The sequence below is a fragment of the Tomitella cavernea genome (assembly GCF_016599145.1).
GTDB classification, from domain to species: domain Bacteria; phylum Actinomycetota; class Actinomycetes; order Mycobacteriales; family Mycobacteriaceae; genus Tomitella; species Tomitella cavernae.
This window is the reverse complement of sequence record NZ_JAENKO010000001.1, coordinates 57,672-166,683: the sequence shown is the minus strand read 5'-3', so window position 1 is coordinate 166,683 and position 109,012 is coordinate 57,672. Positions and strand designations below refer to the sequence as shown.

Here is a 109,012-nt window from a genome sequence, read left to right as displayed (position 1 = left end):
CTTGTACGGCAGGGCGGAGCCGCCGCCACGCCGCGTCACCTTGGGGACCGGGCAGCCGAAGTTCATGTCGATGTGGTCGGCCAAGTCCTCGTCGACGATCATCTTCGCCGCGTCGTAGGTGGTGGCCGGGTCGACGGTGTACAGCTGCAGCGAGCGCGGCGACTCGTCCGGCCCGAAGGTGGTCATGTGCATTGTCACCGGATGCCGCTCGACGAGGGCGCGGGCGGTGACCATCTCGCACACGTAGAGCCCAGCGGCACTGCCGGACCGCTCCTGCTCCACCTCGCGGCACAGCGTGCGGAACGCGACGTTCGTGACTCCTGCCATGGGGGCGAGCACCACCGGGCTGCGCAGCGCGAACGGGCCGATGGTCAAGGGGGCGGGACGGGTCTGAAGGGAAAGCACCCGTCCATTGTGCCGGAACTCAGCCGGCGAGCGAATCCCGGCGCTTGCGGTCGCGTTCGAGCGCGCGATTGCGGGTCTGCTCGAAACGCTCGACCTTGCCCTCGAGTTCGTCGATGAACGCGCCGATGCGATCCCGCTGCCGCTCGCCCTCGCCGGAGTAGTCGGTGCGTTCCATGATGTTCCACTTGCGCAGGACGGGCTTGACGACCTCGTTGAGGTGTTGTCCCAGGTCGTAGATGCCGTTCTTCGCGATGAGCACCGCGTTGCGGCGGAAGTCGGGCATTCCGTGCCCGGGCATTTCGAAGGCCTCGAGGATGTCGGCGATGGCGCCCACGGCCTGGTCGGGCGCGAGCTCCAGGGCGGACTCGCACAGATTGCGGTAGAAGACCATGTGCAGGTTCTCGTCCGCGGCGACACGCTGCAGCATGCGGTCGGCGATCGGGTCGCCGCAGGCCTTGCCGGTGTTGCGGTGGCTCACGCGCGTGGCGAGCTCCTGGAACGTCACATAGGCCAGCGAGTGCAGGATGTCCTTGTCCGTCTGCGGGTTGTAGCCGGTGATCATGTGCTGCATGCGCGCGCGCTCGAGCGCCACCGGGTCGACGCCGCGGGTGACCACGAGGTAGTCGCGCATGACGATCGCGTGCCGGTTCTCCTCCGCGGTCCACGTCCCCACCCACGTGCCCCACGGTCCGTCCAGAGAGAAGTTCGTGGCGATCTCACGGTGGTAGGAGGGGAGGTTGTCCTCCGTGAGCAGGTTCGTGATCATCGCGGCCTTGGCGGTGGGGTCGAGGCGGGACTGCTCCTCGTCCCAATCCGCGCCGCCCATCGCCGCGAAGTTGGTGCCCTCGTCCCACGGGACGTAGTCGTGCGGGTGCCACTCCTTGGCCATCGACTGGTGCCGGTTGAGGTTGGCCTCGACCACCGGCTCGAGTTCGGTGAGCAATTCGAGCTCGGTCAGCGTGCTGGTCATCGGTTCCCTCCCGATCGCGATTCCGGACACGGTCACCTTACGGCACCGTAGGTACCCGAGGAAGGGTCCCGGATGTTGAATTCGGCGAACGCCGGTGCGCGGTCGCACGGAAGGGCATCCTGGGGCCAGGGCCGTCCCGTGGCGGCCTGGACCCAGCGACGGGAGGACGCAGATGTCAATCGCCACCATTGATCCGACCACCGGTGAACTCGTCCGCGAGTTCGACGAGATGTCCGTGGACGAGGTCGAGCGGCGCGTCGCACTGGCGCACGAGGCGTATCTGCGCCATCGCCTCACCGGTTTCGACGAGCGTGCCCGCCTCATGCGGGCGGCGGCGGACCTGATGGATTCGGAGGCCGACGCGCTCTCCGAGACGATGACCGTGGAGATGGGCAAGACCCGCGAGTCGGCCCGCGGCGAGATCGCCAAGTGCACGAAGACGATGCGGTACTACGCCGACAATGCCGAGAAGTTCCTCGCCGACGCCCCCGGGGACGCGGCCGCCGTCAAGGCGCGGGACGCCTACGTGAAGTATCTGCCCATCGGCCCGGTGCTCGCGGTGATGCCGTGGAACTTCCCGCTGTGGCAGGTCGTACGCTTCGCCGCCCCCGCGCTGATGGCCGGCAACGTGGGTCTGCTCAAGCATGCTTCCAACGTGCCGCAGTGCGCGCAGTACCTCGGCGATGTGTTCGCGCGCGCCGGGTTCGACGAGGGCTGCTTCCAGACCCTCCTCATCGGCTCCCGCCGCGTCGAGGCCGTGCTGCGCGACCCCCGCGTGCAGGCGGCGACGCTGACCGGCTCGGAGCCGGCCGGGCGTTCCGTCGCGTCGATCGCGGGTGACGAGATCAAGCACACGGTGCTCGAGCTCGGCGGCAGCGATCCCTTCGTCGTCATGCCGTCCGCCGACATCGACCGCGCGGTGAAGACGGCGGTGTTCGCTCGTACACAGAACAACGGCCAGTCGTGCATCGGAGCCAAGCGGTTCATCGTCCACGCGGACGTCTACGACGAGTTCAGCGAGAAGTTCGTCGCGGGCATGAATGCACTACGCGTCGGCAACCCGATGGAGGACGGCGTCGACGTCGGCCCACTGGCCACCGAGCAGGGACGCAAGGATGTCGAGGCGCTCGTCGATCCGGCGCTCGCAGCGGGGGCGAGGGCGCTGTGCGGCGGCAAGCGGCTGGACGGCGCGGGGTGGTTCTACCCGCCCACCGTCGTTACCGGCATCACCCCGGAGATGGACATCTACTACAAGGAGGTGTTCGGGCCGGTCGCGTCGTTGTATCGGGTGGCGGACGTCGACGAGGCCGTCGCGCTGGCGAACGTTGTCGATTTCGGGCTCGGCGCCGTGGCGTGGACCGAGGACGCGGACGAACGCGCCCGGTTCATCCGCGATCTGGAGGCCGGCGCGGTGACGATCAACGGGATGACGACGTCGTACCCGGAGTTGCCGTTCGGCGGCGTCAAGCGTTCCGGATACGGTCGGGAGCTCCATGCCGAGGGCATCCGCGAGTTCTGCAACGCCAAGACGGTGTGGGTGGGCGAGTAGCCGCATCCCCGGCGGATGCGTCCGACGGGGACCGCCTTCGCCCGATATGTCCGATGTGTGGGACAGCGGCTGAAAATGTGGACCCCGGCACGGTGGGATGCGCGATATGACGATCGGAACCGGGAACACGGGCGGGACCACGGCGAGCGGCCCCGCGGAGGAAACGGCGACGGGCGCGGCGCGCGGCGGCGACGGTGAATACGTGGCGCCGACGAGCGAGTCGGCGGACGTCGAGCGGCTGCTGCCGGAAGAGGCCGCGGCCCAGGGGCTCACCTTCGCCGACGTCCTCATGCGGCGGCGCGGCGACGACCATCCGGGCATGCTGTTCGAAGACTCGGCGTGGTCCTGGGCGCAGGTGGTCCAGGAGGCCATCGACCGCGCCGTGGTGCTGCGCGGGCTGCAGCGCGACGGCAAGCCGTTCCACGTGGGCGTGCTCCTCGAGAACGTGCCGGAGTACATCTTCCTCATCGCGGCAGCGGGACTGTCGGGGGCAACGCTGGTGGGCATCAACCCCACCCGCCGGGGCGCGGAACTCGCGGCCGACATCCGCGGGGTGGACTGCGACCTGATCCTTACCGATGCGGTGCAGGGCGCGGTGCTGGAAGGTCTGGACGCGGGCGTCGACGCCGACAGGATCATCGACGTGGAGGGCATGCGGTGGCGCGGACTTCTCGCCGACGCGGCAGGTTCCGACGTGCCGGACGTGCCGGAGGCGCACGACCCGTCCCGGAGCCTGCTGCTCACGTTCACGTCCGGCTCGACCGGCGCCCCCAAGGCGGTCATCTGCAGCAACGGCCGGTTGGCGGCGCTCGCGGCGATCAACCACCTGTCGTTCGTGCGCGACGACGTGACCTACAACTCGATGCCGCTGTTCCACGGCAACGCGATCTTCTCCTGCTGGGCCCCGTCGGTGTTCACCGGCGCGACGTTCAGCATGCGCCGCAAGTTCTCGGCGTCCGGGTTCCTTCCGGACGTCCGCAAGTTCGGGGCGACGTTCTTCAACTACGTCGGCCGGTCGCTGGCGTACATCCTCGCAGTGACGGAGACGCCGGAGGAGGCGGACACACGGCTGCGCACGGTGTTCGGCACCGAGGCCGCGCCGCACGACCGCGACGAGTTCGAGCGGCGGTTCGGAGTGCGGCCCATCGAAAGCTATGGGTCGTCCGAGGGCGGTTGCATCGTCAGCCAGACGCCCGATGCGCCCGCGCAGTCGCTGGGGCGGCCGCCGATCTTCATGGACGTGCGCGTGCTCGACGACGACGGGGACGAATGCCCGCCGGCCGAGTTCGACACGGACGGGAAGATCACGAATGCCGCCGCCGCGATCGGCGAGCTGACCACGCTCAACGGCGCGGCGATGTTCGAGGGGTACTACAAGAACCCCGAAGCCACCGCAGACCGGATCGACGGCGAGGCCTACCGCACCGGCGACTTGGCCTACTGCGACGCCGACGGCTTCTTCTACTTCGCGGGACGCAAGGGTGACTGGATGCGGGTAGACAGCGAGAACTTCTCGGCTGCGCCGGTGGAGCGGATCCTGGCCCGGTTCCCCGGGGTGTCGCTGGTGGCGGTGTACCCGGTGCCGGATCCGCGCACGGGCGACCAGGTGATGGCGACCATCCAGATGCTCGGCGACACCGGGTTCGACCCGGCGGAGTTCGGCCGGTTCCTGGCCGCCCAGCCGGACTTGGGCACCAAGTGGGCGCCGCGATTCGTGCGCATCACCTCGACGATCCCGGTGACGGCCACCCGCAAGATCGACAAGCCCAAGCTGCGTCGCGAGTCGTGGGTGGACGCGCACACCGTGTACGTCGGCGACACGAAGACCCTCGAGTACGCGGAGCTCGATGGGCCCGTGCGCGAGGAGCTGCTCGTGGAGTATGCGAAGTACGACAGGTTGCCGGCGTAGACGCCTATGACGGCGGACGGCGGCCCCCTGAGAAGCATCCTCAGGGGGCCGCCGTCATCCGCGAGCCGATACGCATGCCGCCTGCCGGTCAGTCGGCCGCCAGCGCCAGTTCGTCGCCGTCCACCGTCACCTCGATGGTGTCTCCGCTGTGCACGCGGTCGTCCAGCAGCAGGTCGGCGACCTTGTCGTCGACCTCGCGCTGAATGGTGCGGCGCAGCGGCCGTGCACCGTACTCGGGCTGGTGGCCGCGCTCGGCCAGCCAGCCGACGACCTCGTCGGAGAAGCGGATCCCGATCTCCCGCGCGGCGAGCCGCTCGCGGCTGTCCTCGAGGAGCTTGTCGGTGATCCGGTGCAGCTGCTCTGCGGCGAGCTTCTGGAACACCACCACCTCGTCGATGCGGTTGAGGAACTCCGGCCGGAACGACTCCCGCAGGCGACCCATCACGCGGTCACGTGCCTGCTTCTCGGTGCCGTCCCCGTCCAGCGTGCCGAACCCGAGCCCGCCGGAGCGCGACGAGACGAATTCGGAGCCCAGGTTGCTCGTCATGATGAGCACGGTGTTGGTGAAGTCGACCGTGCGTCCCTGGCCGTCTGTGAGGCGGCCGTCGTCGAGCACCTGCAGCAACACGTTGAACACGTCCGGGTGCGCCTTCTCGATCTCGTCGAGCAGGATCACCGAATACGGGTTCCGCCGCACCTTCTCGGTGAGCTGGCCGGCTTCGCCGTACCCGACGTACCCCGGGGGAGAGCCCACGAGACGGCTTGCCGTGTGCCGCTCGCCGAACTCGCTCATGTCCAGGCGGATCATCCGGTCGGCATCGCCGAACAGGCTCTGCGCGAGCGTCTTCGCCAGTTCGGTCTTGCCCACTCCCGTAGGCCCCAGGAACAGGAAGCTCCCGACGGGCCGGTGCGGGTCGGACATGCCCGCCCGGCTGCGGCGCACGGCCCGGGCGATCGCGTGCACGGCGTCGTCCTGGCCGATGACCCGCGCGTGCAACTCGTCCTCGAGGCGTATCAGCCGGTCGCGTTCGGGCTCGGTCATGCGGTCGGCGGGGATTCCAGTCTTACGCGCGATGATGACCGCGATGTCCTCCGCTGTCACCGTGTCGTCGGTGCCCGCCGCATCGGCGCCCCCGGCCACCGGCGTTTCGGCCTGTGCCGCGGCGACGCGCTGCTCGAGCGAGGCGACCTTGTCACGCAGGGCCCCCGCCGACTCGTAGTCCTCCGAGGCGACGGCGTCGTCCTTCTGCGCGGTCAGGCGCGCCATCTCACGGTGCAGTGCGTCGGTGTCGGCGGTCGCGAGCCGTTTGCGCGCGCCGGCCTCGTCGATCAGGTCGATCGCCTTGTCCGGTAGCAGCCTGTCGGTCACGTACCGCTTCGACAGTTCGACGGCGGCGCGGATCGCCTCCTCGGTATAGGTCACTCCGTGGTGCTTCTCGTAGGCGGGGCGCAGACCGGCGAGGATGAGGATGGCGTCCTCCATGCTCGGCTCGGCCACCGTCACCGGTTGGAACCGCCGCTCCAGTGCGGGGTCCTTCTCGATGTTCTTGCGATACTCGTCGAGCGTTGTCGCGCCGATCATGTGCAGATCGCCGCGTGCCAGCGTGGGCTTGAGGATGTTGCCGGCGTCCATGGCGCCCTCGGACCCGCCGGCGCCCACGATGGTGTGGAGCTCGTCGACGAAAACGATGGTCTCGCCCTCGGCCGCGGAGACCTCGTCGAGCAGCTTCGTCAGCCGCTCCTCGAAGTCGCCCCGGTAGCGGGTGCCGGAGAGCATCCCGGCCAGGTCGAGCGCCACGACCCGACGTCCCAGGAGCAGCTCGGGGACGTTGCCGTCGGCGATGCGCTGGGCCAGCCCCTCGACGATCGCCGTCTTGCCGACGCCCGCCTCGCCGATGAGCACCGGGTTGTTCTTGGTGCGGCGCAGCAGGATCTCCACCACCTGCTCGATCTCGTCGCCGCGGCCGATGACCGGGTCGAAGCCCCCGTCACGGGCACGCGCAGTGAGGTCGTCACCGAACTTCGCCAGCATCGAGTCGGCTCCGCTGTCGGTACTCGCACCGGCCTGCGCCGGGTCCTGCCCCTGCGCCGCGGCGATGAGTCGATCGGGCGTGGCACCCGTGTCTCTCAGCCGCCGGCCTGCCGGAAGGTCGGGAGTCATGGCGAGGGCGAGCAGAACGTGCTCGGGTGCGATGCGCTGTGCACCGGTTGCCCTGGCGACCTCGAGTGACTCGCTGAGGATGCGGCTGCCCTCGAAACCCAGCGACGGGGCGTCGGTCGACACGGTGGCGGAATCGGACGGCTTCGCCCCGGTTTCGCGCGCGTCGGGGCCGAGCGCGGCGGGGTCGAGGCCTGCGGCCTGCAGCAGTGCTGCGACACGCTCGTGCTGCGCGGTCGCGTGCAGGATGCGCAGCGAGTCGACGACCGGTTCGCCGTGCCTCTGTGCCTCCGCGAACGCCTGCGCGACGATCTTCTGCGTCTCCTCGTCGGCGACGGCGCCCAGCTCGATGCGGCGACGGCCGCCGGGGTTGCCGGAGAACGGGTTGCCTTGGCCGAATCCGCCCGGAATGCCGGAGCCGCCACGGCCGAACGAACCCGGCCCGTTGAACACTGCCATGAACAGCCTCCTGTATATGAGTGCTTCTGACTCAACCAACAAGGGGGTCCGGTCGGGTATTCCGGGCTTGTCGTCAAGAGTTGAGTGTGGCCTTGTGAGGTCTGTCGTAGGCGGGTCGTGTGGTGGGCGTGGACTGTGGCCAAGTATCGTGTCCGACCGAGCCCCTTTAGCTCAGTTGGTAGAGCTACGGACTTTTAATCCGCAGGTCGTCGGTTCGAGCCCGACAGGGGGCACCCTGACCCCCATCCGGCCCGGCCGGGTGGGGGTCTACGCCTGTCTCTAGCCACGTCGCGGGGACTCCGGTCGCGAACGCCCATGCGTTGATGGTGATCTGGCGAGGCTGATACTTGCCCTTCTCTGCGTTGCTCACCGATGTGCGACTGATGCCGATTCGCCCGGCGAGTTCCGCCTGCTCGAGGCCGGCGTGCTCGCGCGCGATCCGCATCCTGTGCTGGATCTTGATCTCCGGAATTGTGCCGGCTTCATACGCGCTTGTCATGCGCTCAAACTAGCGCACCCTTCACAACTTGGCAACAGGTTCGACACGACACAAGCGTGCAAGACTTGACATGGATGAAGTTACAACGATAGAACTTCAACCATGCCAAGTATTGAGCATGTGATCACGGCGAAGGAAGCCGCGTCCCGCCTCGGGGTCACCCGACGCGCGGTTATCGCCGCGGTCGAGCGAGGCACGCTCCGCGCGAAGAAGCTGCCTGGTCGGACGGGGGCGTACCTCTTCGACCCAGCGGACGTCGACGCGCGCGCTGAGGCCAAAGCCAAGAAGCCGACGCCGCGCAAAGCCGCTTCCTGAATGAAAAAGCCCGCCCGGGCTTCCCTCCCGGACGGGCAACGACACACCAGCGAAAGGACCACTGTGTCCCCTCAGATACTACCCAGCACGTCCGGCGCCTCGCCGTTCGATGCGATCAAACGCACCCGCCCCGACGGCACCGAGTACTGGTCCGCCCGCGGACTGATGGAGGCGGAGAAGTACTCCCGGTGGGAGAAGTTCAAGACCGGCCTGTCACGCGCCATGACGACGGCCAGGAACCAGGGCCACCACGTCGAGGACCATTTTCCCCGATCGGTGCAAAAGGTCGCGATCGGCTCCGGAGCGACGCGAGACCGCGAGGATTACCACCTCTCCCGGTTCGCCGCATACCTAGTCGCGATGAACGGCGATCCGAACATGCCGGAGGTCGCCGCGGCGCAGGCGTACTTCGCTGTCCGTACCCGGGAGGCTGAGACCACCCGGCCCGCGTTGACGGATGACGAGATCGTCGCCCAGGCCCTCGCGATCACCACCCACCGGGTGCGCGAGCTCGAGTCCGTCGTCGAGGACCTCAAGCCCGACGCCCGTGCCTGGCGGCAGCTCGCCGACGCGGACGGCAACTACGGGGTCGGTGACGCTGCGAAGATCCTGTCGCAGGACGCCGGGATCAGTGTCGGCCGCAACCGGCTGTTCACGTTGATGGAGGACGCGAAGTGGATCTACCGGCGCAAGGGGCCGCGCGGCGGGTGGTGCGCCTACCAGACGCAGGTCGAATGCGGCCGGCTCCATGAGCGCCCGGCCACGCCGTTCCTGAACCGCAAGACCGGCGAGTACGAGCTGCCGGCGCCGACGATCCGCATCACGGTCAAGGGCGTCGCGGATCTGCACGCGAAGCTCTCCGGCGGCCAGCTCGCGATCGGGGGAGTGGCATGAGTTACTACGACAATCTGCCGCACGCCTCGGTGAGGATCCCGCTGCCGGTGCCGGACCCGCTGCGCGTGCTCGATCAGCTCGAGGCGCGCCGCCGGCACCCCGCGGCCGCCGCACAGCGCACGCCGATGGACACCGCGCAGGATTCCCACGACGAGGTCGACGCGCAGACCGGCCGTGTCCTGCCCCGCCGGATCCCCGGCGCGCCGGTGCCGCAGGCGTGCAGATTCGGCGTCGAGCCGGTCACCGGCTGGGACCGGTGGTCCGAACTCTCGCGGCTCCACAAGGCCGCGCTGATCGGCGTCTCGGTGCTCGGCTGCCTGCTGGTGGCGGCCGCGCTCGTCGGATCGTGGGGGTGGTGACCATGGCCCTGCGTACTGATCAGGGGGCGTTGCGCCCCCTGGACGTCGCCTGCCAGGCCTGGCTGTGCGAGGACTTGCAGGTCGCGGACCGCGCCGAAGTCCTCGTCCTCGACGACGCGGTGCACATCGAGCTGAACGCCAACCTGGGAAAGCTCGGCCCGCTGTACCTGTCGGTGCCGCGCGCGGCGATCGTCGAGGTCGCGCGGATCGTCGCCGCCGAGGAGGTGCGCGATGAGCGTCTCTAAGCACTCGGTGTGGAGCCTGCCGTCGTGGGTGCAGGACATGCTCGACGACGCGTCCGACCGACGCGTGTCGCCGCGCACCCCGGTGACGGCGTTCCTGTCGGCCCGCGAGTGCCGGCCGGGCGTGGTCCGCGCCGACGGCACCCTGACCCGGCATGGCCGCCGCTGCCGCGACGAGCTCCACGACCACCAGCACCGGCAGTCGGGCTACGTGCCCCGCTGGGGTGAGGGCATCCCCGCCCGCACGCCGCAGGCGGGTGGTCGGTGATGGTCGCGACCGTGGGAACCTGCCGCCCGGTCATCCCGGCCGATGGGCTGACTGTGCATGAGGAGCAGGCGGAGGCCGCGCGCCGCACCGTCTGCGCGAACGCGCGCACCGCCGCTGAGGCCGCCGAGTTCATGGCCATGCTCGGTATCAGCCCCGACGCGTCGGAGGCATGCTCCCGGCCGTCGGTCCCGCTGTCGAAGAACGAGCACGCGGCGCTGCACGCCAAGCCGCGGACACGGACAGTGCGCACGGGCGATCCCTGCGCGGGTGGCTGCGGCCGGGCCATGCGCGCCCAGCACGCGACGACGGCGCTGGCGCCGGGGACGGTGGCCGTCGCCGCGCGCGGCATGTGCTCGGGCTGCTACCGCAAGGCACGGGCCGACGAGGCGGCGGCGCCGTGACCCTCTACTGGCACGTCAGTCAGATCCCCGACGGCGCCGTCGTCGTCGACCAGCTCTCGCGGCGCTTCCACTTCCGCGGCGGACGGTTCGACGACGGCATGCACCAGCTCCACGCCGCCGACCTCGACTTCCCTCTCTTCCACGACACCGGAGACCACCCATGAGACCGCTGCTCCCGCACCGCATCCGCCCCTGGTACCCGCCGCGCACCGAAGCGCATCCCATGCGCCGGCCGGTGTCGGCGACGCCGATCTACGACCAGCTCGCCGCCGAGTACGGCTTCGACCCACTCGAGGAGACCCGATGACCCGCCAGGACGTCTGCGCGCGGTGCGGTCACGCCCGCGTGCTGCACGAGACCGTGCCGACCGATCACCGGTTCAAGGCCCCGCGGAAGAAGGACGCCGTGCCGGAGCCGCCGATTGGCCGCGCCGAGCTGCGCGCGATCATCCGCGCCGAAGTGCGCGCCGAGATCGACCGCGCCCAGCCGGTCCTGTCCCGTGATCTGGCGGTGCGCCTCGCCCAGGCTCCGCAGCCGGGCGAGTCGGCGGCTGACGCGGAGGTCCGCCGCCGACTCGAGGGCTCGGCGCAGGTCGCCGAGATCATCGCCCGGGCACAGCGGGGTGATCGGTGATGCGCACGTTGCTCGAGTCCCTCGCGTCGACGCCCAGCCCCGCGTCCCCGCATGGCCGTCTCGGCGACCTGGACCGGGTCGGTGACGCCGCCCTCGAAGCCGCGGCGTGGATCCGCGAGCAGGACCCGCACGCCCTTCACGCCCTGCTGACCCGGATCGGAGGGGAACGGCCGGCCGCCCTCGCCGACATCACCATGGCCCTGGCCGCCCTCGTCGACCCCGACGAGACGGACGCCGCGCGGGCGGCACGGGTGGAGGCGATCAGCGCGCCCCGCGTGCGTCTCGTCGGGAAGAGGTACGGGGGTGCGGCATGAGCGGGCCGCAGCGGTCGAGCTGGGCGAACGTCGTGTTCGAGGTGCCGCGCACGAAAGAAGGACGGACGTGGTCGACGATCACCGGCCGCGTCCTCGTCGGCCCCCACGACCAGAACGCGTTCGCCGGCCTGGTCACCGTCGAGCGGGCCGCCCCGCTGCCCACCGGTGTGCAGACCACCGACGTGCCGTGGCCGCGGGTCATCAAGATCGACTACCTGCCCGCCCCGCCCGACCAGACACCGCAGGAGGGCTGATGGCAGCTGCCCGCCGAACCCACCGCCGCACCACCACGTGTAGCCGGTGTGAGGCGCCGATCGTGTGGGTGACCACGGCTGGTCGTGGCACCCGCCTTGCCCTCGACGCCAGCCCGGATGACCACGGCGTGTTCCAGGTGGTCACCGGCGGCGCCGACGGGCTGATCGGCCGGCCCCTGGCGGGCAGCGACCTTGCCGCCGCGATCGCGGACGGCACGCCCCTGTTCATCCCGCATCGCCGCACCTGCACGGCGAACAAGTCCCACAACCCCATGCCCGACGACGTGCGCGCCGAGATCGCCCGGGCGTTGGGCCGCAGCATCCCAGGAGAGACCTCATGACCACGAAGAAGAAGGATCCGGCGCCAGCCCCGGCCGCGGCTGCCCCGGCCGCCGGGACCGGGGACATTCGCGCCGTGGTGAACGTGCCCATCGAGGACCTGGCCCGCAATACGCGGAATCCGCGGAGCGAGGTCACGGTCGACGCGGACCTGGTCCGGTCAATCGCCGCGGTCGGCGTGATGCAGCCACTGATCGTGGTCTCCGACGGCGTCCGTGACGGCGGCCCGAAGTACCGGATCATCGCCGGGCATCGCCGCCTGCAGGCCGCGATCAAGGCAGGCCTCACCGCGGTGCCGTGCATCGTGCGCGGCGACCTCGACGACGCGCCGGAGCAGATCGTGGCGATGCTCGCTGAGAATAAGGACCGCACCGACCTCACCGTCAGCGAGGAGGCGGGCGCGTATCAGGCATTGCTCGACCTGGGTCTGACGCCGGCGAAGGTGGCGAAGAAGACCGGCCGTTCCGTCGCGCATGTCGGGGATCACCTGGTGTTGGCCCGTCAGTCGGAGAGAGTCCGCGGCTACGTGGACAAGGGTCAGGCGAAGCTCTCCGACGTCGCCGCGCTCGACGAGTTCTCGGATGACCACGAGGAGTACGAGAAGCTGGCCGGTCTGATCGGCTCGCCGTCGATGTTCCAGCTGCACCTCGAGTACGCCCGCCGGCGCCGCGACCGCGCCGCCGCCGCCAAGGCAGCCCGCGACGAGCTCGCCGGGCGCGGCATCAACTCGGTGACCCTCGACGAGCTCGGCGAAGAGATAGCCCAGGAGCAGATCGACGCGGGCGTGGACCCGGACGAGGTCGATGGGGCCGCCGACATCGACGACGTGTGGGAGGAACTCGACGCCGAACCCGACGACCCCAAGTCGGCGGAGGTGCGCGCCCTCGTCGACGTGCACGAGTCGGAGCTGGTGGTGTGGCTGCGCCGCCGGCCCACCCCCGAAACCGGCAGCGAGCAGGAAGCCGCGCAGCGGGAGGAGTCGGCGGCGCAGGCCCGTCGCCGCGAAGAAGACCAGGCCATAAGGCAGCAGACGGAGGAAGTCGCGGCCGCGGCCCGCGTCCGCTGGCGGCACCTCGCCGAGCAGGCGCGCGGCGTGTCGACCGCGGCCCGCGCGGAGGAGCTGCTGCGGCCGGTGGTGGTGCATCTTGCCGCCGACCGGATGCGCCAGGCCCCGTTGAAGCACGAGTACGTGCGGGTGATCCTCGGCCTGCCGGAAGTCGAGATCACCTGGACGAACACCACCGACGCGACGCCGGTCGGGGACATCGAGAAGGCGATCGGCCGGCTGAACCGGCACCAGCTGGCCGCGGCCGCCTACCTGCTCGACGAGGGGCCGCAGTGGGAGATGGGCCTGCTCAACCCGCACAACTGGCGCGACGCGCAGTCGACGCGGAACGGCACCGCGCTCGAGGACTGGAAAGAACGACTCTCCCTCGAGTGGGGTTACGAGCTCGCCGACATCGAGCGCCGCCTGATCGTCGAGGGCGAGACGGCCCGCGCCGCAGCCGCGACCGAGGAGCAGGACGAAAGTGACGTGGCCACTGGCGAGGCGGCGGGCGATGGAGCCGCGTAGTGGATACCGCCGCCGCGGCCGACGACTGGTGGCACTCGCTGCCGCCGGACCGGCGGGTGCAGATCTGGCGGTGGGTCGACCGCCCAGCCGCCTCGGCGGAGACGCCCGGCCAAATGTCCATCCCCATCCGCTCATCGAGGAGGCGTCGTGACCGCACCAGCTGATACCGCCCCGCCCGTCGCGCGCGGCGTCGACGTGCTCGTCGGCACGAAGGAACTGCGCGCCGCCCTGTCGGCCGTGCTGCCGCACGCGTCGGGGGACCCGGAGTTGCCGATGCTGCACTGCGTGGTCTGTGATGTCGGCCCGGACGAGCTGATCTGGTGGGCCACCGACAACCTGTCGGCGGGCCTTACCTGGCACGAGGTGCACTCGCACCAGGCCGAGGGGCTGGGCCGGTTCGCGATCCTGCCGGCGGATGCGAAGAAGCTGCTGTCGATCTTCAAAGCGGGCAAGGAGTCCGAGGATGCGCCCGAGTTCATCGTGCAGATCCAGGTCGCCCAGCACGGAGACGGCCAGTACGTGATCATCACCGACCAGTCCGGGCTGCTACCCGGCCGGTCGTACCGGGTGCCGCAGATCTACGCGGCAGACGCCCCGGCTCCCGCGATCGACCGGATGCTCGCCCGCATGCATCACAGCTCGGCGTCGTGGTCCGAGGAGTGCGTCTTCAACGGAGAGATCCTCGCCCGGTTCAAGGCGGCCACCGGCGCGTACCGGGAGCCCGTGCAGGTGGGCGCGGTCGGCGAGTCGCGCAGCCTCATCGTCCGGTGCGGCGCGCATTTCCTGGGTGCAATCGCCGGGATCTCCGCCACCGAAGAGTCCGAGCGTGAGCGCGCGGCCTGGCGGGCGGAGTGGTCGGACCGGCTCCCGAGCCCGACGGGAGGCATGCCGTGACCGCCCCCGCCGCTGCTGCCGCTGGCCTGGTGGTGGCCGGGGTTGTCGCCGCGGCCACCACCGGCGCGGTGGCCGCGTTCCTGGCCGCTGACTTCGTGTACGGCGCCGCCGCGACCGTGTTCGGCCTGCGCCGTCTGCCCACCCGTCCCGCGCGGCCCACGCCGCGCCCCTACCCGCCGAGGAGCTTCCGATGACCCCACTGCTGCATCCGACGCCGGCCCCCGACTACGGGGACGGCCGCGACTGGGCGTCGTGGCACACCGCGACTCGCCTGCTCGCCTACGTCCGCTGGGCCCGCCTCGGCGCGTGGGGGTGGGGCTCGTGACCACTCGTATCGCACCGCAGGCACCGGTGTGGGTGTCCGACCGCGCGGAGCCATGCCGGTCCTGCGGCACGCCCATCGTGTGGTGCCGCACGGAGAAGGGCGCGCTGATGCCTGTCGACGCGGTCCCGTCGAAGGCGGGGAACGTCGCCGTCTCCCGCGCCGGATCCGAGCTGCACGCCGGAGTCGTACAGCCCCGGCAGGCCGACGGCATGCGCGCCGCCGGCCGCCCCGTGTTCCTCGCCCACTTCGCGTCGTGTCCGCACGCGGATCAGTGGAGGACGAAGTGACCCGCCTGCCCGCCCGCGTGGGTGACCGGGTCACCGTGCGCCCCGGCGTCTTCGCGGAGATCACCGCGGTCCGCCGCAGCCCGTTCCCGTACGCCGAGCTCACCACCGAGCACGGCGACCGCATCACCATCCCCCTGTCGAAACTGGAGGCCTGAGATGACCATCGACGTGCTCACCCTGCGCGGTATTGGTGAGGCGATCGGCCAGGACGCGCCGCTGCAGACCGACCATGTGATCACCGAGCTCGACCCCACCAGGTTCCGGCACGTGCCGGTCCGCTGGGACGTCACCTACGGGCCGATCGGCGTCGGCGCGGACCGCGCCTTCGACCGGTCCCTCGCACTCGGCGTGCACCAGGTGCTCGGCGCCATCGACGCCACCGAGAACCCAGCCGTACTCGTGGCGTACAGCGGCGGCGCCGCGCTGGCCGGGCACGCCGCCGCGGAGATCGGCCGGGGCCTGCACCCGCACTTGGACGTGCGCGCGGTGGTGTTGATAGCGGATCCGTTCCAGCCGGCCCACGTGTGCGGGGACGTGTGGGGCGTGGCCGGGTCCCGCGACGTCCACGGCATCCCCGCGACGTGGGTATGGGACCGGCGCGATCCGATCCCGTGCACCCCGAAGTTGTCGCCGCTGCGCACGATCGCCGACCAGTCGGCCGCGATGTCGCTGGCGGATCCTGCCGCGTGGGGCCGCGACCTTGTCGACCGGGTCAAGGCCGGCCGCTGGCAGCCGTCCGCGTTCAACCCGTTCGACTTGTTCGCCACGTTCCGGCGGTATCAGCATGCCGCCGCGCTGGCCACCAACTATCTGACCGGACTTCATTACCGCGCGTACCAGAACCGGGGCGCGGAGGCCGCGCAGTTCATCCGGGGAGTCGTCGGATGAGGCGCATCGCAGCCACCGCTACGACGGTCGCCCTGGCCGGTGTCGGCCTGGCCGCCGGCGTCGTGCTCGTCGCCGCGTCGGTCGTCGAGGCCGTCGCCGCGCGCATAGAGGAGGCGGCGTTGTGACCACCTACGAGTGCGGGACCTGTTTCCTGTCGGACGACGACTTCCCCGCGGGCCGCGATCCGGCCCCGTTCTTCACGCGGCGCGGCGGCGAGCAGTACTGCCTCGTCTGCGCCGAGCTCGTCGACGTAGGAGCAGGAAAGTGATCGCGCTGACGCCCGCGGACGTCATCGACCGGCACGCCCGCGTGGTCCTGCCGTTCCGCACGGCGGAGGTGGCGTGCGCGTGCGGGTGGCGGGCCGAGCTGGGGGCGAACGTGCACGTGGACGGGAACCGGCTGTTCGCCGTGCACGTGGCCGGCGTGCTCGAGCGTGCGGGCCTGCGGTTGACGGTGGCGCGCGAGTTCGCCGCGGTGACGGCACGGATGGTGCGCCTCGAATTGGTCGCAGGGGAGCTGATGAAGCTGGCGAAGGCCTGGCAGGCGTCGGTCGTCGACTACGAGCTGCGCGCCGAGGACTACGACGCCTGGGCGGCCGCCAACGACCGGGTCGAGGCGGGCTACGAGCTGGAACGCGAGATCAAGAGGTGGACCGATGAATGACGAACGCTACGACGCACTTGATCGGGCACGAGGGTTCGGCAGGTGCACCGATGGTCACCAGCTCAAGCCGATGGACGACGCCCCTGGCAGCGGGTTCCTGGTGTGCGAGCGGTGCGGCTCCGAGTTCTGGGCAGAGGAGGACGAGGATGCCTGACGATGTGATTGCACGCGCGGAGCTGGCGATGGACGGCGTGACCGAGGGGCCGTGGATCGCTGAGTACAGCCGCGAGCAGGGGAACTGCGTGATCCCGGGCGACGCAGAGTCGACACGAAAGGCCGTGTGCGTCACCCGCCTATACCACCAGGCCGCCGATGCCGCCTTCATCGCCGCCGCCCGCACGCTGGTGCCCGACCTGGCCGTCGCGCTGTGGGAGGCGCGGGCTGATGCGCGTGAGGTGGAGGCACGGGCCGAGAACGTGCGGCGTGGTGCGTCCGCGCAGATCGCGGACCTACGAAGCCAGCGAGATGATGCGTTGGCCGAGGTGGAGCGGCTGCGGCCCCTCGTCGCCAACGGCATGGGTGCGATCGGTGCGGTTCGGGACGGGGAGTGCGGAAACTGCCGCCGCCCCCTCGCTGGAGGGCATTCGTCGCTGCAGTGCCCGTGCCGTCCAGCATTCGACAGGCTCGATGACGAGTGTGACGAGGCGCGGGCCGAGCGGGACCGTGACTGCGCCGAAATGGTCCGCCTCCGGGGTGAGGTCGCAGGGCTGCGGGACAGGCTGGGCGACCTCGCGGACGAGCCATACCTGTCAGACCGACTCCGGGAGGCCCGCGCCTCCATGGTGCGAGCGTGGCGTTACGTCGGAGCGCTGGAGAAGCAGCAACGGCACGAGCACGGCGAGGCGTGGGCCAAGGAGTACACCGCCGCACGGCAGGCCGAAGATGAGCATGACGAGGCGCGGGCCGCCATCGCGCGGGTGCGGGAGGCCGTTGCCGGGCATCCCGTCTGCGATGTCCACCCGGACGGCGACCCGGTCACCTGCGGGTGGAAGCGCGCCGTGGCCGACGTCCGCCGCGCCCTGGACGGTGATGCGTGATGTGGGTGCGTAGGCGTTACTGGGATCAATGGTGGCGACAAGCCGAGCGTGTAGCCCGGGGGTACGCCAAGCAACACGACACCCTCGCACGGGTGCGGGCGCTTGCTAGCGAGCTGGCGTGCAGTCAGGCCGCTGACCATCAATACATCGCACGCCGCATGATCCTCGCCCTGGACGGTGATGACCGTGGCTGACCTCGACGCGATCCGCCGGCGCATCCCGTCCGTGCCACGCGAGGACATGTCGCTGCACGAGCGGGACCGGGCCGATCTTCTGGCCATCGTCACCCGGGTGGAGGAGTTGGAGGCCACGTTGAGGGCTGACGTCGAGGGGCTGGCCCCGCTCGTCATCGTGCCCGCCCATGGAGTGATCGAGATGCTCCGCCGCAACCTGGACGGTGATGGCGATGCGTGAGCGTAGTGAAGCCGTTCGCGCCTGGTGCGGGATCGGAATCATGGCCGTCGTCGCGTTCGGCGGACTCGGCCTTGGCTGCTGGTATGGCTACTCGCTGATCTTCGACGGTCGTGCCGCGCTCGGGTTGCTCGTCGTGGTCGGGACAGCAGTCGCGGTCCTCACGTCTGGCGGGTGGCTCGCGCCGGCAGTCGCCTGGCTCACCATGCCGCGACGGAAGGACGGTGACGCATGAGTCGGCGCAGGCATCGGGAGCCGAACTACGCGAACTGGGGCACCTGGCGGGCCCGTTTCCACCGCCACCACTGGGGCTACAAGGGCTTTCACGACGCGATGTACGGGTGGAGCCACTACCTCGGCAACGTGCACACGCGCCGGTCTCATTACCGGGTGTGCGAGATCTGCGGACTCGTCCGCCACGACCGAATCGAGGGGTACCGCTGATCCGGCAGTGCGGGGCCACCCAGACGTGGCCGCGCGTCGACCGCGGCCGGGACGTCACCCTCCGCTGTGTGCTCGACGCCGGCCACGACGGCGAGCACTGGGGGGACATCGAATGGAACGAGGAGCCGAAGTGATCACGATCTGGAAGTTCACGTTCGACGTCGACGACACCGTCGACATCACCATTCCGGCAGGCGCGGAGGTCCTGCCGCACGTGCACGCGGAGTCGCCGACCAGCCTGTCCGTCTGGGCGCGGGTCGACACCGAGCAGGCGAACGCGACGCGGACTCTGTGCGTCGCCGGCACCGGACTCCCGCTGCACACCGCGGGCGACTACGTCGGCACCGCGGTCGTAGCCCCGTTCGTGTGGCACGTCTACGACGAAGGAGAGCAGCGCGACGCTGGCGTGCAGGACGAGCAGTGTGCGCACTGTGGCCGTTGTGGACGCGTTCGCACGCCGCAGGATCACGCTTACACCCCGGTGCAGGTCATCACGGGCGGGGCTATCGGCTGGTACTCGGGAAGCGATGGCGAGTTCTGCGGCTCGTGCATGACCGATCTGATCCGGCGCCAGCCATGAGTCCCGATCATTGGCCGGGTGATGCCGGCGATCTCCTCGCCGCAGACCCGTTAGGCGTCGTCGCTGACCGGCTGTGGGCCGCGATCGTCCGCACGCTCGGTCTCCTCGAGGATGCGCTGGGCCTGCCGATGGGGACCGTGCTCGGCGAGGTGGACGCGTCCGAGTGGGTGCGGGAGGTGCTCGATGGGCTCTGAACCACGCACCTGGGTGCTCGTCGCCGAGCTGCGCAAGCCGCCGATGACCGCGAACGACCAGCGGCGGGCGACCTGGCGGACGATGCGCGCCGCGAAGCACGAGGCCGGCCAGCTCGTCTGGGCGCTCGCGAAGCAGGCCAGGGTGCCGCTGCTGCGCCGCGCGCGGGTGGACGTCGTCTGGCACGCCCCCACCCGCACCCGCCGCGATGCCGACGCGCTCGGCCCGTTCCTCAAGGCCACGCTCGACGGCCTCGTGCAGGCCGGCGTGCTCGGCGATGACGACTACCGGCACGTGCCCCGCGTCGGGCTGGGTGTCGAGATCGACCGTGCCCGGCCGCGCATCGAGATCACCATCACCGAACTAGGAGAACCATCATGACCGACTACGAGCACCTGAGTGAGAAGCAGCTCGCGCGCGTCGACGCCGCCCGCGCGGCCCGCGCCGTCCTGGCCGCAGCGACCGTCCTCAGCCGTGCCGCCGTCGACCCCGTCGAGCTCATCACCGTCGCCGAGTACATCGAGCACGGCAAGCGTGACACCGCAGAGGGAGGACCGGCGTGACGGAGGAGGAGATCGACGCCCTCGTCGACGCCCAGCTCGCCCAAGAGCCGTCCGGCTACGACCACAATCTGGGCCAGCCGGAGTGCCCGCATTGCGGCGACGATTTTCACGGGCTCGCGGTGACGGAGCGGATGCGGCAGATGCGGAGATTCGGCGAGGTCGACCCGGACTATCGGTACGACGAGGACACGTCGCCGGTGGTGTGCCCGGGGTCGTTGTTCGTTGGTCCACCCCCGCCGCCGCCACCAACGCTCGACCCTCTCGAGGCGCTATTCGACCGCCTCATGAATGTCGTCGACAACGACGTGGCCGAACGCGCCGCCGCAGTCCGCCTTCCGTCACGCGACATCGAATACGACTACGAGGCGCTGCGCGTCTACACCCGATGGCCGCAGCGCGTGATCCTCGGGGTGGGCCAGGGCGCCGATTCGCTCACATGGACTGTGCCGGACGCCCTGTGGCTCGTTGGCAACCGTGAGGTCATCGAACACGATGACGTGCCCGACGCCCCACTCATCCCCGAGCGCGCCCCGCAGCGCGCCCTCCCCTCCGCCCTCGCCCACGATGGCACCCCGGATCCGCCTGGCCGGCCGCCGGTGCCGCGCCCGTCCACCAGCCCACCGATGTGGGCCCACGACCCCACACGCAGCCGAAGGAGCCGCAATGTCTGACCGCCGAGTGATCGTAGTCGATGTCGAGACGACGGGGCTCGACCCCGCCAAGCACACCGTGGTGGAGCTCGCCGCCGTCGACCTGGGCACCGGTGACCACAGGGTGATCGTGCCCGCACTGCGCCGGGAGGACCTGGCTGCCGCGTCGCCGCGCGCGTGGACGGTGAACCGATATTTCGAGCGGCGGGTGTACGAGCAGGCGATGGGCGAGTCGGCGCTCAACGACGCGCTGTGCGAGCTGTTCGGCTGGCTCGACGGGGCGACGCTGGCCGGGGCGAGCCCCGCGTTCGATGCGGCGTTCCTGGCCACGCTGTTCGAGGACCGGTGCGACGCGGGCGTACCGACGTGGCATCACCGCCTCGCGGACCTGTCCGCGCTCACCGCGGCCGCGCTGCAGAAGGACCCGCTGAAGCTGCCAGGGCTCGACGTCTGCTGCGCGTGGTGGGGCGTGGAGAACGAGGCGCCGCACACTGCGCTCGGCGACGCCCAGGCGACCGCCGAGTGCCTGCGGAGGCTGCGTGCGCACTGCGATGACCGCGGGTCGGTCAGGCCCGACTACGAGGGCCACCAGCCGGCGTCGGAGCGGTACTCGGCGTCGGCGGCCGCGGAGGCGCGGCTGTGATGCCCACCCCGGCCGGGCCGCGCGCCCCACCAGCTCGCCTGTGACCTGTGAATGTTCCGGTTTTGCGCACTGAAATGAGGAGTGATCAATGTCGTCTGGTGGTGGCCCGTGGCGTGGCTGAGGATCGGCGACAACTCGATCACGAACCCCCGTCTGCTGCGGCTCTACGAGCTGCAGATCGACGGGATCACCCGCAACGCCGTGTTCGGGTTCCTCGTCGGCAGCGCGTCGCTCGCCGCCGCGCACCTGACCGACTACGTCGTCTCCTACGGCAACGCCCGCGTGGTCGGCGGCGACGACGACGCCACCGCGGTGCTGCTCGACCTGTGCGAGCGGGCCGAGCTAATGGAGCGCATCACCGTCGACGGCACGGCCATGTGGAAGATCCCCGACGACCCGGAGTTCATCCACATGCGCACCCGCGAAGAGATCGAGTGGGAACGCCAACGCAAGTCCGACAACGCGAACCCGGAACTGGTGATCCCGGTCCGGCTGCGCGACGGCGACGGCTGCCGCTACTGCGGCCAGGTCGTCAACTGGAAGGCCCGCAAGGGCCGGCTGCGCGGCACCTACGACCATCGGCGGCCCGGCCAGGCCGCCACGGTCGACACGATGGTCGTATCCTGCCAGGGCTGCAACGCGTCCCGCTCCGACGATCCGCTGGCCGACGAGCGCCACAAGCTGCTGTCGGCCCCGACCCGGCCGTACTACTCGGCCCACACCCGTGACTGGATCGCCAATCACGAGTGGGCCCGGTCGAACGGCTACAGCATCGACACCCGGCGCGGGCGAACCCTGCCGCCGGGAACGGTGCCCGACGACCGCCAAGCGGAAGTCGACCGCAACCAGGCAGCCCACGCGGCCGCCACCCCGGACGCCGGCAGCCAGCCCGCGCCCACCACCACGACGACGGCGCCGCAGCCAGCGGCGCCGCACCCTGCTGCGGACCCACAGCCAGTGGGAGAGCGCGCACCCGTCCCGCCGCCACGGCCTGCGGACCCACACCCGGTGGGTGGACGCGACCAGGCGGGACCCACACCACGGCCTGCGGCCCCGCCTGACGCGGGAGAACGCGACCACGCTGCGGACCGGCACCCAGCCGGAGAACGCGCACCCACACCGCCAGCGGCCCCCACAGCCAGTCGGGAGAACGCGACGGTCACCCTGCCCCTACAACCCGGCAGCGGACCGGCAACCAGCCGGGGACACGCGCCCACACCCCCGCCCCCACCAGCACCAACACCTGACCTGCTGTATCCAGCAGATCCAGCAGAAGCCAGGTCTACAGGTTCTGGAAAGTCCGGGTCGGGACGGGACGGGTCGGGCCGGGTCGGTTCCCAGACGCGCACACGCGCGTCTGGGCCCGGCACGGTCTCGCCTCGTCGTCGTAGTCGCCGCCGATCATCCAGGAGCCGTACGTGACTTCCCACCAGACTGATACCGATGGGTTCTTCCTCGACCGTTCCGGGCAGAAGGAACTCCGAGATCTCCTCGAGCAGGTGCCCGGCGTCGTCGAGGACCTGGCCGTGACCATCGCCCGGCAGGACTGCTTCGGCCGGAGCCCGGGACGGCGGGGCCGCCTGTCCGCCTCGCCGATGCCGTTCAACCCAGAAGCCTCGGAAGCGGGCGACGAGCTGCGCGCCGTGCTCGCCGGGTGGGTGCGCCGCACCTGCGAGGCCCGGCAGCTCGACTACGGCGGTGCGAACGACGTGCTGTCGATGGCCCGGTGGCTGCGCCGGTGGATCATCGCCGTCGCCCTGACCGACGGAGCCGAGGAGATCGTCGACGACGTCGGCCGCGTGCTGCGGTACTGCCGGCGCCTGTCGGACCGGCCGCGCGACCCGCGCACGTTCGTCGACCCTGCCACGGCGCGGGAGGCAGAGGCGCGGGCGCGGGCGAAGGAGCTCACCCCGGCGGGCGTGCTCGAGTTGGGCCGGTCGCTCGGCGCCCCGTGGGACGAGCTCACGAAAGCGCGGATCCGCACACTGCGCATCGCGGGCAAGCTGCCGGTGCTGCGAGAGATCAGGATCGGGGCGGGCGATCCCATCCGCGTCTACCGGATGGGCGACGTCATGGACGCACACCTGGACCACCCGACACGCCAGGCCGCGCCGGGTGCTTGACCTTAAACACCCCCACCCGGCTATGCTGAGCGCATTGCGCGGGACGTGGGCCAGAAGGCCACCCCGCGCTTTCGCGTTCTTCCCGCGTCACGCCGGTGCTCAGTCGGAGCGGATGACGGTCAAGCTCGGCCCATGACCCCGTTGATGAATCGGGTGAGGTCGTGCTGCGCGGGAGCAAGCTCCCTCGACTGCACTCCTTCCTGGTGGCTATTCGAGCTGCACCCCGCATGGCAAACAAGCTGGGGCGCAGCCGAGGGAACCTACGCCTCGCCCCGGCGACCACCGTGCCCCCGCTCTGAACCCATGGCGGGGGCACGCGCACGTCGGCCTTCCCCGTTCGCGGCCGGGTGCGCGCTGGTGCGGCGAGGTTCGGCCCGTGGCCCGAGGAGGCGGTCGTCGTGATCGAGATCGTGTCGTTCGGGTTCGGCCGCGGGCCGCGGCCACGCGCCGACGTGGTGTGCGACTGCCGGCGGTTGCCGAACCCGCACGACGTGCCGGGCCTGCGCCCGCGCGATGGGCGCAGCGCCCAGGTGAAGGACTGGCTCCTCGGCCACGACGCGGTGACTCGGTACATCGACGAGCAGGCCCGGCGCGTCGCGCAGCGCGCTGCGTGCGGCGACGTCGCGGTGGCTGTCGGGTGCAGCGCCGGGCGGCACCGGTCGGTGGTGGTCGCCGAGGCGCTGGCCGAGCAGCTCGCCGGTGAGCACACCGTGCTGCTGCGGCATGCCGCTCTCGGCGCGGCCGCGGCCAAGCGCACGGCGGGCCGCGGCAAGACGTCGGAGCGCGGCCTTGGGTGGAGGCACCAGCAGCAACGCGACCGGCTCCTCAAGGGGCACGTCGACGGTGCGCCGTGCTGGTGGTGCGGGGCGCCGATGTTCCGTGACGGCAGCGCGAACCCGGACGGCAAGCCGCTGGCCGCGGACCATGAGCAGTCGCGGCGCGACGGCGGGGCGCTGGCGACCCGGCTGCTGCACTCGTCGTGCAACGCGGCACGGGGCGCGGGGGACCGTGATGACGCGCGCCCGGCGGCGCGCGCGGCGGGCCGCGTGGTGGCGCCGCGGCGGCTGGCGATGGCGTGGCCGACCTGACCGGCGGCATTGCCGCTGGTCACAGGCCCGCGCTGTGTATCGGTGCAGGTCAGAGGCCCGCGAGTAATCGTCGTACGTAGGGGCTCCCCGGAAATATCTGGGGCCCCGTCCCCTGACCCACCCACCGACGTCACGAGTCAGATTTCCCTCGACGGCGAAAAAATCGGGAGGCGGTGAGCGGTGAACGACGGGGCGGGCACGGACCTGCGGGCGGGCTTCCAGCCGGAGCAGATGTCCGAGCGTGGACGGCACTTGTGGGATGCGCTGGCCTCCGGGTTCAAGGCGGACGCCGGGCGGCTGGTGCTGCTCGCAGAGGCGTGCCGGCTGGTCGCGTCGCTCGACCAGCTGGACCGGCTGATCTCCGGCGAAGACAGCGCATGGGCGCAGATCGACGCGCCGGACGGCGACGGCGAGTACGTGCTGCGCATCGACGGTGCGCTGTCGGAGCGCCGGTCGGTGATGGGCGTGCTGCGGCTGACGATCCGCCAGCTCGAGACGGAGGAGACGACCAGCGAGGGAGGTGGGTTGCTCGATGCGCTCGCCGCAGCCCGAGCTGAGCGGCTGGCAACAGCCCCGGTTCCGTAACGTCCCCGACTACGTCGACTCGCTGGCCGACGAGGTGCTCGACCTGGCGGCCGTGGTGGGGCGCGTGCAGATCCCTTGGCAGATCGACGCGACCACCGACTTCATGGGCGTCGGCCGCGACGGCCGGTGGTCGGCGTCGAAGTGCGCGATCCTGTGCGCCCGGCAGAACGGCAAGAACGGGATCGCCGAGAACATGGAGCTCGGCTGGCTGGTGCTCGAGCCGGGCGTGCGGATCCTGCACACCGCCCACGAGATGCCGGCGGCGATCAACTCGATGAACAAGCTCGTGCAGCTGCTCGAGGCGCACCCGGACTTGCGGGCGATGATCCCCCGCGGCGGCGTGCGCCGACGCGGCGGCGAGGAGGGCATCAAGCTGCGGAACGGGTCGTCGATCATGTTCCGCACCCGCACCGACAGCGTCGCCCGGTCGTTCAGCTTCGACCGGGTCGTGATCGACGAGGCGATGATCTACTCGCCTGAGTCGCGCAACGCGATCGCGGCGACGATGACGACCGGCAAGAACCCGCAGACGATCTACCTTGGCAGCGCGCCGAACTTCCTCGAGCATCCGAACTGTGAGATCTGGTCCTCGATCATCCGGGCCGGCCGTAGCGGCGCGGACCCGACGCTGGCGTACGTCGAGTACTCGGCGCCGGAGGACGCCGACCCTGGCGCGCAGGAGTCGATCCTGCGGGCGAACCCGTCGACCGGCTACCTGACGTCCTTCGGCTATCTGCACGGCGAGTTCGAGTCGGCGCGGGCGCTCGGCGAGTCCGGGATCGCCGGGTACAAGGTCGAACGGCTGTCGATCCCGGTGTTCCCGCCGGACCCGGAAGAGGCCGCGGCGCACGAGCCGATCGCGGACATGACGTGCTGGGATGCGGGGGAGATCGGGGAGTCTTTCTCTCCCCCCGTCACCGGCGCGTCGGCGTTGGGCGTGGCCCGGGACTGGGGCGGCGAGATGACCGCGGTCGTGTCCGCGGCGTTCTGCGAAGACGAGAGCGTGCACCTGGAGGTGGGCGCCGCGGGGGCGCCGAATACGCACGCGGACGTCGAGTTCCTGGCGGGCGCGGTGGACCTGCAGGATCCGGTGGCCGTGGCGATGGACGCGAAGTCGCCGACCACGGTGCTCGAGCCGGGGCTGTTGCTTAAGGGCATCGAGGCGGTGAAGTCGTCGGCCGGCGAGATGGGGCAGGCGTGCTTGATGCTCGTCACCTGGATCGCCGAGGGACGGATCACCCATTCGGGGGACCCGCTGCTCACCGAGCCGCTCGCGCTGGTGAAGAAACGACCGATCGGGACGACGGGCGCGTGGGGCCTGGACTGGCGGTGCGAGGCGAACATCGCGCCGCTCGTCGCAGCGGCGCTCGCCCTGTGGGCGCTGGTCACCCGGTCGGCGCAGGCGCCGGATCCGCAGCCGCCCGCGCCCGCAGGAATCGACGACCACACGACCACTACCGCCTGGGACAGCGACGACGAAGCGGCGGGTACGAGCTTCCTCGCCACGGCGGGGTTCTGACGAGAGGAGATGGGCTGTGGCAGAAGCGACCGCACCGGCGCCTCTCTCTGAGATCGGCTACGCGGCCGGCGGCAACGGAAGCGCGTCGTCGATTGACGACGAGACGACCCCGGAGCTGCGGTGGCCGGCGAACCTGCCGGTCTACAACCGGATGCGCCGTGAGGACGCGCAGGTGATCTCCGTGCTGCGGGCGATCACCTTGCCTCTCAAGCGCACCGTGTGGCGGGTCGATCCGAACGGCGCGCGCGACGAAGTCGTGCAGCATGTCGCCGACGACCTGAACCTGCCGATCGTCGGCCAGCCGGAGCGGAACACCGGACGGACGCGTGGCCGGTTCTCGTGGAACGAGCACCTCGATCAGGCGCTACTGATGATGCCGTACGGGCACATGTTCTTCGAGCAGGTGTATCGGATCGACGATGCGAACCGGGTGCGTCTGCGCAAGCTGGCGCCGCGCATGCCCCTGTCGATCCAGGAGATCGAAGTCGCGCGCGACGGTGGGCTCGAGTGGATCGAGCAGACCCGCGATATGCGGGCCGTCACGGGGCGTCGCGTGCGGATCCCGGTGTCCCGTCTCGTCGCGTACGTCTGCGACAAGGAAGGCGCGGACTGGACTGGCAACAGCGTTCTGCGTCAGTGCTACGCGCCGTGGATGATCAAGAACGCGATGCTCCGCCTGGCGCCGCAGGTCGTGCAGCGGAACGGCATGGGCGTGCCGATCTACGAGGCTCCGGCCGGTGCCTCGGATGCGGACATTGCGAAGGGCCGCAAGATGGCCTCCGACTTTCAGGCTGGCCGCCGCGCGGGCGGCGCCGTGCCGTCGGGGGCCAAGCTGAACCTGTTGGGGATCAGTGGGAACCTGCCGGATCCGATGCCGCTCATCGTCTACTCGGACGCGCAGATCGGGAAGTCGGTGCTTGCGCACTTCCTCAACCTCGACGGTAAGGGCGGTTCCTACGCGCTGGCGGGCACGCAGGCTGACGCGTTCGTGCAGTCGCTGCAGACCCGCGCCGCCTACATCCAGTCGGTCGCGAACGCGCACATCGTCGAGGACCTTGTCGACGTGAACTTCGGGCTCGACGAGCGGGCGCCGCGCCTGGTGTTCGACGAGATCGGTGCCCGGCACGCGGCTACGGCCGAGGCGCTCAAGGCTCTGCGGGACGGGGGCCTGATCTTCCCGGACCGTCCGCTCGAGGAGTTCCTGCGCCAGATGTATGGGCTGCCCCCGATGGCGTTGCCGCCAGAACCCGGGACGTCCGGGCGGGAATCGACGACCCCTTCGGAGGGAGACGAATCGTGACGAAAACGTGGTGCCGTATCAACGCGGCCACCAAGGACGCCCCGCCGGAGATCTTCATCTACGACGTCATCGGGTCCTGGTTCAGAGACACCGACGCGGCGACGATCGCCCAGCAGATCAAGGACCTCGACGCCGACGAGCTGCGGGTGCGCATCAACAGCCCCGGCGGCGACGCCTTCGACGGAATCGCGATCTTCAACGCCCTGCGGGCGAATGACGCGCGGGTGACCGTGGTGGTCGACGGGCTGGCTGCCTCGGCGGCGTCGGTGATCGCGATGGCCGGTGACGTGATCGTGATGGGCCCCGGATCGCAGTTGATGATTCACGAGCCCTGGCTGTTCACCGAAGGCAGCGCAGGCGATCTGCGCAAGGACGCCGACCGGCTCGACAAGCTGGCCACCTCGATCACTTCGATCTATGCGGCCCGCGCGGGCGGCGACGTCGATCAGTGGCGCGAGCTCGTCGCCGACGAGACGTGGTTCACCGCAGACGAGGCAATCGACGCGGGACTCGCTGACCGGGTCGACAGCTCTGCTGCCCCCGATGCGCGCGCCCGGGCGGGCGCGTGGTCGATGAAGAACTTCCGCTTCGCTGGGCGTGAGCACGCGCCGGCGCCGCGGATCCCCTCGGCCGAGGCGGTCGAGGTTCCCGAGAGGAAAGGGGGCGTCATGCCCACCCTGATGGAGGACCTGCGTCAGCGCCTCGGTACTGCCGAGGATGCCGACGAGAAGACGGTGCTGGCCGCGTTGGACGAGGCGCTCGCTGAGCAGGCCGGAGACGGTGCCGGCGGCATCAGCCTGGACGTCGTCGCGACCGGCGGCGGCGGAGGCGGTGGCGGCGCCGTCGTCGGAAAGCTGGACCTGGCCGCAGAGATGGAGAAGCGCGGAATGGTCGCGGTCGACTCGGAGACGCTCGAGCAGCTGCGCGCCGGGGCGGAGGCGGGCGCTGCGGCGCGCGCACGGCAGGAGCAGGCCGAGCGCGAAGCGCTGGTCGACGCGAAGATCCAGTCCGGCGCCGTGCCGCCTGCCCGTCGCGACCACTGGATCGCGGCGTTCGCCGGGGATCCGGAGGGCGTACGCGAGGCGCTCGCGGCGATGCCTGACGGTCTGATCCCGCTCGCGGAGATCGGGCACGCAGGCGAGCCGGAGGAGCCGGCGGCCGACATCCGCGAGTCCGCCGAGTACAAGAGCTGGGAGTGCTGACATGTCCGGAATCAACGTCAAGTTCAAGACGGGGCCGATCACCTTTGAGGCAGAGGCGAAGGTGACCGGCGGGCAGGTTGTCGTGCCGGGCACGGCGGCCCGCACGATCAAGCCGGCGGCGGCGGGGGCGGCGAACGTGCTGGGCGTGGCCCTCACCGACGCCGCACCCGAAGGCGCGTCGACGAACTTCGTGGCGGTACCGACGCACGCCGCGGTGGCCACGTGCCCCGCGGTCGTGCCGATCGCATCGGACGGTACCGCGGCCGCCGGTGACCTGGTTGTCGCCGACGCGGACGGCGCGGTGAAGAAGTCCGCGGGAACCGAGACGGTCGGCGAGATCGTCGGCCGAGTCATCGAGAAGAAGTCGGACACCGCCAACACGGTGCTGGTCCGGCTGGGCATCTGAGGAGAACAACTGCCATGACGAAGAGCATCGTGTCCATCTTCGATGGGCCCCAGGTCACCGTCTCCCAGCTGCTCGGCAGCCCGACGGTCATCCCCACCCGCGTGGTCGAGCTGGTCCGGAACAACCTGCTGGTCGAAGCGATCTTCCGTAACGGAGGCAAGCCCGCGAGCCCGGTCGTCCAGTTCACGCAGTCGGCGCCTGTGTTCCTCGACGGAGGCCCGGAGGTCGTCGGCGAGTTCGGCGAGATCCCCGTGTTCGGATCCGATGAGGCCGAGCCGGACTTCGCTGTCGGCCACAAGATCGCGCTCGGCGTGCGCGTGTCGCGTGAGATGCGGGACTTCAATCAGCTCGACCGCGTCAACAAGCAGGTGCGGGCGGCGTCGAACACCGTCATCCGCTCGAACGAGAAGTCGCTGCAGGCCGCGCTCACCGGCGCGTCGCTGCAGTCGGTCGCGGCCACCGACGAGTGGTCGGCGTCGGCGGGCACTCCCCGCCACGACATCGCGGCCGCGATGGAGAAGGTCAACGGCGCCGTGTTCGACGGAGACTCCGAGCAGCCGCTCGGCTACCTGGCCGACAGCATCGTCGTCAACCCTGCGGTGCTGCCGGCGCTGATGGACTCCTCCGAGTTCAAGGGGCTGTTCACCGGCAACATCGCTGACCAGAACATCGCATACACCGGCGTGCTGCCGTCCAGCCTGATGGGCATGACGGTGTTCACCTCGCGGTTCTGGCCGAAGACCAAGGCGCTCGTTCTGCAGCGCGGGATCACCGGGTTCTACGCGGACCCGCGGCCGATGGAGGCCACCGGAATGTATGGCGAGGGCGGCGGGCCGAACGGCGGGCCGACCGAGTCGTGGCGTTCCGACGTCTCCCAGATCCGCGCGGTCGGCGTGGACGAGCCGCTCTCGGCCTGCTGGATCAGCGGCATCGCAGCGTGAGGGTGGTGGCCTGACAATGCCGAAGTACAAGGTGCTGGCAGAGCAGTGGGATCGTCGGCTGTCGTCGGCCGCGGAGGCGCCGGTGTTCCAGCGTCACCGGGCCGGCGACGTCGTCGAGATCTCCAAGGCCGAGGGCGAGCGGCATGCGCGCCGGGGAGTCGTCAAGGCTGTGCGCCGGGCTTCCGCGACGTCGGAAGCCGCCGCAGATCCGGTCCCGGTGGCCGAGCCCGCCGGGACGCAGGACGGTGCCGCCGAGGAAGTGGCCGAACCCGAGGGCGCAGAGGCGGGGCCCGAGCGTCCGCGGATGACGGCGACCCGGGACACGTGGGCCGAGTACGCGCTCGCCCGCGGCCTGCCCATCGAGCAGGTGGCGGAGATGGACCGGGACGCGTTGATCGCGGCCCTGTCGTGATCGGAGACTGACAGTGGCAGCGTTCGCGACCGTCGAGCAGCTTGTGGCGCAGTGGCGTCCACTCAAGGCGACGGAGAAGGTGCGGGCCGAGAAGCTGCTGGACATGGCGGCGGTGCTGATCCGCCGGCACGTGACGGTCGTGCCGGGCTCGGAAGACGAGTCGACGGCGCGGCAGGTGTCGCTCGAAATGGTGCGCGCGGCGCTGCTGCCCGGCGTGCACGAGGGTAAGTCGTCGTACTCGGATACTGCGGGTGACGTGGTCGAGTCGGCGACGCTGCTGAATCCGGCGGCGACTTTGCGGTTCACTCGCGATCAGAAGGATCTGTTCGGTGTGGGGACCGCGTCCGCCCCGCAGTGGTTCTTCGGGGATTGCTGATGTACGACTACTTCGGCGTCGCGGTCGTGTGGCCGGTGCAGCGTGAGGAGCGGTACGGCGCCGCGGTGTGGGTGTACGACGAGGTCGTGCCGGGTGTGCAGGTCAGCCCCGTCGACTTCGGCGTCGAGGTGCAGATGCTCGGCGCATCCGAGGAAGTCACCGGCGGCGGCGGTCAGCAGGCGCAGGACGCATACCGGCAGGCGGTGCGGACTGCGTACCGGATCGTCTCCCCGCCGGGCACGCACATCGACGTCGCACCCCAGTGCCGGGTGCGGGTGCCGGGCATCGGGGATCTCGACGTGGTCGGCGATCCGGACCAACGTCTCCATCCCCGCGTCGGGCACACCACGATCCGCTGTGAGAGGAAGGTGGGCTGATGGGCGTCGACGTGCACGACGTGTTCGAGCAGGCCAACCAGTCCGACCAGTTGCGTGCCGCGGTGCGCCAGCGTGCCACGAACATGGTGCAGCGGGCGCGCCGCATCGACGCGAAGGAGACGGATTCGCGCAACGAGTTCCACCTCGCCGAGGAGTTCCGAAGGAATGGACGGTACGTCGTCAACGTCCATTCGTCGGATGTGGAGGGCGAGTACGGGACGTCGCGGGCCAAGCGGATGCGGATCCTGCGCCGGGCGATGGGAGGCCGGTGATGGGCGACAGGGACCTGCTGGCGTTCGTCATCGACCTGCTGACGGACTGCCTGCCCGATGCGGTGGTAGCGGATCGGCTGCCGCCGCTGCAGCAGCTCGAGGACGCGCTTCCGGTGGTGCTCGTCGATGAGCCGCCGGGGGAGGACCCGATCGTTCCGTGGGGCGGTGTTGCTCCGATCATCGACAACTCGGCGTTCGACGTCGAAGTGTTCGCCCCGTCGCTGGCGGCGACGAAGCCTCTCACCCGCATCATCCGGGACGTGATGTTCTCGCTGCCGCAGGTGGCCGCATCCCCGGTGACGCGGGTGTCGATGCCGTCCGGCTGGGCGACAAGGCCGGACTTCAATCCGCGTGTGCGCCGCGTGGGAGCCGAGTTTTCTCTCGACGCGCACGCCTGACTGTCCCTGCTCGGCGCTCGTCGAGCCAATCCGACAAGCAAGCCCCGGCCCATCTGGCCGGGGCTGTGTCATCCCCACGTGAGGAGTGATCAGACATGGCCGAGCAGGCTGTCCTGGAAGGCTTCAACAAGAAGAACGCGACCGTCGCGAAGACCGGCGCGGTACGGCTGGCCGGTGTCGGCGTCGCGCCGTCGACGACGATCGGGCCGTACGACAAGTCGGTGCACCGCAACGTCGGCTACATCAGCCCGGACGGCATCGAGCTGTCGTTCGACGAGGAGTCGAACGAGTTCATCCCGTGGCAGGAGGTCGTCGCGATCCGCAAGGATCTGACCAAGTCGGTCAAGTCGATCAAGCTGGTGCTGTGGGAGATCTCCCGCGAGAACATCGCCTACTTCCTCGGCGTCGACCCCGCCGCCATCGTCGCGGGCCAGGACGGTGAGTTCTACTTCGACGAGGCCGGGCTGCCTGAGTTCGCCCACTACCAGCTGAACCTCGACATCATCGACGGAATCCGCAAGGTGCGGCTGATCGGCTTCGACACGCAGGTGTCCGCGCGCGGCGCGATCAAGTTCGTCAACTCGGATCTGTTCAGCCTCGAGGTGACGATCAGCTTCTTCCCGGCGTCGGCCACCGACTACCCGGATCTGGCGGGCAAGACGTGCCGGTGGATCTTTGGCGGCTTCGACACGGACGCGTCGACCCAGCCGGGAGCACTCGAGGTGCTGACCACGAACCTGGCTGACGCCACCACCGGCACCGCCTACTCGCGGTCTCTCACCGCGTCGGGTGGCACGGCGCCGTACTCGTGGGCGGTGACGACCGGGACGCTGCCGGACGGGCTGACCTTGTCGTCGGCGGGCGAGATCGCCGGCACCCCGACCACGGCGGGCGCCGAGACGTTCACCGTGACGGTCACCGATTCGGCGACCACCCCGGCGACGGCAACCAAGGAGCTCACCCTCACCGTCTCCTGACCGAGACACCCTCGACCGGGCGGCGGCGGGTCGTCAGGCCCCCGCCGCCGCCCGACCTATCTATTCGGCCTGACGTTCGGAAGGGAAGGCCTGACATGCCCGGAATCAACGTGGAGGAACTTTACGCCCAGCGCGCCGAGGCGACCGGTGTCGACGGTGATCGGATCCCGTTCGACTTCGCCGGCCGTACGTGGACGTTCCGCGATCCGCAGACGCTGACTGACGAGGAGAAGGAGGAGATCTCCGAGATCGACTTCGACCCCGACATGGCCGCCTGGTACATGGGCGACGACCAGTACGCCGAGTTCGTGGCCGCGACGGCGACGATCGACGGCGCCGACGGCAAGCAGCGCGAGATCCAGGGCGGCTCGGGCATCTTCCTGCTCGCTTTCCAGGAGCACATGTCGCGAGTGCGTGACGCGGTGGAGACGCGCCCTACACGAGCCTCGACGTCCTCGCGCCGTCGCCGGAGGCGGTAGAGGCCGCCTGCGAGCAGACGTACGGCTGGGACGTGGTCGCCGCGTTTCACCGCGGCGACATCACGCTGCGCAAGCTGCGGGTCCTGGTCAAGTATCTGCCGCAAGAATCGCCCGTCTACTGGCGGCGCACTGATGACCGCCCGTACGACCTGAAGACCGACCTGGCCTGGCAGACGTTGTGGGTTCTGCTCGGCCTGCTCGTGACCACACGGAAGGCGTACGGCGACAAGTCGGCGGAGATGCCTTCCGACGACATGCCCCGCTTCCCGTGGTCGGAGCTCGTCCGCGCGAACCAGTCGAAGCTCGGACACGTTCCGCCGGAGCTGGCGGAGCAGGCGCAAGCCTGGCTCGATTCCCTGTGACCGTTCTCGTCGTGAGGTGGTGATCTCGTGGCCGACACCGTGTGGGTGCCGGTGGCCCCGTCGCTCAAAGGGTTCGCGTCGAAGGTCATCAAGGAGGCTTCCGGTGCGGCGCGCTCGTCCGGCCGCGAGTTCACTGCAGGGTTCGGCAAGGCGGGCGCGGCTGCGGGCGACGCGGCGGCCGACGGGCTGGCGGCGTCGGCCGCGCAGATCGACAAGGCCTCGAAGACTCTCGGCGATGCCCGCGCGCGAGAGGCGGACCTCGCGGGGAAGGTGGGCATCGCCGAGGCCAAGCTGAAGGATCTGCGCGAGTCCGGTTCGGCGACGAGCCTGCAGCTGACCCGCGCGGAGGAGGGGCTGGCGTCGGCGCAGCGTCGCGCCGAGACGGCGTCCACGCAGACGGCCCGAGCGGCGAAGGATCTCAAGGCGGCGCGCGACGGCGGGGAAGGCACTGTGCGCACGGTCGCCCGGGCTGAGGACAACCTGTCGGCGGCGAAGGACCGTGCCGCTGATGCAGCCGGGAAGCTGACGGTCGAGGAGATGCGCCTCGACGGGCTGCGTGATGATGCGTCGGCGTCCGGCGAGAAGCTCGCCCGGGCCGAGGCTGCGGTGCGTAAGGCGCGGGCCGAGGTCGAGTCGACGACTGAGCAGGTGACGGCGAAGGAGAAGCTGCACGAGGCGGCGGTGCGGGACGCTGCGGACGCGGCCGCCGATTCGGGACGCGAGTCACGGCAGGGAGCCGAAGGGCTCGAGACGTACGGGGACAAGGCTTCCGGCGCGGTATCGCAGATCAAGGACTTCGTAGGGGCCGCGGCCGGTATCGGCGCGGCGGTGGCCGTGGGGATGGAGGCGATCAACCAGGCGCAGCTCACGGACACCCTGGCAGCGTCGCTGGGTGCGACGCCGGGCCAGGCTGCGGAGTACGGCCGGCTCGCCGGGGACCTGTACTCCCAGGGGCTCGGAGATTCGATGGAGTCGGTGTCGAAGGCGGTGGGCGTGGTCGCCTCGAGCTTCGACAACCTCGACGGTGGTGCGCTGCAGTCGGCGACGCAGAATGCGCTGAACTTCTCGAAGGTCTTCGAGATCGACGTGCCGAACGCTGTGCAGACCGCGTCGCAGCTGGTGACGAACGGGCTTGCCGCGGACACGACGCAGGCGTTCGATCTGATGACGACCGCGTTCCAGCGGGTGCCGGCGGCGATGCGGGAAGAGCTGCCGGAGATCCTGAACGAGTACGGCACGAACTTTCGTGCGCTCGGCTTCTCGGGGGAGCAGGCGTTCGGTCTGCTCGTGTCGGCCGCGGACAAGGGCAAGTGGGCGCTCGATAAGACCGGTGACGCGCTCAAGGAGTTCACGATCCGCGGCTCTGATATGTCGAAGGCGTCGACGACGGCGTTCGAGTCGGTGGGTCTGAATGCGGAGGAGATGGCGGCGAAGATCGCCGGCGGCGGTGAGGGTGCGCGCGAGGCGCTGCAGCAGACTGCGCAGGCGCTGCTGCAGATGGAGAATCCGGCGGACCGGGCGAACGCGGCGATCGCGTTGTTCGGCACTCCGCTCGAGGATCTGTCTGTGGACCAGATTCCTCAGTTCCTGCAGGCCATCTCTGACGGGTCGGGCGGGATGGAGGGGTTCGCCGGATCGGCCCAGCAGATGGGCGACACGCTTAATGGCAATGCGGGGAACGCGCTCGAGTCGCTGAAGCGGACGGTGCAGCAGGGGCTCGTGCAGGCGCTGACCGATATGGCCTCGTGGATGCAGCGCAACGCCGACCTGCTCAAGACCGTCGCGCTGGTGGCGGCCCCGCTGGTAGCGGCTTTCGCGGCATACCGGCTCGCGGTTACGGGGATCACGATCGCGACGACGGCGTGGAACACGATCCAGATGCTGCTCAACCGGACGATGACTATGAACCCGGTGGGGCTGATCGTCGCTGCCCTCGCAGGTCTGGTGACTGCCCTGGTGCTGGCCTACCAGCATTCGGAGACGTTCCGGAATATCGTGCAGGCCGCGTGGAACGGGATCAAGACGGCCGTGTCGTGGGCGTGGAACTCGGTGATCAAGCCCGTGTTCACTGCCCTGTGGGGGTGGATCACCGGGACGCTGATGCCGGTGGTGACCGCGTTGTGGCGGAACGTGATCCAGCCGGCGTTCGCGGGGATCGGCAACGTCATCTCGTGGGCGTGGAACAACATCATCATGCCGGTGTTCAACGCGTACAAGTTCTACATCACCGAGATCATCGTGCCCGCGGTGATGTTCCTGTGGAACAACGTGATCAAGCCTGCGTTCGCGGGGATCGGCAACATCATCTCGTTCGCGTGGAACAGCGTGATCATGCCGGTGTTCAACTTCCTCAAGTCCGGGGTGCAAGCGGTCGGCGACATCGCGATGTGGCTGTGGAACAACGCGATCAAGCCCGCGTGGGATGGGATCTCTGGCGCGATCGACTTCGCCTGGAACAACGTGATCAAGCCGGCCTTCGACTTCATCAAGGACGGATTCTCCGGAGTCGGCGACACCTTCTCCGCGGTCGGCGACACGATCTCCGGAATCTGGCAGGGCATCGTGCACGCCGTCGCCGTGGCGGTGAAGGCCATCGGGTCGATCCTGCAGAAGATCAACATCCCCGACTGGGTGCCCGGCCTCGGCGGCAAGGGACTCGGCGGGCTCGGCGACAGCCTCGTCTCGTGGGCCGACGCGCACATGGCCGACGGCGGACTGTTCCGCGGCCGCGGCGGGCCCCGAGATGACGCGAACCTGGTGGCCCTGTCGGACCGCGAGTTCGTTGTCAACGCGCGGGCGACCGCAGCGAACCTGCCGCTGCTGCAGGCCGTGAACGCCGGGTGGGTTCCGCCCGCGTCGCTGTTGCACGAGATGGTGCCGGGCTTCGCTGACGGCGGTCTCGTCTCCAAGCAGGAGCTGGCCCTGTTCGCCCAGGGAGTCGAGGGCCAGCCGTACGTGTGGGGCGGCGTCCACTGGGGCGACTGCTCCGGCGCGGTGTCGGCACTCGCCCGGTACGCGGTGGGCATGGACCCGTGGGGTGGCCGGTTCGCCACCGGCAACGAGGAGTCCGCGCTGGCGTCGATGGGCTTCCAGCCGGGCCTCGGCCCGGCCGGGTCGCTGAACATCGGCTGGTACAACGGCGGCCCCTACGGCGGGCACACGGCGGCGACCCTGCCGAACGGCGTGAACTTCGAGATGGGCGGCGCCCGCGGGGACGGCCAGTACGGCGGGAACGCGGTGGGCGCGGCGTGGGGACAGTTCACCGATCACGCGCATCTGCCGCCGGAGTTCTTCCTCGGCGGTGACCCGAAGTCGGTGCCGATGACAGATGCCTCGCAGATGGGCGGGCTGCTTGCCCCGTCGGGTGGCCTGGGCACGATGGCTTCCGGCGGCGGGGGTACCTCGTCGGGCGTCTCGTCAGCCGGCGGCGGGAGCGGCGCATCGGCCGGCGGCGGATCCGGCGGCGGATCCGGCGTGGGTGCCGCGTCGGCGGCCGGTGATGCGGTGCGCGTGTTCGTGACGAACTGGCCTTCCGGCGGGTTCGAGGACACGACGCCGACCGGGCCGGGCGTGCCGCCGCCCGACGGTACGGCAGCGCCTGCTGGGGGCGCTGTCGGTGGGGCGTCGGCGACGGCGGCCGGGGACCGGTTGGCGACGCCGTTGGAGATCGGCGCCCAGATCGGGGCGGATGCGCTCGCCGAGATGGGAAATGACGTCACCGGGCGCATCGGCCTGTCGAACATGTTCTCGTCGCCGCAGCTGGTGAACGAGCAGGCCCGGGTGTCGCCCGGCCAGCAGACGCAGGCCGGGAATGCGCCGGTGACGGTGAACGCGGAGATCGTCGTCAATGGTGTGCGTGACGCGGAGGATGCGGCGAACAAGACGGTCGAGGCGCTCGGTGAGCGGCTGTCCGTAGTGATGGGGAGGGCCGGCCGGTGAGCCGTGTTGTGCAATTGATCCGCCGCAACGCGGACGGGATCGACGAGCTGGTGCTCGATGTGGCCGGCCCGGAGATGGGTGCCCAGGGCGTGCTGCTCGGCAAGGGATCACTGAAGGCGATGTATCACGCGCCGCGCACGACGCCGCAGCAGGTGCTCGCGTCGCTGCCCGGGGCGATCCCGTCGCGCGATCGCGTCGAGACGCGGGTGTTCACGCTGATCGTCCGCACCGAGGCGCATGGTGGTGATTCGTGGGAGGACGTCGATTCGCTGCTGTGGTCGGTGGCCCGGCCGGGCGTGTACTGGATCATCCGTGTCGAGTCCGACGATGGGGGCGAGGTGCGGGAGATCACGGTGCGTCGCACGGGCACGCCGAAGCTGACAGCGCCGGACGGGACGGATCCCGCGCGCGCGGGGTATGCGGTGTGGGAGATCGAGGTGACGGCGTTCGACCCGTGGTGGTACGGGCCGCCGGTCGTTGACGAGTTCGTGAACCCGTCGTCGGGCACGCATTCGGAGACACTGGTCCTGCCGAACACGGGGGACCATGATGCGTGGCTGCGGTGGATCATCCGCGAGTCGGAAGCGGCGCAGACATGGACGATCCCGGACGGTCTCGGCGTCTACCCGGAAGGGCACGCGAAGGCAGGCCAGCGGATCATGCACACGCTGCCCGAGCTTGCGGCTGGCAAGCACGGCATGGTGGACACGTCGCCGCAGCGGATCCCGCTGTCGGTGCTCGACGAGCCGATGGCGTTCGGCAAGCTGCGGCAAACCAGGTGGACCCATGCGATACCGCCGGGCCTTGCCCGCGTCGAGCTGCCGGTGACGGTGACCGGGTCGGCGACCGCGGGCATCCGGGTCAAGCTGACACCCCGCTATGAGCGGCCGTACGGGAGGACGCTGTGACCGCGCCCGCGGCGCTGGCCGGGTTCGACGAGGTCGAGGCCTACCACGACGCATGGTGGGACGAGATCGTCGCGCAGGCGCAGGCCCCGGCCGAAGTCGACATCTACGACAAGGACTGGCGGTTCCTCTCGACCGTCGACGACGCGATCTCCGGCGACTTCACCGACCTGTACAACGACGCCGGCGAGGGCAAGCTCGCCCAACTTGCGGCGAATCCGGTGGCACAGTGGATCTCGGAGAACGTCACCGAAGCCGAGGACCTGCACGTCCGGGTGACGCAGTCGCACACCGAGTGGGCGGGCAAGGCGCAGACCATCGAGGAGTCGATGGACTCGGACGGCTTCGAGTCGATGAACATCAGCTTCCTGCATGATCTGCAGCACGCGAAGAAGATCTACTGCTACCCGAACCCGTTCTTCCTGCTGCAGGTGCAGTGGCCGAAGATCTACCCCTACTTCGGGCCGTCCGTCACCGGTGTGAAGACGCTGCTGCACCTGAACCTGCTGCGCCGGTACCAGCCGTTCTGGAGGCTGCCCGCGGACATCTTCTCCAAGACGGCGTGGGCGCAGGACTTCGAGGCGGCGAACTGGCCGCACATCGTCAACCCTCGTGGCACCGGACTGTTCAACGACACGTCGATGCACTGCATCATCGCCACCCGGATGGGCAACTTCTACGACGTCGTCAAGGCCATCCTCGAGGACGCGGGCCTGCAGCTGACCGCGACCCGCTGGCTGCCCGGGGACGAGCAGCCGTTCCCCGAGTACGCGACGATCACGATGCCGACTCTCATCTGGGACGTCGTCGACAAGGGAGGGGTGCGCGGTAAGACGGGCACGCTGCTCGACGGGTTCATGCCGTTCGTCCGGTCGATCCTCGGCGACAACATTCAGGAGACGAAGACCCCGGTCCCGTACGAAGAGCCGCAGGAGTACTCCGAGGACAAGTGGGGGACGGTCAAGGAGGTGCCGGCCGTCGTCTGGTACGCCGCCCAGCGGTACACCACGGCCACGGGGACCGGCCAGTCCGGGATCGTGAAGTGGCGCAAGACCCAGCACAAGGCGATCGCGTCGGCGATCCTCACCGGCGGCAAGTCGCCGGGCTGGGTGAACACCGGGGTGAAGCTGATCGCGAACGCGATCCTCGGCTACATCGGCATGATCTTCCTCAACCCCGGCTTGGCGCTGGGCATCTTCGACGAGCAGATCGAGGACGTGATCCTCGCATTCGCGCGCGCGGACCTGACGAACCTGCGCGACGAGATGGGCCGCGACGCCTACGGCGAGTACTGGGAGTCGTCGGGGCAGAACGGGTTCTCCCCGTCGACGCTGGCCGCGTTCCGCACCGGGCAGATGGCCGTGCAGCCGTACACGTCGTTCCAGGTGGAGGTCGTCAACGGCCAGCCCTACTGGTACGGCATGCACGCCGTCATGGGTGACCGGGTGTCGATGGAGCTCGGAATGTCGGGGGTCCTCTACACCGACCAGATCCGCACGGCGCGGCTCACCTTCGGCCCGAACGATCCGGTCGGCTGGACGCTGGCGGTCGGCAAGGACGACGACGACACCTCGCCGACGGCCCGCCTGGCCCGTGTACTGCAGGCGGTGTCGACGATCGCCCAGCAGATTGCAGTCCAATCGTGAGGAGGCCTGACCATGGATGAGCAGCAGCGGATCGAGGAGGCGAAGACGAGGGCCCGCGCCCGTGCGCGGGCGGCCGCCCGCAGATCGGCGGCCACGCCGCCGCCGAAGTTCCGGCCCCCGGACCCCGAACCGGTAGGGCCGGATCCGGTGCCCGCGCGGTACCGGTGGGTCTTCCACGCGCCGCAGGGCACCCCGCCCGGGGCGGGGGAGGAGATGGGCTTCCAGATGCCGGTCGAGCTCGCCGACTTGTACGCGCGGCACGCCGAGCGTGCCGGCCTGATCCACGTCGACGACGTCGCCGCGCTGGCAGACAAGGACGGGACGGTGGCGGTGGCGGACTTGCCCCGCCAGGTGATCCGGCACGACCCGCCCGAGGCTGGCCCGGCGTGCTGGGTGAACCCCGGCAAGTGGGTGCCGATGAATGCACCGCCGCCCAAGCGCGTCGAGCCCGAGCCGGTCGACGTCGAGGCACTGTCGGACGACCAGGTGAAGGCGCTGAAGGTGGAGCGCGAAGCGATCGACGAGGCACTGCGGCGCCGCAGCGTGTGGGAGCAGAAGATACGCGTCGCCGACGATCCGGCCGCGCACCGCGGCCACGGCAAGGAGGTGTGACAGTGAGTTTCCGGACCGCCTACGGGCACACCCATTCGGAGAACGGGTGGAGGATGTGCAACAGGGACGAGTGCGACATCGTCCGGATCCCCGAGTTGTATCTTACCGACACGGCGCCGATCCGGATGGGCGCGCCGCTGACGATCCTCGGCGCCTGGCTGTTCTGGTACGACCGGAACGTCGAGGAGATCGTCACGCCGATCTGGGGGTGGTCGCGCGAGAACGCGGTTGCCACGTCGAACCACCTGTCCGGCACGGCGGTGGACGTGAACGCTCCCCGCTATCCGTGGGGGCTGCGGAGGATGCCGGCCGACAAGATTGCCAAGGTCCGCCAAGGTCTTGCTCTATTCGAGGGCACAGTGTTCTGGGGCGCCGACTGGCAGCGTGCAGACGAGATGCATTATCAGATGGCCCACCCCGAAGGGGATCCGCGCAACGAGGCGTTCGCGGCGAAGCTGCGCGCTGGATACCTGGGGATCTGGGCGGACGAGCCTGGCGCCGCGACGGGCATGACTACGGCCGTGCTCGCGGCAGCGATGGGGGGCAGCCTGTCCACGGCCCGGTACGTCCGGCTACTGCCGGCCTTCACAGCGGCGATGCGTACGGCGTCCATCACCACGGTGGAGCGGGCAGCGATGTGGTGCGCGCAGCTGGGCCACGAGTCGGGTGGGTTGCGGTGGATGGAGGAGATCTGGGGGCCCACGGTCGCGCAGCGCGGCTACGAGGGCCGCGCCGACCTCGGCAACGTCCGGCCCGGCGACGGCTACCGGTTCCATGGGCGCGGGCCGATCCAGGTGACCGGCCGGGCGAACTACGCCGAGTGCTCCCGCTGGGCCTACGAGCAGGGCCTGGTGCCGACGTCGTCGTTCTTCGTGGATAACCCCGCCGCCCTGGCCGACGACGAGACCGGGTTCGTCGGTGCGGTCTGGTACTGGGTCACCCGCGGGCTCAACGGATACGCGGACCGCCGGGATCTCGAGGGCGCGACCCGCTGCATCAACGGCGGGACCAACGGCCTCGCCGACCGCCGACGCCGCTACAACCATTGCCTCGCCCTCGGCGAAGCGCTACTACCGGAGGAGGACCACATGACAGCACAAGACGTCGCCGAGTTGAAGACATTCATCGGCGACTTCATCACCGGGTTCGTCGGCCCGATGGGCTCGGACACCAAGGACGTGCGCGCCCAGCTCACCGGATCGCGCGATCTCGTCTACACGACAGATGAGCACGGGAACCGGGTGGTCGACGTCGCCGCGTCGTGGCCGGGCTGGCGGCAGCTCGGCGGCCGCACCCTCGTCGATGCCATCGCGGTGATCGGCGTGGAGCTCGGCATCGACGGCTTCGAGCTGCCGCCCGGCGAAAACCCCGACGACTCCGCCGACGAGTAGCCGAGCCGGCCACAACTTCATACGCACCCGAACCCGACCCCCGCTGTAGTGCCCGCGGGGGTTTTCGCATACCTGCAGGAGGACGCTATGTGGACCATCGACTTCTGGGAAGACACCGGCGAGCGCGCGGTGAAGACCGCCGTGCAGGCGCTGCTCGCCCTGCTCGCCGTCGGGACGACGGTCCTCGACCTCGACTGGGGTAACGCGGCCGCCGTCGTCGGCACCGCGGCACTCGTCTCCGTGCTGACCTCGCTCGTCTCGTCGGGCATCGGTGACCACGATTCGCCGTCGCTGCTGCCCGCGCGCGGCCGCCAGCGCGGGGAGTGACGGTGGGGTCGGTTCCCGCGTCCGTCGACCCTGTGCTGTGGGCGATCATCGCCGTCGCAGGCGTGGTGGTCACGCCGATCACGATTGCCCTGATCCGCCTGTACCGGGATACCCGGGAGGTCAAGGACCAGGTGTCCAACGCGCATTCGACAAATCTGCGTGAGGAGCAGGACGCCAGGCACGAGGAGATCCTCGACCGTATGTCGTCGCAGGACCGGGTTCTCGGCGAGCTCGAGCGGCGCACGGCGCGGATCGGCGGCGAGGTGCGCGAGGACCGGGAGACATTCGCCCGGCTGCGCGCCGAGGACCGCTCGGAGTTTCAGAGGGTTCGTGACGCGGACTGGTCCGAGTTCCTGCGGCTGCGCGCGGAGACGCACACGGCGATCCGCCGGGCGGACGCGTCGATCGCGAAGCATCATCCGGAGGACACGCTGTGACTACGCCCAGTGGGGAGCAGCCGGAAGACTTCCGCGGTTACAACCAGATCTCGGGGCTGCAAGACGAGCAGGCGCCTGGCGCGTCGCTGCTCGACCCGGCCGAGCAGGCGCGGCAGAACTTCTTCGGGAACATCCTCGGCGGATTCGGCAGCATCCTCGGAGCGATTCTCAACACTGTTGACAACAGCTACGTCGAGCAGCTGCCGATCATTCAGGAGCAGCAGAACTACATCACCGACCTGCAAGAGGCCGTGGATCGGATGATCTTGCAGGGCCAGTCGGTGTACTACGACTCGAACCAGACTCACTACATCTCGGATGGTGTGACGTCGATCGACTTCATCATCCTCGGCTCTGGTGGTGGTGGCGGCGGCGGCCAGGGCGCGTATCTCGGCGGATCGCGGTACGTCGGGTGCGGCGGCGGCGGGGGCGGAGAGGTTCACCTGAACGTCCCGCGATCGCTGCTGGGGAACGCGGTGTCCATCAAGGTCGGGGCGGGCGGTTCCGGCGGAAGTGGGTCTAACCCCGGTTACGGAGGTACGCCGTCGAAGATCATCACCGAAAGTGGCGATGAAATCGCCGCTGGAGGTGGTATCGGAGGCCCGTCATCGAATACTACGGCCACCCCCCGGTCGTCTGGGGGTACCGGCATGATCACCGGCGGCCGGGGCGGCATTGGATGGGAAGCGAACGAGATAAACGGAACCAACTCCGTCTCGCAATACGACCTGCACGGCGGGGGCGGTGGCGGCGGTGCGGGGCAGTCGGCTAACCCCAACGTCCCCCCCGGCTGGGGAGGCGCTGGGGGGATCTCGCCAGGAGGATCACCCGGGAACAGTGGAGATAACGCTGTTGGCCTGGCCGCAACGGGGGCCGGCGGCGGCGGAGGGGGATCAGGCGTCAACAACGGTGCCAATGGGGGTTTCCCGTCCGGTGGTGGCGGCGGCGGGGGCGGAGCCAACCTGATAAGCGGAACGTCCCGTGGCGGTAACGGCGGCCAGGGGCGCGTGTACGTGATTGAGCGGACCTCGTGACCACGCCGCAGTCGATCCGCTACTACCAGTCCAACGTCGTCACCTTCATCTTTGATGACACTTACTACAAGCCCGCGAACCTCGTGTCCATCGTCGTGTACCTGCAGGGTGCGGGCGGCGGCGGCGGTACACAGGGCGGTGGTGGCGGCGGCGCGACCGTCGTCAGCCCGCGCCTGTTCGCGGCGGTCCTGCCCGATCAGGTGCCCGTCGTCGTCGGAGCGTCGGCGGCCGGTCAGCCCGGTGGAGACACATCGTTCGGTGACCTCACCGCACCAGGCGGGCAGCCCGGCACGCCAGAGGGCACAGGGCAGGGCGGCGTCAGTCCGTGGCGCGGCGGCAGAGGTTCCAGCGGCGCCGGCGAGTCGGTATCGAACCAGCCCATCGGGAACCTCGCCGGTTGCGGCGGGGGCGGCACGTCGGGGGGCGTGTCGGGCGGCGACTACCGCAACGGCTTCCACCCACTGTGGCCGGGCTGGTTCCAGGCAGGACGAGGCGGCAGCACCGGGCGGCGCGGTGAATCTCCGGGCGGTGGCGGCGGCATCGGCGCGACCGTCGGCGGCCCGGGGCGCGTCACCATCATCGAGACTCTCGTGATCGAGGAGGGCTAATGGAAGCAGGGCGAGCGACCCTAGTGATGGGCGTCGTGGGTGGTTTTGCGGGTGAGGCTCGCTGCTACCGCATGGACCCGCCGTTGGCGGGTCACGAGTTCGTGACGGTGTTCACGTCGGTGGGCCCGGTGGACCAGCGTACGGGCGAGCCGTCGCAGCAGGAGACGGTGGTAGTGCCGTCGCATGGACCGGAGCGGGGCGGCGCGGCGAAAATCATGGTCAGGCTGCCGGGTTCCATATCGGGTTTCGCGTCCCACGCCTACGCCCTGTTCGTCGCCGGATACGCACTGGAGGAGGCAGCCGATGGCCACGCTTGACGCAGAAGGGATCAAGTCGAAACTGATCCTGCAATCCGGCCAGGACTTCCAGCTGACGGTGCACCCACCTGGCACGCAAGAGTTTCCGTCCGGCACGACGGCGGAGATCGTCATCCGTGAGGGCCGCAACCCTACGTCCACGGTTCTGGACACGTGGACGGGCGTCGTGTCGTCCACTTCGATCACCTGGTGGGTGCAGACGGCGAAGACGGACCTTATCCCCGAGCGCGCACAGTACCTCCTGCTGGTGCACATCCCGCAGGGCTCCGAGACCCTTGACCGGTGCTTCTTCTATGGCACCATCGACCGGAAGGACGCTTGACATGACGATCCGCGTAGAGGCAACCCGCAATGCCCTGGCCGACGAGTACGCGTCGCGGGCAGTGAAACTCAGCCTGTGGTCCGGCGATCCGGCCGGGTCCGGTTCGGAGTGCACCGGCACGTCGTACGCCCGGCAAGCGATCACGTGGGGGGCGGCCGCGTCGTCCACCGTCTCGGGCGCTGAGGTGACGTTCGAGGCCCCGGCTGGCACGTGGGACTATGGTGCGCTGCATGACGCGTCCGGCACGATCGTGGATTCGGGGACGATCACCACCACGATCCTGAACGCGGACGGACAGGTGAAGGTGACCCCGACGTACACGCAGGCGTGACGTGACGGAGCTGGTAGCGCCGCGGTGGTCGGCGGTCGGCGTCGAAGCCCCTGGCGTGGATGCGCCGGCGGTGGAGGCCCCGTCGTGGGCGGCGGCGTCGGTGACGATCCCTGATGGGTTGATGCCGACGTTCGCGTTGGAGCGCGTGCTGTGGCTGTCGGGTAAGGGCACGCTGATGCTCGCCGCGACGATGGTCGGGCACGCACACCTGCCGCTGTCGGGTGAGGGCACGTTGACGATGCCAGTGTCGGTGGTGGCGACGGCAGCGTTCGCCCGTACCGGCGAGGGCACGTTGAGTATGACGGCGCACGGCGTCTACCGGGTGGCCCTTCCGCTGTCGGGTGAGGGCACGCTGACGATGCCCGCCGAGGGCGGGTACGGACGCAACCTGGCCCTGTCGGGCGAGGGCACGCTGGGCATGCCGGCGCACGCCACGTTCGAGCGGATTCTGCAACGCACCGGCGAGGGCACACTGTCTCTGCCTGCGATCGAGGTCGAATACGGGATGCTCCAACTGTCCGGCGAGGGCACGTTCTCGGCGACTGCGGCGGGCGTGGGAGTGACGCCGTTGTCTATGTCCGGTATTGGCAGTCTTGCGCTGGATGCGCACGCCGCGTTCAGCCGCACCCTGCTGCTGTCGGGTGAGGGCACGCTGGCTCTGCCTGCGGTCGGCGTGACGTACAAGTTGTTCGCCGACGACTTCAACCGTGCGGACGGCCCGCTCACTACCCCTTGGATCGTCCGCACCTACTATGCGTCCGAGGGGTTCACGATCACCAGCGGAACCGTGTCCGGCACGGGGTCGTCGTCGCGCATCGGCTACTCCGACTGCGCCATCTGGGGTGAGAAGCCGACCCTCACGGACGACCAGTTCGCACAATGCACAATCACCGAACCGGCCTCTGTCACATCAGGCGCGCCCGGCGTCACCCTCGCATCCAACGCGGGTGGCACGAACGAGTCGCTGCACCTGTCCGTCCGTACCGGGGGTTACTGGTACATCTACACGGTCGTACCGGGCGCGGGTAACAGTGCGACGACGGTCCTCACATACGGCACCACGTCGTCCAGTGAGGGTGTAGCGGGTGACGTGATCCGACTGGAGAAGGTCGGCAGCACAGCCACGTTCTATCTGAATGGTGTTGCGAAAGGCTCCTACACGGGCACGTTGCCTGCGGGCAGGTACGTCGGTATCCGGCCGGGCATCGAAACCGTTGCGGTGGATGATTGGTCGGGTGGCGACCTCTAGCCTCTGCGCCGGTAGTGCACGGCGGCCCGGGTCCAGGCGATCACGTCTGCGATCTGCTGCAACGTGCACCCCTCGGCACGGCCGGCACCCCGATCCGCCGCTGGGGGTGGCCGCGGTGATCAGCAGTGCCGGCCGACCGGGGCCGCGTCGTACGCGCGCAGCATCGGCGGGTTGCATCGGGCGCTATAGGAAGGCGCGGGTTGCCGTATTCCTACCGCTGATGAAACACGGTCGGGGTAGAGTGCGCGCTGGTCGCAGCTCAGAGGGGCGGCGGCCACCCCGGCCCCCGCGCGTGGACGACGCACGGGGGCCGGCCGCCGTGCCTCAGTAGATCGGCACGCTCTGCCGCCTCTGCAGCTCGACCCACCCTTCGGGCGGCCACACCTCGCCGGGCAGGTACGGACTCAGCACCCAGCGCTCGGTACGGCCGCAGCATGGACAGTGCGGGAAGACGCCGTGCGCAGGAGCTTGCACGAAGGCGTACTTGCCGTGGCGGCTCATCCAGAGCCCGCCCCGGGGGAACCGATCGCCGGTGCGCCTGTACCGTCCGCTGGTCTTCACATTCCTCGGAGCCCCTCCTATTGTGTGACCGGCGGATTGCCGATCGCTCGCGACAGTAGAGATCCAGGGTGCAGGAGCCTGTCATCGCTGTGTGGAGTGAACTGCGCCACTCCGAAGTGGGATATATCTCGTCGCACGCTCACCGCCCGGGATAACCTGTCGGCAGAACGCCCGCACATGATCGCCGGTGAAACATCCACCAGCGCGATAGCGCTGTAGGCGATGAGGAAGTCGAGCAGATCAGCGAGGATACGGGAGGTGGCGTGGTGGGCGCGTCGACTCGGCCACGGTGGCGTCCAGAGGACGCCGCTAAGCGTGTCCTCCAGGGACTCGCAGGGCCAGGCTATGAGTTCCAGTACCCGGTCGATCCAGTGATGATCGCGCGCGACCTGGGCATCAACGTCTACTCCGTGCAAATGGACAACAACCGGTCCGGCATGATCGCCAAGGTCGACAGAAATTCGGATCCAGAGATCTTCCTAAACAGCGAGCACGCACCTGTCCGTCAGCGGTTCACCTGTGCGCACGAACTGGGGCACTACTTCCACAACATGACTGCTGCCGGCCCCGAGCACGAAGCCTATGTACATCGCCGCGACGAACGTTCGGCCTGTGGAACGTACGAAGAGGAGATCTACGCGAATCAGTTCGCAGCGGCGCTGCTCATGCCCGAGCCGATTGTGCGAGAGCTGCTGGCGGGGTATCAGGACCCGGTACGTGTGGCCCGCGAACTCGGGGTCTCGCTGGATGCTTTGAAGCACCGGATGAAGAACCTCGGGCTGACGCAGTGGTGATGGAGAACGCGGGAACGCCGATCGAGGACGCGGACGGCGGGGGCCTCCAGAGCACGCAGGTCAACTCGACGGTCACTCCGACGGAGTTGGACGTCAACGAGGTGAAGGAATTGCGTACCCGCGCGCAGGAACTCGAGGAATCGGAGCCGGACAAGCCGCGGCGAACAGCGGCGATGTCGTCCGAGGACTCGGGCGTAGTTGCGGGGCTCAAACCGCTCCAGTCGATGCTGGACGCCACCCTGTTCGGCGACTATCTGCACTACCGTGCCATGAACGCCCATAACCTCCCTGCACGGGAACATCGTGTGAGTGCCTACTGCGAGAACCACCGCGCCTTAGCGTTCGTGTGCACTGCCCTCGACGTGACTACGCGTCTGCTCGTGTGGGTCGCGGTCTACTCTGCACTCGTCGCCATCGTGGGTGCCGCGATCTGGCGCACATTCCTCGAGGCGATCTTCATCTCGTAACGCGTCGAGCCGTTCGTGTGTCGTTCGTTCGGATTACACGGCTGTGCTTCCCGAGGTGGCTGAGCTGCGGCGTCTTGGACGGTTACATAGTTGCGCTAGGCCGCGTAGGGTCGGTCACCTGCGGTTGAAAACATAGCCGTTCCTGGGCATCACTACCTGCCCGTGCAGGCGGGCGGTAGCCGATGAGTCGGCCGCCGCACACGCGCACTGCGCGGCGGCGGCATGTAGCTCGAGTCGAGGAGGAGTGCAGCTTTATGCCAGTACTTCAACCTGCTGCCCCGTGGGCCGATGCCTGCGGTTTCGTTGAGTCCATGTTGTGCGACGGCGCCGTCGATGCCGTTGTCTTCACGATCGACCGGGTGAACCTGGGGCCGACGGTCCTCCTGTCGTTGTCCGGGACGGCGGATGATCCACAGCCGGCCCGTCTCGCGGACGCGTTGGCCGGGCTGCTCGATGACCCGCCCGCCGGCGGCGTCGTGGTCGACGCGACTGGCGTCGATTTCATGAGCACGCCGAGCTTGGCCACCCTGATGGATTTCTGCGGTGCTGCCCGTTACGAGAAGGTGGCGTGTGTGGTGGTGGCGTCGCGTCCGGTGGCACGGCCGTTGCGGATGATCGGCGCCGACGTGGAGCTGCGCCGCAATGTGGGCGAGGCGCTCGCCTACTGCGACGCGCAGGCCGCCATGCGGGTGTGACCGACCATGCTGGGGCGCCTGGGGGCGGAACCGGCGGCGCGCCGGGTGCGTCCAAGTAAGTGTCCGCATCCCCCTGCGGACGAACGGCGCGCACCCCCCTGCGCGTCGGCAACGGCCCCGGACCATTCGGTCCGGGGCCGTTCTGGGGTCGCAGGGTAAGTAGTCGCGCCCGCCGGGGTCTTCGTGGTCCAGCTCATGCAGCATGCGCCGGATCCGTGAGCCGTCTCAGCTTGCGCAGTCTTGGGTCCATCCGGTGGTGCCGTCCGTGAACATGGTCGTGCCCGGCTGGTACATCGTCGGGTCGTCCATGCAGTAGTCGATGGTCTTACCGGTGAGCGGCTGAGGTTCGCCGCGGGGTGCTCCGGTGAACCCGACCGGCGGCGCGCTGTCCGCAGTCGTGACCGACTGCTCGACGGCTGCCGGCGCCGGTGGCGCCAGGTCCTGTGCGGGCTCGGCGTTCGCCGGGGGAGGCATATGCTTGGTGGCTACGGGCGCCGGCTGCGCCGCGGGGACGTTCTCCGGCATGGAGGACTTTGCGGTGGCGCTCGGCGCGGGCTCCGTGCTGGCCTTGGTGCCGGGCCGGATAGGCAGGTCGGGCGCGTCCGGTCCGCAATCGCTCTTCCACCCGTCACCTGTGCGCACCCACAGGTCCGTGTGCGGACCTTCCTCGTCGACGTAGGCGAGAGCCGCGGTATCGCCGGCGACGTACACGTCGGTGACCGTGACCGGGCCGGGCGGGTCCTGCGCGAACGCGTCGGCGAGCCCGTCCTTCCCGCCGAGCATCATCGACATGATCGCCCGGCAGCCGATGGTGAGTTCATCCCACGCCCCCTCGGGTCCGCTGCGCGCATTGTCGAACGCGGTGCGGATGGCGTCCGCGTCAGTGTCGGGTGACTGTACGGCGGGCGCATCAGAGGCCGGCGTGCTACTAGAGCTGTCGGCGATGCTGCTGCCGCAGCCCGCGAGGGCGAGCGCGGCGGCGAGGGCCGGTAAGGCGGCGGTAGCGCGCGTCTTCATTGGTCTCCTTCGATGATCGTCGGTCGGTTCAACCGATTGGATCATGCCGCACGGTCGAACGGGCGGAGACGCTCGACTGCTTGGTTCCGTCGAATGTCGGAGACCTTGGTGTAGATCTGCGTCGTGGCGAGTGACCGGTGCCGGAGCAGCTCTTGCACCGTGCGCAGGTCGGCGCCGTCGTCGAGCAGCGTGGTGCCGAACCAGTGCCGCAGTGAGTGGGGTGTGCCGGCGACCTTGGCCCGTCGCATGGCCCGGCCGACGACGTCGGACACGGACCTGGACCGGACGTGCTCACCGGCGGGGAGTCGTGAGTTCGCGGGGAACCAGTGGCCCCGGCGCGGCATCGTCGCCGCGGCCTCGAGGAGGAGCGGGTGCAGGGGGATCAGCGCGATCCGACCGCCCTTGCCTCGGACGCGGAGGGTGTGGTCGTCGAGGTCGAAGTCCTCGCCGGACACCTTGGCGATCTCGTGGACTCGGAGGCCTGCGAGCGCGGCGAGCAGGACCATGACCCTGGTCTTGGTGCGCATGCGCGAGGTGAGCAGGATCAGCAGGTCGCGGTCGGAGACGGGGCGGGGGAGCCGGTCGGGGTACTTCGGCGTGCCCACCTTGAGCATGGGGTTGTCGGCGCGCAGGTCCTGGGTGTGGAGCCACTTGAACCAGGCGGCGAGGTAGGAGTGGTAGGTCGCGGCCGTGGACTGTGACCACTCGTCGTGGCTGGCGATCCATCGGACGATGTCGATCGGCTGGGCATGTGCCGGCTGCAGCTCGGTCTCGTTGGCGAACGCGGTGATGACTCGGATGCGTTCGGTGATCGTGACGCGGGCGAGGCGGGCAGCGGACTGGTGAACTTCCCAGTCGTCCAGATGCAGGGGGCGCGGTGTTTCCATGGGGGGATTCTTGCGTGCCGCTGCGCTTTGCCGGGGGAAGTTCATCGAATCGTTAGATCGTTGGGGTGCACCGTGTCTCGGGCCCGGGTGTCCTCGAACCAGACGACGACGCCGGACTTGTGGACGCGGCGGATCCAGCAAGGGCGGTCGAGGTTTCGGCCGATGCCGACGTAGGTGACGGCGAGGCCGAGCCGCGCGCGGCATTCATCGAGGGTCATGCCGCGGCCGCCGGCTCGTGTTCCTGCGGGGCGGCGCGTCGGCTGACGAACTTGAGGACCTGAGCGCGCCCAACGTCGGATCTTTTAATCCGCAGGTCGTCGGTTCGAGCCCGACAGGGGGCACGCTGCCGGTCGGGCGCGTTCCGCGTCCGGCCGCCCGGCGACGTCGGGCCGATTTGGCGGAGCGGGACTGTATGCCATATGCTTTCCTCGCTCCCAACGGAAAGCCGTTGAGGGTACTTGCCGAGCCTGCTCGGCGAGCCCCCTTCGTCTAGCGGCCTAGGACACCGCCCTTTCAAGGCGGCGGCGCGGGTTCGAATCCCGTAGGGGGTACGGTCTCACCTGCGTTGCGGTATCGCGTGCGAGCCGTGCCGTGATCGATCACGGTCACGGCTGCGGACCAGGCGATTCGGTTCCGGCGGCGGGACATGGTAGAAATTACTACCGGAAGCGGAAGTTTCCAGTGGTACACAGCAAGGCCCTGTGGCGCAGTTGGTTAGCGCGCCGCCCTGTCACGGCGGAGGTCGCGGGTTCGAGTCCCGTCAGGGTCGCACAAGGTTTCGGTGGTAAGCCGAGACCTTCCGGCCAGGTAGCTCAGTTGGTACGAGCGTCCGCCTGAAAAGCGGAAGGTCGCCGGTTCGACCCCGGCCCTGGCCACAACATCATCAATGCGGACACCCCGGTCGCCCTCGCGGCGCCGGGGTGTCCGCTTTCTTATTAAGGGTCGCGGAGGGAGGCGACGAGCGCGCGACTTCCGCCGCCGGATAGCCTGTCGGAACGCGGCCACGGACCGCCCCGCGGTGCCCCGCGGCGCGGCCCGGCCGCCGTCGGCCGTCGCTGAAGGGCCGCAGACATGTCCGCCCGCCCGTCACGAGGAGTGCAGCCGTGCCGCAGACCACCCACCCGCTCGATGCTTCGCTGGAACTGGCCGCGGGAGACGACGGGACCTTCACCGGCGCCACTTCCGCGGCGTACGCGAACATGGTGGGCCCGTTCGGCGGCAACACGGCCGCGGTGCTGCTGCGCGCGGCCCAGGAGCACCCGGAGCGTCTCGGGGAGCCAGTGGCCCTGACGGTGAACTTCGCGGGGCCCGTCGCGGACGGCGCCTTCACCGTCACCGCCCGCCCCACGCGTACCAACCGCTCCACGCAGCACTGGTTCATCGAGCTCAGCCAGGACGGCGTCGTCGCCACCACCGCCACGGCCGTGTTCGCGGTGCGCCGGAACACCTGGGCGGCGGACGAAGCCGTCATGCCGCAGGTCCCCAGGCCGGACGAGGTCCCGGCACAGCCGATGCCGCCGTTCATCAAGTGGGCGGACAACTACGAGTTCCGCTGGATCGTCGGCGGCATCCCGCAGCCTTCTGCGGACGGCGCGGCACCGGTGGAGAGCGACGATTCGACCACCACGATGTGGGTGCGCGACGTGCCTCCACGCCCCCTCGACTTCGCGGCACTCACCGGCATCTGCGACAGCTTCTACCCGCGGGCGTTTCTGCGGCGCGGCACCGCCCTGCCTGCGGGCACGGTGACCTTCACCGTGTACTTCCACGCTGACTCCGAGGTGCTGGCACGCCAGGGCGACGAGCCGGTGCTGGGCACAGCCAGGGCCAAAACGTTCGGTAAGGGGTACTTCGACCAGGTGGCGGAGATATGGGGCGCCGGCGGCACCCTGCTGGCCACCTCGCACCAGCTCGTGTACTTCAAGGCCTGACGGCCGGTCCGCAGGTCACGTCACGGCCGGCCGACCGGCGCTCAGTCGCCCAGCACCGCGTGCAGGAACTTCCGCGTGCGTTCCTCGTCCGGCGCGCCGAAGATCTTCTCCGGCGAACCCTCTTCGACGATCCGGCCGCCGTCGAACATGAGCACGCGGTTGGACACGTCACGGGCGAAGCGCATCTCGTGCGTGACGATGAGCATCGTGATGTCGGTGGTGCGGGCGATCTCACGGAGCACGTCGAGCACGTCGGAGACGGTCTCCGGGTCCAGCGCCGAGGTCACCTCGTCCAGCAGCAGGATCTCCGGTTCCATGGCCAGCGCGCGGGCGATGGCCACGCGCTGCTGCTGGCCGCCCGACAACTTCGACGGGTGCTGCTGGGCCTTGTCCGCCAGCCCCACCATGTCCAGCAACTCCACCGCGCGCGTGCGGGCGTCCTGCTTGGAGTGCCCGAGCACGCGGACCGGCGCCTCGGTGATGTTGTCGATCACCTTCATATTGGGGAACAGGTTGAAGTGCTGGAACACCATGCCGATGGTGCGCCGGCGGCGACGCAGGTACTTCTCCGGTGCGGGGATCCACTTGCCGCGGCGGCGGACGTGGCTCAGCGGTTCGTCCCCCACCCAGATGATGCCGTCGGTGACCGTCTCCAGTGTCATCAACAGGCGCAGGATGGTCGTCTTGCCCGACCCCGACGGGCCGATGAGCGTGACGCGGTCGCCCCGACGCACCGAGAAGTCCAGGTGGTCGAGCACGGTGTTGTCACCGAACTTCTTCACCACCTTCTCGAATCGGATCATCGGCTGATCCTGCGTGGCGGTCGCTGTGTCAGCTGCGGGCAAGGTGTGCCTCCAGACGGCGGATGAGCAGGGACGTCGGGTAGCTGGCGACCAGGAAGATCAGACCGGCCAGGGTGAGAGCCTCCATGTAGCGGAAGTGGTCGCCGCCGTAGACCTGGGCAACCCGCACCATTTCCGTCACCGTGATGACCGACAGGAACGGGGTGTCCTTGAACATGGCGACGATGTTGTTGCCCAGGGCGGGCACCACGCCGCGCAGGGCCTGGGGCAGGATCACCGCGATCCATGTGCGGCGCCGCGGCAGCGACAGTGCCGTGCACGCCTCCCACTGGTGCTTCGGCACCGCGTCGATGCCGGCGCGGAAGGCTTCGGACTGGTAAGTGGCGTAGTGCACGCCGATGACGGCGATGCCGATGTAGAGCGGTTTGACGGTGGGCATGGCCACGTAGACGGCGGTCAACTGCACCACCAGCGGGGTGGAGCGGATGAAGGTGAATACGAAACTCAGCGGCCAGGTTATGGGCTTGAAGCCGGTCTGCTGGACCACGGCCACGATCAGCCCCGCCACGATCGCGATGGCCGAGCCGATCACGGTGACCAACAGCGTGGTCTTGAACCCCTCGAGGAGGACGGGCAGGACGTCCCAGGTGGTTTCCCAACTCCAGTCGACGCTCATCGGTCACCCCCTCGCGTGCCGCGCGGATCCTCGTCGGATGTCCCGGACGGGGCCCGGTCCGGCGATGCACTGCCGGCGAGCGCCGGCGTCCTGTATCGGCGCGGGTCCCACCATGCGGCGTCGACGAGGCCCAGCCGGTGCTTGGCGAGGTACTCGACTCCCTTCATCAGCCACTCGATCACGTACGCGATGATGAAGTACAGAACGAGCACGATGCCGTACGCGAGGAACGTGTTGCCCGTGGCGTTACGCAGTATCTGCCCTTGGAAGTTCAGGTCCACCAGCGTGATCGCCGAGGCGATGGCGGAGCCCTTGAGCAGCTGGATGATGAGCACCTTCATCGGTGGGATCATCTGCACCCACGCCTGCGGGAAGACGACGCGCCGGAAACGGTCCACCGGCGAGAAGCCCAGGGCCACGGCGGCCTCGCGCTGGGGCACCGGCACCGCCCCCAAGGCGCCGCGGACCACCTCGGCCCCGTAGGCGCCGTAGTTGAGTCCCAGCGCGAGGATGCCGCACAGCATCGGAGATATCTCCACTCCGAGCTGTGGCAGGACGAAGAAGAGCCAGAACATCTGGACCACAAGCGATGTCCCGCGGAAGAACTCGATCACCACCCGCGCGCCACCGCGGACGATGACCGCGGGCGCGGTGGATGCCAGGCCCAGCGCGAAGGCCAGGATGAACATCAGCACCGTTCCGCCCGCGGTCAACTCCAGGGTGACGATCAGGCCGTGCTGGAAATCCGGAAGGTGGTCGAGTACAGCCTGAAGCTGGTCTCCCATACCGCTTACGGCAGCTTCCCGTCGCAGAATGCTTGCGTGGTCCAGTCGGGATCGGGCATCTCGGCCTCGCTGAAGCCGAAGTCGCTGACCAGCGAGAGATAGCGTTCCTTATCGGTGACGATGGGGCGGACCTTCTCATTGAAGGCGTCGACCAGCTCGGTGTCACCCTGCCGGAACGTCGCTGCGCCGCCGCTGATCTGCGGGACCCCGTCGATCACCTGCACGAACGACGGAGTGACATCCACGGGCGCGTCCGGCTGCTGTTTCTTCATGTAATGCAGCGATACGCCGGTGAGCGCGAAGGCGTCGACGCGTCCTGCGGTCACCGCATCCATGCCGTCCTGCGCTGTGTCGACGGACGTCTTGTCGATGCCGAGCTTGTCGCAATACCCGCTCTCGAGAGCGCCCGCCATGACCGCGACGCTGGCGCCCTTCGCGGCCGCGTCGTCGAGGTTCATCAGACCCATCGGGTTCCCGGGCGGGGTCATCAGCGCCGTGGTGTAACGGAACGTGGGGGTGGAGAAAGCCACCTCTTTGCAGCGCTCGGGCAGGATCGACATGTCGGCGCTCACCGCGTCGAAGCGTCCCGCCTTGAGGCCGGGGATCAACCCGCCCCAATCGACCAGCACGCCCTCGACCTCGTCGATGCCGAGCTCCTTGTAGGCGGCGCTGTCGATGGCGATCGCGGCGCCGGTGAGCGTGCCGTCCTCCTTGAAGCTGTGCGGCCGCTCGCCCGCGTAGCCGACGGTGATCTTGCCGGCATCCTGTGCCTTCTGCAGCGTATTGCCGGAGTCGGAGCTTCCGCACCCTGCGAGGGTGAACCCGGTGGCGGCCACGAGGCCCACCCCGCCGGCGCCCGCGAGGAATCCGCGCCGCGAAAAGCCCTGCGTAAGCGGAGTTATCAAAGATTGTCTGCTCATGATCGCGCTCCTCGCCGTGAGCGCCAGCGATGCGGGCGCCACTCGTCGGTTGCTTTCGTGCGTTCGGTCGGATGTGACCTTATAGGTAATTCGTCCCCCATGTGATCGGCACCCCGGAATCACGCCTCGGGGGAGATGCGATCGTGACGTGGCGTTCGACCCGCACGGGCGCGTGTGCCGCGCGCGGGCTTCGGGATCGTCAACGCCACCGCGCAGGCCAGTGCGGCGGCGCCCGCGGCGGCGTAGTACGCGGCGTCGAAGGCGGCGGGCGCGGGCAGATGCGCCAGGGCGGACGGCACGCCCCCGCCCGCTGCGGCGGTGCCGGAGGCCAGGTCCGCCACGCCGACGGTCATCGCGGTGAGCAGCGCCGCCACCACGGCGCTGGCGGTGGAGGTTCCGATGGACCGGAGTAGCGAGTTGAGCCCGTTCGCGGAGGCGGTCTCGGTGCGCGGCACGGACTCCATGATGAGCATCGGCATCGACGAATACGTGATGGCGGTGCCGATGCTGACGAACATCGCCCCGAGCACGATGAAGGCCACCGAATGATCCAGCTGCGTCCGCGCAAGGTAGGCCGCGGCCATCACCGCCGCGCCGACGAACAGGGTGGTGCGTGGGCCGCGGCGGTTGGTGATGTACGCGGAGAACGGCGAGAACAGGGCCATCGCCATGCCGCCGGGGATCATCGCGAAACCGGCTGCCATGACCGACAACCCGAATCCGTGGGCCAGGGAGTCCGGAAGCTGAAGTTGCTGCGTGGTGAGCAGCATGTTCGCATACATGGAGAACCCGACGAGCGCGGACGCGGCGTTGGTGAGCAGGACAGGCCTGCGGGTGGAGGTGCGCAGGTCCACGAGCGGATTGGCGACGCGCCGCTCGAACGGGATCCAGACGCCGAGCAGCGCGGCCGCCGCCGCGAAGGTGGCGAGTGTTTCGGCGCTCGACCAGCCCCACGCCCCGCCCTTCGTGATCGCCATGAGCAGCGCGGTGAGGGCGCCGGAGAGCAGGATGGCGCCGAACCAGTCGAAGCGCCCTCCGGTGCGCACCGGCGATTCCGGCACGACGACCCGCACCGCCACCAGCATGACCGTGCCGAATGCCGCGGGCACCCAGAAGATTCCCTGCCACCCGACGGCGGTGTCGATGACCCCGGCGAGCGGCAGGGCCAGCGCGCTGCCGATGCCGAGGGTGGCGCTCATGAGGGCGGTCGCCCCCGCCACTTTGCGTGCGGGCAGATGGTCGCGCAGCAGCGAGATGCCCACGGGGATCAGCGCTATGGCGAAGCCCTGCAGCCCGCGGCCCACGACCGCCGCGGCGAACGACGACGACACGGCCGGCAATGCGGAGCCGGTCACCATGAACGCCAGCGACACCTGCAGCATCCGCTTCTTTCCGACCATGTCCGCGAGCCGTGAGATCAACGGCGTCCCCACCGCGGCGGTGAGCAGGGTGATGGTGATCAACCAGGACGCGTCGTCGGCGCGCACGCCGAAGATCGTCGGGAAGTCGGGCAGGATCGGCACGACCATCGTCTGCAGCAGGGCCACCGACGTGCCGGTGAGGCACAGCACGAGCGTGATGAGCGACGGCGAACGGCCAGGCTCTGCCGACCCCGGCGTGAGTTCCTTCCCGCCCCGGATCACCGGAACCCCAGCAACGGGATCTCGCGTTCGACGGGGGTCAGCGCACCGTGGTGACCGATCAGCCGCGACTGTAGCGGCTCTCGCGAGCGGCGGATGAGCGCCGAGGTCCCGGTGGCGACGGCGAGCACGTCACCGATACGCCGGCGCGCGTCGTCGGTGACGACGGGACCGAACCAGCCGCGCGCGATCGCGTCGTCGCGTTCTACGACGGTGAACTGCTGCGCGGGCCTGCCGTCCGCGCGTGCGGCCAGCGTCTCCGCCCACCGGCTGCGCACGTCCGCGGCGGCACCCTCGCGTGTGTAGACGTGCCTGTCGCGGGGCTCGCCGCCGATCAGCCGCACCCCGTCGAGCAGGTCGGAGTCGGCGGCCACGCCGTCGCGGTCGTCGAGGTCCAGCGGGTCGTCGATTCCCAGCATGCCGTGATCGGCGGTGACGATCAGCGCGGCGTCCTCCGGCAGGTCGCGCACGATCGTGGCGGCGAGCAGGTCGACCTGGGCGAGTTCGTCGCGCCAGGAGTCGGAATCGGGCCCGCGGACGTGGCCGGTGAGGTCGAGGTCGCCGTGGTAGGTGTACACCAACGCGCGATCGGAGGTGGCGAGTGCGGCGACCGAGCGCGCGGCGAGGTCGCCGAGGGAGAACGCGGCGTCGAACCGTCCGCCGCGCAGCGATGCCCTGGTGAGGCCGGACGCGGCCTGGTAACCGGGCGCGACGCGGGTGACGGCGACGCCCGCGTCGGCCGCGCGCTCGAAGGCCGTGGGGCGGGGCTGGAACTGCTCCGGGGGCAGTTCGGCGAGCAGGTCGACGTGGTCGCCCTCGCCGTGCAGGCGCCAGCGCAGCGGGTTCATGGCGCGATCGAACCCGGGCACGGCCATGAGGTACCCGACCAGGCCGTGCTCGCCCGGGGGGACGCCTGTGCCCAGGGAGCTGAGGCTCACCGCGGTCGTGGAGGGGAACCCCGTGCCGATCACCCGCATCGACTCCGCGGTGGCGGGCGCGACGCGCGAGGTCAGCAGCGGTGCCGCGTCCGCGCAGTCCGCGAGCTGGCGCGCGCCGAGCCCGTCGACGAGCAGGATGCACAGGCGGCGCGCCGGTGCCGCGCCGAGCAGCGCGTGCAGGTCGAGCCTGTCGGCCTCGCCTGGGATCCCGAGCACCGCGAGCGCGCTTGGCACGAGGTCCGCGATGGTGCCGGAACCGTACGCGGGAACGGGTACCGACGGGTCGTGCTGCCGGGATGAGGAGGTGACCGTCGCCATCACCTGAGGGTATCCGGGCGGCCGCAGCATCGTATTGTCGGCGGCATGACCGGAGTCGAAGCGGATGGCGCGGACACCTCGGCGGAAGGCGGGACGTTGCGCGACAGGCAGAAGGCCGACAGGCGCCTGCGCCTGCTCAACGCCGCAGCACGCCTGTTCGCCGACCGCGGCTACGGCGGCGTCTCGATGCGCGACCTGGGTGCCGCGGCGGACGTGAGCGGCCCGGCGGTGTACCGGCACTTCGCGAGCAAGCAGGACGTCCTCGTGGAGCTTCTCGTGGGCATCAGCGAACGGCTCCTGGCGGACGGTAGGGCGCAGGTGTCGATTGCGGACGGACCCGACGACGCCCTCCGGCGCCTGGTCGCGGCGCACGCCCGGTTCGCGGTGGCCGACGAGGACCTCATCCGGATCCAGGACCGCAGCCTGTCCGTGCTGGAGCCGGATGCGGAGAGGCGTGTCCGGCGGCTGCAGCGCGAGTATGTGGAGCTGTGGGCCAGCACTCTGTGCGAACTCGATGCGCGGCTGTCGGTGCGCGACGCCCGGTTCCGCGCGCATGCGGCGTTCGGGCTGATGAACTCCACGCCGCACGCGCCGTCGGTCGACGCAGTCGGGGGCGGCCACGCGGTGCGCCTGTTGTCGGCGATGGCGCTGGCCGCCTTGCGCGTGCCGCTCGCCGACTGATCCGGATTCCTCTCATGCCCTCCGTTCGGCCGTGCCCGGCCGCGGAATACTCGGGCGTCCCAGTGATGGTGGACACATCGGCGCCCTCGGTGCTAGCCTCAGTTATCGGTTGTTAACCGAGTGTGGGAGCGGGTCCGGGCATGGCCGGGCCGGATCGCGCGCCGCGGGCCGGGCGCCCGCTGTCAACCGGGTGACCTGCACGGAGCGCCAGCGGAATCGGGAGAGCAGAATGGTCGATGCGGATCGCCGCGGGGTTTCCGCGGACCGGGGGCAGTCGTCGTACGCGCAGGGCGAGGGGGCACCGCCGCTGCTGGAACAGACGATCGGGGCGAACCTCGCCGCCACCACCGTGCGCCACCCGGAGCGTGAGGCCCTGGTGGATTGCGCGGTCGGCCTGCGCTGGAACTACACCGAACTGCGGACGGCGGTCCGCAGGCTGGCCGCAGGGCTGCTGCGCACCGGCGTCCGCACCGGAGACAGGGTGGGGATCTGGGCGCCCAACCGCTGGGAGTGGGTGATCGTCCAGTTCGCCACCGCGGAGATCGGCGCCGTGCTGGTGAACATCAACCCCGCCTACCGCGCGTTCGAACTCGAATACGCGCTCGAGAAATCCGGGATCACTGCGGTCTTCGCCGCGGAGAGTTTCAAGGACTCCGACTACCGCGCGATGCTCGACGAGGTCGCGCCCCGCTGCCCCGTCCTCACCGACGTCGTCTACCTCGGGTCGGACCGGTGGGCCGAGCTCGCGGACCGGCCGCTCGACGCCGCCGACGAGGCGGCGGTGAACGCGGCGGCCGCGCGGCTGGACCGGAACGACCCGATCAACATCCAGTACACCTCCGGCACCACCGGGCGCCCCAAAGGTGCCACGCTGACCCACCGCAACATCCTCAACAACGGGTTCATGGTCGGCGAGCTGATCGACTACACCGAACACGACCGCATTTGCATCCCGGTGCCGTTCTACCACTGCTTCGGCATGGTGATGGGCAACCTTGCGGCCACCAGCAGGGGCGCCGCGATGGTGATCCCCGCACCGGGCTTCGACCCGCGGGCCACGCTCCGCGCTGTGCAGGATGAGCGCTGCACCAGCCTTTACGGCGTGCCGACGATGTTCATCGCGGAGCTGGGGCTGGCGGACTTCGACACGTTCGACCTGTCCAGCCTGCGCACCGGCATCATGGCCGGATCGACGTGCCCGGCGGAGGTCATGCGCAAGGTCATCGACCGGATGAACATGAAGGACGTCTCGATCTGCTACGGGATGACCGAGACCTCGCCGGTGTCCACGCAGACCCGCACTGCGGACACGCTCGAGCAGCGGGTGGGCACCGTCGGGCGCGCGGGGCCGCACGTGGAGGTCAAGGTGGTCGACCCGGCCGACGGCTCCACGCTGCCGCGCGGCGAGGCCGGCGAGTTCTGCAGCCGCGGATACATCGTGATGCGGGGGTACTGGGAGGACCAGGCCAAGACCAGCGAGGCCATCGACGCCGAGGGCTGGATGCACACGGGCGACCTCGCCGTGATGGACGATGACGGATACCTCAGCATCACCGGACGGATCAAGGACATGGTGATCCGCGGCGGGGAGAACATCTACCCGCGTGAGATCGAGGAGTTCCTTTACACCCACCCCGACATCGTGGACGCGCAGGTGATCGGCGTGCCCGATGAGAAGTTCGGCGAGGAGCTCATGGTGTGGATCAAGCTGCGCGACGGTGCGGACGCACTGACGGCCGACGGGTTGCGGGAGTACTGCCGGGGCAGGCTCGCTCACTTCAAGATTCCTCGGTACGTGCACATTGTCGACGAGTTCCCGATGACGGTCACCGGGAAGATCCGCAAGGTGCAGATGCGTACAGAGTCCCTCGAACTGATCGGGAAGAAATGACGACGATGACGGACACTGCAGCGGAGAGCGGGTACGCCGACCAGCACCGCGCGCTGGTCACGGAGCTGCGGGAGCGGCTGGCTTCGGCCGCGCTGGGCGGCGGCGAGCGCGCCCGGCAGCGGCATGTCGACCGCGGGAAGCTGCTCCCGCGCGACAGGGTGGAGCGCCTCCTGGACGCCGGTTCGCCGTTCCTCGAGATCGCCCCGCTGGCAGCCGGCGGCATGTACGACGACGAGTGCCCGGGCGCGGGCGTCATCGCCGGCGTCGGCCGGGTGGCCGGCCGCGAGTGCGTGGTGGTCGCGAACGACGCCACCGTCAAGGGCGGCACCTACTATCCGATGACGGTGAAGAAGCACTTGCGGGCGCAGGAGGTGGCGCTGCAGAACAACCTGCCGTGCATCTACCTCGTCGACTCGGGCGGCGCGTTCCTGCCCCGGCAGGACGAGGTGTTCCCGGACCGCGACCACTTCGGCCGCATCTTCTACAACCAGGCGACGATGAGCGCGCGGGGCATCCCGCAGGTCGCGGCCGTCATGGGCTCGTGCACGGCGGGCGGAGCCTATGTGCCGGCGATGAGCGACGAGGCCGTCATCGTCCGCGAACAGGGCACGATCTTCCTGGGCGGCCCGCCGTTGGTGAAGGCGGCGACCGGCGAGGTGGTGACCGCGGAGGAACTCGGCGGCGGGGAACTGCACTCGAAGGTCTCCGGGGTCACCGACCACCTCGCCGACGACGACGAGGACGCGCTCGGAACGGTCCGGCGCATCGCCGGCACTTTCGGCCCGCGCGCGGATCCCCCGTGGGAGGTGGCCGAATCCGTGCCGCCGCTCCACGACCCGGAGACCGTCTACGACGTGGTTCCGCCGGACTCGCGCATCCCGTACGACGTGCGCGACGTCATCAGCCGGATCGTCGACGGCGCAGCCGGGCCCGGACCCGGGGACGCGGGGAGCGGATTCCAGGAGTTCAAGGCGGAGTACGGCAAGACGCTCGTCACCGGGTTCGCGCGGGTGCACGGGCACCCCGTCGGCATCGTCGCCAACGCGGGCGTGCTCTTCTCCGAGTCCGCCATGAAGGGAGCACACTTCATCGAACTGTGCGACAAGCGCCGGATCCCGCTGCTGTTCCTGCAGAACATCTCCGGGTTCATGGTGGGGCGGGACTACGAGGCGGGCGGCATCGCCAAGCACGGCGCGAAGATGGTCACCGCCGTCGCGTGCGCTCGGGTGCCCAAGCTCACCGTCGTCATCGGCGGAAGCTACGGAGCCGGCAACTACTCGATGTGCGGGCGCGCGTATTCGCCGCGGTTCCTGTGGATGTGGCCCAACGCGCGGATTTCCGTGATGGGCGGTGAACAGGCCGCCTCGGTGTTGGCCACGGTGCACGGCGACCGCCTCGACGCCCAGGGCGAAAGCTGGTCCGACGAGGACGCCGAGCGGTTCAAAGCCCCGCTGCGCGAGCAATACGAACGGCAAGGCAGTCCCTATTATTCGACGGCGCGGCTGTGGGACGACGGCGTCATCGACCCCGCCGACACACGCACCGTCGTGGGCCTGGCGCTGGCCGCTGCGGCGAACGCCCCGCTCGAGCCGGTCTCCTACGGCGTCTTCAGGATGTGAGTCAACAGATGCAGAAATCCGAGCGCAAGCAGGGGTTCGACACGGTTCTGGTGGCCAACCGCGGCGAGATCGCGGTACGCGTGATGCGCACGCTGCGCCGGCTGGGCATCCGGTCGGTCGCGGTGTACAGCGACGCGGACGCCGACGCACGGCACGTCGCGGAGGCGGACGTGGCGGTCCGCCTGGGGCCCGCTGCGGCGCGGGAGAGCTACCTGCGCATCGACAGGGTCATCGACGCGGCGCTGCGCACCGGCGCACAGGCGGTGCACCCCGGGTACGGCTTCCTGTCGGAGAACGCCGAGTTCTCCGCCGCCTGCGACGAGGCGGGTATCGCTTTTTTGGGGCCCTCGGCGCGGGCGATCGAGGTGATGGGCGACAAGATCACCGCGAAAAAGGCGGTCACCGCGTTCGACGTGCCGGTGGTGCCCGGCATCGCCGAACCCGGTCTCACCGACGAGCAACTGGTCGCCGCGTCCGGGGATATCGGCTTCCCGGTGCTCATCAAGCCGTCGGCCGGCGGCGGCGGCAAGGGCATGCATCTGGTGCACGAGCCGTCGGCGCTGCCGGAGGCGCTGGCGACCGCGCGGCGCGAGGCGGCATCGGCGTTCGGTGACGACACCCTCTTTCTGGAACGGTACGTGTTGCGGCCCCGCCACATCGAGGTCCAAGTGCTCGCCGACCGCCACGGCGGCGTCGTGCACCTGGGCGAACGCGAGTGCAGCCTGCAGCGCCGGCACCAGAAGGTCATCGAAGAGGCGCCATCCCCGCTGCTGGACGAGGAAACCCGCGCGCGCATCGGTGCCGCCGCGTGCGACACGGCGCGCAGCGTCGACTACCTCGGCGTGGGGACGGTGGAGTTCATCGTCTCCGCGGACCACCCGGACGAGTTCTTCTTCATGGAGATGAACACGCGACTGCAGGTGGAGCATCCGGTCACCGAGATGGTCACCGGCGTCGACCTGGTCGAGTGGCAGTTGCGGGTGGCGGCGGGGGAGAGGATCGACTTCCACCAGGACGACGTCGTCATGACCGGACACGCGGTGGAGGCGCGCGTGTACGCCGAGGACCCGGCGCGCGGATTCCTTCCCACCGGCGGCACGGTGCTCGCGGCGCTGGAGCCGCGGGGGGACGGGGTGCGCGTCGACTCGGCGCTGCGCGACGGCACGACGGTGGGCAGCGACTACGATCCGATGCTCGCGAAGGTCATCGCTTGCGGCGCCGACCGGGCGGAGGCGATGTCCAGGCTCGACCGCGCGCTGGCGCACACCGCGGTGCACGGCGTGCAGACGAACGTCGAGTTCCTGCGGTATCTGCTGGCCGACGAGCGCGTGGCGGCGGGCGACCTGGACACCCTGCTGCTCGACGCGCGCGCCGAGCAGTTCGAGCCCGCCCCGGCGCCGGACGACACGATGGTCGCGGCCGCGCTGGTACGCCAGCAACGCCTGATCGTGGGAGGGAGATCCCCCTGGGAGACGGAGGTCGGCTGGCGGGTGGGCGGCACGGCGCCGGTGCGCACGCGCATGCGCAGCCCGCTGCGCGCGGAGACCGTCTCGATGTGGGGTGCTCCCGCCGCGGCGCGGGTACACGTGGGCGAGCAGCCGCCCGTCGACGCGTCGGTGCGAGATTACGCGCCGGAGCCGGGCGGCAGCCTGGGCGCCGTCATCGACGGCGTGCACAGGTCCTACCGGGTCTCGGAGTCCGGGAGCGACGTCTGGGTGAGTGACGACCGCGGCACCTGGCGGCTCGGCGAGGAGGAGGTGCGCAGGATCGCACGCTCCCGCGGTCCGCAGCAGGCCGAGGTCCTCAGCCCCATGCCCGGAAGCGTGATCGCCGTCGTCGCCGCCACCGGATCCACCGTGGCGGAGGGAGACCCCGTGGTCGTCGTGGAGGCGATGAAGATGGAGCACACGCTCACAGCGCCGGTGGCGGGGACCGTCGAGAACCTGGTGGCGGTGGGGGAGCAGGTCGGCCTCGAACAGGTGCTGGCCCGGCTGGTGCCCGACGCCGGTGCGGACGGTACGGGTGCGGACGGAGCCGGCGAGGCCCCTGCGGAACAGGACGATACAGCGGAGACGATCGCACAGGAGGCATCGTGACGACGAGCATGGCGGCGGAACTGCCGGAGGACTACCGGACGCTCAGCGAGACGGTGGCGGACTTCGCCGACACCGTGGTGGCGCCGGTGTCGGCGCACCACGACCGCGAACACGCCTTCCCCTACGCGGTGATCGAGCAGATGGGGGAGATGGGGCTGTTCGGCCTGCCGGTGCCCGAGGAGTACGGCGGCATGGGCGGCGACTACTTCGCCCTCGCCCTGGCGCTTGAACAGCTGGGGCGGGTCGACCAGTCCGTGGCCATCACCCTGGAGGCCGGCGTAGGCCTCGGATTGATGCCGATCTACAAGTTCGGCACCGAGGAGCAGAAGCGGACGTGGCTGCCGGACCTCGCCGCTGGACAGCGCCTCGCCGGGTTCGGGCTCACCGAGCCGGGCGCGGGATCCGATGCGGGGGCAACGAAGACCACCGCCCGGGCCGACGGCGACGAATGGGTGATCAACGGCGCCAAGCAGTTCATCACGAACTCGGGCACGGACATCACCTCGCTCGTCACCGTCACCGCCGTCACGGGTGCCCGGTCCGACGGGCGCAAGGAGATATCCACGATCATCGTCCCGGCCGGCACGCCGGGATTCGTCGCCGAACCCGCCTACGACAAGGTCGGGTGGAACGCCTCGGACACGCACCCGCTGTCGTTCACAGACGCCCGGGTGCCCGCCGGGAACCTGCTCGGCGAGCGCGGCCGCGGGTACGCGAACTTCCTGTCCATCCTCGACGAGGGACGAGTGGCCATCGCGGCCCTCTCCACCGGCGCGGCCCAAGGGTGCGTGGACGAGTCGGTCAAGTACGCGTGTGAACGGCAGTCGTTCGGCAGGCCGATCGGCGAATACCAGGCCGTGAGCTTCAAGATCGCCCGCATGGAGGCGCGCGCGCACACAGCCCGGCTCGCCTACTACGACGCGGCAGCGAAGATGCTGGCCGGCAAGCAGTTCAAGAAGGAGGCGGCGATAGCCAAGATGGTGTCCTCGGAGGCGGCGATGGACAATGCGCGCGATGCCACGCAGATCCACGGCGGCTACGGCTTCATGAACGAATACCCGGTGGCCCGCCACTACCGCGACAGCAAGATCCTCGAGATCGGCGAGGGCACCACCGAGGTTCAGCTGATGCTCATCGCACGTGAATTGGGGTTCCGGTGAACGCGCCGGGTGCCGGCCTGCCGCAGGAGGGCGCCGGGCGGCAGGCACCGTCCGAGACGCTGCGGGAGGTGGTGCAGCGCGGGCTGTGGTTCGAGGAGTTCGAGACCGGGGTGGTGTACAAGCACAGCCCCGGCCGCACGCTCACCGAGGCCGACAACGTCCTGTTCACGACACTGACGATGAACACGCAGTCGCTGCACCTGGACGCGGCGTGGGCGCAGGGGCAGCAGTTCGGGCAGCGGCTGATGAACTCGATGCTCACCCTCTCCACGCTCGTCGGGCTGTCCGTCGCGCAGCTGTCGCAGGGCACCATCGTCGCCAACCTGGGCTTCTCCGAGATCGCCTTCCCCAAGCCGATGTACCACGGCGATACCCTCTACGGCGAGACCGTGGTGCTGGCCAAACGCGAGTCGCGCAGCCGCCCCGACGAGGGCATCGTGACGCTGGAGCACGTGGGACGCAATCAGGACGGCGTGATCGTCGCCCGCGCGGTCCGTGCCACCTTGATGCAGAAGCGGCCACGATGATGCAGAAGCGGCCACGATGATGCAGAAGCGGCCACGATGATGCAGAAGCGGCCACGATGATGCAGAAGCGGCCACGATGATTGCAGAAACGGACACAGCGATTGCAGAAACGGTGACGTTGATGCCGTCGCCACCCGACACCGATCGCGACCACGGAGGCGAACGAACGTGACAGCACCATCCGAACTGACAGTGGGGCCCGCGTGGCTGTTCTGCCCCGCAGACCGTCCGGAGCGCTACGCCAAGGCGGCGAGCGCGGCCGACGTCATCATCCTCGACCTGGAGGACGCGGTCGCGCCCGCGGACAAAGAAGCAGCCAGGCAGGCGCTGGTCGACCACCCGCATGACCCGGCCAGCACCGTCGTGCGGGTCAACTCCGCGGATTCGCCGGAGCAGGCGCTGGACCTCGAGGCGCTTGCGGAGACGGAGTACACGCACGTGATGCTCGCCAAGACTGAATCGGGGGAGCAGATTGCGGAGTTGGCGCCCCGGCGGGTGATCGCCCTTGTGGAGACCCCGCGCGGGGCGGTGGCGGTACGGGAGATCGCAGCGCAGCCCGCGACGGCGGGCCTGATGTGGGGCGCGGAGGATCTCGTGGCCGGTCTCGGCGGCAGTTCCAGCAGGACAGCCGACGGCGCATACCGCCCGGTGGCGCAGCAGGTGCGCAGCACGGTGCTGCTCGCTGCGAAGGCATTCGGCAAGCTCGCGCTGGACGCCGTCCATCTGGACATCGCGGATCTGGACGGGCAGCGGGCGGAGGCGCTCGACGCGGTCTCGACGGGCTTCGACGCCTCGGCGTGCATCCATCCCGCGCAGGTCGCGGAGGTGCGTGCGGCGTACCGGCCTTCCGATGCCGAGATCGACTGGTCGCGCCGTGTCCTGGCGGCGGCGGAGGGTCAGCGCGGGGTGTTCGCCTTCGAGGGCGCCATGGTCGACTCGCCGGTGCTCCGCCACGCCGAGGCGGTCCTGCGCAGGGCTTGATTCCGGTCATGTGACGCGGGCGGTGCATTTCAATTATTGAGATCAGAGACACATTGAGGTGCCCGTCCTACTACGGTTCGTTCCGAACCGTCGCCGGGATCGGACCCCGGCGGCAATGCAACGGTGAGGACTGCAGTGAAAAGACCATGGATACGTTCGGGCGTACGGCTCGCGGCGGTCGGCGCGGCCGCGGCCCTGCTGGCGGCGGGATGCGCCTCGAACGGCGACAGCGGCTCTCCTTCCGGGGGCGCCACCTCCGACGGGGCGACCACCATCGGCTTCGTCGGTGCCGGCGCAGCCGATTCCGGCGACCCTGTCGACGGCGGCACGCTGACATTCGGTTCGTACTCGTTCCCCAGCTCGCTCGACCCCACGAAGACGCTGGCGGCCGGGTCCAATGGCGGTACCGAGATGGCCGCAATCTACGACACGCTGGTGCGCACCGATCCGGGCAGCGGAGATTTCATTCCGCAGCTCGCGGAGAAGATCGAGCACAATGATGACTACACCGAGTTCACCCTGACGCTGCGTGACGGTGTCACGTTCAGCGACAACTCCCCGTTGGACTCGGCGGCCGTCAAGTGGAGCATCGACAGGTACGTCGAGGCCGGCCGTGACGTCGCGCAAGTGTGGTCGGACATCGTCACTTCCACCGGCACACCCGATGCGCATACCGTGAAAATCACGCTCAACAGGCCGTGGAAGCAGTTCCCGGTGCTGCTGGCCATGGGGCCGGGCATGATCGTCGGCCAAGGCTCCGACGCGGGCGGCGACTTCACCCCCATCGGCGCCGGCCCGTACACCCTCGGCCAGTTCGCCCCCAGCGAGAAGATCGTGCTCAATGCGCGCGAGGACTACTTCGCCGGCAAGCCGCACCTGGACACGGTCACCTTCGTGCCCACCAGCGGCGCGCAGCAGCAGCTCGAGTCGCTGCAGAGCGGCCAGCTGTCGATGACCTACATCAACCGTGACTCTCAGGTGATCAATCAGGCAGTCGATGCGGGTCTGCCGGGTTACCTGGACATTCAGGGTCTGGGCAGCCTCGGCTTCATCAACCAGCACGAGGGCCGGCCAGGTGCCGACGTCCGCGTGCGCCGGGCAATCGCTTACGGCGTGGACCCCGAGGTGCTCAATCAGCGCGTGGAAAACGGGCTCGGCATCGCCGACTCGGCCATCGTCCCGGAGAGTTCCCGCTGGTATGACGGCGCGAAAGGCGTGCCGTTCGACCCCACCCAGGCGAAGAAGTTCCTCGATGAGGCGAAGGCCGACGGCTACGACGGCACCCTGCACTACCTGTCCGGGAACGACCCGTCGGCGCGGGCCGCGGCGCTGGCGGTGCAGGCGCAGCTGAACGCCATCGGCTTCAATGTGCAGATCGACTATGCGAACAGCGTCAACGACCTGGTCCGAAAGATGTTCGTCGATCACGACTTCGATATGGCACGCAGTGCATTGCAGTTCATGGACGATGCCCCGTACCTGCGTCTGTATGCCGGCCTGGGCAGCGACGCCAACAACAATGCGTCAGGCTACTCGGATCGCAAAATGGATGAGCTGCTCACAGCCGTGCAGACCGCGACCGACGACAACGCCAAGAAGGCAGCGATCGACGAGGTTCAGGCACAGGCCAACGAGACCATCCCCTACGCCATCTGGGGACCTGCGAAGGTGCTCACTATATGGAATGACGACGTGCACGGCGTCAAGCGCAGCGCTGACAACATCTTCCTGCTCGACTCCGCGTGGGTGACGGGATCCTGACCCCCGTCTGACACTGAATCGACTGCGCCCCGGCCGGAATTCCGGCCGGGGCGCAGTCATGTGTCATGCCGCGTCGTCAGGCGGTGATGATCACGACCCGCTCTTCCACGCGTCGCCCAGGAGCATGATCCCCGTGGCGGACGGCTCCACGCCGTGCACGTTCTTCAGCCAGGCGCGGATGGACGGCAACGCGCCGATCGGCGCAGACGGGACCGTCTCGTTCCAATGCTCCTGTATTTCGGCCATCACCTGGCGGGCGTCGTCCTCGGAGGCGGTGGAACGGAACTTCGCGATCAGCGCGTCCATCTGTTCGTCGGAGTAGCCGGCGGTGTTCGACGGCGAATCGCTTTGGAGCGTCCCCTGCAGGCCCAAGTCGGGAATCGACTCGTAGAAACCCAGCCCCGCGTGCGCCAGGTCGAAGTCGTGCTGCACGTAGACGCCGGTGATGATGTCGGCAGCGCTGGTGGCGCCGTGCATGTTCACCGTGAACCCCACGTTCTGCAACAGCGCCTGGACCGCCAGCGCGATGGCGTGGTCCTTCGGCTCGTTGAGGAACATGTAGTCCAGGGTGCCGTCGTAGCCGTCGGCCTTGGCCTCGCCCAGAAGCTTCCGGGCCTGATCGGGGTCGAAGGCGACGCCCGGCACGTCGGGGTGCCAGCGGGAGGTCTCCGCGAAGATGTCGGACGTCGGCATGCCCTCGCCGTTCTGGGCCCGCTGGTCGATCTGCTCCGGGTCCAAGGCCATGGCGATAGCCTTGCGCACCCGCACGTCCGCGCCCGGGCGTCCCTCGCGGTTGTTGATGATCTCGGCGCTGCCCGAGTTGAGGACGCTGATGTAGCCGGGATAGCCGGCGTCGACGACGTCCTGGATGGCCGGCGCGAGGCCGCGGATGTAGGCGAGGTCGAGTCCGCCGGACTTGAGCGAGTCGAAGTTCTCCTGCGGGCCGTTGAGTGCGACCATCCGGATCGTGTCGAGCGGCGGTGGTCCGCCCCAGTAATCGGGGTTGGCCTTGAGGATGCGCGCCTCGCCCGGGCGGAACTCCTGCTCGATGAAGGGGCCGGCGCCGATGGGCTTGAAGTCGTCGTCGCTTCCGGCCGTCGGCGCGACGACCATGCCATAGCCCAGGGCCAGCATCGACGGGAACCGGTGCCAGGGCGCTTTGAGCGTGATGGTGACGGTGCGCGGGTCGGTAGCGCTCGCGGACTCCACAGTCTGGTTCCACAGGCCGGCGTCGGCGCCGTTCTGCGCGGTGTACCGCTCGAAGCTCGCCACCACGGCCTGCGCGTCGAGAGGCGTGCCGTCGCTGAACTTCACGCCCTCGCGGAGCTTCAGCGTCCAGGTGACATCGTCGTCGGACGTGAGCGATTCGGCGAGCTGCGGGGTGAATTCACCGCTGTCCGGGTCGTACTTCATGAGCACGTCGTACACGGCGGCGGCCGCATCGCCGCCGGTCCCGCCGCGGCTTGCGCCCTGCTTGCCCGGGGTGAGCACGGGGGCCAACGCCTGGACGCCGTAGGTCAGCGTGCCCCCGCGCACCACGTCGCCCTCGTCCTTCGGCATGTTCACCAGCCCCGGTGTGAACGTGCCGGCACCATCGGAGGTCCCGTTCGAGGTGCCGCCGTCGGAGCCGGTGTCGCCACCGCCCCCGCTCGCACAGCCGGTGACGAGGACGGCCGCAGCGAGCGCCGCCAGGCCGGCGCGTCCGGCGAGCCGCACGCGGCGGGCGGGCGGCCGTCCGCCCGCCCTGTGGTCGTTCGATTTCATGAAGTCCTCCGCTTCGGGTGTGGACAGGTGTTCCCGTGGCCGGGAGTCGGCCTCATCCTCAGTGAGATTGTGACCCGGGACACCAACGGCTCCCGCCCAGCGGTATTTCCGGCGGGGCGTGCCGAGTGACACTGACGTCCGTCCTGCGGCGGGTGGCCGCCCGCGATCAGCCGTGGCGTTGCAGGGCGCGGACGGCGAGCCAGGCGAGCGCCGCGGACTGGGTGCCCAGGACGGCGTCGTCGAAGACGATGCGCGGCGAGTGATTGACCTCGCCGCGCGCCGATTCCGGCGGGTCGTCGGGCCTCGCGCCCAGGAAGAAGTACGTGCCAGGGACGCGTTGGAGGACCTTCGAGAAATCTTCGGAGCCCATGGCGGGGTAGGGCATCGCCACGAGCGACTCCGCGCCTACCAGCAGGGCCAGGTCGTCGACGGCGGCCGCCGTCTCCGCGGGGTCGTTGACGGTGACCGGATAGCCCAGGTCGAACTCCACCTCCGCGGTGCATCCGTGCGCGGCCGCGACGCCGTCCGCAGTCTCGCGGATGCGGTCGGGCAGTTGAGCTGCCGCTTCGGGGGAGACCATCCGGACCGTGCCCGCCATCTCGGCGGTGTCGGGGATGACGTTCAGCGCGTCGCCGGCGCGGACGCGGGTGATGCTGAGAACGACGGGGTCCAAGGCGGGGAAACGCCGTGTCACCATGGATTGCAGTGCGCCCACAAGCGCGGCGGCCGCGGGGATCGGATCATGCGCGGAGTGCGGTTGCGATCCGTGGCCGCCCGAGCCGCGGACGGTGATCCGCAGCTCCGCGGCCCCCGCCAGGATGGGCCCCGGCCGGGTGACGAAGGTGCCGCGGTCGAGGGGCCCCACGTGGACGGCGAACGCTGCCACGGGGGCGCCGCCCGCGGCGAGCACGCCCTCGTCCAGCATCACCTGCGCGCCGTCGTGACCTTCCTCGCCGGGTTGGAACATGAACACGATGGTCCCGGCGAGCGTGTCACGCGCGGCATGCAACAGCCGCGCGGCGCCGACGAGTCCGGCGGTGTGCAGGTCGTGGCCGCACGCGTGCATCGCGTCGTTGACCGACTTGTACTCCACGTCGGCAAGTTCGGCCACGGGCAGTGCATCCATATCGCCGCGCAGCAGCACCGTCGGACCGGGCCGGGCGCCGCGGAGCACGGCGACCACCGACGTCGTCGCCGTCCCACGCACGATTTCCAGGCCGGTGAGCCCGTCCAGGGCGCGCAGCACGGCCTGCTGCGTGCGGGGCAGGTGCAGACCGAGTTCGGGGTGGCGGTGCAGGTCGCGGCGCAGCGCCACCAGCGAGGGCAGCATTTCTTCCGCGTCCGCGAGCAGCTGTGCGGGGGCGGGGGCCGGCGCGATCAACGGAGCTTCTGGCTGCCGCCGTCGACCATGAGGGTCTGGCCGGTCATGTAGCCCGCGTCGTCGGAGGCGAGGAAGACGGCGACCGGGCCGATATCGTCCTCCGGGTCGCCGTAGCGCTGCATGGGCACCGCGGAGATCAGCTTCGACGCCGTATCCGGATGCTGCTCCATCCAGTGCGCGACGCCCTCGGTGGCGGCGAGTGGGCAGATGATGTTGACGTTGATGCCGTCGGCGGCCCATTCGTTGGCCGCCACCCGGCTCACCGCGCGGATCGCCTCCTTCGCAGCGACGTAGGACGCCTGCGTGCGCATGCCGTCCATCGCGGAACCGGAGCCGAAGTTGATCACCGAACCCGCAGCCTCCTTGAGGTGCGGGTAGGCGGCCTTCATCAGGCGCACGGCCGGTACGAAACCGGTGCTGAAGGACAACTCGAACATCTCCGCGGTGGTTTCCAGGAGCGGCGCCTGGCGTGACGCGTGCGCGTTGTTCACCAGCACGCCCACCCCGCCGAATTCGTCGACGGCCGCCGCGACGATGCGTTCGGCTCCGTCCTCGTCAGAGATGTCGATGTGGCGGAAGGCCGCCCGGCCCGGATGCCCGGCCGCAATGAGTTCATCCTGCACGGCCGCGCCGGCCTCGGCATTGATGTCGACGAACAGCACGTTCGCGCCCGCCTTGACGAAGGCGGTGGTGATGCCGCGGCCGATGCCGCCGGCGCCACCCGTGATGATCGCGGTCTTCCCCTGCAGGCGGTACTCGGCGCCCATGGTGTCTCCTCACCGTCGTCTGTGGTGCGTGCGTCCGGAATCCCCCGGGTAATATCCGTCACATATGACGCGCGGGACAAGTGTGAGTACCGGACAGCGGCGGCGTGCGGCGCGGTCGGGCGCCGGCCGGGCACGAAACCGACGATGCCCCGCAGACGCGCTCGGCCACGGGGCATCGTCAAGTGCGCCTGTGTCACTCCGTCTTGAGGGCGTCCTTCTCGATCGCCGCGAGGCTGTAGGCGGCGTAGGTGTCGTAGCGGTCGCGTCCCGCGAAGTAGGAGGACAGCTGCTCGTTCATCTCCTGCGGGGTGAACGTCCCGTCCGCGGCGACGAACTTGTGCTCGATCTTGGGCGAGTCCATCAACGTGACCATGTTGCCGTAGACGACGAACACCTGCCCGGTGATCTCGTGGGAGGCGGGCGAGGACAGGTACCGCACGAGAGTGCCGACGCGCTCGGGTGCGAGCGGATCGACGCCGGACGCGGTGTTCGCGTCGAAGGTGTCCGCCGTCATCTCCGTGCGTGCGCGGGGGCAGATCGCGTTGGCCTTGACCCCGTACTTGTGCATGCCGTTGGCCGTCGACAGGGTGAGCGCCACGATGCCCGCCTTGGCCGCACCGTAGTTGGGCTGGCCGGCAGGGCCGAACAGAAACGCCTCGGAGGCGGTGTTGACCACCCGGCCGTACACGGGCTGCCCGGTCTCCTTGGACAGGTTGCGCCAATGCACGGAGGCTGCATGCGAGGTGGCGGCGTGCCCCTTGAGGTGCACGCGCAGCACGTCGTCCCACTTGTCTTCGGTGAGGTTGAAGATCATGGTGTCGCGCGTGATTCCGGCATTGTTCACAAGGATGTCCATGGAACCGAAATGCGTGACGGCCGTGCCGATTATGGACTGTGCCAGCGGCCAGTCGGACACGTCGCCCTTCACCGCGACGGCCTCGCCGCCGGCGGAGACTATCTCGGAGACGACCTCGTCGGCCCGGTCGGTCATGTCGTTGATGACGACGGCGGCGCCGGCGTCGGCGAGTGCCAGCGCCTCGGACCTGCCCAGCCCGGCTCCCGCGCCGGTGACGACGGCGGCCTTGCCCGCCAAGCTCAGTTCGTCGGCCATGTCGGCTCCTGTCCTGTTACCAAACTGGATCACGTTCTACTACGTCGGCCGATGCTATGTCCTGGGCGTCGGGCGGTTCGCTTCGACGTCCAGTTATGCGGGGTGCGGCACGGCCTGAGTCCGTGTGGATGCGGCAAGTGTGATGTCGCCCATGTCCGTGCACCCATACACTCGCGGACGGACCGCGGGCGGCAATCCCCGTGAGTCGACCGGGACGATTCGACAGGCAGGCGCAGATGGTGGACGGGGACGGAAGCAACAGGGCGGCGGGCAGGCAGCGCCGCGGCCGGGCGATCGCGATGAGCGACGCGGAGCGGGACGGGTTCCTCGCCGCGGAACGGACCTGCCGGGTTGCGACGGTGGGCAAGGATGGGGCTCCGCATGTGAGCCCGCTCTGGTTCGGCTGGTCGGGCGGGGCGGTGTGGCTGTTCTCGATCACGAAGAGCAGGCGTTGGCGCGACCTCGAGCGCGATCCGCGCGTGTCCGTCGTAGTGGACGCGGGGGAGCAGTACGACGAGCTGCGCGGCGTCGAGGTCCACGGCCGTGCCGAGCAGGTGGGCGAGGTGCCGCGCAGTGCGGCACCGGACCCGGAGCTCATGGCGATCGAGCAGGTGTTCGCCGACAAGTACATGGGCGGGGCCTTCTATGCCGACGGTCGGCATGCGTGGCTGCGAATCGAGCCCGAGAAGATCGTGAGCTGGGACTTCCGCAAGCTGGCGGCGCTGCAGAGGAAGTGAGCGGCGTGGACGGAACGGTGGGCGGCGGGGCGCAGAAAGCGGATGGCGGGCTCGCGGCGGCGCTGCGCGCGGCGCGACGCGTGGTGGTGCTCACCGGGGCGGGCGCCTCCGCCGAGAGCGGGATCCCCACGTTCCGCGACGCTCTGACGGGGCTGTGGGAACGGTTCGATCCGGCCCGGTTGGCCACCCCGGAGGCGTTCGAGGCCGATCCAGGCCTGGTGTGGGGCTGGTACGTCTGGCGGCGTGAACAGATTGCGCGGTGCCGGCCCAACCCCGCGCACGACGCCGTGACCCGGCTGCAGCGCGCGGTCCGTGCGCGCGGAGGGACGGTGACGGTCGTGACGCAGAACGTCGACGACCTTCACGAACGAGCCGGGGCCGAGGATGTCGTCCACCTGCACGGCGCGATTGCGGCTTCGCGATGCTCGGTGTGCGGAGCGCCCGCGGAATCCGAAGCGGCGCCGGAGACACGGGCGGCCTCAGACACCGCCGGTCCGGAGATCCGGACCGGTGGCGCGCGCATCGCGCCGCCGGCGTGCCCCGTATGCGGCGGACCGGTACGCCCGTCCGTGGTGTGGTTCGGCGAGGCGCTGCCGAGGGGGGAGTGGCTGCGTGCGGAGGCTGCCGCCGCGCGCGCGGATCTGCTTCTGTCGGTCGGGACGTCGTCGACTGTGTACCCCGCGGCCGAGCTTCCGCACACAGCGGCGCGGGCCGGCGCGCGGATCGTCCAGGTCAACCCGTCGCCCACCGGGCTGGAATCGATCGTGCGCGACGATGTGCGTGCGCGGGCCGGTGCTGCGCTTCCCGGGCTGATCGACGCCGCCTTCGGCCGGTAGCAGTCCGGGCTTCGCCGTCCGTCGTGCAGCCTCGCTTCTCTTGCCGGGACGACTGGGATGCACGGGCGGTGCAACCTGCTTCCGGGTTCGTCTGTGCGCCCCGTCTTCGCCGTGCAGACTGGACGCGTAGGCGTGGCGTACGTCACGGCGCGGTTGTTCCATCCGATGTGCCGGGGTCGGTGCACGCCGGGGTCGGCTGAGGCCTGTACTCGGTGTGCGTGCTGCGTGACCGGCGGGTTTTCCGCCGTGGCGGCGGTATCGGTGAGTGGGAGCGTCCTGGCGTTTCCGGGCGGACACTGCATGCCCGTTGAATCGAGAGGTGGGTCACTGCTACAATTTGAGAATCAATTCCAATTCTGCGGTGTGGCACTTGCTGGCCCCGTCATGGTCCTCGACTTCATCGGCGTCTGTATCGGCGTCGGCGTCGGTGATATCGCCCGCGTCCCGCGACGCTGACGCGCGCAAGCGTCTGGCGGGGTACGCGGTTCGAAGGCGGAGCCGGCCCGTCCACCACGGATTGCAACGCCGTCACCCGATGGAGGCACCGATGTCATCTGTGGACACCCGTTCGTTCGAGGCCGCCCCGCGCCCTGCCGACGAGAAGAAGCCCCTGCCGCCGTCGATGGTCGAACGCATGACGCTGATCCTCGACGCGTTCGACCGGCGCTCGAGCCGTCTCAACCTCGAAGAAGTCGCGCAGCGCACCCGGCTTCCGCGCTCGACGGCGCACCGGATCCTCGACCAGCTCGTCAAGCTCGACTGGCTGGACCACGGCTCGCTCGGCTACGGATTGGGCAGGCGTGCGCTGGGCTTCGGTGACAGCGGAAACAATCATGCGGAGCTGCGCAGTGTTGCCAACCCGTACCTGCACGAGCTGCACATGCGCACCGGCATGGTCGTGCACCTGTCGGCGCTCGACGGCTCCGACGAGATCTTCCTCGACAAGATCGGCGGCCGTTTCGCGGGCAAGCTGGCCTCGAAGGTCGGCGGCCGCAGCGGCGCCCATTGGAACAGCGGAGGCCGTGCCATGCTCGCCGCGCTCACGCCCGAGGAGGTCGACGACCTGGTGGGCGATCGCGTCCGGTCGCACCGCGGCGAGGGCGGCTGGGCGCTTCCGGAGCTCCATCAGGAGCTCAACCGGATCCGGCAGCAATATGGCCTGTCGATAGACCGCTCCGGACGCCGGTCGATGGGGCTGATCAGCGTGGGTGCGGCCGTCGTGGGCCCCGAGGGGCCGGAGGCCGCGGTGTGCCTGTGCCCGCCGTCGAACACGGTGCCACTCGAGCGTTACGCGCCGCTGGTGCTGGCCACCACGCGCGAGATCACCGACGAGCTCTACCCGGAGATGCAGCGCCTCGGCGCGCAGCGCGGAGGACGCTCCGGTGCGCCCCGTGTCGCCGGCGGCCACCGGCACGTCCTGCGCACGGCCTGATCCGACCGGTCGGGTGTTCCGGTGATCGGGACGCCCGCATCCCGTCGCGTTGCCCGGCGATAATTTCCGGTATGTGCAGAGGAAGTTGCGGCAAGCACTCATGATCGGGCCAGGCGCCTCGAGGACGGGAGCACACTAGATGGTGGACGTCGATTACGAGGGTTCCCGCAGGGAACTGCAGACCGATGCGGGGGTGCTGCGCTACCACGAAATGGGCGACGGACCGCCGTTGTTGCTGCTGCACGGCTCGGGGCCCGGCGTCACCGGATGGCAGAACTACCGCGGTGTGGTGGGCGAGCTCGGCGAGCGGTTCCGCTGCCTGGTCCTGGAGTTCCCCGGATTCGGCGTGTCCGACCCCGGGGAGGGGCATCCGATGAAGATGGCCGGTGCGTCCGTCGGCCGCTTCCTCGACGGGCTCGGGCTGGGCGAGGTGGACGTCGTCGGAAACTCGATGGGCGGCATCGTAGCGGTGAATGTGGCGATCGCCGCGCCACAGCGTGTTCGTCGCCTGGTCACCGTCGGCGGCCCCGGCAAGGCCCTGTTCAGCCACGGCCCCAGCGAGGGGATCAAGCTGCTGTGCGAGTTCACGGACAATCCCACCAGGGAAGGCCTCGTCCGGTGGCTGCACTCGATGGTCTACGACCCGGCGGTGGTCACCGATGAGCTGATCGAAGAGCGCTGGCGGCTGGCCACCGACCCGACCACCCTCGCGATCGCCAAGCGCATGTACAGCACCGAGGCGTTCGCCGCCACGATGGCGGCGGCGAGGAACTCGTCGGTGCCGCCGTACTGGTCGCGGCTCGACAAGGTGCAGGCGCCGACGCTGCTCACCTGGGGGCGCGACGACCGCGTCAGCCCGCTCGATATGGCGCTGCTGCCGATGCGGGACATCCCGCGCGCCGAGCTGCACGTGATCCCCGACTGCGGGCACTGGACCATGATCGAGGCGCGTGAGGCATGGTTGTCTGCGGCACTCGCGTTCCTCACCCGTCCGGAATCGGCCGACCGGCTGCCCTGACGAACCCGGGCGCGTTGCGGGGGCCGCAGCGCGCCGAATAGAACAAGCGACCAACCGATCCGGAATCGAGGAAATATGACCAAGGCGCTCGACTACATAATGGAACGCGCGGACGAGATCCGCGCGAACGCCGCCGAAAACGAGAAGCTGATGCGCGTCGCCGACCCGTCGGCCGACGTCCTGCGCAAGTCCGGGATCATGCGTCTGCTCCAGCCCAAGACGCACGGCGGCGACGAAGCGCACCCGCGCGAGTTCGCCGAGTCCGTCATGGCCACCGCCGCGCTGGACGGCGCCACCGGCTGGCTCGGCGGCATCGTCGGCGTGCACCCGTGGGAGCTCGCCGTGGCGGACCCCAAGGTGCAGGAGGAGATCTGGGGCGAGGACCCGGACGTCTGGATGGCGTCGCCGTACGCGCCGATGGGCGTCGCGGTGCCCACTGACGGCGGGTTCATCCTCAATGGCCGGTGGTCCTTCTCTTCGGGGACCGACCACTGCCGCTGGCTGTTCATCGGCGCCATGGTGGGCGACAAGGACGGCAAGCCGCTGATGCCGCCGCAGATGATGCATGTGCTGGTGCCGTGGGGCGACTACGAGATCGATCACGAGAGCTGGGACGTCGTGGGTCTGCGCGGCACCGGCAGCAAGGATGTGGTGGTCAAGAACGCCTTCATCCCCACCCACCGCACGCTGGACGCGCCCAAGGTGATGAGCGGCGAGGCGGCCAAGGAGATGGGCCTGACGCAGACGCTCTACAACATGCCGTACTGGAACGTCTTCCCGCTGGGCATCACGGCGGCCGTGATCGGCATCGCCGAAGGCGCCATGAACGCGCATGTCGAGGCGCAGAAGAACCGCGTGGCGATCACCGGCCAGCCCATCAAGGAGGACCCGTACGTCCTCTACGCCATCAGTGAAGCGGCCGCGGAGATCCAGGCGTCGCGTACGGCCCTCCTCGAGACCACCTGCCGCTTCTACGACAAGGTGGACGCAGGCAAGGAGGTCACCTTCGAGGAGCGGGCCATCGGCCGGCGCACCCAGATCCGGGCGGCGCACCGGGCAGTGCGCGCCGTCGACGAGATCATGGACCGTTCAGGCGGCGGCGCGCTGCACCTGCGCCACCCGCTGCAGCGGTTCTGGCGCGACGCGCACGCCGGCGTGGTGCACGCGGTGCACGTACCCGGCCAGATCTACCATGCGAGCGCATTCACCCAGCTCGGCGGCGAGCCGCAGGGCAGGATGGCCAGCCAGATCTGACCGCAGCACACCGCATTCCCGCCGGCTTTCCAGAACGGCGACCTGCGCCGCGCCCCGCCTCACCGCAGGCAGGGGCGCGGCGTCGCCGCGTGGAGGGGCGCGAGCAGCGTGCCGACCAGTGGGGACTGCCCGCTAAGTCATGAATAGGCCACGGCGATGGTGGGCGCTGCCTACGATTGACCTGTGACCCGGCAACTCTCGGAGTGGAGCATCGGACGCCTGCTGATGACAGCGTCCCGGCTGATGCAGCATGCCTGGGAGCAGTTGCTGCGCCAGCACGGAGTCAGCCATGCCGGGTTCGTCATCCTCGAGAGCCTGCAGGAGGGTCCGCTTCCGCAGCGCAGCGTCGCGCGCTACTGCCTGGTGACAGACCAGACCATCAGCCGCAGCATCGAAAGGCTCGAGCGGCACGGCATGGTCACGCGGGCCACCGACCCGCAGGACGAGCGGCGCCAACTGGTCACCATCACTGAGCGCGGCCGGGATCTGCACACGCGAATCACAGAGCGGGTGGAATCGGACCCGCTCATCACCGGGGCCATCAAGGATGCGGACCAGTTCCGCGAGTCGCTGCTCGAGGTGATAGCAAGCCTGGAGGGCAAGTACGACCAACGCTGAATGCGCGCGACGATGCGGCGGGGAGGCCGCGCAGGATCCTCCCCGCCGCATCGTCGGGCACTACCGGTGTGCTCCGCGCTGCGCTACGCCTGCGGTCAGCGGCCCATGAGCTTGCGCAGCGCAGCGGCGTGCCCGGCGACGATCTTGTCGCGGGGGAAGCCGGACTGCAGTTCGGCGCCCTTCTGATTGCCGTCGGCGACCCATACGGGGCCGTCGGCGATGTGCTCGAGGCCTTCACGCGCAACGGTGAGCGGATCGGACACTCGCATGCCGGGCACGTCGAAGTTCAACCCGGCGCGCTCCATCGCGGGGGTGCGGGTGACGCCCAGCACCAGTTGCAGCACGTCCACTCCGTGGTCCTTCATCTCCAGCCAAAGGCCCTCGGTGAAGATGCGGCTGAACGCCTTCGACGCCGAGTAGATGCTCTGCTGTTCAGAGCCCAGGTAACCGGACAGGGACCCCAGCAGAATGATGCCGCCTCGGCCACGGTCGGCCATCGGCTTGCCGTAGAGCTGCGCCAGCTCGAGTTGGCGGTCGACGTTGAGCGTGATGACCCCGCGGAAGCCGTCCATATTGCCGGTGACGAACTCGTGCCCGTAGGTGTTGGCGCCGGCATTGAAGATGAGCAGGCCCACCTCCAGCCCCTCGGTGACAGCGGCGATGTGGGCCACGGCGTCGTCGGTGAGAAGATCCTGCGCGAGCGTCCGCACTTCGACACCATGCTTGCGGACCGCCTCGGCGGTCTCCTCGAGCGGGCCTGCCTTGCGGGCGACGAGGACGAGGTTGACGCCGGCCCGGGCGAGCTCGTCGGCGAACGCGGCGCCCACGCCCTCGGAGCCTCCGGCGATGACTGCCCAGGGGCCGTATTTGTTCGTGTCGATCATCGTTGAATGAGTCCTTTTCTTGAGGTGGCGGGGAGCGGTCGCCGGGCCGGGCGGTCAGTCGTCTCGGCGCTCGGTGGCCGCCTCGCCGGGCGAACCCAATCCTGGAATGGTGCGTTCGTCGTCGTCCTCAGGTACGGCGAGCCTGCGCTCGACCACGGCGCGTTCGATGCTCGCGCGCAGCGCGGGGCACGAGTGCGCCTCCGGATCCAGACGCTTGGCCTCGGACGCCGCCGACTGCAGGAGCTCGCAGTTCTGGGCGGCCGTGCCGTTCCACTGCACGGAAGTCTGGTGGAAGCTGGACTTGTGCACCAGCACCTCGGTGCCGCAGCGGTCGCAGCTGACGGGATGGAAGTCCATCGCTCTACCCCTGCGCCCCGGCGGTCTCGCGGGCGGCCATGTTCTCGGCGATCTGCGCGCGCCACGACTTCATCGGCTTCGAGGTGTCGATCTCGAACTCGAAGCGGTCGGTCATCTCGGCGGTCACGTCCGCACGGTCCACGTAGAACTGCTCGTACCAGCGGCGCAGCTGGTAGACGGGGCCGTCCTCCTCGCTCAACAGCGGGTTGTCGATGCGCGTCTTGGACCGCCAGATGGCCACATCCTGCTCGAAGCCCTTGGTGATGAACTCGACGTTGGTGGCGGCGATCTTCTCGGCCTTGCCGGCCGGGATGTCCGCGGTCTTGCGCACCGTCGCGCCGTACATCAGAACGAACCGGTCCGGGCCGACCGGGTAGTGGCAGTTGACGAGCTTGGTCTCCACGTCGAAGTCCGCGTAGTGGTAGCACAGCTCGTCGACCATGAACGACGGTCCGTAGTAGGAGGCCACAGACGAGTTGCCTTGCGCCACGTGGGCGACGTTGGTGCCCGGCGGAATCATGTCCTCACGGCCCTCGCCGTTCATGTACTGGGTGGCGGTGACGCCCTCGAAGACGTTCTTGAAGTAGGTCGGCAGCGCGTAGTGGACGTAGAAGAAGTGCGCCATGTCCACCACGTTGTCGACGATCTCGCGGCAGTTGGTGTCGATGGTGATCGTCTTCCACTGCCACTCGGTCCACTCGTCGTCGCCGGTGCGGATGACGGGGATGTAGTCCTCCGGCTTGCCGCCCTCGGGGTCGTTCCACACGAACAACAGGCCGTCGCGCTCGAGCGTGGTCCAGGCCTGGGTGCGGGCGCGCATGGGCACGCGCTTGGCGTAGGGGATGTCCTTGCACTTGCCGTCGCCGCCCCAGCGCCAGTCGTGGAACGGGCACGCGATCTCGTCGCCCTTGATCGTGCCCTGCGACAGGTCGCCGCCCATGTGCCGGCAGTACGAGTCGAGCACGTTGAGCTCGCCCTGGGTGTCCTGCCACACGACGAGCTTGCCGCCGAACGCCTCCACGGAGTGGGGCTTGCCGTCGCGGTATTCCTGGGCGAGGCCCAGGCAGTGCCAGCCACGGGCGAACCGCTCCGGGGCAGGGCCGGACTCGATCATGCGGGCCGAGTTGGCGCCGTCTGCGGTGATAGTCATGACGTCCGTCCTCGATATAGGTTTACTGAGTTACCGTCACGGTATGGCGGCACCCATACGCGCTGGTAGCCCTTCCCGGACAGCGAGACCTCCGCGCCGCCGGCGAGTCCGGTTTCCGGTGAGCGGACGTGCGATCGGCGCGGAAAATGCGTTTGTCACACGATGGCGTGGCCGGAGTCACCGCGGAAGGTTCCTGACGGGGCGGTCGGCGCACGGATGACGACGGAAATGGGGTGCGGAGGGGAATGCCACGTATAGCCGAGGCGCGTGTGCCCGCCGAGCCGAGCTCGAAGCTGCAGTGGGAGAAATACCGCCGCATGCTCGACACGGCCACAGAGCTGGCCGAGGAGAAAGAGTTCGAACGCGTGCAGATGCACGACGTGGCGAAGCAGGCGGGGATCGCCATCGGCACCTTGTACCGGTACTTCCCGTCGAAGACGCACCTGTTCGTCGGCGTCATGGCGCGCGAGGTCGAGGACATGCGCTCGAGCTACCGGGTGGCCGCCGACCCCTGCCAATCACCGCAGGAGGCGGTGGCGGTGCTCTCCACGCGAGCGCTCCGGGCGCTCATGCGCAGGCCTTTGCTCGCTTCGGCGATGGTGCGGTCGATCAACACGGCGCGTGTGGACACGGTGCTCGACTCGGCGCGGGTCGATGCGGCGTTCGACGACGCGGTTCTGGAGGCCGCGCGTATCGACACACCGACCGAGCATGATGAACAATTGCTGCGTCTGCTCAACCAGCAGTGGCTGGGCGTGCTGCAGTCGTGCCTCAACGGGCATGTCACCCAGAAGACCGCCGAGGTGGACCTGCAGGCGTTCTGCCGGATCCTGCTCCGATCGCTGTCCAGCGCAGTCGCATGGCGGGAGACCCACAGTGATTGACGATTCCGCAGCGGGCGACGGTTCCATGGTGCCGGGCGGGACTCCCCGGGTCGACAAGAGCCCCGACGGCGCGGTGCTCACCTCCTTGCGCGGTGACGCAGCCATAGATCGGGCGACGCATGCGGCGCGGCGGCTCATCGATGCGCTTCTGCGCGCGGACCGGGACGGGACCGATCTGACGGGCGTGGCCGAGCGGCTCGAATCGGTTGTGGACGATCTGGACGCGCAGGCCCCGGCCGTGCAGGACCGGCTTGTCGACATGTGGTCGGGCGAGGGCACCACTCGCCACGACCCGGTGACAGGGCCGGAGAACGCGATAGCGCCGCCGCTCACTCTATCGGGCCGCGCGGACGGCAGCGTGGACGGTGAAGTGACCATGACGATCCCTTACCAGGGTCCACCGACCTGCGTCCACGGCGGGGTGTCGGCGTTGCTGCTCGACCACACGCTGGGCGTGGCCAACTCGTGGGTCGGCAAGGACGGCATGACTGCGCAGTTGACGCTGCGCTACCACCGGCCCACGCCTCTGTTCCGCCGGCTGGCCGTGTCTGCGCGCCAGGAACGGACAGAGGGCCGCAAGATCTGGACCGTCGGGGAGATCCGAGACGATGCCGGTGAATTGTGCGTGTCCGCGGAGGGGCTGTTCATCGACAAGAAGGTGCCACGCCCGCGCCGGGAGAAGTGAACTGGGGCGTGGTCGGCGCCGTACGCACCGTCAGCGCGCGCCGATGCCGAACAGGCGTGCGGCATTGTGGTAGGTCACGTCGCGGAGCCAGTCGTCGCCCAAGTCGAGGCGAGCCAGGGCGTCGAGAGACTCGACGTACGGGTACGGGATGTTGGGAAAGTCCGACCCGTGCAGAATCTTGTCCTGCAGCCCGATCAGGCGCGGCCGTTCCGCCGGGTCGAAGGGGATCTTCTCCTCGGTGAACCGGGTGAACGCCATTGTCGTGTCCAGGTACACGTTCCGGTGGTTTTCGGCGAGATCGAGAAACTCCGCGTATTCGGGCATCCCCATGTGGGCGATGATGAGCGGCAACCGCGGGAACCGGGCCAGTAGGCGCGCCACCGGTGCGGGCCCGGTGAACCTGCCGGGGGCGGGGCCCGAGCCGCAGTGCATGACGGTGGGTACGCCGGCGTCGCTGAGCAGGCCCCACACCGGGTCGAGGAGGGGATCGTCGGGGGAGTAGTCGCCCACCTGCACGTGCGACTTGAAGATGCGGGCGCCGGCCCGCAGCGCGTCCGATACGTAGGCTCCGGCGGCGGGCTCCGGGTAGAACGTGCCGGTGTGCAGGCAGTCGGGGGTGCGGGCGGCGAAGTCGGCGGCCCACGCGTTGAGCCATGCCGCCATGTCAGGCTTGTGCGGGTAGAGCATCGATGAGAACGCCCGCACGCCGAACCGGCGGAGCGTGTCGATGCGGGTGGCCTCGTCGTGCCGGTAGGCGATCGGCCAGGGCCGACCCACCAGGGGGCCGGCCCTGTCGAAGTACTGCCACACCTTGTCCAGCACGCGGGCGGGCATGAAGTGCGTGTGCACGTCGATCAGCCCGGGCAGCCCCAGCCGTTGCCAGAAGTCCACCACCCCCGCGGATTCCCCCGCCACAGCGGTGCCGGGTGCGTCCGCCTGGGGTTCCGGCCGGTGCTGCACGGTCCGATCACACTCCTCTACGCGGTCGGGATGGGGATCTCCCGGCGCACGATCTTGCCTGTGGCGTTGCGCGGCAGCGGGTTCTCCGTGATCCGCCAGCGCGCCGGTCGCTTGAAGTAGGCGAGCCTCTCCGAAACCCACCCTTCCAGACCCTCCCGCGTGACGTCCGCGCCGGGCTCGGTCACCACGATGGCGACGGGCACCTGGCCGAAGTCGTCGTCGGGCGCTCCCAGCACCACGCACTCGCGCACACCCGAGTAGTCGTCCAGGCACTGCTCGACCTCGGTGGGATAGATGTTCTCGCCGCCGCGGACGATGAGGTCGGACCGGCGAGAGGTGAGGAACAGCATGCCGTCCTTCATCATGCCGATGTCGCCGGTGTGCAGCCAGCGGTCCTCATCGAACGCGGCCGCGTTGGCCTCGCCGTTGTTCCAGTAGCCGATCATGATGTACGGCGCGCGGACGCACACCTCACCCTCGACGCCGTCGTCGACCTTCTCGTTGAACGCGTCGCGAATCTCCATCTCCACCGTCAGAGTGGGCCGCCCCACCGTGGTGGGGTGCGCCGCGAGGTCGGGCGGGGTGGCCACGGCGATGCCGCCGCAGCTTTCGGTGAGCCCGTAGCTGTTGACGAGGCTGTTCTGCGCGAACGGCACCCGCTCGCGCAGCTGCTGCTGGAACGACGGCGACGACGGGGCCGAGGCCAATGCGAAGGCCTTGAGCGACGTGGTGTCGTAGGCGTCGAAATCGCCGTCGGCGATGAGGCGCTTGGCCATCGTGGGCACCGCGCCCCAGTTGGTGATCCTCTCCGTCTCGATGAGGGAGAGCACCCTGTTGGCGTCGAACTTGCCCTGGTAGATGACCATCTTCGTGCCCGTGGCCAGGCGTGGGACGACGATGTTGTGCAGGCTCGCGATGTGGAACATCGGCGAGGTCACCAGGTAGACGTGGGCCGCGTCGGCGTCGTCGCCCGCGAAGGCTTCGAGGATCGAGTCGTTGAACACGTGGAACCCGGTGACCGCGATGGCATTGCGGTTCGAGTGCACCGCTCCCTTGGGCTTGCCGGACGTGCCTGAGGTGAACAGGATGATCGCCGGGTCGTCCTCGTCGATATCCACGGTCGGCGCGGTGGCCTCGGGGTGGGCCGCCGCCAGCCGCGGGACGTCGTCTTCGAGCGACAGCAGCGGCACGTCGACCTCCCCGAGCAACGACGCCCGTTTCGTGTCGACGAGCATCAGTTTCGGCTCGCTCAGTTCCAGTCCGTTGGTGACTTCCACCGGTGCCCACCACGCGTTGAATCCCACCGCGATCGCCCCGAGAAGTTGGGTGGCCCAGAAGGCCTCCACCCATTCGGGACTGTTGGCGCCGAGGATCGCGACGCGGTCGCCCTTGCCGATCCCGTAATCATCGGCGAACGCCTTCGCGAGCGAGCGGACGTCACGGGCGTGCTGTGCGAAGGTGATCCGTTGGTCCTCGGTGACCATGTACTCGGCGTCACCGTGCCGTTCGGAGTCGACGAGCATCTGTGCGAGTGAACCGATCCGGTTTTTGAACACCGTCATGGGGGCGCCCAGTACATTCTCCTGCGCGAGCTCGTGCGGCCCTCCCGGGCCGGTCAGCCGTCCGATGAGCTGTGCGTAGGCTTCCTGCGCGTCGACGGGCATCTCGTTCTCCTTCTGGGGCCGGACTGCCGGATGTGATCCACGTGGCACGATGCCGACAGTGTGCCGTGCCGTGCCGGTGGCGCGGCGGGAAAACTTCCGATGATCGGGACACTTCTTCCTACGGTCGGGGCATCGCGCCCCGTCCGGCAGGACTGTTGGCTTCAGAGTAAGAGCGCCCGTAGCGGCCGTCGGGCGCCCGTCCGATAGGTGTCGTCTGGAAGGGGAATGCGAGAGGCCGAATCCGGACGGGAGGGCGTCGCACATGCGGGTGCAGACCAGGCGGCCGTTGCACAGCCGGCCGTGGACCGCGCGGACGACCCGCATCCGGGGCCCGCACCGCGACAGGTTTTGGTCGCGGGCCGAGAGCGTCACTGAGAGTACGGCCGGAGGAGCGTTGGCCGACGCCTTCGGCGCCGTGGTCTACGGCGGCTGCGGTTCGTCGGGGGCTACAGTTCGTCGGAGGGTGCGCTCGGCCCCGCGGTGCGCCCCGGCATTCGAGGAGTACTACAAGATGGACGCGCACGAGACCGAGGTCGCCACGTACGGCCGGACACGGTTGTTGCCGCCCGGAACGGCGGCGGGGGGCATGAACCTGGCCCGGCTGCTGGAGGAATCCGCCGGGCGCGGCGACGCCGAGTACCTCGTTGCGGGCGGCCGGCGGGTGGGGTTCCGGGAGAACCATGCGCGCGTCCATGCGCTCGCCACCGTGCTGCGACGCGAATACGGGATCGGACGGGGGGACCGGGTCGCCATCCTCGCCGCGAACGGGATCCCCTGGATCACCGCGTTCTGGGCTGTGGCGGTGCTCGGCGGGGTGGCCGTGGCGATGAACTCGCGGTGGGCGGCGCCCGAGGTGGTGCATGCGCTCGGTCTCACCGAGCCCGGGCTGGTGCTGGCCGATGAGCGCCGACGCGGCCTCGTGCCCCGCACTGGCGACGGCGCGGTTCCCGTGTGCGCGATCGAATCGGTCGACGCGATGGTCGCGGACGGCGCAGGCGGCGTCGTCTCCAGTGGCATGGGTGCGCAGTCGGAAGATCCGGCGACGATCCTGTTCACCTCCGGAACCACCGGCCGCGCCAAGGGCGTCGTGCACCCGCACCGCAGCCTGATCGCCACCGCCGACCATCAGCGGCTGCCGCGCGTCGACGATCCGGCCCCGCGGCGCTACCTGCTTGCGACGCCGCTGTTCCACGTGGCAGCGCTGCACAACCTGACGGTGCCGCGGCTGGCGCTCGGCGATACCGCGGTGCTGTGGGAGGGGCGGTTCGACATCGACGGTGTGACACGGCTGATCGACGCGGAGTCGGTGACGCACTGGAGCGCGGTGCCGACGATGGCGTCGCGGCTGCTCGACCTGCTCGAATCCCGTCCGGCGACGGCGGACCGGCTGCGGACTCTGCGCGGCCTGTCGTTGATCACCGCGCCCGCGGCACCGGCGATGCAGGACCGGCTGCGGGCACTGGTGCCTGTGGCGCGGACCGGGCTCGCCGCCACGTACGGGCTCACGGAGACCGCATGCCCCGTCACCGCGGCCACCGATGCGGACCTGGCGGCGGACCCGTTGTGCGTCGGTACCCCGGTGCCGCGGATGGAGGTGCAGATCCGGGACGGGCGGCACCGCTCCGCGGGCGTAGGGGAGATCTGGTCCCGCGGGCCGCACCTGATGAGCGGATACTGGCGTGACCGCGAGGCGACAGGCGCGGCGTTCGACGCGGACGGCTGGTTGCGCACGGGCGACCTGGGCGAGTTCGTGGACGGCCGCTTGCGGGTGCACAGCCGTCGCACGGATCTGATCATCCGAGGAGGTGAGAACGTCTACCCGGCCGAGGTGGAGGCCGTCGTCGAGTCGCATCCGGCAGTGGCGGAATGCATGGTGTACGGCGCGGCGCACCCGGATTGGGGCCAGGAGGTGTGCGCGGTCATGGTGCCTGCGGGCAGGGGCTCCGGTGCGGAAGGTGCGGTCCCGACGCTGACCGATGATCTCGCCCGGTTCGTCTCCGAACGTCTCGCCGCGTACAAGGTTCCCGTCCGCTGGCTGGTGCGGGACGCGCCGCTGCCTCGCAACGCCTCCGGCAAGGTGGTGCGCGGCGAGGTGCTGCAGAACCTGTAGTAGACGGCGGGGCCGTAGGCCTGGGACGCGTCGCCGATCCACGGCCCGGGCTGTGGTGTAGGAGTTCGGGGCCACGTGCCGCTGTTCACCGGCCCAGGTTCCGTGTGAGCGAAATCAGGTGATTGCGCGTGATCGCGGCTGCGGCGTCCGAGTCGCGGGCGATGATCGCGTCGTGGATGCGCTGGTGCGTCGCATGGTCGGCGTCGTCGCCGTGGCTTCCGCGCGCGCGGAGCATCGCAACCATGGCCTCGCGGTTGCGCGGGGTGAAGGAGTCGAATAGCTCGAGCAGGATCGGGTTGTGCGCCGCGGTCACGATGCCGCGGTGGAAGACGACGTCGGCGTCGACGTGTTCGTCAATCTGCTTGCGGCGGGATGCACGCACCTCCAGCGCGTCTCGCAGCGCGTCGAGATCCGCCGGCGTGCGACGCCCGGCCGCAAGGGCGGAAGCCTCGACCTCGATGGCGATCCGGGCTTCGATCACCGCGCGGATGTCCGCACGTCCCACCTTCCGGGTCCAGTCCTCGGGGGCGTCGAGGGCGGTCACGAACACACCGGCGCCTTGCCGGGTGGCGACGATCCCGCGGCCGGCGAGTTGGCTGATCGCCTCGCGCACGGTCGACCGTCCGACACCGAACTGCGGGGCGAGGGTGGTTTCACCGGGCAGCTTGGCGCCGAGCGCCCACTCTCCTGCGCGGATGCGCTCCAGCAGCAATGCAGCGGTCTGGTCCGCAAGAGGTTCACGACGCACGACGGTCATGGCGCGAGTATCCCATCATGATCGACACCTCAGGTTGTCTGATGAGTTCTGGTAGCGTTCTCGGCATGCACGCGAAGAGGCTCCTTCTCCTTTGCCGCCACGGCGGGGCTTAGCCGGACCGGCTCCCCGGCGTGGAGTCGAGTTGTGCGCCGGTCCTCAGCCACCGGATCGAAGAAGGACCCCATGAGCCAGAACGCGGCTTCCCGCCTGACCACCCCCACCGGCCCGATTCCCGCCGATGCGCCCCGATGGAATCGTCAGCGCCACTCGCAGATGCCCTCGCACCGCTACCGCGACGTGTATTCCCGCGTCGAGGTCCCTCCGACGAGTCGAGAGTGGCCGTCGAACCGGCTCGTAGCAGCGCCTTTGTGGGTGCCGGTCGATCTGCGTGACGGCAATCAGGCGCTGGCCGAGCCGATGGATCCGGGACGCAAGCGCAGGTTCTTCGAGCTCATGGTCACGATGGGGTACAAGGAGATCGAGGTGGGCTATCCGTCCGCTTCGCAGACCGATTACGACTTCGTGCGCCTGATAGCCGAGCATGGCATCGCGCCCGGCGACGTGACGATAGTGGTCTTCACGCCGGCTCGCCGTGACCTGATCGAACGGACCGTGGAGTCGATCCGCGGCATCCGCAACGAGGTCGTGATCCACATGTACACCGCGACCGCGCCGATCTGGCGCCAGGTCGTGCTCGGCCGCGATCGTTCGGCGCTCAAGGAGCTGATCCTGGCCGGCGGGCGCGATGTGCTCGAGTGCGCCGGAGCTCTCCCGAACGTCCGCTTCGAGTTCTCGCCCGAGGTCTTCAACCTCACCGAGCCCGACTACGCGCTCGAGGTGTGCGATGCGATGACCGGACTGTGGGATGCAGTGCCGGACCGGCCGGTCATCCTGAACCTCCCCGCAACGGTCGAGATCGCCACGCCCAACGTGTATGCCGACCAGATCGAGTACATGCACCGCAACCTCGCGCGGCGGGACGGTGTGATCCTGTCGGTGCACCCGCACAACGATCGCGGCACCGGTGTGGCCTGCGCCGAGCTCGCCGTCCTCGCCGGTGCGCAACGCGTCGAGGGGTGCGTCTTCGGCAACGGGGAGCGCACCGGCAACGTCGACATCGCGACCCTCGCCCTGAATCTGCACGCGCAGGGCATCGACCCGATGGTGGACTTCTCCGACATCGATGAGATCCGCCGCACCGTCGAGTTCTGCAACCGGATCGAGGTCCACCCGCGGCATCCCTACGTAGGCGACCTGGTGCACACGGCGTTCAGCGGAACCCACCAGGACGCGATCAACAAGGGTTTCGCCGAGCACCGATCCCGTGCGGCGGCCGAAGGTCGTGCCGAGTCCGACATCGAGTGGCGGGTGCCGTACCTGCCCGTCGACCCTGCTGACCTGGGGCGGAGCTATGACGCGGTGATCCGTGTGAATTCCCAGTCCGGCAAAGGCGGCATCGCCTACCTGTTGGAGTCCGAATACGGGATCGAGCTTCCGCGCCGGCTGCAGATCGACTTCGCCCGTCATGTTCAGCAGCACACGGACGCCGGTGGCGGTGAGGCCACTGCAGCAGAACTGTGGGGCGTTTTCCAACACGCGTATGTGGCGTGCCCCCGCGCTGCCGACGCGCCGGTACTGCTCGCCTTCGACGCGACCGAGGCGGGCGCCGTGATCGCCCTCGATATCGGGGGAACGGTGTACCGGACGACGCATGAGGGTGTCGGCCCTGTCGAAGCTCTCACGGAAGCTCTGGGCCGCTGCGGCATCCACGTGGAGATCCTCGGGCTGCACCAGAGCAGCATCGGGGCGGGCAGCGACACGGACGCGCTGACCCTCATTGAATACCGCGTCGGAGGGCGCAGTGCTTGGGCCGCAGGGGTCGACCGGTCCGTGCTCGCAGCAAGTCTGCAGGCGGTCATCCGCGGCGCCACGTCCTTCGTACGGTGAGAACGCGCGGCGGAGGCCGGTGGCGTGGGTATGCCGCTGCGCCGCCGAGGCAGTGCCGCGGTGCGGACAGGGGGCAGTGCAATAGCGTTGACGGGAGTAGCTCCCGACGAGACGGTTGGCGCCGCGTCCACGGCCTCCTCGGCGGGCCCGCGGCCGTGGAACCCCTACGGAACCTCGCCCGGCTGATTCGCCGGTGCGGCCGTCGGGGCGCTGTCGGCATCGAGCCATTGCAGCGCAAGCGTGTGGCCGGCCGGCGGGAGGAACCGCGGTCGTCTCTTGGAAGCGTCGACTGTGACCGTCCACTCGCGGTGGTGCACCGACCGGTGATGCTCGGTGCACAGGCTGACGAGGTTGTCCAGGTCGGTGGGACCACCGTCGCCCCAGTGGTGCACGTGATGCGCGAAGCACCCTGAGGGCGGGCGGTCGCATCCCGGGAAGGCACATCCGGGGAAGGCACAGCCGTGGTCGCGGGCTGCGAGCGCGCGGCGCTGCACCGCCGCCGCCAACCTGCGGGGGCGTCCGACGTTCAACGGCGCGCCGTGCCCGTCGACGCCGACCGGTGTGACGGCGGCGTCGCATGCAAGGCGTCGCGCGGCGGAGACCGGCATGGCCGCGAACCAGTCGGTCATGCCGTGGGGGGTGTCGAACATCTCCGCGTACCGGCCTTCGGAGATCAGCTCCGCGCGCACGTCGGGGTCGGCGTCGGTGCCGGCGAGGGAGCGCAAGCCGATGTGCACGGACAGCGCCGCGGCGGTCGCGCGTGCCGTCCGGCTCGGTGCGGTGCCACAGCCCAGCGGTCGTCGCCGATTCCGGCGCCCCGTCTGCGCGCGTGTTGCGCCCGCGCCGCTGTCCCATGACCGACCCCACGATCCCGTGCCGCCGGGGCCGGCGCCCGTGACCGCCCCGCCCCCTCGCCTCCGCCGCAACAGTACTGAAACAAGTGTTCGATGCCATGGGGGGTCGCGGAACGCGCGTTCGATCGGAGGCGGGCGGCGGTCGCGTCCGTTCACATCTCGCGGAAGACGAGCTCCTTGCCGTCGCGGACGAACACCTCGTCGGGCACGGCGTGTCCCTCCGCCTGCAGCTGTCGCTTGATCACCTTGCTGGTCGAAGTGCGCGGGAGGGCCGCGGAGATGCGCACGAACTTGGGCGCCCACTTGGTGCCGAGGTCCGGCTGCTCGGCCAGGAACCTGCCGAACGCGTCCGGATCGAACTCGGTGCCCGGGTGGAGCTCCACGGCGATCATCACCTGGTCGCCCACCACCTCGTCCGGCACGGCGTACACCGCGACGTGGTTGAAGGCGGGGAAGCGGGCCACGATGCGTTCGACCGGGGCCGCCGCGAAGTTCTCGCCGTCCACGCGCAGGCGGTCGGAGGTGCGGCCGGCGAAGTACCAGAACCCTTCGGCGTCGCGGTAGGCCATGTCGCCGGACCACAGGATGCCGTGCCGGACGCGCTCATCGTCGGCTTCAGCGTTGCCGTAGTAGCCCTCGAACTGGTTCACGTTGCTGGTGTTGGCTATCTCCCCGATGGCCTTTTCCGCGTTGAGCAGGAGGCCCTGCTCGTCGAACTCGGCCCGCGGGCACTCCTCGAGCGTCTCGGGGTCGATGACGGCCGTGCCCTCGTCGGCCACGCCCAGCGACCCCGTGGGCATCCCGGGGGTCCTGTTGATGCGCATGCCGCCCTCGGACGTGCCGTACGAGTCGATCACCTCGCATCCGAAACGCCGGGAGAACGTGTCGATGTCCTTCTCGTTGGCCTCGTTGCCGAAGGCGATCCGCAGCGGATTTTCGGCGTCGTCGGGCCGCTCCGGGGTGGCCAGGATGTAGTTGAGCGGCTTGCCGACGTAGTTGAAGAACGTCGCCTTGTAGCGGCGGACATCGTCCAGCCATGCGGACGCGGAGAACTTCCTGCGCAGTGCGATGCACCCGCCGGCGCTGACGGCGGGTGCGATGCCGGCCATGATGGCGTTCGAGTGGAACATCGGCATGGCCACGTAGAAGACGTCGTCGGCGCCGAGGTTCCGGCGCTCCTGCTGCTGTCGGGCGATGGTGCCCAGCCGCCCCTGGGAGCAGATGACCGCCTTGGGGGCCGAGGTGGTCCCCGAGGTGAACACGAGGGAGAAGATCGTCGCCGGATCGGGCAGCGCGAACCCGCCGCCGCTTCCGCCGCGTTCCGCCTCGAGCAGTGCGGCGAAGTCGGGTGCGTCGCTGGTGATGATGCGCTCGGGCGGGCAACCCAGCGTCAGTCCGTCGAGAAGAGGCCGGTGCGCCTGGTCGGTGACGATGAGCTGGATGTCGGTGAAGTCGATGTCGCGTTCCAGCTCGGCGCCCCGGCGAGTGGGGTTGATCCCCACGATGGTGGCCCCGGACAGGCCCGCGGCGAGGACCCAGAACAGGTTCTCCGGCGAGTTCTCCATCAGCAGGCCGATGTGCCACGGGCCGTCCACCTGCATGCCGCGGGCCAGTTTCGCACGTGCTGCGGCCTCCGCCACGATCTGGCGCCACGACCATTCGCGGTCCTCGAAACGCAGGCCGGGGTTGTCGTCCTGGGCGCGTGCCGCGATGAGCGACGCGAACGGATCGGCCTTGGTCCAGATCGTGGCGGTGCGCATCAGAGGGCCGCCTCGCCGCGGGTGACGAGGTAGCGGCCCGGAAACTCGCCGCCGCCGTGCACAGCCAGATCGGTTCCGGTGAGGTAGGAGGCGAGATCACTGCTGAAGAACAGGCACGCCTTCGCCACGTCCTCCGGAACGGCCATGCGCTGCATGGGGATGATCGACGCCACCGCTGCGCCGCCGTCGTCGCCGTAGACCTCGGCGGCGGCCTCCGTGCGGATGAGTCCGGTGGTGATGTGGTTGACACGCACCTTCGGCGCCCACTCCAGAGCCAGTGCCTGGCTGAACATGAGCAGCCCCGCCTTGGCAGCCGAGTATGCGGCCGTGCCGGGCTGCGGATCGTGCGCGGAGACGCTGCCGATATTGATGATCGACCCGCCCGAGCCCTGCTGCTGCATGACCGCGTTGGCAGCCTGCGCCAGGTAGAACGGGGCGAGCATGTTCAGCGCCACGATCTTGTCGACGAAGCGCGTGGAGACGGTGGCGGAGTCGGCGTCGGGGGAGCCGCCGGCGTTGTTGACGAGGATGTCGAGGCGGCCGTGCTGCCCTGCGACGTCCTGCACCAGAGCCTTGGCGGCCTCGGCGTCGCGCACGTCGAGGGCGCGGAACTGCGCGGTGCGGCCGTTCGTGGCTGGCAGCGATTCCGGCTCGGTCCTGCCGCACACCGTGACCTCGGCGCCGGCGGCGAGCAGTGTCGTCGCGATGACGAATCCGATGCCCTTGGTGCCGCCGGTGACGATGGCCACCCGGCCGCTCAGATCGATCGTGCTGGTGGGGTCGGGGGAACTCATGCGGTCCTCGCTTCCGGGCGTCGGCGTGCTCCGACTGTCGGTGTGCTCCGTATATCGGGACGAGGCTACCAAGCACTTGCTCGGTTGATTATCCTGGTGGTCACTGAACGGGTAGGACTTACTCGCCGACATTTTGGGAGCACATCGATGGGCACATTGGACGGCAAGGTCGCGCTGATCACCGGCGCCGGTCAAGGCGTGGGCGAGGGGGTCGCCTTCGCGCTCGCCAAAGAAGGAGCAAGCATCGCGGCGCTGGGACGCACCAAGGCCAAGGTGGACGAGACGGTGGAGGCCATCCAAGCGCTGGGGGGCACCGCGATCGCGGTCGAGTGCGACGTAGCGAAGGAAGATCAGCTGTCGCCGGCGGTCGACGAGGTGGTCAGTGCCCTCGGCGGGATCGACATCCTCGTCAACAACGCAAACTACAGCGTTCTGGGCCCGATCGCGCAGATCAAGCGGCACCACGTCGACAAGGCCTTTGCTGTCGGGCCGTTGGCGGCGCTCTCGCTCATGCAGCTGTGCTATCCGGTCATGAAGGAGCGCGGCGGCGGTGCCGTCATCAACATGGTCACCTCTGCTTCCGTGCGGTGGGACACATCGAACTATGGCGGATATGCGGCTGCCAAGGAGGCCATGCGCTCGCTGTCGCGCGCGGCCGCCTCGGAGTGGGGGCGTGACAACATTCGCGTCAACGCCGTTGCGCCGCATGCGCTGTCGCCCGGTCTCAAAGCCTGGACAGAGCACAATCCAGAGGAGGCCGCCGAGTTCGTCGCCACCATTCCGATGGGCCGGATCGGCGAGTGCGAGCAGGACATCGGGCGCGCCGTCGCATTCCTCGTCGGCCCTGACGCGCGCTACCTCACCGGTGCGACGATCCCGCTCGACGGCGGGCAGGCGCGCTGGGTGTAGTCGGCCCGCAAGTCTTCACGCGGCACCGGCCGGCCCTGAAGGGGCCGGCCGGTGCCGCGTGTCATCGCAGTGACAGCGCGTCGTCCAGCGGCGTGCCATTGATGTAGACGTCCACCGAGTCGACATTCGGGAACTGCAGTGCGGGGTCGGTGAGTTGTGCGCGCACCCGCGGAATGTCGCATTCGCCGCCCATCGTCAGATCCCCCGCGAGACGGATCGTCGCATGGCCGTCCGCGATAGTCGCGGCCTGGTACGTCAGATCTGACCTCGCCAGCGCGTTGTACAGGCCGGATGCGCCGTAGCGCTGCTCGTCCAGGGCGAGCAGTGCACGGTAGAGCTCGCCGAGCGGGGCGATCGTGGCCGTGGTGACGGTGACGGGCACTGCGCTGTCGCCGCACCCCACCGGGCGTCCGGTCGCGCCGCCGTCGCCCACTGCGATGAAGGTGAGCGTGTGCTGTGCGGTGTGGTCGGCAGGCGAGGGGATGGGTCCGGCGGTCGCTGCCGGGCCGGGTGAGACGGTGCCGGAATAAACAGGGTCGGGCAGGAGCGCGCTCGATGTCGTAGGACCTGAACCGGCCGTGGTCGAATCCAGGGAGCCTGACACAGGCGGGGGCGATGCCGCGGGGCCGTCCTGCGTGGTGGGGACGGGGGGAGGGTCGGCGCTGTCTCCGCACGCCGCGGGGAACACGAGCAGCACCGGCGTGGCGGCCAGGATGATCCGTGCTATGCGATGCATGGTGCGCCTCCTCGTATACCCCCTTCATCGGCGTGGAGGGCCGCACCGTTGCACGTGACCTCGACGGTGCGCCAGGGGGGCAGGCACTCAGGCCTCTTTTCCGTGTATCGCCGATTCGCGGACTCGTGTGGCCGAAACTAGGTCTCGACATAGTAGGGAGTCCAAGTATATTCTCGTGTCATCACGATCACACGAGAGGCGGGAGCGTCATGGTGCAGGAACTTGCGCACTTCATCGGCGGCCGACGGGTGTCCGGCACCAGCGGGCAGTTCGCGGATGTCTACAACCCCAGCGACGGCGCCGTGCAGTCGCGGGTGCCGCTGGCGGGCGTCGACGAGGTGTCTGCAGCCGTTGCGGACGCCGCTGTAGCGCAGAAGGAATGGGCGACGTGGAACCCGCAGCGGCGCGCGCGGGTGATGATGAAGTTCGCACATCTGGTGCGGGAGAACGCCGACGAGCTCGCGCGACTGCTGGCCTCGGAGCACGGCAAGACCATCGCCGACGCGCACGGGGACGTCGCCCGCGGGCTGGACGTGGTCGAGTTCGCGATGGGGATCCCGCACCTGCTCAAGGGCGAGTACACCGAGGGTGCGGGCACCGGCATCGACGTCTACTCGGTGCGTCAGCCACTCGGCGTGGTCGCAGGGATCACGCCGTTCAATTTCCCGGCGATGATCCCGCTGTGGAAGGCTGCGCCGGCGATCGCGTGCGGCAACGCGTTCATCCTCAAGCCGTCGGAACGCGACCCGTCGGTGCCGTTGAGGCTGGCGGAGCTGTTCATCGAGGCCGGCCTGCCCGCCGGGATCTTCAACGTGGTCAACGGCGACAAGGCGGCGGTGGATGCCATCCTCGAAGACCCGCGCATCAAGGCTGTGGGGTTCGTCGGATCGTCGGACATCGCCGAGTACATCTACTCCGGCGCCACCTCCCGGGGCAAGCGCGCTCAGTGCTTCGGCGGCGCCAAGAACCACATGATCATCATGCCGGACGCGGATCTCGACGACGTGGCGGATGCGCTGGTGGGCGCCGCCTACGGGTCGGCGGGGGAGCGGTGCATGGCGCTGTCCGTGGCGGTGCCCGTGGGGCAGGAGACCGCGGACCGGCTGCGCGAGAAGCTCGTCGCCCGCATCGACAAGCTCACGATCGGCTCCTACGACGATCCGGACGTGGACTACGGCCCGTTGGTCAGCGCCGCCGCCGTGGCCCGCGTGCGCGACTACATCCAGGCCGGCATCGACTCCGGCGCGGAGCTGGTGGTCGACGGCCGCGAGATCACCATCGCCGGGCACGAGAACGGGTTCTTCCTGGGCAGCACGCTGTTCGACAACGTCACCAAAGACATGTCGATCTACCGCGAGGAGATCTTCGGCCCCGTGCTGTGCATCGTCCGCGCACACGACTACGAGGAGGCGCTGGACCTGCCGTCGACCCACGAGTACGGCAACGGCGTATCGATCTTCACGCGCGACGGCGACACCGCACGCAACTTCGCCAGCCGCGTAGACACCGGCATGGTCGGGGTCAACGTGCCGATCCCGGTACCGGTGGCCTACCACACCTTCGGCGGCTGGAAGCGCTCCGGATTCGGCGACCTCAACCAGCACGGCCCCGACTCCATCCGCTTCTACACCAAGACCAAGACCGTCACGCGGCGCTGGCAGTCCGGATTCAAGGAGAACGCCGACCACTTCGTGCTGCCGGTGATGGAGTGACGGTGGATACGGCACCGGCGGCGGGCGCGTTCGCGCTGAGCGAGGACGAACGCGCCATCGTCGACACCGCGCGGGATTTCGCCGCCGAACACGTCGCCCCGCACGCCCTGGACTGGGACCGGGACAAGCACTTCCCGGTGGACGTCCTGCGCAAAGGTGCCGCGATGGGTATGGGCGGCATCTATGTCGGCGAGGACGTGGGCGGGTCCGGGCTGCGGCGCATCGATGCGGCGCGCATTTTCGCCGAGATCGCGGCCGCCTGCCCCGCCACCGCCGGCTACATCTCCATCCACAACATGGTCGCGTGGATGATCGACTCCTACGGGAGCGAGGAGCAGCGCAGGCGTTGGCTTCCCGGGCTGTGCGCGATGGATCTGCTGGGCAGCTACTGCCTCACCGAACCGGGGGCCGGGTCGGACGCGGCGGCGCTGCGCACGCGGGCCGTGCGCGAAGGCGACCACTACGTACTCGACGGGGTCAAGCAGTTCATCTCCGGAGCGGGCGTGTCCGACGTTTACGTTGTCATGGCCCGCACGGGCTCGGCCGGCCCGCGGGGGGTCTCCGCCTTCGTGGTCGAAAAGGGCGCCGAGGGGCTGTCGTTCGGCGCGAACGAGTCGAAGATGGGCTGGAACTGCCAGCCCACCCGCCAGGTCATCCTGGACGGCGTGCGAGTTCCCGCGGCGAACCTGCTGGGCGGGGAGGGGTCGGGCTTCGCCATCGCGATGAACGGGCTCAACGGCGGGCGCATCAACATCGCCGCCTGCTCACTCGGCGGTGCCCGCGCGGCATTCGAGCAGACCGCCGCATACCTGCGCGAGCGCGAGGCGTTCGGTGCGCCGCTGAGCACCTCGCCGGTGCTGCAAGGAAAGCTGGCGGACATGGCGACCGACCTGGAGGCCGCCAGGCTGATGCTGTGGCGCGCCGCGGACGCGCTCGACCGCGACGCCCCCGACAAGGTGACGCTGTGCGCGATGGCCAAGCGCTACGTGACCGACGCCGGCTTCGCGATCGCGAACGAGGCGTTGCAGTTGCACGGCGGCTACGGATACCTCAGCGAGTACGGGTTGGAGAAGATCGTGCGGGATCTGCGCGTGCACCAGATCCTGGAGGGGACCAACGAGATCATGCGGATGATCGTCGGCAGGACGGTGGCGTCGTGACAGCGGGCGGCCACGCCCGGGGGATCGACGACGACCCGGCACCCGCGGCCGCTGCGGCCGCCGAAAGGACTGACTCATGAGCACCATCGCATTTCTGGGACTGGGGCATATGGGCGGCCCCATGGCCGCCAACCTGGTCAAGGCGGGGCACACAGTGCGCGGCTTCGACCCGGCGCCCGCGACGCAGGAGGCTGCCACGGCCGCGGGAGTGACGGTGGCCGCCGCCGCTGCCGACGCGGTCGCCGGTGCGGACACGGTGATCACCATGCTGCCCAACGGGGCACTGGTGCTGGAGCTGTACGCCGACATCCTGCCGTCCGCGTCGCCGGGCACGTTGTTCGTCGACAGCTCCACCGTCGACGTGGCGGACGCGCGGGCTGCACACGAGATGGCCACGGCCGCAGGCCATGCGATGGTGGACGCCCCCGTCTCCGGCGGCGTGGTGGGGGCCGAGGCCGGGACGCTCGCGTTCATGGTCGGCGGCGACGAGGAGACCTTCCGGCGCGCCGAACCGCTGCTGCAGGACATGGGCCGCAAGATCGTGCACTGCGGCGACCCGGGCAACGGCCAGGCGGCGAAGCTGTGCAACAACATGATCCTCGCGATCTCCATGGACGCGGTCAGTGAAGCGTTCGTGCTGGGCGAGGCGCTGGGCCTGTCGAACCAGGCGCTCTTCGACGTCGCCTCCAACGCGTCCGGCCAGTGCTGGGCGCTCACCACCAACTGTCCGGTGCCGGGCCCGGTGCCGACGAGCCCCGCCAACCGCGGCTACGAGGCGGGCTTCGCGGTGGGGCTCATGGCCAAGGACCTGGGGCTGGCGGCGAACGCCCTGCGCGAGCACGGCGTCGCGGGGGAACTGGGCCTGCGCATGGCCGAGCGCTACGCGGAGATGCGCGACGCGGGACGGGCAGCCAACGACTTCTCCGACATCATCAACGACATCCGGGACAAGTCCGGGAAGGGGAACTGAACCAGTGGGCGATTACGAGACCATTCTCCTGGAGCGCACCGGCCGCGTCGGCGTGGTGACGCTGCACAGGCCGAAGGCGCTCAACGCGCTCAATTCCACCGTCATGCGCGAGGTCACCGCGGCAGTAGCGGGCCTCGACACGGACCCGGGCATCGGCGCGATCGTCATCACCGGTTCGGAGAAGGCGTTCGCGGCCGGCGCCGACATCAAGGAGATGGCCGAGCTGGGCTTCGCCGACGTGCACGGCCAGGAATTCTTCGCCGGCTGGGATGCGCTCGTCCGGGCCCGCACGCCGATCATCGCGGCCGTCGCCGGTTATGCGCTGGGCGGCGGGTGCGAGGTGGCGATGATGTGCGACATGATCATCGCAGCCGACACCGCCAAGTTCGGGCAGCCGGAGATCACCCTCGGCGTCATACCCGGCATGGGCGGTTCCCAGCGGCTCACCCGTGCCGTCGGCAAGGCGAAGGCGATGGACCTGTGCCTGACCGGCCGGCAGATGGGGGCCGAGGAGGCCGAGCGTGCGGGGCTTGTGGCGCGCGTGGTTCCGGCGGCCGATCTGCTCGATACCGCGATGGCAACGGCCGCCACCATCGCCGGCATGGCCAAGACGACGGCGATCATGGCGAAGGACGCGGTGAACGCCGCGTTCGAGACCACGCTGACGCAGGGCGTGAAGACCGAGCGGCGGATCTTCTACTCCACCTTCGCCACCGCCGGCCAGGCCGAGGGGATGTCCGCGTTCATCGCGAAGCGAAAGCCGGAATTCAACAAGGGCTGAGGTGCTCCTCGGTGGCATCTGTTGTAGCACATTGAGTGCTACCATAGACGTGTGAAGACGATCGGTGTCCGGGAACTGCGGCAGAACGCCTCGCGTTATCTCGCCGAGGTGGAAGCGGGCGCGGAGATCGCCGTGACGAGGAGGGGGCGGACCGTGGCGCGGATGGTGCCGGTGTCGGAGGGGGAACGTACGCGGGAGAGTCTCATCGATGCGGGGATCCTGGTGCCCGCCCGTCGCGCCGGGGTCCTCGACCCGGGGGTTCTCGACGCGGTGCTGGACGATGACCTTACGGTGGCGGATCTGTCGGGCGTCCTCAACGAATTGCGCGCGGACAGGTGATCTATTTCGATACGTCCGCTCTGGTGAAACTGATCGGGCGGGAGGCGGAGACCGCGCCGCTCATCGGTTGGATCGAATCCCGCGAGGCGGTCCCGCAGGTGACGAGTGCGTTGACACGGGTGGAGCTGATCCGCGTGGCACGGCGGCAGGGGCTACCGGAGCTCGTCGACAGGGCACGGCGGGTACTCGACGCGGTCGATACGCTCCCGATCACCCCTCACGTCATCGACTCCGCCGCGTCGGTCGGCTTGCCGGCCCTGCGTTCCCTCGACGCCCTGCACCTTGCTTCCGCATTGCAGATAGCGGAGCATCTCACGGACTTCGTCGCCTATGACCGGCGCTTGGCTGTCGCGGCCGGATCGCTCGGACTGAACGTCGTGTCACCGGCGGGGCGAGCGCCCTCGGCGTGACGTCGGGCCAGTTCGCGGTAGGTCCGGGGATTGTCGTCCACCCACCAGATCGCGCTGCCGCTGAGCGGCCCGCGCACCGTCGCCGGTGTGCCGGTCGCGACGGTGCCCTCCCTGCACCGGCGGCGTGCGGATGGAGGCGGGAATGACGGACCACGGCCGCCGCGCGGTGCGGCGGCGCTACTGTGACGGTACTGTTCCGCATCCGGCGAGGTGGCCATGTCGAGAGCTCGGCGTTCAACCCCGGTGCGCGGTGCCGTCTGCGCGGCGTCCGCAGCGGTGGCTGCGGCCTTCGCGGTGGTCGCGGCGCCTGCCGCCTCGGCGTCCCCGCCGGCCGGCGTCATCCCGATACCTCTCGGCGCAGTGAATATCGGTGGGACCGGCCTGACCGCGCGTGTCATCGTGTTCGCCCCGGGCGGCACGACGGGGTGGCACACCCACGACGGCGACGTGCCCGGTTTCGTCACCGGCGGCTACATCACCCGCACGTTGGACGACTGCTCCGTTTACACCGCAGGTCCGGGCGACCCGATGTCCGGCGGGGGCGCCGCACACGTCGGCACCAACACCGGCGACACCACGGCGTTCCTGTGGAGCCTGTACGTCGACCAGGCTGGTGATCCGCCGGCGATCGACGCGCCCGCCGTGGACTGTCCGGAGCCGTAGCCCGGAGTCGGATGTTTAAGCGACCACCCACGCGGTTCCGCGGAACCACGCCGAACGGCCGTCCAGGATGCTAATTTCCGGGAATGCTGAAGAGTTTCGCTGCGCCTGCTCTGGTCTTGCGCATGATCGGTTCGGCCTTGCTGCTCATCGGGTTCGTCGCGGTCCCGCAGAACTTCGCGGCGGCGGAGGGCCTGCCTGCGGCGGGGGACGATTTCCACTGGGGCGTGGCGATGTCGGAGTTCCAGTCCGGCGGCTATTTCCCGGACAGCAACTGGACGCGGTATGCGCAGCGGTCCGCCGATCCGTACCGGAACTCCGTCGACTTCTACCACCGTTACCCCGAGGATATTCAGCGCGCGGCGGACCTCGGGGTGAACACCTTCCGGCTTTCGATCGAGTGGGCGCGCCTGGAGCCCGCAACGGGCCAGTGGGATGAGCAGGCCTTCGAGTACTACGACGACGTGCTGCGCGAGATCGCCGACGCCGGCATGCGCCCGATGCTCACCCTCGACCACTGGGTGTATCCGGGGTGGGTGGCGGACCAGGGCGGCTGGGCGAATCCCGACATCGTCGGCGAATGGCTGGATAACGCCCGCAAAGTGGTGGACCGCTACGCGCACCTCGATCCGCTGTGGGTGACGTTCAACGAGGGCACCGCCTACGTGATGCAGGAGGTCAAGCACGGCGGGCTGTCGCCGGCGGACGTCCCCGTGATGTTCGACCGGATGGCGCAGGCGCACCGCTCCATCTACGACTACATCCACGCCGTGCAGCCCGGCGCCATGGTCACCACCAACGCGTCGTACATCCCCACTGCCGAGCCGGTGATGGACGCCCAGCTCATCGACAAGGTGGCGGACCGGCTCGACTACGTCGGCATCGACTACTACTACGGCGTGTCGCCCACGAATCCGACGGCGGTCTACGCACTGCTCGACGAGCACTGGAAGGCCACCCTGGAACCCGAGGGGGTCTACTACGCGCTGCGGTACTACGCACGCAAGTTCCCGGGCAAGCCGCTGTACATCGTCGAGAACGGCATGCCCACCGACAACGGTGCCCCGCGCGCAGACGGGCAGACCCGTGCCGCGGCGCTGCGCGACGACGTCTACTGGATCCAGCGCGCCAAGGCCGACGGGATGAACGTGATCGGCTACAACTACTGGTCGCTCACCGACAACTACGAGTGGGGCACCTACGCGCCCCGGTTCGGGCTGTACACCGTCGACGTGCTCACCGATCCGGAGCTCACCCGGCGGCCCACCGACGGTGTGGACGCCTACCGCGACATCATCCGCACGGGAGGGGTTCCTGACGGCTATACGCCCAGCCGGCCCCCGGCCGGTTGTTCGCTGGTGGATGCGCCGTCGAGCTGCCTGGACCCGGTGACGGTGGACTAGAAGGCGGCGGAATGGGAGACGGACAACCGGAGGCTCAGCCGGCGTCCACGCGGATCATCGTCGCGACCATCGTGGCGCAGTGCGTCTCTCGCGTGCCGTCCACGCCGTACACGTCGGCCTGGCAGACGGTGATGGTGCGCCCGGAGCGGACGACGCGGGCGCGTGCGACGATCCGCTCCCCGCGAGCGGGAGCGAGCAAATTGGTCTTGAACTCGACGGAGAGCACCTCCGAGCCCGGAGCCATCAGCGTCAACGCCGCGTATCCGCAGGCGGAGTCGGCCGCGGCGGTCGTCACCCCGGCGTGGAAGTAGCCGGCCTGCTGGGTCAGTCCGTCGGCGAACGGCACGGCGAGGTCGACCAGCCCGGGTTCGACGCGCTCGAGCAGCGCCCCATATGTGGACATGAGGCCCTGCCGCGCGAACGAGTCGCGGACGGTCTGCTCGAACTCGGGATTGCGCACGACATGTTCCGGCATCTCGACAGATTGTCATATCGGGAGGCGGTCCGGGATGGCACCATCGGTTCCGTGAGCGACCATCCGATCTGCGTGACCTGCGGCGTGCAGTTCCCCCGCGGCCACGACACCGCCCGCTGTCCGGTCTGTGACGAGGAACGCCAGTACGTCGGCTACGGCGGGCAGCAGTGGACGACGCTCGAGGCGCTCCGCGGCGATCACGCGAACGTGCTGCGTCAGGAGCCGCGCGGGGTGTGGGGCGTGAGCACCGAGCCGTGGTTCGGTATCGGCCAGCGGGCGCTCATCGTGCCGGGCGAGGACACCGACGGTACTCCCGCGAACCTGCTGTGGGACTGCATCAGCCTGGTCGACGATGACACCGTCCGGCGCATCGGCGAGCTGGGCGGCCTGGCGGCGATCGCGATCTCGCACCCGCACTACTACAGTGCGATGCTCGAATGGTCCGACGCTTTCGGCGGCATCCCCGTGTACGTGCACGCGGACGACGCGCATTGGGTGGAGCACTGCGTGCGGGGCCGGACGGACCCGGTGCGGCTGTGGGAGGGGGACACGCTCGAGGTGCTGCCCGGCCGCACACTGCTCAACCTGCGCGTGCACTTCGCCGGCGGCACAGTGGTGCACTGGCAGGGCGCCGACGGCCGCGGCGCGGTGTGCTCCGGCGACATCCTCCAGGTGGTGTCCGACCGCCGCTGGGTGAGCTTCATGTACAGCTATCCCAACCTCATTCCGGAACATCCGGACACCGTCCGCCGTGCGGTGCGGATGCTCGAACCCTACGATTTCGACGTGGTCTACGGAGCGTGGTGGGGCAAAGTGCTCGACGGTTCGCAGGTCGAGGGCAGAGCGAAGGCCGCGGTCCGCCGCTCTGCAGAGCGCTACTTGCGGCACCTCGGGGAGGACCTGTGAGCGGCGCGACGGCGGCGCAGTCGCGGGAGATCGCCCGCCTGCGGCTGGCCGCCCAGCGTCTGGTGGGCGGCGGGCTGCCGGACGCGGCGTCCGCCGTGCGGCACATGTCCGCTATGCAGGGCCAGGACCTGCCCGGTGCGATGACGTCGGCCGCCCTGCGGGTGGCGGGCCGCCCGCGCCAGGCGATCGTGGACGCGATGAACGCGGGCGAGATCGTGCGCACCTGGCCGATGCGCGGCACGCTGCACCTGATCCCCGCGGAGGACCTCGGCTGGATCCTGTCGCTCACCGGTGAGCGGACTCTACGCGCCACCGCCCGCAACCGCGAACTCCGCGGCGTCGACGAGGCGCTGCTGGATCGGGCGCGGGCGGCGGCATTCGAGGCTCTCGAAGAACACGGTTCGCTCTCGCGGGACGGGCTGATGACCCTGTGGTCGGAGGCGGGCCTGATGAGTGACAGCTATCGAGGCTACCGCCTGCTGTTCACCCTCTCCGTCGGCGGCGACCTGTGCTTCGGACCGTTCGCGGACGGCGGCCAGCGCATCGTCGCGGTGTCCGACTGGATCCGGCCGGCCGCGGTGCCGGCGCCCGACGAGGCGCTGGCGCAGTGGGTGCTGCGATATTTCGGCAGCCACGGGCCGGCGACGGTCCGGGACTTCGCCTGGTGGACCAAGTTGCCGTTGAACACGATCCGTGCGGCGGTGGCCGAGGTCGCCGGCAGCCTCGAGTCGTGGACGGTGGGCGGCGCCGAATACCTGATGGCACCGGAGACCCCGGAGTTGCTCGCCGGGGCCGGACGCGCCGCCGGCGGGGTTCTGCTGCTGCCGGGATTCGACGAGTTCCTGCTGGGCTATGGCACGCGCGGGGCGGCGCTGCCGGACGAACACGCGGGCAAGGTGGTTCCGGGGAACAACGGGATGTTCCGCGGAACCGTCGTGTCGGGCGGCCGCGTCGTGGGCACGTGGAAGCGCAAAGGCAGCGGCAAGGCGGTGCGCATCGACGCCGAACCGTTCACCTCGTTTTCGAAGGCGGTGGAGGCGGCGCTGCCCCGGCGTTTCGCGGCCCTGCCGTGAACCGTTCCTACCGCGGCACCGGTTCGCCGCGGTAGGGGCCGAAGCTCCACTTGTTGCCCTCCGGGTCGCGCACGGCGAACTCCCGGTTCCCGTAGTCCTGGTCTGCGAGCGGGCGCATGATGTCCGCGCCCGCGGCCCGCACCTTCGCGTAGAGCCCGTCGACGTCGTCGGTGACGACGTAGGCGCCGAACGTCCCGGGCTCCAGTGCCCATTCGGCCCCGGGCTCGTGGTCGCCGAGCATGATGCCGCCGCCCTCCGGCCAGGCGAGCTGGGCGTGCGCGACGCGCCCGCCGTCGGTGTAGCAGGCGGCCTCGACGAAGCCGAGCGTGCCGACGAGCCAGTCGATGAGCGCCCGTGCATCGCGCGCCTGCAGGGACGGCCACACGGTGGGCGCCGGGGCGGTGGTGTCGTCTGTGGTGTTCATGCCGTCCAGTCTCGCGCGCGCCGGTGGCCCCCGGCTTGGATGTTTCCGATCTCCTCGCCCACGAACGCGCTGGGCGAGGTATCGGTGAAGCGCCGGAACTCGCGCGCCAGGTGCGCCTGGTCGTAGTAGCCGTGGGCGACGGCGAGGTCGGCCAGCGGGGGACGGAGACCGCCGCGCACGGCGCGTGTGAGCGCGCCGAAGGCGGCGTCGAACCGCATGAGCCGCCCGAGATCGCGTGGCGTCAGGCCGAGCTCCCGGCGCACCAGCACCGTCAGCTGACGTTCGCTCAGGCACGTCTCCCGTGCGAGAACGGACACGGGGACCGCGCCGTCCGCCGCGGCCAGCCTCGCCCAGACCTCCCGCACCTCGACGCGCGGGCGGAACCGGAACCGCTCCGCGGACAGGCGGGCGCGCAGATAGTCCTCGACGGCATCGAATCGACCGTTCCACGTGGGGATCTCGTGCAGTCGTTCGCGCAGCGCGGTGATGCCGGGGCCGAGCACGTCCTCGGCCGGCCAGGTCCGCCGGTCCAGTTCTCCGGCGGGAACACCGAACAGCCTGGGCGCCGCCAGCGGATGCACTGAAATCTGGATGCCCCGCTGCCGTGTGGGCTGCCGGATGTAGGCGGGCGTGATGTGCAGTCCGGCAACGAGAGAGTCGAAGGCGTTCAGGCGCCCCGCGTTCCAGTGGGGGAGCGTCTCGGCGCCCTCCACCGGGTCGTCCATGCTGAGGATGAAGGTGAGCCCCCGCGACGGGACCCCGCGGTGCAGCCCGGCGTCCAGCCCGTCCGCCGCGTACCCGTACAGCGCGAGTACACCGGGCACCGACGAAACACGGTGGACGAACTCGCGGGTGCTCACGGCGGCGCGGCCATCGCTCAGTGCTCCACGAAGTCCCCGGCGCCGCGGCGCAATTCGGTGAGCACCGTGACGAGCTGCTCGACCCCGGGGCCGGTGAGCCCGGGTTCGGCGAAGACCACGTCGTTGAGCCTGCCGGTGGCCACATCGGCGAGCCGGCGGCCCTCGTCGGTGACCTCGACCAGCGTGGTGCGGCGGTCGCTGGGGTGCGGCTGACGGCGCACCAGCCCGGCGGCCTCGAGGCGGTCCACCACGTTGGTGACGCTGGTCGG

Annotated in this window: 129 protein-coding genes, 4 tRNA genes and 2 pseudogenes (2 of these 135 only partly in view); 103 read left to right on the top strand and 32 right to left on the bottom strand. The window is 69.5% G+C overall.

Annotated elements, in window-relative coordinates; all coding sequences use genetic code 11:
* A protein-coding gene (dusB, locus tag JJ683_RS00890) for a tRNA dihydrouridine synthase DusB (protein ID WP_307810611.1) crosses the window boundary here: on the bottom strand, window positions 1–405 show its start. It extends 759 nt beyond the left edge of the window; 405 of the gene's 1,164 nt are visible here — the first part of the coding sequence; the start codon lies at window positions 403–405; its stop codon lies beyond the left edge, outside the window.
* Window positions 406–424: 19 nt separating this feature from the next.
* Complete coding sequence (locus JJ683_RS00885; RefSeq protein WP_200170787.1) at window positions 425–1,375, bottom strand: acyl-ACP desaturase; 951 nt, start codon at window positions 1,373–1,375, stop codon at window positions 425–427.
* A 172-nt stretch (window positions 1,376–1,547) separates the two neighbouring features.
* On the opposite strand from JJ683_RS00885, the gene JJ683_RS00880 reads away from it, so the two are divergent.
* Window positions 1,548–2,924, top strand: a complete 1,377-nt coding sequence (locus tag JJ683_RS00880) for an NADP-dependent succinic semialdehyde dehydrogenase (protein WP_200170786.1) — start codon at window positions 1,548–1,550, stop codon at window positions 2,922–2,924.
* Window positions 2,925–3,030: 106 nt separating this feature from the next.
* Complete coding sequence (locus JJ683_RS00875) at window positions 3,031–4,833, top strand: AMP-binding protein (protein ID WP_200170785.1); 1,803 nt, start codon at window positions 3,031–3,033, stop codon at window positions 4,831–4,833.
* A gap of 88 nt (window positions 4,834–4,921) precedes the next feature.
* Here the strand turns inward: JJ683_RS00875 and JJ683_RS00870 are convergent, their stop codons facing one another.
* Complete coding sequence (locus tag JJ683_RS00870) at window positions 4,922–7,450, bottom strand: ATP-dependent Clp protease ATP-binding subunit (RefSeq protein ID WP_200170784.1); 2,529 nt, start codon at window positions 7,448–7,450, stop codon at window positions 4,922–4,924.
* Window positions 7,451–7,610: 160 nt separating this feature from the next.
* Between JJ683_RS00870 and JJ683_RS00865 the strand changes: the two genes are divergently transcribed.
* Window positions 7,611–7,683 (top strand) — tRNA-Lys (locus JJ683_RS00865).
* Between the two features lie 92 nt (window positions 7,684–7,775).
* Here the strand turns inward: JJ683_RS00865 and JJ683_RS18790 are convergent.
* Window positions 7,776–7,895 (bottom strand): annotated as a pseudogene (locus JJ683_RS18790) (helix-turn-helix transcriptional regulator); the annotation flags it as partial.
* A gap of 174 nt (window positions 7,896–8,069) precedes the next feature.
* On the opposite strand from JJ683_RS18790, the gene JJ683_RS00855 reads away from it, so the two are divergent.
* The 64 genes and pseudogenes from JJ683_RS00855 (at window position 8,070) to JJ683_RS00550 (ending at window position 47,053) form a co-directional block, all read left to right on the top strand.
* Complete coding sequence (locus JJ683_RS00855; RefSeq protein ID WP_200170783.1) at window positions 8,070–8,264, top strand: excisionase family DNA-binding protein; 195 nt, start codon at window positions 8,070–8,072, stop codon at window positions 8,262–8,264.
* 63 nt (window positions 8,265–8,327) lie between these two features.
* Window positions 8,328–9,158 (top strand): phage antirepressor KilAC domain-containing protein, encoded by an 831-nt coding sequence (locus tag JJ683_RS19535; protein WP_200170782.1) that lies wholly within the window; start codon window positions 8,328–8,330, stop codon window positions 9,156–9,158.
* Window positions 9,155–9,517: a hypothetical protein gene (locus tag JJ683_RS00845; RefSeq protein ID WP_200170781.1), complete on the top strand. Its 363-nt coding sequence runs from the start codon at window positions 9,155–9,157 to the stop codon at window positions 9,515–9,517. Before JJ683_RS19535 ends, JJ683_RS00845 begins: the two co-directional genes overlap by 4 nt.
* A 2-nt stretch (window positions 9,518–9,519) precedes the next feature.
* Complete coding sequence (locus JJ683_RS00840; RefSeq protein ID WP_200170780.1) at window positions 9,520–9,762, top strand: hypothetical protein; 243 nt, start codon at window positions 9,520–9,522, stop codon at window positions 9,760–9,762.
* A complete protein-coding gene (locus JJ683_RS00835) occupies window positions 9,749–10,027 on the top strand; it encodes a hypothetical protein (RefSeq protein ID WP_200170779.1) in 279 nt (92 codons plus the stop codon). Before JJ683_RS00840 ends, JJ683_RS00835 begins: the two co-directional genes overlap by 14 nt.
* Window positions 10,024–10,428: a hypothetical protein gene (locus JJ683_RS00830; protein WP_200170778.1), complete on the top strand. Its 405-nt coding sequence runs from the start codon at window positions 10,024–10,026 to the stop codon at window positions 10,426–10,428. Before JJ683_RS00835 ends, JJ683_RS00830 begins: the two co-directional genes overlap by 4 nt.
* Window positions 10,425–10,592, top strand: coding sequence for a hypothetical protein (locus JJ683_RS00825; protein ID WP_200170777.1), 168 nt, complete (start codon window positions 10,425–10,427; stop codon window positions 10,590–10,592). The genes JJ683_RS00830 and JJ683_RS00825 overlap by 4 nt, the downstream gene beginning before the upstream one ends.
* The gene (locus JJ683_RS00820; RefSeq protein ID WP_200170776.1) at window positions 10,589–10,735 is read left to right on the top strand and encodes a hypothetical protein; all 147 of its coding nucleotides are present in this window, start codon (window positions 10,589–10,591) and stop codon (window positions 10,733–10,735) included. The genes JJ683_RS00825 and JJ683_RS00820 overlap by 4 nt, the downstream gene beginning before the upstream one ends.
* Window positions 10,732–11,061, top strand: a complete 330-nt coding sequence (locus JJ683_RS00815) for a hypothetical protein (protein ID WP_200170775.1) — start codon at window positions 10,732–10,734, stop codon at window positions 11,059–11,061. Before JJ683_RS00820 ends, JJ683_RS00815 begins: the two co-directional genes overlap by 4 nt.
* Entirely contained in the window at window positions 11,061–11,375 is a 315-nt protein-coding gene (locus JJ683_RS00810; protein ID WP_200170774.1) for a hypothetical protein, read from the top strand. Before JJ683_RS00815 ends, JJ683_RS00810 begins: the two co-directional genes overlap by 1 nt.
* On the top strand, window positions 11,372–11,629 hold the full coding sequence (locus tag JJ683_RS00805; protein WP_200170773.1) for a hypothetical protein: 258 nt from the start codon (window positions 11,372–11,374) through the stop codon (window positions 11,627–11,629). Before JJ683_RS00810 ends, JJ683_RS00805 begins: the two co-directional genes overlap by 4 nt.
* Window positions 11,630–11,697: 68 nt before the next feature.
* The gene (locus JJ683_RS00800; protein ID WP_200170772.1) at window positions 11,698–11,970 is read left to right on the top strand and encodes a hypothetical protein; all 273 of its coding nucleotides are present in this window, start codon (window positions 11,698–11,700) and stop codon (window positions 11,968–11,970) included.
* Window positions 11,967–13,541, top strand: a complete 1,575-nt coding sequence (locus JJ683_RS00795) for a ParB/RepB/Spo0J family partition protein (RefSeq protein ID WP_200170771.1) — start codon at window positions 11,967–11,969, stop codon at window positions 13,539–13,541. Before JJ683_RS00800 ends, JJ683_RS00795 begins: the two co-directional genes overlap by 4 nt.
* A gap of 147 nt (window positions 13,542–13,688) precedes the next feature.
* Window positions 13,689–14,435 carry a hypothetical protein gene (locus tag JJ683_RS00790; protein WP_200170770.1) on the top strand — a complete coding sequence of 249 codons (747 nt, stop codon included), beginning with the start codon at window positions 13,689–13,691 and terminating at the stop codon, window positions 14,433–14,435.
* Window positions 14,432–14,629 (top strand): hypothetical protein, encoded by a 198-nt coding sequence (locus JJ683_RS00785; RefSeq protein ID WP_200170769.1) that lies wholly within the window; start codon window positions 14,432–14,434, stop codon window positions 14,627–14,629. The genes JJ683_RS00790 and JJ683_RS00785 overlap by 4 nt, the downstream gene beginning before the upstream one ends.
* On the top strand, window positions 14,626–14,760 hold the full coding sequence (locus tag JJ683_RS19355) for a hypothetical protein (protein ID WP_277952037.1): 135 nt from the start codon (window positions 14,626–14,628) through the stop codon (window positions 14,758–14,760). Before JJ683_RS00785 ends, JJ683_RS19355 begins: the two co-directional genes overlap by 4 nt.
* Complete coding sequence (locus JJ683_RS00780) at window positions 14,757–15,047, top strand: hypothetical protein (protein ID WP_200170768.1); 291 nt, start codon at window positions 14,757–14,759, stop codon at window positions 15,045–15,047. The genes JJ683_RS19355 and JJ683_RS00780 overlap by 4 nt, the downstream gene beginning before the upstream one ends.
* On the top strand, window positions 15,044–15,202 hold the full coding sequence (locus tag JJ683_RS00775; protein WP_200170767.1) for a hypothetical protein: 159 nt from the start codon (window positions 15,044–15,046) through the stop codon (window positions 15,200–15,202). Before JJ683_RS00780 ends, JJ683_RS00775 begins: the two co-directional genes overlap by 4 nt.
* A 1-nt stretch (window position 15,203) precedes the next feature.
* Window positions 15,204–15,935 (top strand): hypothetical protein, encoded by a 732-nt coding sequence (locus JJ683_RS00770; protein ID WP_200170766.1) that lies wholly within the window; start codon window positions 15,204–15,206, stop codon window positions 15,933–15,935.
* Window positions 15,932–16,060, top strand: a complete 129-nt coding sequence (locus tag JJ683_RS19350) for a hypothetical protein (RefSeq protein ID WP_277952036.1) — start codon at window positions 15,932–15,934, stop codon at window positions 16,058–16,060. The genes JJ683_RS00770 and JJ683_RS19350 overlap by 4 nt, the downstream gene beginning before the upstream one ends.
* Window positions 16,057–16,203, top strand: a complete 147-nt coding sequence (locus tag JJ683_RS00765) for a hypothetical protein (RefSeq protein WP_200170765.1) — start codon at window positions 16,057–16,059, stop codon at window positions 16,201–16,203. Before JJ683_RS19350 ends, JJ683_RS00765 begins: the two co-directional genes overlap by 4 nt.
* A complete protein-coding gene (locus tag JJ683_RS00760; RefSeq protein WP_200170764.1) occupies window positions 16,200–16,598 on the top strand; it encodes a hypothetical protein in 399 nt (132 codons plus the stop codon). The genes JJ683_RS00765 and JJ683_RS00760 overlap by 4 nt, the downstream gene beginning before the upstream one ends.
* Window positions 16,591–16,752: a hypothetical protein gene (locus JJ683_RS00755; RefSeq protein ID WP_182359528.1), complete on the top strand. Its 162-nt coding sequence runs from the start codon at window positions 16,591–16,593 to the stop codon at window positions 16,750–16,752. The genes JJ683_RS00760 and JJ683_RS00755 overlap by 8 nt, the downstream gene beginning before the upstream one ends.
* The gene (locus tag JJ683_RS00750) at window positions 16,745–17,635 is read left to right on the top strand and encodes a hypothetical protein (RefSeq protein ID WP_200170763.1); all 891 of its coding nucleotides are present in this window, start codon (window positions 16,745–16,747) and stop codon (window positions 17,633–17,635) included. Before JJ683_RS00755 ends, JJ683_RS00750 begins: the two co-directional genes overlap by 8 nt.
* A 180-nt stretch (window positions 17,636–17,815) precedes the next feature.
* Window positions 17,816–18,049 carry a hypothetical protein gene (locus JJ683_RS00745; RefSeq protein ID WP_200170762.1) on the top strand — a complete coding sequence of 78 codons (234 nt, stop codon included), beginning with the start codon at window positions 17,816–17,818 and terminating at the stop codon, window positions 18,047–18,049.
* Window positions 18,042–18,281, top strand: coding sequence for a hypothetical protein (locus tag JJ683_RS00740; protein WP_200170761.1), 240 nt, complete (start codon window positions 18,042–18,044; stop codon window positions 18,279–18,281). The genes JJ683_RS00745 and JJ683_RS00740 overlap by 8 nt, the downstream gene beginning before the upstream one ends.
* Complete coding sequence (locus JJ683_RS00735; RefSeq protein ID WP_200170760.1) at window positions 18,278–18,490, top strand: hypothetical protein; 213 nt, start codon at window positions 18,278–18,280, stop codon at window positions 18,488–18,490. Before JJ683_RS00740 ends, JJ683_RS00735 begins: the two co-directional genes overlap by 4 nt.
* Window positions 18,491–18,620: 130 nt before the next feature.
* Window positions 18,621–19,070, top strand: a complete 450-nt coding sequence (locus JJ683_RS00730; protein WP_200170759.1) for a DUF7352 domain-containing protein — start codon at window positions 18,621–18,623, stop codon at window positions 19,068–19,070.
* Window positions 19,067–19,264, top strand: coding sequence for a hypothetical protein (locus JJ683_RS00725; RefSeq protein ID WP_200170758.1), 198 nt, complete (start codon window positions 19,067–19,069; stop codon window positions 19,262–19,264). Before JJ683_RS00730 ends, JJ683_RS00725 begins: the two co-directional genes overlap by 4 nt.
* Complete coding sequence (locus JJ683_RS00720; RefSeq protein WP_200170757.1) at window positions 19,254–19,643, top strand: RusA family crossover junction endodeoxyribonuclease; 390 nt, start codon at window positions 19,254–19,256, stop codon at window positions 19,641–19,643. Before JJ683_RS00725 ends, JJ683_RS00720 begins: the two co-directional genes overlap by 11 nt.
* Entirely contained in the window at window positions 19,640–19,825 is a 186-nt protein-coding gene (locus tag JJ683_RS00715; protein WP_200170756.1) for a hypothetical protein, read from the top strand. The genes JJ683_RS00720 and JJ683_RS00715 overlap by 4 nt, the downstream gene beginning before the upstream one ends.
* A complete protein-coding gene (locus JJ683_RS00710; protein ID WP_200170755.1) occupies window positions 19,822–20,496 on the top strand; it encodes a hypothetical protein in 675 nt (224 codons plus the stop codon). The genes JJ683_RS00715 and JJ683_RS00710 overlap by 4 nt, the downstream gene beginning before the upstream one ends.
* Window positions 20,489–21,118: a 3'-5' exonuclease gene (locus JJ683_RS00705; RefSeq protein WP_200170754.1), complete on the top strand. Its 630-nt coding sequence runs from the start codon at window positions 20,489–20,491 to the stop codon at window positions 21,116–21,118. Before JJ683_RS00710 ends, JJ683_RS00705 begins: the two co-directional genes overlap by 8 nt.
* 81 nt (window positions 21,119–21,199) lie before the next feature.
* Window positions 21,200–22,540, top strand: coding sequence for a hypothetical protein (locus tag JJ683_RS00700; RefSeq protein ID WP_200170753.1), 1,341 nt, complete (start codon window positions 21,200–21,202; stop codon window positions 22,538–22,540).
* Window positions 22,537–23,241 (top strand): hypothetical protein, encoded by a 705-nt coding sequence (locus JJ683_RS00695; RefSeq protein ID WP_200170752.1) that lies wholly within the window; start codon window positions 22,537–22,539, stop codon window positions 23,239–23,241. Before JJ683_RS00700 ends, JJ683_RS00695 begins: the two co-directional genes overlap by 4 nt.
* Before the next feature lie 398 nt (window positions 23,242–23,639).
* Window positions 23,640–24,329, top strand: a complete 690-nt coding sequence (locus JJ683_RS00690; protein WP_200170751.1) for a RapZ C-terminal domain-containing protein — start codon at window positions 23,640–23,642, stop codon at window positions 24,327–24,329.
* 180 nt (window positions 24,330–24,509) lie between these two features.
* Complete coding sequence (locus JJ683_RS00685; protein ID WP_200170750.1) at window positions 24,510–24,914, top strand: hypothetical protein; 405 nt, start codon at window positions 24,510–24,512, stop codon at window positions 24,912–24,914.
* Window positions 24,862–26,433, top strand: coding sequence for a terminase large subunit domain-containing protein (locus JJ683_RS00680; protein ID WP_200170749.1), 1,572 nt, complete (start codon window positions 24,862–24,864; stop codon window positions 26,431–26,433). The genes JJ683_RS00685 and JJ683_RS00680 overlap by 53 nt, the downstream gene beginning before the upstream one ends.
* A gap of 16 nt (window positions 26,434–26,449) precedes the next feature.
* Window positions 26,450–27,733, top strand: coding sequence for a phage portal protein family protein (locus JJ683_RS19530; protein WP_200170748.1), 1,284 nt, complete (start codon window positions 26,450–26,452; stop codon window positions 27,731–27,733).
* Window positions 27,730–28,935, top strand: a complete 1,206-nt coding sequence (locus JJ683_RS19525; protein ID WP_200170747.1) for a head maturation protease, ClpP-related — start codon at window positions 27,730–27,732, stop codon at window positions 28,933–28,935. Before JJ683_RS19530 ends, JJ683_RS19525 begins: the two co-directional genes overlap by 4 nt.
* A 1-nt stretch (window position 28,936) precedes the next feature.
* Window positions 28,937–29,341 carry a capsid cement protein gene (locus JJ683_RS00665; protein WP_182359555.1) on the top strand — a complete coding sequence of 135 codons (405 nt, stop codon included), beginning with the start codon at window positions 28,937–28,939 and terminating at the stop codon, window positions 29,339–29,341.
* Window positions 29,342–29,355: 14 nt separating this feature from the next.
* Window positions 29,356–30,282, top strand: a complete 927-nt coding sequence (locus JJ683_RS00660; RefSeq protein ID WP_200170746.1) for a phage major capsid protein — start codon at window positions 29,356–29,358, stop codon at window positions 30,280–30,282.
* Between the two features lie 16 nt (window positions 30,283–30,298).
* A complete protein-coding gene (locus JJ683_RS00655) occupies window positions 30,299–30,694 on the top strand; it encodes a hypothetical protein (protein ID WP_182359559.1) in 396 nt (131 codons plus the stop codon).
* 13 nt (window positions 30,695–30,707) lie between these two features.
* Window positions 30,708–31,070: a hypothetical protein gene (locus JJ683_RS00650; protein ID WP_182359561.1), complete on the top strand. Its 363-nt coding sequence runs from the start codon at window positions 30,708–30,710 to the stop codon at window positions 31,068–31,070.
* The gene (locus tag JJ683_RS00645) at window positions 31,070–31,447 is read left to right on the top strand and encodes a hypothetical protein (RefSeq protein WP_200170745.1); all 378 of its coding nucleotides are present in this window, start codon (window positions 31,070–31,072) and stop codon (window positions 31,445–31,447) included. The genes JJ683_RS00650 and JJ683_RS00645 overlap by 1 nt, the downstream gene beginning before the upstream one ends.
* On the top strand, window positions 31,447–31,719 hold the full coding sequence (locus JJ683_RS00640) for a hypothetical protein (protein ID WP_200170744.1): 273 nt from the start codon (window positions 31,447–31,449) through the stop codon (window positions 31,717–31,719). Before JJ683_RS00645 ends, JJ683_RS00640 begins: the two co-directional genes overlap by 1 nt.
* Window positions 31,719–32,117, top strand: a complete 399-nt coding sequence (locus JJ683_RS00635) for a hypothetical protein (RefSeq protein WP_182359566.1) — start codon at window positions 31,719–31,721, stop codon at window positions 32,115–32,117. Before JJ683_RS00640 ends, JJ683_RS00635 begins: the two co-directional genes overlap by 1 nt.
* Window positions 32,118–32,212: 95 nt before the next feature.
* Window positions 32,213–33,094 (top strand): Ig domain-containing protein, encoded by an 882-nt coding sequence (locus tag JJ683_RS00630; protein WP_200170743.1) that lies wholly within the window; start codon window positions 32,213–32,215, stop codon window positions 33,092–33,094.
* Window positions 33,095–33,189: 95 nt separating this feature from the next.
* Window positions 33,190–33,573 (top strand): hypothetical protein, encoded by a 384-nt coding sequence (locus JJ683_RS00625; protein WP_200170742.1) that lies wholly within the window; start codon window positions 33,190–33,192, stop codon window positions 33,571–33,573.
* A gap of 32 nt (window positions 33,574–33,605) precedes the next feature.
* A complete protein-coding gene (locus tag JJ683_RS00620) occupies window positions 33,606–33,935 on the top strand; it encodes a hypothetical protein (RefSeq protein ID WP_182359571.1) in 330 nt (109 codons plus the stop codon).
* A 27-nt stretch (window positions 33,936–33,962) separates the two neighbouring features.
* Entirely contained in the window at window positions 33,963–37,874 is a 3,912-nt protein-coding gene (locus JJ683_RS00615; protein ID WP_200170741.1) for a phage tail tape measure protein, read from the top strand.
* Window positions 37,871–38,782: a hypothetical protein gene (locus JJ683_RS00610; RefSeq protein ID WP_200170740.1), complete on the top strand. Its 912-nt coding sequence runs from the start codon at window positions 37,871–37,873 to the stop codon at window positions 38,780–38,782. Before JJ683_RS00615 ends, JJ683_RS00610 begins: the two co-directional genes overlap by 4 nt.
* Window positions 38,779–40,425 carry a Gp37-like protein gene (locus JJ683_RS00605; RefSeq protein WP_200170739.1) on the top strand — a complete coding sequence of 549 codons (1,647 nt, stop codon included), beginning with the start codon at window positions 38,779–38,781 and terminating at the stop codon, window positions 40,423–40,425. Before JJ683_RS00610 ends, JJ683_RS00605 begins: the two co-directional genes overlap by 4 nt.
* A 12-nt stretch (window positions 40,426–40,437) precedes the next feature.
* Window positions 40,438–41,037, top strand: coding sequence for a phage gene 29 protein family protein (locus JJ683_RS00600; protein WP_200170738.1), 600 nt, complete (start codon window positions 40,438–40,440; stop codon window positions 41,035–41,037).
* A 2-nt stretch (window positions 41,038–41,039) separates the two neighbouring features.
* Window positions 41,040–41,522, top strand: a pseudogene (locus JJ683_RS00595) (M15 family metallopeptidase); the annotation flags it as partial.
* Between the two features lie 24 nt (window positions 41,523–41,546).
* The gene (locus JJ683_RS19845) at window positions 41,547–42,428 is read left to right on the top strand and encodes a glycoside hydrolase family 19 protein (protein ID WP_504739228.1); all 882 of its coding nucleotides are present in this window, start codon (window positions 41,547–41,549) and stop codon (window positions 42,426–42,428) included.
* An 87-nt stretch (window positions 42,429–42,515) separates the two neighbouring features.
* Complete coding sequence (locus JJ683_RS00585) at window positions 42,516–42,755, top strand: holin (protein ID WP_200170737.1); 240 nt, start codon at window positions 42,516–42,518, stop codon at window positions 42,753–42,755.
* A gap of 2 nt (window positions 42,756–42,757) precedes the next feature.
* Window positions 42,758–43,192 (top strand): hypothetical protein, encoded by a 435-nt coding sequence (locus tag JJ683_RS00580; protein ID WP_200170736.1) that lies wholly within the window; start codon window positions 42,758–42,760, stop codon window positions 43,190–43,192.
* A complete protein-coding gene (locus JJ683_RS00575; protein ID WP_200170735.1) occupies window positions 43,189–44,226 on the top strand; it encodes a glycine-rich domain-containing protein in 1,038 nt (345 codons plus the stop codon). The genes JJ683_RS00580 and JJ683_RS00575 overlap by 4 nt, the downstream gene beginning before the upstream one ends.
* A complete protein-coding gene (locus JJ683_RS00570; RefSeq protein WP_200170734.1) occupies window positions 44,223–44,834 on the top strand; it encodes a glycine-rich domain-containing protein in 612 nt (203 codons plus the stop codon). Before JJ683_RS00575 ends, JJ683_RS00570 begins: the two co-directional genes overlap by 4 nt.
* Window positions 44,834–45,151 carry a hypothetical protein gene (locus JJ683_RS00565; RefSeq protein WP_200170733.1) on the top strand — a complete coding sequence of 106 codons (318 nt, stop codon included), beginning with the start codon at window positions 44,834–44,836 and terminating at the stop codon, window positions 45,149–45,151. Before JJ683_RS00570 ends, JJ683_RS00565 begins: the two co-directional genes overlap by 1 nt.
* Window positions 45,138–45,473, top strand: a complete 336-nt coding sequence (locus tag JJ683_RS00560; RefSeq protein ID WP_200170732.1) for an LtfC-like domain-containing protein — start codon at window positions 45,138–45,140, stop codon at window positions 45,471–45,473. The genes JJ683_RS00565 and JJ683_RS00560 overlap by 14 nt, the downstream gene beginning before the upstream one ends.
* 1 nt (window position 45,474) lies before the next feature.
* A complete protein-coding gene (locus tag JJ683_RS00555) occupies window positions 45,475–45,804 on the top strand; it encodes a phage tail fiber protein (RefSeq protein ID WP_200170731.1) in 330 nt (109 codons plus the stop codon).
* Window position 45,805: 1 nt separating this feature from the next.
* Window positions 45,806–47,053: a hypothetical protein gene (locus tag JJ683_RS00550; RefSeq protein WP_200170730.1), complete on the top strand. Its 1,248-nt coding sequence runs from the start codon at window positions 45,806–45,808 to the stop codon at window positions 47,051–47,053.
* A gap of 324 nt (window positions 47,054–47,377) precedes the next feature.
* Here JJ683_RS00550 and JJ683_RS00545 read toward each other — a convergent pair whose 3' ends face one another.
* The gene (locus JJ683_RS00545) at window positions 47,378–47,614 is read right to left on the bottom strand and encodes a hypothetical protein (protein WP_200170729.1); all 237 of its coding nucleotides are present in this window, start codon (window positions 47,612–47,614) and stop codon (window positions 47,378–47,380) included.
* Window positions 47,615–47,988: 374 nt separating this feature from the next.
* Between JJ683_RS00545 and JJ683_RS00540 the strand changes: the two genes are divergently transcribed.
* The 3 genes from JJ683_RS00540 (at window position 47,989) to JJ683_RS00530 (ending at window position 49,570) form a co-directional block, all read left to right on the top strand.
* Window positions 47,989–48,408, top strand: coding sequence for an ImmA/IrrE family metallo-endopeptidase (locus JJ683_RS00540; protein ID WP_200170728.1), 420 nt, complete (start codon window positions 47,989–47,991; stop codon window positions 48,406–48,408).
* Window positions 48,408–48,875, top strand: a complete 468-nt coding sequence (locus JJ683_RS00535; RefSeq protein ID WP_200170727.1) for a hypothetical protein — start codon at window positions 48,408–48,410, stop codon at window positions 48,873–48,875. Before JJ683_RS00540 ends, JJ683_RS00535 begins: the two co-directional genes overlap by 1 nt.
* 311 nt (window positions 48,876–49,186) lie before the next feature.
* Window positions 49,187–49,570 (top strand): STAS domain-containing protein, encoded by a 384-nt coding sequence (locus JJ683_RS00530; protein WP_200170726.1) that lies wholly within the window; start codon window positions 49,187–49,189, stop codon window positions 49,568–49,570.
* Between the two features lie 225 nt (window positions 49,571–49,795).
* On the opposite strand, the gene JJ683_RS00525 is transcribed toward JJ683_RS00530, so the two are convergent.
* Genes JJ683_RS00525 through JJ683_RS00515 form a run of 3 tightly spaced genes read right to left on the bottom strand, consistent with a single transcriptional unit; the run spans window position 49,796 to window position 51,692 of the window.
* Window positions 49,796–50,587 (bottom strand): nuclear transport factor 2 family protein, encoded by a 792-nt coding sequence (locus JJ683_RS00525; protein WP_182359591.1) that lies wholly within the window; start codon window positions 50,585–50,587, stop codon window positions 49,796–49,798.
* A 41-nt stretch (window positions 50,588–50,628) separates the two neighbouring features.
* On the bottom strand, window positions 50,629–51,474 hold the full coding sequence (locus tag JJ683_RS19335) for a tyrosine-type recombinase/integrase (protein WP_277952035.1): 846 nt from the start codon (window positions 51,472–51,474) through the stop codon (window positions 50,629–50,631).
* A 41-nt stretch (window positions 51,475–51,515) separates the two neighbouring features.
* Window positions 51,516–51,692 (bottom strand): hypothetical protein, encoded by a 177-nt coding sequence (locus JJ683_RS00515; protein WP_200170724.1) that lies wholly within the window; start codon window positions 51,690–51,692, stop codon window positions 51,516–51,518.
* A gap of 260 nt (window positions 51,693–51,952) precedes the next feature.
* Here JJ683_RS00515 and JJ683_RS00510 point away from each other — a divergent pair.
* From JJ683_RS00510 to JJ683_RS00495, 4 genes are all read left to right on the top strand, one after another.
* Window positions 51,953–52,025 (top strand) — tRNA-Glu (locus JJ683_RS00510).
* A gap of 144 nt (window positions 52,026–52,169) precedes the next feature.
* Window positions 52,170–52,243, top strand: a tRNA-Asp gene (locus JJ683_RS00505).
* A gap of 32 nt (window positions 52,244–52,275) precedes the next feature.
* A tRNA-Phe gene (locus JJ683_RS00500) sits at window positions 52,276–52,349 on the top strand.
* Between the two features lie 228 nt (window positions 52,350–52,577).
* Complete coding sequence (locus tag JJ683_RS00495; protein WP_372435208.1) at window positions 52,578–53,405, top strand: acyl-CoA thioesterase; 828 nt, start codon at window positions 52,578–52,580, stop codon at window positions 53,403–53,405.
* Window positions 53,406–53,446: 41 nt separating this feature from the next.
* On the opposite strand, the gene ehuA is transcribed toward JJ683_RS00495, so the two are convergent.
* The 6 genes from ehuA to JJ683_RS00465 form a co-directional block, all read right to left on the bottom strand.
* On the bottom strand, window positions 53,447–54,208 hold the full coding sequence (gene ehuA, locus JJ683_RS00490; RefSeq protein ID WP_200170723.1) for an ectoine/hydroxyectoine ABC transporter ATP-binding protein EhuA: 762 nt from the start codon (window positions 54,206–54,208) through the stop codon (window positions 53,447–53,449).
* A 28-nt stretch (window positions 54,209–54,236) separates the two neighbouring features.
* Window positions 54,237–54,884 (bottom strand): ectoine/hydroxyectoine ABC transporter permease subunit EhuD, encoded by a 648-nt coding sequence (gene ehuD, locus JJ683_RS00485; RefSeq protein ID WP_200170722.1) that lies wholly within the window; start codon window positions 54,882–54,884, stop codon window positions 54,237–54,239.
* The gene (gene ehuC, locus JJ683_RS00480; protein WP_200170721.1) at window positions 54,881–55,669 is read right to left on the bottom strand and encodes an ectoine/hydroxyectoine ABC transporter permease subunit EhuC; all 789 of its coding nucleotides are present in this window, start codon (window positions 55,667–55,669) and stop codon (window positions 54,881–54,883) included. Before ehuC ends, ehuD begins: the two co-directional genes overlap by 4 nt.
* 5 nt (window positions 55,670–55,674) lie before the next feature.
* Window positions 55,675–56,589 carry a transporter substrate-binding domain-containing protein gene (locus tag JJ683_RS00475; protein ID WP_200170720.1) on the bottom strand — a complete coding sequence of 305 codons (915 nt, stop codon included), beginning with the start codon at window positions 56,587–56,589 and terminating at the stop codon, window positions 55,675–55,677.
* A gap of 119 nt (window positions 56,590–56,708) precedes the next feature.
* Window positions 56,709–58,232 carry an MFS transporter gene (locus JJ683_RS00470; RefSeq protein ID WP_307810610.1) on the bottom strand — a complete coding sequence of 508 codons (1,524 nt, stop codon included), beginning with the start codon at window positions 58,230–58,232 and terminating at the stop codon, window positions 56,709–56,711.
* Complete coding sequence (locus JJ683_RS00465; RefSeq protein ID WP_200170719.1) at window positions 58,229–59,485, bottom strand: alkaline phosphatase family protein; 1,257 nt, start codon at window positions 59,483–59,485, stop codon at window positions 58,229–58,231. Before JJ683_RS00465 ends, JJ683_RS00470 begins: the two co-directional genes overlap by 4 nt.
* A 45-nt stretch (window positions 59,486–59,530) precedes the next feature.
* On the opposite strand from JJ683_RS00465, the gene JJ683_RS00460 reads away from it, so the two are divergent.
* The 8 genes from JJ683_RS00460 (at window position 59,531) to JJ683_RS00425 (ending at window position 70,201) form a co-directional block, all read left to right on the top strand.
* Entirely contained in the window at window positions 59,531–60,166 is a 636-nt protein-coding gene (locus tag JJ683_RS00460) for a TetR/AcrR family transcriptional regulator (RefSeq protein WP_200170718.1), read from the top strand.
* A gap of 229 nt (window positions 60,167–60,395) precedes the next feature.
* Window positions 60,396–62,057, top strand: a complete 1,662-nt coding sequence (locus JJ683_RS00455; RefSeq protein ID WP_200170717.1) for an AMP-binding protein — start codon at window positions 60,396–60,398, stop codon at window positions 62,055–62,057.
* Window positions 62,058–62,062: 5 nt separating this feature from the next.
* Entirely contained in the window at window positions 62,063–63,676 is a 1,614-nt protein-coding gene (locus JJ683_RS00450) for a carboxyl transferase domain-containing protein (RefSeq protein WP_242474276.1), read from the top strand.
* Between the two features lie 8 nt (window positions 63,677–63,684).
* Window positions 63,685–65,772, top strand: a complete 2,088-nt coding sequence (locus JJ683_RS00445) for an acetyl/propionyl/methylcrotonyl-CoA carboxylase subunit alpha (protein ID WP_200170715.1) — start codon at window positions 63,685–63,687, stop codon at window positions 65,770–65,772.
* Complete coding sequence (locus tag JJ683_RS00440) at window positions 65,769–66,932, top strand: acyl-CoA dehydrogenase family protein (protein ID WP_200170714.1); 1,164 nt, start codon at window positions 65,769–65,771, stop codon at window positions 66,930–66,932. The genes JJ683_RS00445 and JJ683_RS00440 overlap by 4 nt, the downstream gene beginning before the upstream one ends.
* A gap of 17 nt (window positions 66,933–66,949) precedes the next feature.
* Entirely contained in the window at window positions 66,950–67,459 is a 510-nt protein-coding gene (locus tag JJ683_RS00435; RefSeq protein WP_372435212.1) for a MaoC family dehydratase, read from the top strand.
* A 168-nt stretch (window positions 67,460–67,627) separates the two neighbouring features.
* On the top strand, window positions 67,628–68,440 hold the full coding sequence (locus JJ683_RS00430) for an HpcH/HpaI aldolase/citrate lyase family protein (RefSeq protein WP_307810609.1): 813 nt from the start codon (window positions 67,628–67,630) through the stop codon (window positions 68,438–68,440).
* Window positions 68,441–68,575: 135 nt separating this feature from the next.
* Window positions 68,576–70,201: an ABC transporter substrate-binding protein gene (locus JJ683_RS00425; RefSeq protein ID WP_200170874.1), complete on the top strand. Its 1,626-nt coding sequence runs from the start codon at window positions 68,576–68,578 to the stop codon at window positions 70,199–70,201.
* 90 nt (window positions 70,202–70,291) lie between these two features.
* Here JJ683_RS00425 and JJ683_RS00420 read toward each other — a convergent pair whose 3' ends face one another.
* From JJ683_RS00420 to JJ683_RS00405, 4 genes are all read right to left on the bottom strand, one after another.
* Window positions 70,292–71,965, bottom strand: coding sequence for an ABC transporter substrate-binding protein (locus JJ683_RS00420; protein WP_200170713.1), 1,674 nt, complete (start codon window positions 71,963–71,965; stop codon window positions 70,292–70,294).
* Window positions 71,966–72,131: 166 nt separating this feature from the next.
* Window positions 72,132–73,346: a M20 metallopeptidase family protein gene (locus JJ683_RS00415; protein WP_242474275.1), complete on the bottom strand. Its 1,215-nt coding sequence runs from the start codon at window positions 73,344–73,346 to the stop codon at window positions 72,132–72,134.
* Window positions 73,343–74,113 carry an SDR family NAD(P)-dependent oxidoreductase gene (locus JJ683_RS00410; protein ID WP_200170712.1) on the bottom strand — a complete coding sequence of 257 codons (771 nt, stop codon included), beginning with the start codon at window positions 74,111–74,113 and terminating at the stop codon, window positions 73,343–73,345. Before JJ683_RS00410 ends, JJ683_RS00415 begins: the two co-directional genes overlap by 4 nt.
* 193 nt (window positions 74,114–74,306) lie before the next feature.
* Window positions 74,307–75,224 carry a 3-oxoacyl-ACP reductase gene (locus JJ683_RS00405; protein WP_200170711.1) on the bottom strand — a complete coding sequence of 306 codons (918 nt, stop codon included), beginning with the start codon at window positions 75,222–75,224 and terminating at the stop codon, window positions 74,307–74,309.
* Window positions 75,225–75,424: 200 nt separating this feature from the next.
* Between JJ683_RS00405 and JJ683_RS00400 the strand changes: the two genes are divergently transcribed.
* The 6 genes from JJ683_RS00400 (at window position 75,425) to JJ683_RS00375 (ending at window position 81,119) form a co-directional block, all read left to right on the top strand.
* The gene (locus JJ683_RS00400; protein ID WP_307810607.1) at window positions 75,425–75,961 is read left to right on the top strand and encodes a pyridoxamine 5'-phosphate oxidase family protein; all 537 of its coding nucleotides are present in this window, start codon (window positions 75,425–75,427) and stop codon (window positions 75,959–75,961) included.
* 5 nt (window positions 75,962–75,966) lie between these two features.
* Entirely contained in the window at window positions 75,967–76,797 is an 831-nt protein-coding gene (locus JJ683_RS00395) for an SIR2 family NAD-dependent protein deacylase (protein WP_307810606.1), read from the top strand.
* A gap of 547 nt (window positions 76,798–77,344) precedes the next feature.
* Window positions 77,345–78,229, top strand: a complete 885-nt coding sequence (locus tag JJ683_RS00390; RefSeq protein ID WP_242474274.1) for an IclR family transcriptional regulator — start codon at window positions 77,345–77,347, stop codon at window positions 78,227–78,229.
* A 139-nt stretch (window positions 78,230–78,368) separates the two neighbouring features.
* The gene (locus JJ683_RS00385; protein ID WP_200170710.1) at window positions 78,369–79,247 is read left to right on the top strand and encodes an alpha/beta fold hydrolase; all 879 of its coding nucleotides are present in this window, start codon (window positions 78,369–78,371) and stop codon (window positions 79,245–79,247) included.
* 75 nt (window positions 79,248–79,322) lie between these two features.
* Window positions 79,323–80,501, top strand: a complete 1,179-nt coding sequence (locus JJ683_RS00380; RefSeq protein WP_200170709.1) for an acyl-CoA dehydrogenase family protein — start codon at window positions 79,323–79,325, stop codon at window positions 80,499–80,501.
* 183 nt (window positions 80,502–80,684) lie between these two features.
* Entirely contained in the window at window positions 80,685–81,119 is a 435-nt protein-coding gene (locus JJ683_RS00375) for a MarR family winged helix-turn-helix transcriptional regulator (RefSeq protein ID WP_307810605.1), read from the top strand.
* A gap of 95 nt (window positions 81,120–81,214) precedes the next feature.
* On the opposite strand, the gene JJ683_RS00370 is transcribed toward JJ683_RS00375, so the two are convergent.
* From JJ683_RS00370 to JJ683_RS00360, 3 genes are read right to left on the bottom strand one after another with little or no spacing between them, the layout of a single operon-like run.
* Window positions 81,215–82,003, bottom strand: a complete 789-nt coding sequence (locus tag JJ683_RS00370; protein WP_200170708.1) for an SDR family NAD(P)-dependent oxidoreductase — start codon at window positions 82,001–82,003, stop codon at window positions 81,215–81,217.
* Between the two features lie 54 nt (window positions 82,004–82,057).
* The gene (locus JJ683_RS00365) at window positions 82,058–82,360 is read right to left on the bottom strand and encodes a hypothetical protein (protein WP_242474273.1); all 303 of its coding nucleotides are present in this window, start codon (window positions 82,358–82,360) and stop codon (window positions 82,058–82,060) included.
* Window positions 82,361–82,364: 4 nt separating this feature from the next.
* Entirely contained in the window at window positions 82,365–83,510 is a 1,146-nt protein-coding gene (locus JJ683_RS00360) for a 3-ketosteroid-9-alpha-monooxygenase, oxygenase component (protein ID WP_200170707.1), read from the bottom strand.
* Between the two features lie 245 nt (window positions 83,511–83,755).
* On the opposite strand from JJ683_RS00360, the gene JJ683_RS00355 reads away from it, so the two are divergent.
* Window positions 83,756–84,394, top strand: a complete 639-nt coding sequence (locus JJ683_RS00355; RefSeq protein ID WP_200170706.1) for a TetR/AcrR family transcriptional regulator — start codon at window positions 83,756–83,758, stop codon at window positions 84,392–84,394.
* A gap of 25 nt (window positions 84,395–84,419) precedes the next feature.
* Window positions 84,420–85,079, top strand: a complete 660-nt coding sequence (locus JJ683_RS00350; protein WP_200170868.1) for a PaaI family thioesterase — start codon at window positions 84,420–84,422, stop codon at window positions 85,077–85,079.
* Between the two features lie 30 nt (window positions 85,080–85,109).
* On the opposite strand, the gene JJ683_RS00345 is transcribed toward JJ683_RS00350, so the two are convergent.
* Together JJ683_RS00345 and casG are read right to left on the bottom strand one after the other, a co-directional pair.
* Entirely contained in the window at window positions 85,110–86,039 is a 930-nt protein-coding gene (locus JJ683_RS00345) for an amidohydrolase family protein (protein ID WP_200170705.1), read from the bottom strand.
* Between the two features lie 17 nt (window positions 86,040–86,056).
* The gene (gene casG / locus JJ683_RS00340) at window positions 86,057–87,703 is read right to left on the bottom strand and encodes a steroid-24-oyl-CoA synthetase (protein WP_200170704.1); all 1,647 of its coding nucleotides are present in this window, start codon (window positions 87,701–87,703) and stop codon (window positions 86,057–86,059) included.
* A 394-nt stretch (window positions 87,704–88,097) separates the two neighbouring features.
* Here casG and JJ683_RS00335 point away from each other — a divergent pair, with 394 nt between their 5' ends.
* Window positions 88,098–89,813 carry a class I adenylate-forming enzyme family protein gene (locus JJ683_RS00335; RefSeq protein ID WP_200170703.1) on the top strand — a complete coding sequence of 572 codons (1,716 nt, stop codon included), beginning with the start codon at window positions 88,098–88,100 and terminating at the stop codon, window positions 89,811–89,813.
* Between the two features lie 85 nt (window positions 89,814–89,898).
* On the opposite strand, the gene JJ683_RS00330 is transcribed toward JJ683_RS00335, so the two are convergent.
* Window positions 89,899–90,570: a FadR/GntR family transcriptional regulator gene (locus JJ683_RS00330; RefSeq protein WP_200170702.1), complete on the bottom strand. Its 672-nt coding sequence runs from the start codon at window positions 90,568–90,570 to the stop codon at window positions 89,899–89,901.
* A gap of 273 nt (window positions 90,571–90,843) precedes the next feature.
* On the opposite strand from JJ683_RS00330, the gene JJ683_RS00325 reads away from it, so the two are divergent.
* The gene (locus JJ683_RS00325; protein WP_372435211.1) at window positions 90,844–92,517 is read left to right on the top strand and encodes a 2-isopropylmalate synthase; all 1,674 of its coding nucleotides are present in this window, start codon (window positions 90,844–90,846) and stop codon (window positions 92,515–92,517) included.
* A gap of 164 nt (window positions 92,518–92,681) precedes the next feature.
* Here the strand turns inward: JJ683_RS00325 and JJ683_RS00320 are convergent, their stop codons facing one another.
* From JJ683_RS00320 to JJ683_RS00310, 3 genes are all read right to left on the bottom strand, one after another.
* Window positions 92,682–93,254, bottom strand: coding sequence for an HNH endonuclease signature motif containing protein (locus tag JJ683_RS00320; RefSeq protein ID WP_307810604.1), 573 nt, complete (start codon window positions 93,252–93,254; stop codon window positions 92,682–92,684).
* A 269-nt stretch (window positions 93,255–93,523) separates the two neighbouring features.
* A complete protein-coding gene (locus JJ683_RS00315) occupies window positions 93,524–95,131 on the bottom strand; it encodes an AMP-binding protein (protein WP_200170700.1) in 1,608 nt (535 codons plus the stop codon).
* Window positions 95,131–95,925, bottom strand: a complete 795-nt coding sequence (locus tag JJ683_RS00310; RefSeq protein ID WP_200170699.1) for an SDR family oxidoreductase — start codon at window positions 95,923–95,925, stop codon at window positions 95,131–95,133. Before JJ683_RS00310 ends, JJ683_RS00315 begins: the two co-directional genes overlap by 1 nt.
* Window positions 95,926–96,072: 147 nt before the next feature.
* Here JJ683_RS00310 and JJ683_RS00305 point away from each other — a divergent pair, with 147 nt between their 5' ends.
* On the top strand, window positions 96,073–96,834 hold the full coding sequence (locus JJ683_RS00305; RefSeq protein WP_200170698.1) for an SDR family NAD(P)-dependent oxidoreductase: 762 nt from the start codon (window positions 96,073–96,075) through the stop codon (window positions 96,832–96,834).
* A 61-nt stretch (window positions 96,835–96,895) separates the two neighbouring features.
* On the opposite strand, the gene JJ683_RS00300 is transcribed toward JJ683_RS00305, so the two are convergent.
* The gene (locus JJ683_RS00300; protein ID WP_200170697.1) at window positions 96,896–97,570 is read right to left on the bottom strand and encodes a GerMN domain-containing protein; all 675 of its coding nucleotides are present in this window, start codon (window positions 97,568–97,570) and stop codon (window positions 96,896–96,898) included.
* A 209-nt stretch (window positions 97,571–97,779) separates the two neighbouring features.
* On the opposite strand from JJ683_RS00300, the gene JJ683_RS00295 reads away from it, so the two are divergent.
* The 8 genes from JJ683_RS00295 to JJ683_RS00260 all read left to right on the top strand — a co-directional run bounded on the left by JJ683_RS00295 (window position 97,780) and on the right by JJ683_RS00260 (window position 105,005).
* Entirely contained in the window at window positions 97,780–99,282 is a 1,503-nt protein-coding gene (locus JJ683_RS00295; protein ID WP_200170696.1) for a CoA-acylating methylmalonate-semialdehyde dehydrogenase, read from the top strand.
* A gap of 2 nt (window positions 99,283–99,284) precedes the next feature.
* Window positions 99,285–100,442, top strand: a complete 1,158-nt coding sequence (locus JJ683_RS00290; protein WP_307810603.1) for an isobutyryl-CoA dehydrogenase — start codon at window positions 99,285–99,287, stop codon at window positions 100,440–100,442.
* Between the two features lie 76 nt (window positions 100,443–100,518).
* Window positions 100,519–101,412, top strand: a complete 894-nt coding sequence (mmsB, locus tag JJ683_RS00285) for a 3-hydroxyisobutyrate dehydrogenase (protein ID WP_200170695.1) — start codon at window positions 100,519–100,521, stop codon at window positions 101,410–101,412.
* 4 nt (window positions 101,413–101,416) lie between these two features.
* Entirely contained in the window at window positions 101,417–102,193 is a 777-nt protein-coding gene (locus JJ683_RS00280) for an enoyl-CoA hydratase (protein ID WP_200170694.1), read from the top strand.
* A 51-nt stretch (window positions 102,194–102,244) separates the two neighbouring features.
* Complete coding sequence (locus tag JJ683_RS00275) at window positions 102,245–102,532, top strand: type II toxin-antitoxin system Phd/YefM family antitoxin (RefSeq protein WP_200170693.1); 288 nt, start codon at window positions 102,245–102,247, stop codon at window positions 102,530–102,532.
* The gene (locus JJ683_RS00270; RefSeq protein WP_200170692.1) at window positions 102,529–102,942 is read left to right on the top strand and encodes a type II toxin-antitoxin system VapC family toxin; all 414 of its coding nucleotides are present in this window, start codon (window positions 102,529–102,531) and stop codon (window positions 102,940–102,942) included. Before JJ683_RS00275 ends, JJ683_RS00270 begins: the two co-directional genes overlap by 4 nt.
* Before the next feature lie 216 nt (window positions 102,943–103,158).
* The gene (locus JJ683_RS00265; protein WP_200170691.1) at window positions 103,159–103,605 is read left to right on the top strand and encodes a cupin domain-containing protein; all 447 of its coding nucleotides are present in this window, start codon (window positions 103,159–103,161) and stop codon (window positions 103,603–103,605) included.
* 122 nt (window positions 103,606–103,727) lie between these two features.
* Window positions 103,728–105,005 (top strand): family 1 glycosylhydrolase, encoded by a 1,278-nt coding sequence (locus tag JJ683_RS00260; protein ID WP_242474272.1) that lies wholly within the window; start codon window positions 103,728–103,730, stop codon window positions 105,003–105,005.
* A 34-nt stretch (window positions 105,006–105,039) separates the two neighbouring features.
* On the opposite strand, the gene JJ683_RS00255 is transcribed toward JJ683_RS00260, so the two are convergent.
* Window positions 105,040–105,480 (bottom strand): PaaI family thioesterase, encoded by a 441-nt coding sequence (locus JJ683_RS00255; protein ID WP_200170689.1) that lies wholly within the window; start codon window positions 105,478–105,480, stop codon window positions 105,040–105,042.
* A gap of 51 nt (window positions 105,481–105,531) precedes the next feature.
* Between JJ683_RS00255 and JJ683_RS00250 the strand changes: the two genes are divergently transcribed.
* Window positions 105,532–106,386 (top strand): MBL fold metallo-hydrolase, encoded by an 855-nt coding sequence (locus tag JJ683_RS00250; RefSeq protein ID WP_200170688.1) that lies wholly within the window; start codon window positions 105,532–105,534, stop codon window positions 106,384–106,386.
* Complete coding sequence (locus JJ683_RS00245) at window positions 106,383–107,459, top strand: winged helix DNA-binding domain-containing protein (protein WP_307810602.1); 1,077 nt, start codon at window positions 106,383–106,385, stop codon at window positions 107,457–107,459. The genes JJ683_RS00250 and JJ683_RS00245 overlap by 4 nt, the downstream gene beginning before the upstream one ends.
* 7 nt (window positions 107,460–107,466) lie before the next feature.
* Here JJ683_RS00245 and JJ683_RS00240 read toward each other — a convergent pair whose 3' ends face one another.
* The 3 genes in view from JJ683_RS00240 to JJ683_RS00230 are tightly spaced (at most 17 nt apart) and all read right to left on the bottom strand, a layout consistent with a single transcriptional unit that may run on beyond the window.
* Window positions 107,467–107,883 (bottom strand): VOC family protein, encoded by a 417-nt coding sequence (locus JJ683_RS00240; protein WP_200170687.1) that lies wholly within the window; start codon window positions 107,881–107,883, stop codon window positions 107,467–107,469.
* Window positions 107,880–108,743 (bottom strand): AraC family transcriptional regulator, encoded by an 864-nt coding sequence (locus tag JJ683_RS00235; protein WP_200170686.1) that lies wholly within the window; start codon window positions 108,741–108,743, stop codon window positions 107,880–107,882. Before JJ683_RS00235 ends, JJ683_RS00240 begins: the two co-directional genes overlap by 4 nt.
* A gap of 17 nt (window positions 108,744–108,760) precedes the next feature.
* Window positions 108,761–109,012, bottom strand: partial view of a MarR family winged helix-turn-helix transcriptional regulator gene (locus JJ683_RS00230; protein WP_200170685.1) — the end only. The gene runs 264 nt beyond the window's last position; the window shows 252 of its 516 coding nt (coding positions 265–516); the start codon falls outside the window, past its right edge; its stop codon occupies window positions 108,761–108,763.

Excerpts from the sequence above, each read along its gene's own strand:
- JJ683_RS00585 (WP_200170737.1), top strand. The coding sequence starts at position 42,516 with ATGTGGACCATCGACTTCTGGGAAGACACCGGCGAGCGCGCGGTGAAG.
- JJ683_RS00875 (WP_200170785.1), top strand. The coding sequence starts at position 3,031 with ATGACGATCGGAACCGGGAACACGGGCGGGACCACGGCGAGCGGCCCC.
- JJ683_RS00300 (WP_200170697.1), bottom strand. The coding sequence starts at position 97,570 with ATGCATCGCATAGCACGGATCATCCTGGCCGCCACGCCGGTGCTGCTC.
- JJ683_RS00645 (WP_200170745.1), top strand. The coding sequence starts at position 31,070 with ATGTACGACTACTTCGGCGTCGCGGTCGTGTGGCCGGTGCAGCGTGAG.
- JJ683_RS00565 (WP_200170733.1), top strand. The coding sequence starts at position 44,834 with ATGGAAGCAGGGCGAGCGACCCTAGTGATGGGCGTCGTGGGTGGTTTT.
- JJ683_RS00810 (WP_200170774.1), top strand. The coding sequence starts at position 11,061 with ATGCGCACGTTGCTCGAGTCCCTCGCGTCGACGCCCAGCCCCGCGTCC.
- JJ683_RS00240 (WP_200170687.1), bottom strand. The coding sequence starts at position 107,883 with ATGAACACCACAGACGACACCACCGCCCCGGCGCCCACCGTGTGGCCG.
- JJ683_RS00325 (WP_372435211.1), top strand. The coding sequence starts at position 90,844 with ATGCCCTCGCACCGCTACCGCGACGTGTATTCCCGCGTCGAGGTCCCT.
- JJ683_RS00655 (WP_182359559.1), top strand. The coding sequence starts at position 30,299 with ATGCCGAAGTACAAGGTGCTGGCAGAGCAGTGGGATCGTCGGCTGTCG.
- ehuD (WP_200170722.1), bottom strand. The coding sequence starts at position 54,884 with ATGAGCGTCGACTGGAGTTGGGAAACCACCTGGGACGTCCTGCCCGTC.
- ehuA (WP_200170723.1), bottom strand. The coding sequence starts at position 54,208 with ATGATCCGATTCGAGAAGGTGGTGAAGAAGTTCGGTGACAACACCGTG.
- JJ683_RS00310 (WP_200170699.1), bottom strand. The coding sequence starts at position 95,925 with ATGAGTTCCCCCGACCCCACCAGCACGATCGATCTGAGCGGCCGGGTG.
- JJ683_RS00680 (WP_200170749.1), top strand. The coding sequence starts at position 24,862 with ATGCGCTCGCCGCAGCCCGAGCTGAGCGGCTGGCAACAGCCCCGGTTC.
- JJ683_RS19350 (WP_277952036.1), top strand. The coding sequence starts at position 15,932 with ATGAGGCGCATCGCAGCCACCGCTACGACGGTCGCCCTGGCCGGTGTC.
- JJ683_RS19335 (WP_277952035.1), bottom strand. The coding sequence starts at position 51,474 with ATGGAAACACCGCGCCCCCTGCATCTGGACGACTGGGAAGTTCACCAG.
- JJ683_RS00840 (WP_200170780.1), top strand. The coding sequence starts at position 9,520 with ATGGCCCTGCGTACTGATCAGGGGGCGTTGCGCCCCCTGGACGTCGCC.
- JJ683_RS00360 (WP_200170707.1), bottom strand. The coding sequence starts at position 83,510 with ATGACTATCACCGCAGACGGCGCCAACTCGGCCCGCATGATCGAGTCC.
- JJ683_RS00380 (WP_200170709.1), top strand. The coding sequence starts at position 79,323 with ATGACCAAGGCGCTCGACTACATAATGGAACGCGCGGACGAGATCCGC.
- JJ683_RS00770 (WP_200170766.1), top strand. The coding sequence starts at position 15,204 with ATGACCATCGACGTGCTCACCCTGCGCGGTATTGGTGAGGCGATCGGC.
- JJ683_RS00420 (WP_200170713.1), bottom strand. The coding sequence starts at position 71,965 with ATGAAATCGAACGACCACAGGGCGGGCGGACGGCCGCCCGCCCGCCGC.
- JJ683_RS00255 (WP_200170689.1), bottom strand. The coding sequence starts at position 105,480 with ATGCCGGAACATGTCGTGCGCAATCCCGAGTTCGAGCAGACCGTCCGC.
- JJ683_RS00405 (WP_200170711.1), bottom strand. The coding sequence starts at position 75,224 with ATGGCCGACGAACTGAGCTTGGCGGGCAAGGCCGCCGTCGTCACCGGC.
- JJ683_RS00740 (WP_200170761.1), top strand. The coding sequence starts at position 18,042 with ATGCGTGAGCGTAGTGAAGCCGTTCGCGCCTGGTGCGGGATCGGAATC.
- JJ683_RS00880 (WP_200170786.1), top strand. The coding sequence starts at position 1,548 with ATGTCAATCGCCACCATTGATCCGACCACCGGTGAACTCGTCCGCGAG.
- casG (WP_200170704.1), bottom strand. The coding sequence starts at position 87,703 with ATGCCCGTCGACGCGCAGGAAGCCTACGCACAGCTCATCGGACGGCTG.
- JJ683_RS00295 (WP_200170696.1), top strand. The coding sequence starts at position 97,780 with ATGGTGCAGGAACTTGCGCACTTCATCGGCGGCCGACGGGTGTCCGGC.
- JJ683_RS00665 (WP_182359555.1), top strand. The coding sequence starts at position 28,937 with ATGTCCGGAATCAACGTCAAGTTCAAGACGGGGCCGATCACCTTTGAG.
- JJ683_RS00355 (WP_200170706.1), top strand. The coding sequence starts at position 83,756 with ATGCCACGTATAGCCGAGGCGCGTGTGCCCGCCGAGCCGAGCTCGAAG.
- JJ683_RS00455 (WP_200170717.1), top strand. The coding sequence starts at position 60,396 with ATGGTCGATGCGGATCGCCGCGGGGTTTCCGCGGACCGGGGGCAGTCG.
- JJ683_RS00260 (WP_242474272.1), top strand. The coding sequence starts at position 103,728 with ATGATCGGTTCGGCCTTGCTGCTCATCGGGTTCGTCGCGGTCCCGCAG.
- JJ683_RS00560 (WP_200170732.1), top strand. The coding sequence starts at position 45,138 with ATGGCCACGCTTGACGCAGAAGGGATCAAGTCGAAACTGATCCTGCAA.
- JJ683_RS00445 (WP_200170715.1), top strand. The coding sequence starts at position 63,685 with ATGCAGAAATCCGAGCGCAAGCAGGGGTTCGACACGGTTCTGGTGGCC.
- JJ683_RS00475 (WP_200170720.1), bottom strand. The coding sequence starts at position 56,589 with ATGAGCAGACAATCTTTGATAACTCCGCTTACGCAGGGCTTTTCGCGG.
- JJ683_RS00460 (WP_200170718.1), top strand. The coding sequence starts at position 59,531 with ATGACCGGAGTCGAAGCGGATGGCGCGGACACCTCGGCGGAAGGCGGG.
- JJ683_RS00450 (WP_242474276.1), top strand. The coding sequence starts at position 62,063 with ATGACGGACACTGCAGCGGAGAGCGGGTACGCCGACCAGCACCGCGCG.
- JJ683_RS00515 (WP_200170724.1), bottom strand. The coding sequence starts at position 51,692 with ATGACCCTCGATGAATGCCGCGCGCGGCTCGGCCTCGCCGTCACCTAC.
- JJ683_RS00330 (WP_200170702.1), bottom strand. The coding sequence starts at position 90,570 with ATGACCGTCGTGCGTCGTGAACCTCTTGCGGACCAGACCGCTGCATTG.
- mmsB (WP_200170695.1), top strand. The coding sequence starts at position 100,519 with ATGAGCACCATCGCATTTCTGGGACTGGGGCATATGGGCGGCCCCATG.
- JJ683_RS00750 (WP_200170763.1), top strand. The coding sequence starts at position 16,745 with ATGCCTGACGATGTGATTGCACGCGCGGAGCTGGCGATGGACGGCGTG.
- JJ683_RS00385 (WP_200170710.1), top strand. The coding sequence starts at position 78,369 with ATGGTGGACGTCGATTACGAGGGTTCCCGCAGGGAACTGCAGACCGAT.
- JJ683_RS00555 (WP_200170731.1), top strand. The coding sequence starts at position 45,475 with ATGACGATCCGCGTAGAGGCAACCCGCAATGCCCTGGCCGACGAGTAC.
- JJ683_RS00410 (WP_200170712.1), bottom strand. The coding sequence starts at position 74,113 with ATGGGCGCCGAGTACCGCCTGCAGGGGAAGACCGCGATCATCACGGGT.
- JJ683_RS00735 (WP_200170760.1), top strand. The coding sequence starts at position 18,278 with ATGAGTCGGCGCAGGCATCGGGAGCCGAACTACGCGAACTGGGGCACC.
- JJ683_RS00870 (WP_200170784.1), bottom strand. The coding sequence starts at position 7,450 with ATGGCAGTGTTCAACGGGCCGGGTTCGTTCGGCCGTGGCGGCTCCGGC.
- JJ683_RS19845 (WP_504739228.1), top strand. The coding sequence starts at position 41,547 with ATGACTACGGCCGTGCTCGCGGCAGCGATGGGGGGCAGCCTGTCCACG.
- JJ683_RS00600 (WP_200170738.1), top strand. The coding sequence starts at position 40,438 with ATGGATGAGCAGCAGCGGATCGAGGAGGCGAAGACGAGGGCCCGCGCC.
- JJ683_RS00795 (WP_200170771.1), top strand. The coding sequence starts at position 11,967 with ATGACCACGAAGAAGAAGGATCCGGCGCCAGCCCCGGCCGCGGCTGCC.
- JJ683_RS00720 (WP_200170757.1), top strand. The coding sequence starts at position 19,254 with ATGGGCTCTGAACCACGCACCTGGGTGCTCGTCGCCGAGCTGCGCAAG.
- JJ683_RS00530 (WP_200170726.1), top strand. The coding sequence starts at position 49,187 with ATGTTGTGCGACGGCGCCGTCGATGCCGTTGTCTTCACGATCGACCGG.
- JJ683_RS00660 (WP_200170746.1), top strand. The coding sequence starts at position 29,356 with ATGACGAAGAGCATCGTGTCCATCTTCGATGGGCCCCAGGTCACCGTC.
- JJ683_RS00630 (WP_200170743.1), top strand. The coding sequence starts at position 32,213 with ATGGCCGAGCAGGCTGTCCTGGAAGGCTTCAACAAGAAGAACGCGACC.
- JJ683_RS00390 (WP_242474274.1), top strand. The coding sequence starts at position 77,345 with ATGTCATCTGTGGACACCCGTTCGTTCGAGGCCGCCCCGCGCCCTGCC.
- JJ683_RS00815 (WP_200170775.1), top strand. The coding sequence starts at position 10,732 with ATGACCCGCCAGGACGTCTGCGCGCGGTGCGGTCACGCCCGCGTGCTG.
- JJ683_RS00705 (WP_200170754.1), top strand. The coding sequence starts at position 20,489 with ATGTCTGACCGCCGAGTGATCGTAGTCGATGTCGAGACGACGGGGCTC.
- JJ683_RS00715 (WP_200170756.1), top strand. The coding sequence starts at position 19,640 with ATGACCGACTACGAGCACCTGAGTGAGAAGCAGCTCGCGCGCGTCGAC.
- JJ683_RS00370 (WP_200170708.1), bottom strand. The coding sequence starts at position 82,003 with ATGATCGACACGAACAAATACGGCCCCTGGGCAGTCATCGCCGGAGGC.
- JJ683_RS00625 (WP_200170742.1), top strand. The coding sequence starts at position 33,190 with ATGCCCGGAATCAACGTGGAGGAACTTTACGCCCAGCGCGCCGAGGCG.
- JJ683_RS00885 (WP_200170787.1), bottom strand. The coding sequence starts at position 1,375 with ATGACCAGCACGCTGACCGAGCTCGAATTGCTCACCGAACTCGAGCCG.
- JJ683_RS00305 (WP_200170698.1), top strand. The coding sequence starts at position 96,073 with ATGGGCACATTGGACGGCAAGGTCGCGCTGATCACCGGCGCCGGTCAA.
- JJ683_RS00640 (WP_200170744.1), top strand. The coding sequence starts at position 31,447 with ATGGGCGTCGACGTGCACGACGTGTTCGAGCAGGCCAACCAGTCCGAC.
- JJ683_RS00805 (WP_200170773.1), top strand. The coding sequence starts at position 11,372 with ATGAGCGGGCCGCAGCGGTCGAGCTGGGCGAACGTCGTGTTCGAGGTG.
- JJ683_RS19355 (WP_277952037.1), top strand. The coding sequence starts at position 14,626 with ATGACCCCACTGCTGCATCCGACGCCGGCCCCCGACTACGGGGACGGC.
- JJ683_RS00745 (WP_200170762.1), top strand. The coding sequence starts at position 17,816 with ATGACCGTGGCTGACCTCGACGCGATCCGCCGGCGCATCCCGTCCGTG.
- JJ683_RS00535 (WP_200170727.1), top strand. The coding sequence starts at position 48,408 with ATGGAGAACGCGGGAACGCCGATCGAGGACGCGGACGGCGGGGGCCTC.
- JJ683_RS00315 (WP_200170700.1), bottom strand. The coding sequence starts at position 95,131 with ATGCGCACCGCCACGATCTGGACCAAGGCCGATCCGTTCGCGTCGCTC.
- JJ683_RS00835 (WP_200170779.1), top strand. The coding sequence starts at position 9,749 with ATGAGCGTCTCTAAGCACTCGGTGTGGAGCCTGCCGTCGTGGGTGCAG.
- JJ683_RS00525 (WP_182359591.1), bottom strand. The coding sequence starts at position 50,587 with ATGAAGACGCGCGCTACCGCCGCCTTACCGGCCCTCGCCGCCGCGCTC.
- JJ683_RS00635 (WP_182359566.1), top strand. The coding sequence starts at position 31,719 with ATGGGCGACAGGGACCTGCTGGCGTTCGTCATCGACCTGCTGACGGAC.
- JJ683_RS00365 (WP_242474273.1), bottom strand. The coding sequence starts at position 82,360 with ATGGACTTCCATCCCGTCAGCTGCGACCGCTGCGGCACCGAGGTGCTG.
- JJ683_RS00755 (WP_182359528.1), top strand. The coding sequence starts at position 16,591 with ATGAATGACGAACGCTACGACGCACTTGATCGGGCACGAGGGTTCGGC.
- JJ683_RS00350 (WP_200170868.1), top strand. The coding sequence starts at position 84,420 with ATGGTGCCGGGCGGGACTCCCCGGGTCGACAAGAGCCCCGACGGCGCG.
- JJ683_RS00845 (WP_200170781.1), top strand. The coding sequence starts at position 9,155 with ATGAGTTACTACGACAATCTGCCGCACGCCTCGGTGAGGATCCCGCTG.
- JJ683_RS00540 (WP_200170728.1), top strand. The coding sequence starts at position 47,989 with ATGATCGCGCGCGACCTGGGCATCAACGTCTACTCCGTGCAAATGGAC.
- JJ683_RS00465 (WP_200170719.1), bottom strand. The coding sequence starts at position 59,485 with ATGGCGACGGTCACCTCCTCATCCCGGCAGCACGACCCGTCGGTACCC.
- JJ683_RS00725 (WP_200170758.1), top strand. The coding sequence starts at position 19,067 with ATGAGTCCCGATCATTGGCCGGGTGATGCCGGCGATCTCCTCGCCGCA.
- JJ683_RS00265 (WP_200170691.1), top strand. The coding sequence starts at position 103,159 with ATGTCGAGAGCTCGGCGTTCAACCCCGGTGCGCGGTGCCGTCTGCGCG.
- JJ683_RS00820 (WP_200170776.1), top strand. The coding sequence starts at position 10,589 with ATGAGACCGCTGCTCCCGCACCGCATCCGCCCCTGGTACCCGCCGCGC.
- ehuC (WP_200170721.1), bottom strand. The coding sequence starts at position 55,669 with ATGGGAGACCAGCTTCAGGCTGTACTCGACCACCTTCCGGATTTCCAG.